Below are 111,930 nucleotides of genomic sequence, written 5' to 3' on the forward strand. Positions count from 1 at the left end.
GCTGTTGAGTTCTCAAGGATCGGATGCTCCCACTTTTCACCCTTCCGGGCTGCTCCGCAGGGCAACTTCTCTATCCTAGCACCCATTTTCTCCGGTGTCGCACGCGCTCCGGACCGAAGTCCGAGTCTCGAATACGAGGGAGATCCTGAGTGAGGATCATCCTCTCTTCCGAATCGAAACTCCGAATAATCGGGGGGATTCTGAAGGGAGGTTTGGTCCCGCATGAGGCCGGCGAGCTGTTCCGCTCCGCCGCACCTTTGGGGTGACGAGTGATTACTTTACGCACATCCCGGAGGCCTCGCAAATTGCGGCTGCGGCCCGGGCGTGTCGCCCGGAATTCAGCGCGGGAAGACGCCGGCGAGGGTCTTCTTGCCGCGGCGGAGGACCGCCACTCCCCCGGCCAGGGTGCTCTCGAGCACGGCCGATTCGTCGCCGACTTTGGCGTTGTTGAGGTAGACCCCACCCTGTGCGATCGCGCGGCGCGCTTCGCCCAGGCTGGAGGTGAGTCCGGTGTCGACGAGGAGCTGGGTGATCGCGGCGCCGGGCGCAGCGGTCGTGTTCGGCAGTTCGTGGAGTGCGGCAGCCAGGGTGTCAGCGTCGAGGCTCTCCAGTTCGCCCTGCCCGAACAGCGCGGCGGACGCGGCGATCGCGGCATCCGTCGCTTCCGCGCCGTGGACCAGGGCGGTGACTTCCCAGGCCAGGCGCTTCTGCGCTTCACGGCGGAACGGCTCGGAGGCGACGGCCTGCTCGAGCTGCTCGATCTCGTCGCGCGTGAGGAAGGTGAAGATCTTCAGCCGTGCGATCACGTCGGCATCGTCCGAGTTGAGCCAGAACTGGTAGAACGCGTACGGGCTCGTCAGTGCCGGGTCCAGCCAGACGGCGTTTCCCTCGCTCTTGCCGAACTTCGATCCGTCCGAGTTGGTGATGAGCGGTGTGCCGATGGCGTGCGCGCTCTTCCCTTCGGCCTTGTGGATGAGGTCGGTTCCACTCGTGAGGTTGCCCCACTGGTCGCTGCCGCCGGTCTGCAACACGCAGTCGTAGCTGCGGTACAGCTCGAGGAAGTCCATGCCCTGCAGAATCTGGTAGCTGAACTCGGTGTAGCTGATGCCGGCGTCCGAATTGAGGCGTGCGCTGACGGCATCCTTCTTGAGCATCGTGCCCACCCGGAAGTACTTGCCGACATCGCGCAGGAAGTCGATGGCCGAGAGCGGCGCCGTCCAGTCGAGGTTGTTGACCAGCCGTGCCGCGTTGTCGCCCTCGAAGCTGAGGAACCGGGAGACCTGTGCCTGGAGGTACCCCACCCACTCGGCGACCGTGTCGCGGGTGTTGAGCGTGCGCTCCGCCGTTGGGCGCGGGTCACCGATCAGACCGGTCGATCCCCCGACGAGGCCGAGCGGTTTGTGGCCGGCGAGCTGGATGCGCCGAAGCAGGAGCAGCTGCACCAGGTTTCCCAGGTGGAGGCTCGGGGCGGTCGGGTCGAACCCGCAGTAGTAGGTGATCGGCGGCCCGGACAGCAGAGTCTTCAGCTCGGCGGCGTCTGTTGACACGTGCACAAGTCCTCGCCAGACGATCTCCTCCCAGACATCCTCGAACGACGGGTCATTGGACTGGGGCTGGAGTTGGGGCTGCGACACGAGAGCAAGAGTACCAGCGCCGCTTACCGTCCGATGTGAGCCTGTGGCCTCACTCTTGACGATGTTTAGGGTGTTGGCTAACATCAGCTTAGTTATGCTTCCAGGCTAAAAGGAGGAGAATCATGTTCGTCATCACCGCAGACCAGGTGGACAGCAGGAACCAGCCGGACCGAGCGGCATCCGCCCTGGACTCGCTCAACGCGTCGGACGGACCGACGCTGCTCCTGCCCGCCGAACGCACGGCGGGTGATGAGATCCAGATCCTCCCGGCCACAGCCACCGACACGCTCGCCATCGTTCTCGAGCTAACCCGCGAAGACGCCTGGAGCGTCGGCGTCGGTATCGGACCGGCGCGACTGCCGCTTCCCCGCGCGACCCGCGAGGCGACAGGCGAGGCCTTCTTCGCGGCGAGGGATGCCGTGACCCGCGCCAAGAAGTCACAGATCCGGTTCGCGCTCACAGCCGCCGATGACACCGACGACAGCATCCGAGGCGCGGATGTCGAAGCACTCGTCTCCCTCCTGCTCGTGCTGCGTGAACGCCGGACCGACGCCGGCTGGGAACTCTACGACCTGCTGACCACCGGACTGACCCAGTCTGAATCGGCTGAACGGCTGGGCATCACGGCCGGGGCGGCCAGCCTGCGCGCCCGCACTGCCGGCATCCGTGTCGAGAGGGCGTCGTCTGAGGCCCTTGTTAGGCTTCTCGACACGGTCAACCGTTCAGCAGATCCGGCTCCAGCGCCGGGCGGCGACGACGTCCAGGCCGACTGAGCCGACACGGCAGGAGAACGACAGTGAGCCCCATCACCGGTGCCCTACCGATCACCCTCTACTGGGTGTTCGCGCTCGTGCTCGCGGCCGGATGCCTCGCAACGGTCGGCATCGCCCACTGGCGCCGCAAGAACAAGATCATTTCGATCGCGGCAGCCCTACTGGGGGTCGACCTCGTGCTTCTGGCGATCCCGTCGCCTGACGCTCCGCTCGGAGTCACCGTCACTCTCGGCATCCTCGCCATCGCGATCGCGGTTCTCGGGGGCGGGATCGCCACGAGCTACGTGCTCAAACTTGCGACGCGCGGCCTCGTCCGGCCCGGCCTGTTCGGCGGCATCATCGTCACCGAGCCCGACCGTGCCGCAGGCGGCGCGCTCAGGGCCACGGCAGGTGAGCAGCACGAGGTGCTGCGCGGCGGACGCACCATCGGCTATCTGGAACGCTTCGCCGTCGCGGCAACGCTCATGGCGGGGTTCCCCGAAGCCATCGCCGTGATCATCGCCATCAAGGGTGTCGGCCGCTTCACCGAACTTGCCGCGGCCGAAGCGCGTGAACGCTTCATCATCGGCACGTTCGCCAGCCTCATCTGGGCGTCGTCGAGCGCCGCACTGTTCATCTTCGCCCTGAGCTGAGCCGGCGCGACGAAGCCCGACTCACTCGGTCGTGTCGAACAGCCCCACGATGTTGCCCTCACTGTCGGTGAAGTAGGCGTAGCGGTCGGTCTCAGTGAGCGCCTCGATCTCGCCCACCCGCTTACCTCCGTTGGCTTCGACCAACGCCAGCGTTTCCTCGATGTTGTCGACGCTGATCACGACGGTGGGATGCGGCACCACATTGCGTTTGTGGATGTCACCGCCGATCCCGCCGGCGTCCGGCTTGTCGATCATCGTGTTATCTGCGTCCCAATCGGTCATGGACCAGCCGAAGATCGTTCCGTAGAACGCCTTCGCGCGCGCCATGTCATCTGCGGGGATCTCGAAATGCTCTACCGTTGCCATGCCGTCAGCCAAGCGCCATCGCTCGGCGAGGTCAAGCCTTCGGATGCTTCTTGTACGGTGAGACGCTCGGCTCGCCCGGGATCCAGAACCGCCACGGGAGATCGGCTCCCCCGGCGAGCCCGGTACGCGGACCTGTGGAGTGCTCGACAGGACCTGTCGCCGGTTCGAGTTCGAACGGCGGGGCGAAGAGGTCGCTGCCGTCGTCGCCGAGGCTGATTCCGAGCGCGACGACCAGTCTGGCGGGCCCTTGCGCCAGGTCACGATCGTTCTTCGACGTCGTGCGGCGGAACCGCGCCAGGTCGATGCCCTCGACGACCTCGCCTGCGCGGAGCAGGCACCCGGACGCCTCGCCTTCCGGGGAACAGACGACGTTGGCGCAGACGTGCATCCCGTAGGTGAAGTAGCAGTAGAGGTGCCCGGGTTCGCCGAACATGCTGGCGTTCCTCGCAGTCTTGCCTCGGAAGGCGTGCGAGCCGGGGTCGACGCCCTGCCCGACGTACGCCTCGACCTCGGTGATCCGCACCGCCACCGTTCCGGCATCCGTCGTGTGGCGGAGCACAGCACCGAGCAGGGCCGGGGCGACCTCGAGCGACGGCCGCTCGAGGAACGCCCGGTCGAGTGCGGTGACCACCGGGCTCAGCCCACCAGTGCTTGCGAGAGCACGCGAACACGGGACGTCAGCTTCGCGCGCTGTTCAGCGACCCGTTCAGGAGCCGTTCCGCCGACTCCTGTGCGGGAGCCGATCGATCCGGCCACCGTGAGCACATCGCGGACGGCCGGGGTGAGGTGCGGTGACAGTGCGGCGAGATCCTCGTCAGAGGGTTCGTGCAACTCGAGGCCGCGTTCCTCGCAGTGCTGGACGAGTTCGCCCGAGATCTCGTGGGCGTCCCTGAACGACACGCCCTGCTTGACGAGCCACTCCGCCACGTCGGTGGCGAGCGAGAATCCCTGCGGCGCGAGTTCGGCCATCCGATCGGTGTTGAACCGGAGCGTCGCGACCATGCCGGTGAAGGCAGGCAACAGGACTTCGAGCTGTTCGACGGTGTCAAAGACAGGCTCCTTGTCCTCCTGCAGGTCACGGTTGTATGCGAGCGGGATGCCCTTGAGCGTCGCCAGAAGTCCGGTGAGGTTCCCGATCAGCCGGCCAGACTTGCCGCGCGCGAGTTCGGCGATGTCGGGGTTCTTCTTCTGCGGCATGATGCTCGAACCGGTCGAGTAGCCGTCGTCGAGCGTGACGAAGTCGAACTCACGCGTGTTCCAGATGATGATTTCCTCGGCGAACCGGGAGAGATTGATCCCGATCAGCGCCGTGACGAACGCGAACTCCGCGACCACGTCGCGGCTGGCGGTTGCGTCGATGGAGTTCTCGGTCGGGCGGTCGAGACCGAGCTCGGATGCCACGAGTTGCGGATCCAGCCCGAGCGAACCGCCCGCGAGTGCACCGGCACCGTACGGCGACGCCGAGGCCCGCTTCGTCCAGTCGGCGAGCCGTTCCAGGTCGCGGACCAGCGGCCAGGCGTGCGCGAGCAGGTGGTGCGCGAGCAGCACAGGCTGGGCGTGCTGGAGATGGGTACGTCCGGGCATCGGCGCGTCGCTGTGCACCTCGGCCTGTGAAGCGATGGCATCGATGAGCTGAACGACAAGGTGGCCGATCAGCCGGGAATGGTCGAGCAGGTACAACCGGACGAGCGTGGCGATCTGGTCGTTTCGGCTGCGTCCGGCGCGGAGCTTGCCGCCGAGTTCGACCCCGGCGCGCTCGATCAGTCCTCGTTCGAGAGCCGAGTGCACGTCCTCATCGGATTCCGCGGCGCTGAACGCCCCCGATGTCACGTCGGCATCGAGCCGGTCGAGTGCGTCGAGCATGGCGACCAGTTCCTGGTCGCTCAGATAGCCGGCGGCCCCGAGCGCTTTCGCGTGCGCCCGCGAACCGGCGATGTCGTACGCGGCCAGCTGCCAGTCGAATTGCGTCGACTTGCTCAGCCGGGACAGTTCGGGTGACGGACCGCTGGCGAAGCGGCCGCCCCAGAGTGCCCCCGCCTCGCCTGCGCGGTTCTGCGAGTCGTCACCCGTCATCGTCATTACTCCTGGCCGGCGTCGCGACGGGCGGAGATCTTGCTGGGCAGCGACCACAGCTCGATGAAGCCCTTGGCGAGTGACTGGTCGAACGTGTCACCCGTGTCGTAGGTGGCGAGGTTGAAGTCGTACAGGCTCGAGTCGCTCCTGCGGCCCGTCACCACGGCGGTCCCGGCGTGCAGCTTGAGGCGGATGTCACCCGAGACGTGCTTCTGGGTCTCGTCGATGAACACGTCGAGTGCCTTCTTCAGGCCGGAGAACCACAGGCCGTCGTAGACCAGCTCGGCCCACTTCGATTCAACCGAGCGCTTGTAGCGCGCGAGGTCGCGCTCGACGGTCATGTTCTCGAGCTCTTCGTGCGCGGTGATGAGGGCGATTCCTGCCGGCGACTCGTAGACCTCACGGCTCTTGATGCCGATCAGGCGGTCTTCGACGATGTCGATACGGCCGACACCCTGGTCGCCTGCGAGCCGGTTCATCAGCTCGACCGCCTGCAGCGGCGTGATGGACTTGCCGTCGTAGGCGACGGGCACACCCTGGTCGAACGTGACGACGACCTCGGTCGGGGCGCCGGCCTCAGCCGGGTCCTTCGTGTATGTGTAGAGGTCTTCGATCGGCGCGTTCCACGGGTCCTCGAGGAATCCGGTCTCGACGGCGCGACCCCAGACGTTCTGGTCGATGGAGTACGGGCTCTTCTTCGACTGCGCGATCGGCAGGTTGTGCTGCTCGGCGTAGACGATCGCCTTGTCGCGGGTCAGCGCGAGGTCGCGGACCGGCGCGATGCTGGTGAGGTCGGGCGCGAGGGCGGCGACGGCCGCTTCGAAGCGGACCTGGTCGTTGCCCTTGCCGGTGCAGCCGTGGGCGACACTGTTCGCGCCGAGCTCCTTGGCGGTCGACGCGAGGTACTTCGCGATCAGCGGGCGGCTCAGTGCCGAGACGAGCGGGTAACGCTTCTGGTACAGCGCGTTGGCCTTGAGCGCAGGCATGAGGTAGTCGTTCGCGAACTCGTCACGAGCGTCGACGACGACGGATTCGACGGCACCGCAATCCAGCGCACGCTGGCGGATGACCTCCATGTCCTCGCCCTCCTGGCCGACGTCGATCGCGAGCGCGACGACCTCTTTGCCTGTGGCATCCTTCAACCAGCCGATTCCCACCGAGGTGTCGAGGCCGCCCGAGTATGCGAGTACGACGCGTTCCGCCATGAAGTTCTTCTCCTTGATTTGCAGTGGTTTTTAAGTGTAGTGATCTGCCCGGATGGGCGGGGTTCAGGCCCGTTCGAGCAGCCAGACGAGCAGCGCCTTCTGGGCGTGCAGGCGGTTCTCCGCCTCGTCCCAGACGATCGACTGCGGACCATCGATGACGTCGGCCGTCACTTCGAAGCCGCGGTCTGCCGGGAGGCAGTGCATGAAGACGGCGTCGGCGTGAGCCAGCGCCATCATGTCGGCGTCGACCCGGTACGGGCCGAGCACAGCGACGCGTGCAGCTTTCTCCTCTTCCTTGCCCATCGACACCCAGGTGTCTGTGACGAGGATGTCGCTGCCCGCCGCTGCCTCGCGGGCGTCGGTGAACAGTTCGACCGAACCGCCTGTCGTCTCGGCGATCGCGGTGGCATCCGCGACGACCTGCTGGTTCGGGGTGAAGCCCTCCGGCGACGCGATGCGCACGTGCATTCCGGCCGTCGTCCCGGCGAGCAGGTACGACTGGGCCATGTTGCACGCACCGTCGCCGACGAAGGTGAGGGTGAGACCGGCCAGTTCGCCCTTGTGCTCACGGATCGTGAGCAGGTCGGCGAGCAGCTGACACGGGTGGAAGTCGTCCGACAGAGCGTTGACGACCGGGATCGTCGTGCCCTGGGCCATCTCCTCGAGTCCCGCCTGGCCGTATGTTCGCCAGACGATGGCTGCGACCTGGCGTTCGAGGACACGGGCAGTGTCTGCCGCGGTCTCCTTGCCACCGAGCTGGCTCGAGGCGGTGGAGATGATCAGCGGGACTCCGCCGAGATCGGCGATCCCCACGGCGAAGGACACCCTGGTCCTCGTCGACGACTTGTCGAAGATGACGGCGACGGTCTGCGGCCCTTCGAGGGGACGGCGCGAGTACCGGTCCTTCTTCAGTTCGATCGCGAGGTCGAGGATTTCCGACTGCTCGGCGGGGCTGAGGTCGTCGTCGCGCAGGAAGTGTCTGGTCACTGGGATTCCTTCGTTCGGGAGTCGGCCGGCACGTCGAGTGCATCGAGCGCGGCGCGGAAGCGTTCGCCGAAGACGCGTACGTCGTCGTCGCCGACGATGAGCGGCGGGGCGAGGCGGATGGTGGTGGGGTTCGGGGCGTTGATGATGAGCCCGGCGGCCAGGGCCTCACGCACGAGATCTGCCGCGACCGGTTCGGACAGACCGATACCGATCAACAGGCCGGCACCGCGCACCTCTGTGATGAGCGGTGAACCGATCCCCAGGACGAGTTCGCGCAGTTCGGCTCCCCGCACACGGGCGTTGTCGACCAGTCCCGCGTCCTCGATCTCGCCGAGCACCGCGTTCGCCGTCGCGGTCGCCAGCGGGTTGCCGCTGAACGTGCTCCCGTGCGTGCCGGGGGTGAACAGGTCGGATGCTTCGCCGAAGGTGACGAGGGCGCCGATCGGGAAACCGCCGCCGAGACCCTTGGCGAGGGTGATGGCATCCGGGACGATTCCCTCACGCTGGAACGCGAACCACTCCCCGGTGCGCCCTGCCCCGGTCTGGACCTCGTCGAGAATAAGGAGGACGCCGTGCCGTTCGGTCAGCTCGCGGGCGCGGGCGAGGTAGCCCTGCGGCAATTCGACGACGCCTGCTTCGCCCTTGATCGGTTCGACGACGAGGGCCGCGACGGTGTCGTCGATCGCGGCTTCGAGCGCTTCGATCGTGCTGTCCAGATGTTCGACTCCCCCGGGAAGCGGGGCGAACGGAGTCTGGATCGCGGGCTTCCCGGTGAGTGCGAGCGCACCCATCGTGCGGCCGTGGAACGAGTTGTTCAGCGCGAGGATGCGCGTGCGACCGCCTTCGCCGCTGTTGAGCCTCGCCAGTTTGAACGCGGCCTCGTTGGCTTCCGTCCCCGAGTTCGTGAAGAACACCCGGCCGGCCGGGCCGGCACCGGTGAGCCTCTTGAGCCTGGCCGCCAGCTCCAGCTGCGGTGGACTGACGAAGTAGTTGGAGATGTGGATCAGCTCAGCGGCCTGGGCGCTGATCGCTGCAACCATCGCCGGGTGGGCGTGGCCGAGAACGTTCACAGCGATGCCACCGAGGAAGTCGAGGTACTCGGTGCCGTCTGCACCCCAGACCCGGCAGCCGGAGCCGCGGACGAGGAGCGCCTGCGGTTCGCCGAACACCCGCATCATGTCGGCCGTAGCCGCGTCGTGCCAGTCGGTCATGATTCGTCCTCCACTACCTGGGTGCCGATGCCCTGCTGGGTGAATACCTCGAGCAGGATGGAGTGCTCAAGCCGACCGTCGATGATGGCGGCGTTGACGACTCCCCCGACGACCGCTTCGAGGCACGCGGCCATCTTCGGGATCATGCCCGATTCCAGTGACGGCAACAGGTCACGCAGTTCCCCCGTCGTGATGACGGAGACGAGCGATTCCCGGTTGGGCCAGTCGCTGTACAGGCCGGCTACGTCGGTGAGGATGAGGAACTTGTCGGCTTTCAGGGCCACGGCGAGGGCGGATGCCGCGGCATCCGCGTTCACGTTGAGCACCTGGCCCGGCGCGTCGCCGTCAGGAGCGATCGAGGAGATCACTGGGATGAGCCCGGCCTCGATCGATGAGAGGACCGCGTGCGGGTCGACGGCGACGACGTCGCCGACGAGTCCGAGGTCGACCGTTTCCCCGTCGATTTCGACGCCGCGCCTGCGCCCGGTGAAGAGGGACGAATCCTCGCCGCTCAGTCCGACGGCCAAATCGCCGTGCTCGTTGATGAGGTCGACGAGGTGTTTGTTCACCTCGCCGCGGAGAACGTCGCGGACGACGGTCATGGCCTCCGGCGTGGTGACCCGGTAGCCGCCACGGAACTCGCTCGCGATGCCGAGTTCGGTGAGTCGCGCGGAGATCTGCGGGCCGCCGCCGTGGACGACGACGGGCTTCAGGCCGGCGTGGCGGAGGAACACCATGTCTTCGGCGAACGCGCGGGTGAGTTCGGGACTGACCATGGCGTTTCCGCCGAACTTCACGACGGCGATCGCACCGTGGTAGCGCTTGAGCCACGGCAGCGCCTCGATGAGGACGGATGCCTTGGCGATGGCCTCGGCTGTGGATGCTGGGATGACTGTCGGCATCGTCTAGCTCGAGTACGCGCTGTTCTCATGCACGTAGTCGTGCGTGAGGTCGTTGGTGAGGATGGTCGCAGACTGGACCCCCTCCTTGAGGTCGATGAGGACGTGCACGGCGCGTTCCGTGAGGTCGACGAGGTCGCGTGACTGGTCAGGCGCACCTGCGTGGCAGACCCGGACGCCGTTCATGCTGACATCGACGGCGTACGGGTCGAACGGCGCGCGCGTTGTTCCGATGGCTGCAAGCACACGGCCCCAGTTGGGATCGTTGCCGAACACAGCCGCCTTGAACAGGTTGTTCCTGGCCACTGAGCGGCCGACTTCGACCGCGTCGTCCTCGGTCACCGCGCCGACGACCTCGATCGTGATGTCGTGTGCGGCGCCTTCGGCGTCCGACTGCAGCTGTCGAGCCAGGTCGAGGCAGATCTCACGCAGTCCGTGTGCGAATTCCTCGGCGTCGGGTTCGACGCCTGAGGCTCCGGACGCCAGCACCGTGACCTGGTCGTTCGTCGACATGCAGCCGTCCGAATCGAGCCGGTCGAAACTCACCCGGGTTGCCGCACGGAGGGCGCGATCGAGCTGGTCGGAGGCGAGGCTTGCGTCGGTCGTGATCACGACGAGCATCGTGGCGAGGCCCGGCGCGAGCATGCCTGCGCCCTTGGCCATTCCGCCGATCACCCAGCCGTCCCCTTCGAACACAGCAGTCTTGGCGTGGCTGTCCGTCGTCAGAATCGCTTCGGCGGCATCCGCACCACCTTCGGTGCTGAGTGCCTCCGCTGCAGTGGCGACACCGGGGAGGAGTTTGTCGCGGTCGAGCTGGTCGCCGATCAGGCCGGTCGAGCAGACGAGCACATCGCCGGCAGATGTCCCGAGTGCGGCAGCGACGGCCTCTGCTGTTGCGTGCGTGGTCTGGAAGCCTTCAGGGCCGGTGAAACAGTTGGCTCCACCCGAGTTGAGGACGATGGCCGACACCGTTCCGTCCGCGATCACCTGCTGTGACCAGAGGATCGGGTTCGCTTTGGCTCGGTTGCTCGTAAAGACCGCGGCCGAGGAGTGACGCGGACCACGGTTGACGATGAGGGCGAGGTCCTTGCCCCCGGAGGCCTTCAGACCGACGGCGATACCGGCGGCTTCGAATCCCTGTGCTGTCGTGACGGTCATGGTGCGACTCCGTTCACCGGAAGGCCGGTCGATTCCTCGAGGCCGATGGCGATGTTGGCTGACTGGATGGCGGCACCAGCAGTGCCCTTGGCGAGGTTGTCGACGGCGGTCACGACGACGACGCGACCGGCGGCCTCGTCGACGGCGAGTCCCATCAGCATGGTGTTCGCGCCGAGTACGTCCGCTGTGCGCGGGAACTGGCCGGCGGGGAGCAGCTGGACGAATGTCTCGTCGCCGTATGCGTCCTGCCACGCCGCACGGACGGCGTCCGCACTCGTCCCGGGCACGATACGGGCGGTCGAGGTTGCGAGGATGCCCCGGGACATCGGCACGAGCACGGGGGTGAACGACACGCTGACCTCGGAAGCTCCTGCGCCGCGGAGGCTCTGGGCGATTTCCGGCACGTGCCTGTGGCTGCCACCGACGGCGTATGGGTTCGCCGAACCGAGGATTTCGGCGGCGAGCAGGTTGCTCTTCAGCGCTTTGCCCGCACCGGACGGACCGACCGCGAGGACGGTGACGATGTCGAGCGGCTCGATCACGCCGGCGTGGATACCGGGGGCGAGCGACAGTGCCACGGTGCTGGCGTTGCAGCCCGGTGCCGCGATCCGACGGACGCCGGACAGACGATCGCGCTGTTTGGTACCGTCCGCTGCAACGATCAGTTCGGGCACACCGTACGGCCAGGCGCCGAAGTAGTCGCCACCGTAGAACGCAGCCCAGTCGGTCTCGCTCGTGAGCCGATGGTCGGCCCCGCAGTCGACGACGAGTGTGCCGGGGTCGAGCGCCTCGGTGACCTCACCGGATTTGCCGTGCGGCAGTGCGAGGAAGACGACGTCGTGTCCGGAGAGGTTCTCCGGTGTCGTCTCGGACAGAGTGAGATGCGCGAGGGACCGCAGGTGCGGCTGGACGGATGCCAGGGGCTGGCCGGCATTGGAGTGCGCGGTGACTGTGCGGATGTCGAAGTCGGGGTGGGCCGCAAGCAATCGCAGCAACTCGCCCCCCGCGTAGCCGGATGCACCGGCTACGGCTACAGAGAAGGACATGGCTCTACCTTAATGAGGAAAACGATGGTCAGGTCGGCGACGTCCGTCGGAACCGTGCCCTGCACCGTTCGCCCAGCGTCGCCTATCGTCGCTCTGAGGTGTTACGGCGTCGACGCAGTGCGCAGGGGGCTGAGCCCTGTGCGAGAACACTGCTGTCGGAGATGGCCATGCATCGACTGTAGCGGGTGCGGTGCGGCATCCGCCAATCGGGTGTCAGAGCCGGTCCACTCCGGTGACGCTGATCACGGCGAACCCCTGCTCGTCGGACTCGGCCAGGTCGATCTCGGCGCTGATGCCCCAGTCGTGGTCACCGGCCGGGTCGTCGAAGATCTGCCGCGCCGTCCACACCGGTCCGCTCTCATCGAGGATCAGCAGCGCGGAACTCCTGGCGTCCTGGCCGGTGAGGATCTGGTCGTACTCGCCGAAGTAGCCGTCGAGCTGGTCTGCCCAGCGGTCTGCATCGAATCCGGATGCCGCATCGAGGTCACCGAGGGCGTCGTAATCCTCGAGTGCCGCGAGCTGGACCCGGCGGAACAGCTCGTTGCGAACGAGGATGCGGAACGCCCGGACGTTCCCGGTCAGCCGCTTGGGTGCAGGAGGGACGATGTCGTTGGCGTGTTCGGCGTGCTTCTTCGCGTCTGGGTGGCTGAGTTCCTCCCACTCGTCGAGCAGGCTCGAGTCGACCTGGCGTACGAGCTCGCCGAGCCACTCGATGAGGTCGAGCAGGTCCTCGGTCTTGACGTCGTCCGGGATGGTCTGCCGTGCTGCGCGGTACGCGTCGGAGAGGTACCGCAGGACCACGCCCTCCGAGCGGGCGAGCTTGTAGAAGGCGATGAACTCACCGAACGACATGGCCCGCTCGTACATGTCGCGAACGACGGACTTCGGGTTGAGCTCGAAGTCGCGGATCCACGGCTGCGCGGCGCTGTACGTCTCGAAGGTGACAGTGAGCAGTTCCTCGAGCGGCTTCGGGTGGGTGATCTGCTCGAGCAACTCCATCCGCTCGTCGTATTCGATCCCTTCGGACTTCATGGCGGCGACGGCTTCGCCCCTGGCGAGGAACTGCTGCTGGCTGAGAACGGCTCGCGGGTCGTCGAGGGTGGCCTCGACGATCGAGATCATGTCGAGGGCGTAACCCGGGTCTTCCGGGTCGAGCAGGTCGAACGCGGCGAGCGCGAACGGCGACAGTGGCTGGTTGAGCGCGAAGTTCGGCTGCAGGTCGACGGTGAGCCTGATCGTGCCGTCCGCGGACTGCTCGACGATGCCTGACTCGCGGAGTGTGCGGTAGATGCCGAGGGCACGCCGCGCCAGTTCCAGCTGCCGCTTCCATGGTTCGTGGTTGTCGAACACGAGGTCGTGCACGTGCCGGTACACGTCTCCCCCGCGCCCGATGACATTGATGAGCATCGCCGACGTGATCTGCATGCTCGACGTGAGCGTCTCCGGTTCAGCGGCGACGATGCGCTGGAACGACGGCTCGCCCCACGAGACGAACCCGTCTGGCGCCTTTTTGCGGATGATCTTGCGCTTCTTCTTCGGGTCGTCCCCGGCCTTCTTGATCGCACTGAGGTTCTCGGTCTCGTGCTCCGGTGCCTGCACGACGACGGTCCCGGCGGTGTCGAAACCCGCGCGTCCGGCGCGGCCGGCGATCTGGTGGAATTCGCGCGCCTTGAGCTGGCGCATCCTTGTGCCGTCGTACTTGGTGAGCGCGGTGAACAGCACGGTGCGGATGGGCACGTTGATGCCGACGCCGAGGGTGTCTGTGCCGCAGATGACCCGCAGGTATCCACGCTGGGCGAGCTGTTCGACGAGCCGGCGGTATTTCGGCAGCATTCCGGCGTGGTGCACGCCGATCCCCGCACGGATGAGCCGCGACAGGGTCTTGCCGAAGCTCGTGGTGAACCGGAATTCGCCGATCAGCTCCGCGATGGCATCCCGCTGTTCACGTGTCGCCACTTTCATGCTCGACATCGACTGGGCACGTTCCATGGCTGCGGCCTGCGAGAAGTGCACGACGTAGACGGGCGCCTGGCCGGTGGTCAGGAGCTCGTCGACGGTCTCGTGGATCGGCGTGGTCTCGTAGTAGAAGTGCAGAGGCACCGGACGTTCGACACCTGTGACGAGCGCGGTCTCGCGGCCCGTGCGCTTCGACAGATCTTCGGCGAGCGCCGTCACGTCACCGAGAGTCGCCGACAGCAGGATGAACTGCACCCGCGGCAGGCTGAGCAGCGGGACCTGCCAGGCCCAGCCGCGTTCGGGGTCCGCGTAGAAGTGGAACTCGTCCATCACCACCTGATCGACCTCGGTGTCCTCACCGTTGCGCAGGGCGAGATTGGCGAGGATCTCCGCGGTACAGCAGATGATCGGCGCATCCGCGTTCACCGAGGAGTCCCCCGTCATCATGCCGACGTTCTCGGCGCCGAACACATCGACGAGGGCGAAGAACTTCTCACTCACGAGGGCCTTGATCGGTGCCGTGTAGAAGCTCCGCTTGCCGGCGACGAGCGCCGCGAAGTGCGCGCCGACCGCGACGAGTGACTTGCCTGTGCCTGTCGGGGTGCTGAGGATGAGGTTCTGGCCGGAGACGATCTCGATGAGCGCTTCGTCCTGGGCAGGATAGAGACGGATGCCTGTCGCCGTGACCCACTCGGAGAACGCGTCGTAGACGGCATCCGCTTCGATGTCCTCACCGAGGGTGGCGCGAAGGGCGTGCGGGTCCAGCGTCGGGGAGAGTGTCATGGTCCTTCGATCATGCCTTACGCGGTGTCGATCGCCAGCGCGCTTCTCCGCTGCACCCTCATCCAGATGAGAAACCCGACGAGGGTGAACCCGCCGTAGAACGCGTACAGCACCGCTGACGCGTAGTACCCCGCGCTGATCAGCAACGGGACACCGACGATGTCGACCGCGATCCAGATCAGCCAGAACTCGACCCAGCCCTTCGCCATGCCGTAGGTGGCGAGGAGCGAGCCCATGAAGATCCAGGCATCCGCCCACACCGGTTCGAACGACCCGAGCGCGCGGAACAGCGGCGTGAGCGCGAGTGTCCCGCCGACCAGGACGAGCCCGATCAGCACTCTCACCTTGTTCGACGCCCAGTGCGGGGTGACGGCCGTGTGGGTGGTGGAGTTGCGGCTTCTCGACCACTGCACCCAGCCGTAGATCGACACGATGATGAACATCACCTGGCGGCTCGCCTGCCCGAGGAGGTTCACCGGGTTCGGGGTTCCGAAGACCGCACCGAGGAACACGGTGAACAGGAGCACGTTGCCCACGATTCCCACCGGCCAGGCCCAGACCTTGCGACGCATGCCGCCGACGGCACTGGCCATGCCGAAGCCGTTGCCGATCACCTCGCGCCAGAGGATCACCTGGTCGCCGATCACCAGTTGCGCGTCGAAGAGCCACTCGATCGGGTTCATGCTGTCATCCTTCCACCGGTGTCCCCACCGTCGCGCAGGATTCTCGCATATCCGCTCCGGTAGAATCGCCCGAATGACCGCCGCCACGACCGACCCCGCTTCCCTCGGCGACGGGATCGACCCTTCAGACCTCGAGACCACGCTCCGGGTCCTCGCCTCGATGAACACCCTCGACCAGGAACACCCGGACTACGTCACGGTCAGGCGTGCCACTGCCGCCATGTTCAAGGCCGTGAAGCGAACACGCAGGCGTGAGCTCCGTGACACCATCGCCAACGCCGACAAGGCGGTCATCGCCGCGACGGCCACAGGGGCATCCGATCGCATCGACGACGAGACCCGTGGCATCCCCCTGGCGACGACTCTCGAGGCCCCCACCGCCGGCGAACTGCTGAAGCCGCGCAACTGCTACATCTGCAAGCAGCCGTACACGCTCGTCGACGCTTTCTACCACCAGCTCTGCCCCGACTGCGCCCGCTTCAGCCACGGCAAGCGCGACGCCCGCACGGACCTCACCGGCAAGCGTGCCCTGCTCACCGGTGGCCGCGCCAAGATCGGCATGTACATCGCCCTCCGGCTGCTGCGCGACGGGGCGCACACGACGATCACCACGCGGTTCCCGCGGGATGCCGTCCGCCGGTTCGCGTCGCTTCCCGACTCGGGCGACTGGCTGCACCGGCTCCGTGTCGTCGGCATCGACCTGCGTGACCCCGCCCAGGTGATCGGGCTGGCCGACTCGGTCGCTGCCCAGGGCCCGCTCGACATCCTCATCAACAACGCCGCGCAGACGGTTCGCCGCTCGGCGGGGTCGTACTCCCTTCTGGCGGATGCCGAACTGCAGCCGCTGCCGGACGGCCCCCTCCCCGAGATGGAGACCTTCGGCCACACCAACGACCAGCACCCCGAGGCACTCGTCGCTTCCGTGGCGGCGCACCCGCTGCTCTCCGTTGCGTCGCTCGCCGGGACCGTGGCAGAGGCGGGCTCCCCCGTGCTGACCGCCGCCGACCTCGCGAACCTTGCGATGGCTCCCGGCTCGTCGTCGCTCGCCAAGCACGCGGACGGTTCAGCGATCGACGCCGGTGGCCTCGTGCCCGACCTGCAGACGTCGAACAGCTGGGTGCAGAATATCGAGGACGTCGACCCGCTCGAGATGCTCGAAGTGCAGCTCTGCAACACGACAGCGCCGTTCCTGCTGATCAGCAGGCTGCGCCCGTCGATGGCCGCGTCCCCGGCTCGGCGCACCTACGTGGTGAATGTCTCGGCCATGGAGGGTCAGTTTTCCCGCAGGTACAAGGGACCGGGGCATCCGCACACGAACATGGCCAAGGCGGCCCTCAACATGCTGACCAGGACGAGCGCGGGCGAGATGCTCGAGAAGGACGGCATCCTGATGACCGCGGTCGACACCGGCTGGATCACCGACGAGCGACCGCATCCGACCAAGGTGCGGCTCGCCGAAGAGGGCTTCCACGCTCCGCTCGACCTGGTCGACGGCGCCGCCAGGGTCTACGACCCGATCGTGCGCGGTGAGGCGGGCGAGGACCTGTACGGCTGCTTCCTCAAGGACTACAAGCCGGGCGCCTGGTAGCCCTCGGCTCACGGGAGTCGTTTCCAACTTCGGAGAAAAGGCCGCTCGAGCGTGCCTTGTGCCGCCACGGAGCCGGCGGGAGCCGATTCTCCGAAGTTACGAACAGTGCACCCCGGAAAGGCGAATGCCGCCGAAGTCGAGAGCGCAATTGTGGCTCGAAAACGTCAGGTTTTCGAGCCACGAGTGCACTTTCGATGAATGCCTAGTCGCGGATTGCCGCGCCGAACCGCTCCGCAGCAAGGGCGGAGCCGGCGAGCTTCGCGTCCGATGCTTCGGCGGCCGTCAGCGTGCGATCGTCTGCACGGAACCGCAACGCGAAGGTGAGGCTCTTCGCGTCTTCGGCGATGCCCTGTCCGCGGTAGTCGTCGACGAGACGGATCTCTTCGAGAAGGTCGCCTGCGCCCTCACGGACGGCAGCGAGCACGTCGGCTGCCGGCGTGGACCGTCGGACGACGAGCGACAGGTCCTGCGTCGCAGCGGGCAGAGCGCGGATCGGGTGAGCCAGCAGGGTGGATGCCGTCGCTTCGATGAGGGCGTCGAGGTCCAGTTCGGCCACGGCCACCACTCGGGGAAGATCCGCCTCGGCCGCGATGGCAGGCAACAGTTCGCCGGCGTACCCGATGATCGTGTCGCCGACACGGAGTTCGGCGGTGCGCCCGGGGTGCAGCGCCTTGTGGCTGCCCTGGACGATGTCGATGGTGCCGCCCGTTGCGAGGGCGATCCGCTGCACGGCGTCGAGTGCGTCTGCGATCCCTGACGGAACGGCCGGCTGGCCGGGCTGTTTGGCGACGGTGTTCCCGAGGATGAGCACACCGACACGGCGTGGCTGCGGTGGGATGCCCGCGTTGAGCTCAGCGAGCTGTTCGTCGCTCGGGCGTTCGACGCCGGACGGAAGGGTGGCCGTTCCGTACGTCGCACCGGACTCCGGGGTGAAGACGAGGCCGACTTCGAACAGCGACAGGTCGACGAGGCCGCGCGACAGGTTGCGCCTGGCGGACTCGATCAGACCGGGCAGAAGCGTCGTGCGGAGGTACGGGGCGCTGGCGTCGAGAGCGTTGGCGATCCTGACGGCCGGCACCGGACCGTCGACGGGCGAGCCGTAGAGGTCATTGGCGCTCTGGCGGAGGAACGGGAACGACAGAACCTCCGTGGCGCCTGCCGCAGCGAGCGTGTCCGCCACGGTACGACGGATCCGCTGGGCGCGGGTCAGCCCACGGCCGGCCGGAGCGACGGGGAGGACCGACGGGATGCGGTCGTACCCGACGATGCGGGCGACTTCCTCGGCCAGATCCGACTTGTCGGTGATGTCCGGGCGCCAGGTCGGTGGTGTGACGAGCAGTCCGCCGTCTGCGTCCGCCGTCGCAGCCCCGATCTCCTGGAGCGATGTCCGAATCTCGTCGTCGGTGTAGTCCACACCGATGAGCGTGGAGACATAGCCGTCAGGGAGCACGATCGGGCTGGGCTCGGACGCCTGCCCGACGACGCTCGACGAGGCATCCGCTGTGCCGCCGGCGAGAGACACCATGAGTTCGGCCACGCGGGAGACCGCGGCAACGGCGATGCGCGGGTCGACACCGCGTTCGAACCGCCGGGACGCCTCGCTGGGCAGCTTGTGCCTGCGGGCCGACCTGGCGATCGACACCGGGTCGAAGTTCGCGGCCTCGATGAGCACGTTCTTCGTGTCGTCGCTCATTTCGGTGAGTGCACCGCCCATGACACCGGCGAGGCCGATGGCTCCCGATCCGTCGGTGATCAGCAGGTCTTCACGGTCGAGGGTGCGTGTCTGCCCGTCGAGGGTGTGGATCGTCTCGGTGGGAATGGCGCGGCGCACAACGATTCCGCCGGTGAGCTTGTCGAGGTCGTAACCGTGGATGGGCTGCCCGAGCTCGAGCATCACGTAGTTGGTGATGTCGACGAGGACCGAGATCGACCGGATGCCGGCGAGCTTCAGTCGCGAGACCATCCAGGGCGGGGTCGGACGGGAGGCGTCCACGCCCCGGACGATCCGTGTCGCGAACACGCTGGCGCCCTGCTGGCCACGGATCGGGTCTGCGTCGTCGATGGCGACGGGGAACCCGTCGCCGAGAGGAACGTCGAGTTCCGGTCGGGTCGCCGGGTCGCGGAACGCCGCACCGGTCGCGTGGGAGTACTCGCGGGCGACACCGCGGATGGAGAACGCGTAGCCGCGGTCGGGGGTGACGTTGATCTCGACGGCCGCATCGTCCAGGCCGAGAAGAGCGATGGCATCCGTGCCGACCTCTGCGTCGACGCCGAGGGTCGACAGGCGGAGGATCCCGTCGTGCTCGTCACCGAGGCCGAGCTCACGGGTCGATGCGATCATGCCGTCGGAGACGTGCCCGTAGGTCTTGCGCGCCGCGATCGGGAACGGGCCGGGAAGGACGGCGCCGGGGAGAGTCACGACGACCTTGTCACCGACGTAGAAGTTGTCAGCACCACAGACGATGCCGTGCACGGCAGGGCCGCCGTCGGCGGCGGTCTCGCCGTCCGGAGCGACGCGCACCTGGCACCAGCGGATGGTCTTGCCGTTCTTCTGCGGCTCCTCGACGAATTCGAGGACCTCGCCGACGACGATGGGGCCGGAGACGTCGAACGTGTGGACATCCTCCTCTTCCAGTCCGACCGTGACGAGTGCGGCGTGCACGTCGTCCGTGGTCGTGCCCTGGGCGAGGTCGACGTATTCTGCCAGCCAGCTCAGCGGGACCCGCATTTAAACCACCATTCCAAACTGCTGGGAGAAGCGGATGTCGCCCTCGACCATTTCTCGCATGTCCTGCACGTCGTTCCGGAGCATCAGCCCACGCTCGACGCCCATGCCGAAGGCGAACCCGGAGTAGACCTCGGGGTCGATCCCTGCGGCGCGGAGGACGTTCGGGTTGATCATTCCGCAGCCACCCCACTCGATCCAGCGCGGACCGTGCTTGAACGTCGGGTGCCAGAAGTCGAGTTCGGCGCTCGGCTCGGTGAACGGGAAGTAGCTCGGGCGCAGGCGGATCTTCGCCTCGTCGCCGAAGATCGACTTCACGAAGTGGTCGAGCGTGCCCTTGAGATGCGCCATCGTCAGCCCTTTGTCGACGGCGAGGCCCTCGAACTGCATGAACACGGGCAGGTGCGTCGCGTCGAATTCGTCTGTGCGGTACACACGGCCGGGTGCGAGAACGTAGACCGGCAGTTCGCGGTCGAGCATCGATCGGACCTGCACAGGCGAGGTGTGCGTGCGCAGCACGAGGTGCGCTTCGGGCGGGTCGACGAAGAACGTGTCCTGCATGGCCCGCGCCGGGTGGTCGGCGTCGAAGTTGAGTGCGTCGAAGTTGAACCACTCACTCTCGACCTCCGGCCCTTCCGCGATCTCCCAGCCCATGCCGGTGAACACGTCGCACACCCGGTCCTGCAGGAGGGTGAGCGGATGCCGCGCCCCGGCCCGGTAGCGGCTCGGAAGCGCGGTCACGTCGACGGTTTCAGCCTCGAGCTGTGCCGCGTCCTCGGCCTGGAGGATCTCCTCCTCGCGCGCCGCGAAAGCCGCGTTCACGCGGCCTCGAGCCTGGCCGACGAGCTTGCCGAGCGAGGCTTTCTGGTCGGGGGCGACGGAGCGCAGCGACCCGTTGAGTTTCGCCAGCGGCGAGGACTCCCCGGTGTGCTCGGTGCGCACCTGCTTGAGGGCGGAGGAGTCGGCTGCGGCCGCGATGGCCTCGAGCGCCGCCTCCACCGCAGCGTTCACGGTGGTTTCGGAAATCATGGGAGAGTCGGACACGATCCCCAAGTCTACCGAGTGGCGCAGCCGCCTTCTGCAGGCCTACTGGATGGGAGCTGCGCCCTGGCCGATCCCCTGACCGACGAACGGCGCATTCGTCGGCTCTTCGCCCGCGTCTCCGCGGCCGACCGGCTTCGCGATCTTGGGGCTGCGGCGGGTGCGGACCTCCACCCACTTCGCCACGGCCGCGAGGATGAGACACAGGGCGATGTAGATCGTTCCGAAGATGATGGTCGCCGGGATGATCGGGGACCCGTAGGTCACCTGTGCCCCGTAGAACTTCGCGAGGTACAGCAGTTCCTGGAAGGTGACGATGAAGCCGAGGGCGGTGTCCTTGAGCACGACGACCAGCTGCGAAATGATCACCGGCATCATGGCGCGGATGGCCTGCGGGTAGACGATCAGCGACATGACCCCGCTCTTGCGGAGACCGAGCGCGTAACCCGCCTCCTTCTGGCCGGACGGGAGTGACTCGACGCCGGCGCGGAACACCTCGGCGAGAACGGCGCCGTTGTAGAGCGTCAACGCTGTGACGACAGCGACGAGAGGCGTGATGAGCGTGACGCCGAGCGGCGGAAGACCGTAGTACATGATCATCATCAGGATCAGAACAGGGATGGCACGGAACAGTTCGATGAACAGGGTCACCGGCACGCGGATCCAGGCGTGGTCGGACAGCCGTCCGATCGAGAGGATGAAGCCGAGGACGAGGCTGAGAACGGCGGAGATGCCGAAAGCGGTCAGGGTGGCGCCCAGCGCTTCGAGCACCTTCTGGTGCACGAGCGGGAAGGTGAAGAGCCGCCACTTCGCTGCCGAGAACTGCCCGGTCTGCGCGAGCTGATAAATGATGAACCCGAGCCCGACGGCGAGCACAAGGACGGTGAAGACCCCGATGATCCTGTTGCGACGGATGGCCCGGGGCCCGGGGGCGTCGTAGAGAACGCTGCTCATCGGAGGACCTTCCATCGACGTTCGAGATAGCGCTGGAGCCAGGACAGGAGGCCAACGAGGAGGACGAAGATCAGGGCGACCCACAGCAGGACGACAATGGCCGGCTCGCCACGCTCGGACAGGTTCGCCCGGATGGTGCCGGCCTCGGCGACGGAGAACCCGGCGGCGACAGTCGTGTTCTTCAGCAGGGCGATGAACACGCTCATCATCGGCGGGATCACCGCGCGGAATGCCTGCGGCAGGATCACGAGGGACATCGTCGGACCGAACGGAAGACCGATCGCCCGTGCGGCCTCGGCCTGGCCAAGCGGAACGGTGTTGAACCCGGATCTCAGCACCTCGGCGACATAGGTTGCCGTGTAAATGCTCAGGGCGATGATCGCCAGCGTCGTGTATGAGAGGTTGCCGAGGTCGAGTTTCGGGTAGCCGAACGCGAAGAAGAACATCAGCAGAGTCAGCGGGGTGTTCCGGATCAGGTTGACGTACACCGTTCCGACCCCGCGCATGACCGGCACGGGAGAGACGCGCATGGCGCCGACCGCCGTGCCGATCACGAGGGCGAAGATCGCGGAGAAGAAGAACAGGATCAGCGTGTTGCGAAATCCTGAGATGAAGAGGTCGATGTTGTTGATCAGGGTATCCACCCGGGCCCCACCTTCTTCCCTGTGTCAGTCGATTGTCGGAAACGTGTTCGGCGGCGGGACTGACGTCCCGCCGCCGAATCGCGGTTTAGTAGGCGTCGACCTCGGGCTGGTCGACCGAGGTGCCCGACTGGCCGAGCGTGGCATCGTAGATGCCCTGCCAGGTGTCGCCACCGTCGGTGAACATCTCGTTGATGAACGCACGGAGAGCGTCGTCGCCCAGGGGCAGTCCGACACCGTAACGCTCCTCGGTGAACGGCTCGCCGACGACCTTGAGGTTGTCGGGGTCCTGTGCCGCGTAGCCGATGAGAATGGCCTCATCGGTGGTCACAGCATCCACGACCTCGTCGTTGAGAGCTTCGATGCACTGGGAGTACAGGTCGAATTCCTCGGTCTCGGTGTCGGGGAAGTTGTCCTTGATGTTCTGGATCGGCGTCGAACCGGTCGCGGAACAGACCGTCTTGCCGGCGAGGTCGGCTTCACTCTTGATCTCGTCGTTGTCCGCCTTGACGAGGATGCCCTGGCCGGTCACGAAATACGGTCCGGCGAAGTCGATCTGGGTCTTGCGCTCGTCGTTGATCGAGTAGGTGCCGACGTAGTAGTCGATGTCACCGTTCACGATGGCTGCTTCGCGGTTCGCACTGGGGATCGCGGTGTACTCGATCTTGTCCTCGGAGAACCCGAGAGATGCGGCGATCCACTTCGCGATCTCGATGTCGAAACCAGTGCGCTCACCCGTCGCTGCGTCGAGGTAGCCCAGGTTGGGCTGGTCCTCCTTGACACCGATCTTGACGGTACCCCGCTCCATCATGGCGTCGAACGTCGGGCTGCCTTCGAGGTCGACGTCCGTCGCCACCTCATACAGCTGACCGGTGCCCTCTTCTTCTTCAGGAGTGGTGGAACCAGGCTCCCCCTCGCCGCCGGCACAACCGGTCAGCACGAGCGCGGCTGCAGCTGTTGCTGCAAGAAGCGTCAATCTCTTCTTCATGTCATTCCCTTTCTCCGTGAGGGCCGGCTGGCCGGACCCTCTCTGCTGGTGCAGGTCTAGTGCGTGAGCAACTTCGACAGGAAGTCCTTCGCGCGGTCGCTCTTGGGCGTCGTGAAGAATTGCTCTGGCGTCGCCTCTTCGACAATCTCGCCGTCCGCCATGAACACGACCCGGTCGGCCGCCTTCCTGGCGAAGCCCATCTCGTGGGTAACGACGATCATGGTCATCCCCTCGGCGGCGAGCTGGACCATGACGTCGAGGACCTCGTTGATCATCTCGGGGTCGAGGGCGCTCGTCGGCTCGTCGAAGAGCATGACTTTCGGCTTCATGGCCAGGGCACGCGCTATCGCGACGCGCTGCTGCTGGCCGCCTGAGAGCTGCGCAGGCATCTTGTTGGCCTGCTGTGCGACACCGACGCGCTCGAGCAGGACCATCGCGGCCTTCTCGGCATCCGCCTTGCTCTGCCCGCGGACCTTCATTGGCCCAAGCGTGACGTTCTGGAGGATGGTCTTGTGGGCGAAAAGGTTGAACGACTGGAAGACCATGCCGACGTCCGCACGGAGCGCAGCGAGCTGCTTGCCCTCTTCGGGAAGTTTCTTGCCGTCGATCCGGATCTCGCCCTTGCTGATGGTCTCGAGCCGGTTGATGGTGCGACAGAGCGTCGACTTGCCGGAGCCCGAAGGCCCGATCACGACGACGACCTCACCCTTGGTGACCGTGAGGTTGATGTCCTTCAGTGCCTGGAAGTCGCCGAAGAACTTCTCGACGGCCTCCACGACCACGAGGGGTTCACCTGGTGCGGCTGCGATGGGATTGCTTGTCGTCTCATACCGGGGGCGAGGTGGTTGATTTGCCGACGGTACGTCCTGCTCGTTCGACTCCATGGGTCCAACGTAGGGGACTCAGTGTTTCGCGCGCATGACGGCCGAGTTGCCGTTACTGAGTTGTAACCAAAAAGAGGGGCAGCTCAGGATGCCGCGCTGCGCTGCGCGAATGCGGACTCGTACAGGCAGACGGATGCCGCCGTGGCGAGGTTCATGGACTCCGCATGACCGTAGATCGGCACGGTGATCGCGGCGTCGGCGAGCGGCAGCTGGTCGTCGGCGAGGCCGTGCGCCTCGTTGCCGAACAACCAGGCCGTCGGCTGCTCGAGGGTGCCGGATGCGCGGGCGTCGAGGAGGCTCTCGCCCTTCACATCGGCAGCGAGGACGCGCAGCCCTGCCGCCTTCGCCCGCTGGATCACCGTGGGGAGTTCGGCACCCACCGCGATCGGGAGGTGGAAGAGAGAACCGGTCGTCGAACGGACAACCTTGGGGTTGTACAGGTCGACGGTCCTGCCGGTCAGGATGACGGCATCCGCGCCCGCGCTGTCTGCGGCACGGATGATGGTTCCGAGGTTGCCAGGGTCGCGGACCTCTTCGAGGATCGCGATCAGTCGGGGCTTCGCGGCGAAGATGTCTTTCATCGACGTGGGGAACTGGTGTGCGACGGCGATGAAGCCTTGCGGCGTCACCGTGTCGCTCATGACATTGAGGACCTCTTCGGTGACGAACTCGATGTCGACGCCGGCATCGACGGCGGTCTGCGCGATCTCGGTGTACCGCTCCAGGGCGGTGGGGGTCGCGTACAGCTCGACCAGGAGCTGCGGGCGGAAGGTCAGGGCCTCGGCGACGGCCTGAGGACCTTCGAGGAGGAACAGGCCCGTCTCGAGTCGCGCGGGTCGTTTGGCCAGTTTGGCGACCGCTCGGACGCGCGGAGAACGTGGGTTATCAAGCACTCCCCCAGTCTAGGGGCGAGGCATGGTGGCGACTGGGCGGCCCGCCGCCTGACGGGGCACAGAAAAGGGCGCCCACCGGATGGTGGGCGCCCTTTTCAGGAAAGAGAACTACGCGGCAGCGTCAGCCTTCGGAGCCGACGTGTCGGCGGGGAGGGCCTTCTTGGCGCTCTCGACGAGGGCGGCGAACGTGGCGGGCTCGTGAACGGCAAGTTCAGCGAGGATGCGACGGTCGACCTCGATGCCTGCAAGGCCGAGGCCCTGGATGAGGCGGTTGTAGGTCAGGCCGTTGGCACGCGATGCCGCGTTGATCCGCTGGATCCACAGGCGACGGAAGTCACCCTTCTTCTGGCGGCGGTCACGGTACGCGTAGACCATGGAGTGGGTGACCTGCTCCTTGGCCTTCCGGTACAGGCGTGAACGCTGACCGCGGTAACCCTCGGCGCGCTCGAGGATGACCCGACGCTTCTTGTGAGCGTTTACCGCCCTTTTTACTCTTGCCATTTGTCTATATTCCTAACGGGTCTGGTCTAGCGACCGAGAAGCTTCTTGATGTTCTTGGTGTCGGCCTTCGAAACAAGCTGGTCGGTGTTCAGGCGACGCTTGCGCTGGCCGGACTTCACCTCGAGGTTGTGACGCATGCCCGACTGCTGCTTCTTGATCTTGCCGGAACCGGTGAGCTTGAAGCGCTTCTTGGCCCCGGAGTGGGTCTTCTGCTTAGGCATTGTTTTCCTCCTGCTTCGCTGCCTTAGTGGCAGCACGATGTGCGTTGGCCTCGGCTTTGGCCTCTGACTTGTTCTTCAGAGGACCAATCACCATGACCATGTTTCGACCGTCGATGGTCGGAGAGGACTCAACAGTGCCCAGCTCCGCCACATCTTCGGCAAATTTTTGGAGCAAGCGAACACCCTGGTCAGGGCGGGACTGCTCACGGCCGCGGAACAGGATCATTGCTTTGACCTTGTCGCCGGCCTTGAGGAAGCCCTCAGCACGCTTGCGCTTTGTCTCGTAGTCGTGCTTGTCGATCTTGAGGCGGAACCGGACCTCTTTGAGGATGGTGTTCGCCTGGTTGCGCCTGGCCTCCTTGGCCTTCTGCGCAGCCTCGTACTTGAACTTGCCGTAATCCATGATCTTTGCGACCGGTGGCTTGGAGTTCGGGGCGACCTCGACCAGGTCGAGGTCGGCATCCTGCGCCAGGCGCAATGCCACCTCGATTTTGACGACGCCGACCTGTTCTCCGGCGGGACCGACGAGGCGGACCTCGGGGACGCGGATACGGTCGTTTGTACGGGGATCGCTAATGCGTAACTCCTCTAATTCAAATCTCGTAGCCACCGGACCAGACGGATGCCTGCACCGGGCGAGAGAGGAGAAATCACACACCGCAACCATGAGGCCATTGACCATCACAGCGGCTCGTACCCTGACTACCTCAGCATGGGAACCATGCGTCTGGCGGAGTACAACAACCCGGTAACCTTAGTGAAGCGGTCAAGCGCGGGTGGGAAATTTCCTCTTTCGTACCAGGACATAGTCCCGGAGCCGTCTTACAGTCTAGCAGAGGTTGGCATTGAGCACTAACGAATCCCCTTACGACAACATCGAGGACGCAGCACCCGGTGCCACTCGCGACATCGCGGACGTCGGTGCCGTCGAGGTCATCACCACGACCGCCGTTCACCTGATGAGCGCGGCAGCCGTGAAGTGCGGACTCGCCGACGACCCCGAGAGCCAGATGGATCTCGATGAGGCACGGAAGCTCATCAACGCTCTGGCCGGCCTCATCACCGCCGGAGCACCCGAGGTCAGCGACATGCACGCACGGAGTCTGCGCGACGGGCTGCGGTCACTGCAGCTGGCGTTCCGGGAGGCATCCGTCATTCCGGATCCGATCGGCAAGGGGCCGGGAGAAAAATGGACGGGGCCGGTTAACTAGCTCTCCTTTTGGTCGGTGGAGCGGCGACTTATTGCACCGGCGCCCATGGGCGCCCGACCACACCCTCGGCACAATAAGTCGTCGCTCCCCCTCCGCGCCCAGTTCACGAGCGGCTGGAAGGCTGAGCGCCCGACCACACCCTCGGCACGCGACGTCGTCGCCCCGCTGGCTCCGCCCCTCCCACTTTTGTAGGAGAAGCTGGTCAGTCGGCCAGGGGGATCACCTCGACGCGGGCGCCTGGACCTGCGAGCACGAGCACCCGCCTGCCGGTGACGCCATCGAGCGCACGGGCGAGCTGCTCGACATCCGGGGCGGATGACGAGAGCTGCAATTCGGCCGGCGCCTGCACGTCGGACTGCAGGTCCTCAACGGGAGCTGGAACCGGCACCGCCTGCGAGGCGGCGCCTGGCAAGGACGAGTCGAGCGCGGCCGGCGGCGCCTGCGGGACAGCTGACGCCGTTTTCCACACGGTGACCGATGCGCCCGTGACGGATTCGATGACCTCCGCGAGGGGTGCAGGGTCTCCCCCGGTCACCAGAACGACCTCGCCGATCGTGCGGGCGCGGGGCGGAGGGGCGGATGCCGCGGCGTCGTCACGGTCATGCCGCCAGACGCTGAAGTGGTACCCGGCCACGAGAGCCGTTGCCGTCAGGAGTCCGATCGGAGCACGGACGGAGTCGATGACGTTCCCGCCGCTGTCAAGGACGAACTCGAACAACCGGAAGCCGATCACGAGCAGGGTGATGAGAGCGACGACGGCACTCAGCCCGAAGACAGCGATGAGGTAGATGCGCCGTCCTGTGGGTGGAGCCGTCGCATCCGCTGGCTGGAGTGGACGCCACGTCAGCCACCAGACCGGGCCCCCCACGATCAGTGCGCTCACGCCGCCGAGCAGGAGGGTCCTCGTGTCCTCCCCCGCCAGCGGCGTGGCCAGGATGCCGAGGGCCGAGTTGACGATCACGCCGAGACCCGACGCGGCGGCGACGAGCGCGACTCCGCTCGTCGCGAGGATGCTCGCCTGCCGAGTCGACGGCGACCGGCCGAGGGCGATCCCGCGGTGATACACCCAGACCAGGGACCCGACCCCTGCAGCGGCGATGGCCACGCCCAGCGGGGAGACGAGCTCACGCATCGGGTCGGTGTTGTCGAAAAGGAGCCGCAGCGCGACGAACAACGCCGTACCGATTCCGCCGAGGGTGAGCAGAGTCGCGCCGAGGACGCCGATCACGATGAGTACGACGTTCGCAAATACCGTGGTCACGGTCCTGCCGCGCTCGCGATACCAGTGCCATGCCCAGACCGCCATGCCGCCGACCGCCCAGATGAGAGCCTGCACGGCGGCCGTCCACCACGGTGCCCCGATCGGAGCTGTGTCCGCGAAGCCGTCGATGGCTGTGTCGAACACGATCGTGAGGGCGGACACAGCGCCGGCGACCGCGACCACGAGGCCGAACGCAGCACCGAGGACAGCCGGAACGCTCGCCAGCCGGAACGGTCCCTTCGAGGCGTGCCGCCACATCCAGCGATGGAACACCCAGACGACCGCCCAGACCAGCCCGCCGGCAAAGCTCACGCTATCCCAGTCGCCGTCGACGAGCGAGGAGAAGGATGTGAGAAGCGACGCCACGAAGCTGACGAGCGACACGATCGACACGGCGGCGATGTAGAGGCCCCAGGAGAGCGACCCTCTCTCAGCCGGTTCGGCGAGCCGTCTCCAGACCAACCACCACAGGAGCGCAGCGAGCGGTCCACCGATCAGTGTGAAGGCCAGCCCCTGAGCGATGCTCGACGTGTTCTCGCCGGCGAGGATCGGCTCCGCTGCGAGCAGGAGACTGAGCAGCCCCGCCAGGCCAGTGGCAGTGATGACGACGAGTGCGAACAGCAGCGTGTAGACGATGAGACGACGAATCGTCTGACCGGCGGACGACGCCGGGGCCGGGGCGTACGGCGCCTGCATGGCGCTCATTCGACGGTTCCGTCCGTCGGGCACACCATGAGCTCCCACGGTGCTGACTCGACCCGCCAGCCGTTGCCGGACGAGATGAGGCGGAAGTTGTCTTCGTAGCTGTATTCCGAGCCGAAGGGTCCCCCGTCATGCCGGGTGATCCGCACGGCGATGGTTGCAGAATCGTCTCGCAGATCCGTCGACACCAGCGTGACCCGGACGTCGTCGCTTACCGTGCTCTCTACGGTCCCGCACTGTTCCTTCGCGTCGTTGGAGAGATAGCCGATCGCCCTGCTCTCGTCTCCCTCGAGCACTGCTGTGGAGTAGCGCTGGACGACGCCCTCCGGGGTCGACTCGTCGAGGAGCTCTGGGGCGCCGCGCGTGAAGACGACGACGAGGGAGACGATCACGAGTACCGCGATGACGGAGAGGAGGACGATCAATGTCCGCCGGGCTGGTGCCGGTGCTGTGGTCATGTGGTCAGTATGTCGCACAGGCGGCGAGCGCCGATACTCCACGAACGAGGCTGAAATCGACCGGTGCCCGCGGTGGTACGGGATGTCACACCGGCACGTCCGCGAGCTGCAGCCATTCCTCGAACCGGGTGGTCGAGAGAATCGCATCATCACCCGGCAGGAGTTCGCGTTCGCTCAGCGTGTTGCCGAAGTAGCGGGCCAGTGGGTCGGCGACGACCTGGCGCGGATCCCGCCTCGAGCGAAGTTCCAGGGCGATGAGATCGGCCATCGTGAACTGCTCCGGTCCGCCGAACTCGGTCGTTCCGCCGGTCGGCTCACCGACGGCGGTTCCTGCGACGGCGAGAGCGACGTCGTCCGCGGCCATCGGCTGGACGAGAGCGTGTGCCAGATGGATCCGGTTGTCGCGGGTTGCGGCGTCCCCGATGCTGCGTACGAACTCGAAGAACTGGGTCGCGTGCACGATGGAGTACGGCATCGACGATCGCTTGAGGAGGGTCTCCTGGGCGTCCTTGGCGAAGAAGTAGCCGCGTTCGGTCTGCGCGAGCCGGTCGGTGCCGACAACGGAGAGCGCGACATGGTGGCGGACGCCTGCCGCGGCACCGTAGGTGAGGAGATTGAGGGTGGACCCGTAGAAGAACTCGAGCGCTCCGCTCTCATCCGTGTACGACGAGTTCGACACGTCGACGACGACGTCGGCGTTCTCAAGGACGGCAGCGAGTCCCTCACCTGTGAACGAATTGACCCCGGTGGCGCGGGATGCGGCCACGGAGTCGTGTCCCTGCATGGCAAGCTTCGCGACGACCTTGGTTCCGATGAGGCCTGTGCCTCCGATGACGACGATTCGCATCGTGTTTCCTCTCGATGGGGAATCCCGCTCGGCGAGCGGGATGTCGTCAGCTCTGACCGGACGGAGGGAGGTTTCGTGACGCGATCCCCCATTCCGTTCGCCCGACCTGTCACAATTCGACGGGCTACGCGGTCTAACCTTGTGGGGCACAGCGCCCCTCGTGCCCCGCACACCGTTCGCGCAGGAGGAACCACAGTGACCGACACCGTGCCGCCACAGGATGACCACCCCTCAGACCTGGAACACGCGGTCAGTGTGTTCGCAGGAGTCAGGCGCAGGCTGTTCGGCATCGCATACCGGATGCTCGGCAGTTCGTCGGATGCGGAAGACATCGTTCAGGAGGTGTGGATCCGCTGGCAGCGCTACGACAGGGACACCGTGCTCGAGCCTGCTGCCTTCCTGGCAACGGCGACGACCCGCCTGTCGATCAACTTCCTCCAGTCGGCACGGTCGAGGCACGAGACCTACATCGGCCCGTGGCTTCCCGAACCGGTCAACACGAACGACGACCCGGAACTCGGGGCCGAGCGTGGCGAGGCGCTGGGCTTCGCGGTACTCCTGCTGCTCGAAAAACTCACCCCAACTGAACGCGCTGCGTACGTACTCCGCGAGGCCTTCGACTACCCGTACAGCCAGATCGCGGACATCGTCCAGCTCAACGAGGCTGCGGCACGCCAGCTCGTCAGCAGGGCGCGCAAACATCTGCTCGCCGAGCGAAGCGCGCAGGTCGCGTCGTCCGAACAGAAACGTCTCCTCGAAGCGTTCCTTGTCGCAGCGCAGAGCGGGGACGTCACTGCCCTCGAGGAACTCTTCGCCGCAGACGTGGTCAGTTACTCCGACGGAAACGGCGTCAAACTCGCCGCGAGGATTCCTGTGATCGGACGCTCGCGCGTCGCCAAGTTCGTCGCCGCGTTCTCCGGCCATTTCTGGAAGGGAAAGACGATCGACTGGGTGGAGCTCAACGGGCAACCGGCAGTCACGCTCTCGGAGGACGGGCGGGTCTCGACCGCTGTGACCCTCACGGCGTCTCCCGACGGCATCCTTCAACTGATGTGGATGATGAATCCGGACAAGCTGAATCGCGTCTCCGCGACGGTCGCCTGACTCGATCGACGGCGATCGGCACCGGATCTGCGATTCCGCGTCACAAACTGACCCTCCGCGTTGTCAGTACTCATGACATTACTGACGGAGCAACAGTGCATTTCATCGACGATCGCCATCCAGACCCGTATTTCAGGATCGCCGCCAGACATCGCCTGAGTGGCGGTGAGCGATGACGCCGCATGACGACCACCCGGACGATACGTCACTCAGCGCAATCGTCGGCGAGCGCAGGCACCTGCTCGACGTCGCCTTCCGCTTGCTGGGCTCGTCGGCCGAATCAGAGCTCGCTGTCGACAGGTGCTACGCGCACTGGCATCGACTGACGGCCTCTGAACGAGCGGCGATTCCCGAACCGCGCGTCTGGCTCACCCGGGAGGTGTCCCGACTGGCCCTCGACCTGCTCGATTCGGCGGACACCCGTCGAAGCCAGTACCCGGGCGAGTGGCTCCCCGAGCCGGTCCCGCATGCCTCGGCCCCCAGCGCTCGGATCGACGTCGAGGACCGGATCACGCTCGACGATTCGCTCAATATGCTGCTGATGGTCACCCTCGAGTCGCTCGCGCCTGCCGAGCGCGTCGCCTTCATCCTCCACGACGTGTTCGGCGTGTCCTATGACGTGATCGCCGACGTCGTCGGGCGGAGCCCGGACGCGTCCCGGTCCCTCGCCCGTCACGCCCGCCAGCGAATTCGTTCCAGTCGCAGAGACGAACTCCCCGCCGACCGGCACGACGAGATCGTGCTCGCGCTGTTGCGCGCCTGCGAATCCGGCGACGAGGACGCGGTCGCCGGCTTGCTGCACCCGGACGTCACGGTCCTCACCGACGGCGGCGGCAAGGTCCGTGTGCCAGTGGAACCGGTCCACGGCAGCAGGCGGTCGGCGCGACTCCTCGTCAGGCTTCTGGCGACAGCACCCGACATGGTTGCGACCCCTCAGTCAGTGAACGGCCACGCCGGCCTCGTCTTCCGGCGCGACGACAGCGTCATCGGGGTCCTCAGCCTCGATGCGAGGGGTGACACGGTTCATGACATCTGGATCGTCCTGAACCCGGAAAAGCTGCGTCGCTGGAACACGCCATGACGGTCGATCCGGAGCCGTCGTCACAAACGGGAGTGCGGACCGGTCAAAGCTGATGACCCGGTGGCGCCCGCCTCGGGCACCCACACGAAAAGAGCAATCATGAAGATCGTCGTCATCGGCGGAACCGGGCTCATCGGCTCGAAAGTCGTCCAGAAGCTCACGGCGCACGGCCACGACGCCGTCGCCGCTTCTCCGAACACCGGAGTCAACACGATCACCGGGGAAGGCCTGGCTGAAGTGCTGGTCGGCGCCGATGTCGTCGTCGACGTCTCGAACTCGCCGTCGTTCGAAGACCAGGCGGTGATGGACTTCTTCACCACATCCACATCGAACCTCCTCGCCGCCGAGAAGGTCGCGGGAGTGGGGCACCACGTCGCGCTCTCGATCGTCGGGGTCGAGCGTCCGTCAGAGGGGGGCTACTTCACAGCCAAGGCTGCTCAGGAGAAGCTGATCACGGAGTCCGGCCTTGGGTACTCGATCGTGCACGCCACACAGTTCTTCGAGTTCATCGCGGGAATCGCGGCCACGGCCACATCGGGGAACACCGTCTCGCTTCCCCCAGTGGCTTTCCAGCCCGTTGCGGCGGAAGACGTCGCAACCGTCGTCGCACAGACGGCCGCATCCGCGCCCCTCAACGGGATCGTCGACGTCGCGGGACCGGAGCGGGGCCGCTTCGACGAGATCGTGGCCCGCGCGCTCGAGTTCCGCGGTGACCCGCGAACGGTCGTGGCAGACCCCGAGGCGCCGTACTTCGGCGCGCACATGTCCGAGGACACCCTCGTGCCCACCGTCGACGGGCCCCGCGCGCCGACAACACTCACCGACTGGCTGACGGCGAACGCCTGATCCCTGCCGGCGAACGCCTGATCCCCTGCCGCAGGCGTCAGGCCGGCGGTGCGACCCGACCTGCCTCAGCGAGGTAGTACTCGGCCTGTGCCGGATAGTAGTCGGCGAAGTCCGGCAGCGGCTGGCCTGCACGGTACGCGACCAGATTGTCGAGGTAGTACTCCCACCCCGGCCCGCTGAACTCCGCAAGGGCCGCATCGGACAAATGGTGGATGAACGTGAGCGTGGTTCGACCGTCACTCTCGGCGAGGCGCGCTTCGAGCGGCCAGTTCCCTGACTCGTTCAGCGTGGTCACGAAGATCCGTTCGGGCGGATCGCACACGTCGATGCGAGCCGGGCTCCAGGCATCCCCTTCTTCGAAAGTCATCTGGAGTTCGATCGTTCGCCCGGCCCCTGGCTCACCACGCCAGGGGCCGAGCCAGCCGGCGGTCAGGTCGGACTCGGTGAAACTCGCCCACACCTCTTCCCGTGGCGCGTCGAACGTGCGGGTGAGGGTGAGCTCGAAGAACTCACCCGGCCCTCTGGTCACTCGTCCTGTTGGCTGCGGCATGCCCTGGCTCCATTCGGTCTTCTCCATGGGACCACCGACGGGGACGAAGATCAAGCTGCACTCCGGAAGCGCGCGTATCCAGCGCGTCTCGGCGCCTGGTCCCGATCAGGCCGCCGGCGCCTGCGAGATCCTGACCGTGTTTCCCGACGGGTCACGGAACGCGCAGTCGCGGGGCCCCCAGCCCTGGTCGATCGGCTCCTGCAGGACCTCGGCGCCGGAGGCACGCAGAGTCTCGAAGGTGGCGTCGACGTCGTCTGAACGGAAGACGAGCATCGGCAGCACACCCTTCGTGAGGAGCTCCTGCATCGCGTCGCCATCGGCCTGCGAGCGACCGGCGTGGGGTTCGGAGAGGACGATGCCGAGGCCCGGCTGGGCATCGCTGCCGAGGGTGACCCAGCGGTAGTCGCCTGAGGACACGTCGTTCTGCACGGCGAGGCCGAGTGCATCCCGGTAGAAAGCGAGCGACTCGTCGACGTCGTTGACGGTGATGTTTGTGTACTGAAGTGCGATTGTCATGACCGAGACATTACGCCGCGGTCTGGTCGCTCGCTTCTTCGATCCTGCTCGATCCGTTCCGCACCGGGCGGGTGTGCGCCTTCGCCACGCAGGCGGGCATGGCGTTGACCGCATCGTGCGTTCCGCCCCGGTATGCCGTCGGAGTCACGCCGACGATCTCGGTGAAGCGTGAACTGAATGATCCGAGGGAGGTACAACCGACGGCCATGCAGGCATCGGTGACGCTCGCGCCCGCCCGCAGCAAGGCCATCGCCCGCTCGATTCTCCGTGTCATCAGGTAGGAATAGGGGGTCTCACCGTATGCGGCGCGGAACTGGCGGGAAAAGTGCGCCGGCGACATGAGTGCCTTCTGCGCCAGAGTCGGTACGTCGAGCGGCTTCGCGTACTCACGGTCGATCAGATCCCGCGCACGCCTGAGGTGAACGAGGTTCTCGAGCTCCTGCGGGGTCATGATGTCACGGTAGCATCCGCGTCCTGCGGCGTCAGGGGGCTGCGCTGCCGGATCCGGCGGCGAGTTGAGCGGGATGCATCAGCGCGACGCTTCGAGCGTCACTCGGAGCGAATCGACACGGGTGGCGATGATGTCGCTGGCCGCCCACCTCTGGGCCAGCCGGTTCAACGTGGCGTCGAGCTCGGCGCGCGTGAGGCCATCGACCAGTTCGAGCCGGACGACCACCTCAGGCCCGCCGAGGCGTGCGGACGGGTCTCCGGGGGCGAGGCGAACGTTGAGCACGGCCAGCTCGGTCCTCACGCTGGTCAGGAAGGCGTCGAGTACGTCCGGGTTCGCATACCCGGGAAGCCATGGCTGGGACTGGGCGATCGCCCAGAGGGCAGGTCGCCGGATCGCGAACTCGGTGTCGCTCGTCGGGTCGAGCACGACCAGGTCGGTCTGCTCGCTCGCCGCCGCGAGGGCGACGCGGATGCCGTCGGCGGGTACCGGTCTCGCCTGCGAGTTCCACGCTGACATCGCTCGGACCGACGAGAACACCGGGAGCACGTTGCGTCCGTCCGGGCCGGCCACCGTCACGATCGAGAGTTCCTGTGTCTTGTCGACCTTCTGCCCCGACGGACCGATGCCGACCTCGCCGGCATGGGCGACAAGCGGGATCAGCAGACGTGCCGTGCGGAACGCGTCGACGACATCCGTCTCACCGGCCTCTCCCCCGCGGAACCGCGCGAGGGCGTCGATCAGGTGCTGCGGTGCAGACCCGTCATCCGAGGCGTGCGTATTCTCCTCGAACGATCGCCCCTCCCAGGGCTGCCCGGCCGAATCCGCCGGGTTAATCTGATGCGACATCCAGCGCCTCGGCCAGTGTGAACGCGCCGGCGTAGAGGGCCTTGCCGACGATCGCCCCTTCGAGGCCGAGCGGCACGAGCGAGCGCAGCGCGACGAGGTCGTCGAGGCTGGACACACCGCCGGACGCGACCACGGGGCGGTTCGTGCGCTCGAGAACCTGGCGGAGCAGTTCGATGTTGGGGCCCTGCAGGGTGCCGTCCTTGGTGACGTCTGTCAGCACGTATCGTGCGCAGCCGGCCTGCTCGAGACGGTCGATGACGGTCCACAGGTCGCCGCCGTCTCTGGTCCACCCCCGTGCCGCGAGCGTGGTTCCGCGAACGTCGAGTCCGACGGCGACGGCTTCACCGTACTGGCCGATGACGTTCGCAGCCCACTCCGGGTTCTCGAGAGCGGCTGTTCCGAGGTTGATCCGCTTCGCGCCGGTCGCAAGAGCGGCTTCGAGGGAAGCGTCGTCGCGGATACCGCCGGAGAGTTCGACGTTCACGCCGCGGACCTGCTTGATCACCTTCCGGATGAGCCCGGAGTTGTTGCCACGGCCGAACGCGGCGTCGAGGTCCACGAGGTGGATCCACTCCGCGCCCTGGTGAGCCCAATCAGCGGCTGCGTCCACGGGGTCGCCGTAGTTGGTTTCGGTTCCGGCCTCGCCCTGGGTCAGCCGGACGGCCTTCCCGTCGGCAACATCGACCGCTGGAAGCAGTACGAGCTTCGGGGTCGTGTTGAACTCACTCATGATTGTCCTTGATCGATCGGGTGTGGCATCTGTATGCCCCAGGGTATTCAGTCGGTGGTCAGTGTGCCGATCCAGTTCGACAGCAGCCGGATGCCGGCTTCCCCTGACTTCTCGGGGTGGAACTGGGTGGCGGACAGCGGCCCGTTCTCCACGGCCGCGATGAATCGGGCGCCGTGTTCGGACCAGGTCACGCGCGGCTGAGGGAACGGGGGCATGACGTCGAGCGTCCAGTGCTGTGCGGCGTAGGAGTGCACGAAATAGAAGCGTTCGTCACGCAGCCCAGCGAACAGCACCGAATCTTCGGGCGCATCGACGGTATTCCAGCCCATGTGGGGCAGCACAGGTGAATCGAGTTCGGTGACGGCTCCCGGCCACTCACCGAGACCCTCGGTGTCCGTTCCGCGTTCGACGCCGTGCTCGAACAGAACCTGCATACCGACGCAGATCCCGAGCACCTTGCGGCCCCCCGCGAGCCGGCGGTCGATGACCTCGGCACTGCGGGACTTCTCGAGCTGTTGCATCACTGCGCTGAAAGCTCCGACACCCGGCACGACGAGACCGTCGGCGTCGAGCGCGCGCCGGTGGTCACCGGTGAGTTCGACCGAGGCCCCCGCCGCTTCGAGGGCCTTTACCGCCGAGTGGACGTTTCCGCTGCCGTAGTCGAGGACGACGACGCGAGGGAGGGACGCTGCCGTCACAGCGCGCCCTTCGTCGACGGAATGCCTGAGACCAGGGGGTCGAGTGCTTTGGCCTGGCGGAAGGCACGGGCGAAGGCTTTGAACTCGGCCTCGGCGATGTGGTGTGGGTCGCGTCCTCCGAGGACGGTGACGTGAACGGTCAGAGCCGCGTTGAAGCTGATCGCCTCGAACACGTGACGGACCATCGAACCGGTGAAGTGGCCGCCGATGAGGTGGTACTCGAATCCGCTCGGCTCACCGGTGTGCACGAGGAACGGCCGCCCGGAGATGTCGACGACCGCCTGAACCAGCGCCTCGTCGAGCGGGACGAGCGCGTCGCCGAAGCGCGAGATGCCCGCTTTGGTACCGAGGGCCTGCTTGATGGCCTGGCCGAGGGCGATCCCGATGTCCTCGACCGTGTGGTGCACATCGATCTCGATGTCACCCTTCGCCCGCACGGTGAGGTCGGTCAGGGAGTGCTTCGCGAACGCCGTCAGCAAGTGGTCGTAGAACGGCACGGTCGTGTCGATGTCACTGACGCCGGTGCCGTCGAGGTTGATCGACAGATCGATGCTCGATTCGCTCGTCTCGCGCTGGATCCGGGCGGTTCGCTGTGGCGTGCTCATGCTTTCGAGCCTATCGCGGCCATGGCGTCGAGAAACGCGGTCGTCTCGGCTTCGGTTCCCGCTGTGACGCGCAGCTGGCCAGGCAGCCCGATGTCACGGATGAGAATCCCGCGTTCGAGCAGCGCTTCGAACAGGGCGTGCGGGTCGTCCACTCCGCCGAACAGGACGAAGTTGCTGTGGCTCCGGTACGGGTGGAATCCGAGTTCGGTGAGCCCGGCGGTGATCCGGTCCCGCTGCTCACGGATGTCGTCGACCATCGCGAGCATTTCGGCGCTGTGGGCAAGGGCCGCTGTTGCCGCAGCCTGCGTCAGCGCGGAGAGGTGGTACGGCAGCCGGACCAGCCTGAGGGCATCCGTCACCGCCGGGTCCGCTGCGAGGTAGCCCACGCGGACGCCGGCGAACGCGAACGCCTTGCTCATCGTCCGCGAGACCAGAAGCCGGTCACGGCCGGGCAGGAGCGTCAACGCACTCGGGATGTCGTGGGGCGCGAACTCGAAATAGGCCTCGTCGACCACGACGATGCCGTCTGTCGCGTCGTAGACGGCTTCGATCGTCTCCAGCGAGAGCGGAGTGCCCGTGGGGTTGTTCGGTGAGCACAGAAAGACGAGGTCGGGCTGAGCAGCGGTGACGGCGGCTTCGGCGGTCGCCGGCGTCAGTTCGTACTCCGCGTCACGCCCGGCATCGAGCCAGGTCGTGCCGGTCCCTGAGGCGAGGAGCGAGTACATCGAGTAGGTCGGGGTGAAACCGAGCACAGTGCGACCCGGTCCGCCGAAGGCCTGGAGCACGTGCTGGAGGACTTCGTTCGACCCGTTCGCGGCCCAGATGTTGTCTCGGGTGAGCCCGTGCCCGAGGTAGCCGGCGAGGCTGTCACGCAGAGCGCTGAATTCGCGGTCCGGGTAGCGGTTCGCGCGGAGGACGGCCGAAGCCAGCGAGGTCACGATGTCGCGAGCGACGGCCTCAGGGATCGGATGCGTGTTCTCGTTGACGTTGAGGGCCACCGGCACACTCTTCTGCGGTGCCCCGTAGGGGAACTTGCCGCGAAGATCATCGCGGATGGGCAGGGACTCGAGAGAACTCACCCACTGAGTTTACCGGCGTGGAGCGTCTCTCCCTGCCGGACCCGGCGGCCAGGTCAGTTGGTGGAGTACTGCTCGGGGATGGCGATGCGCTGACCGGGCGAGACGGTCGAACTGTCGAGCTGGTTGAGGCGCATGAGGTCGGCGATCACGTCGCGGGGGTCGGCCTCCGGGGCGATGCTCGACGCGAGCTGCCAGAGGGACTGGCCGGATTCGATCGTCGCGTACTCGAAGACGACGGCACTCGAACTCGACGTGGCGACCGCCGGCATCGCGTTGATGCCGATGTATGCGGCAAGAGCGATCAAAGGGGCCGCAGCGAGGGAGGTGAAGACGACACGACCGCGACGGGTCAGGCGGAGCCTTCCGTTTGACCGGGAAGCGGAGGTGGCGCCCATGGTCGGCACCGCTGTTGGTCGTGCCGGGGCCGGGCGGTGTGAGAGTGCCGGGCGGATCGGGGTGACGACTGCTGTGCTCATGGTGTGCCTCCTGCTGCTTGTTCTGCGTCTGCGGTGCTTCGGAGTATTCGTATCCGGCCCTCGGCCGGGAGGGCCGGATACGAAGCTGTGTTCCGAATATATATTCGATTGTTCGAACATTCAAGTCCGTATTCGGACTTTTCGCTATTTTCTTGCCGACACACTCGAACAAATGTTTGTCCGGGTGCTGTGCTGCGGTTAGAGTTTCGCTACTGGTTGTACTCAACCAGCGACCACTGACATTGGCCGGGGCCGCCCGCCAGACGGGAGTGACATGACGCTCAGCAACAGGGAAGCAGGCGGTGCCGCCGGCACACCTGCCAAGCCGAAGCGAGTGCTCGCGGACAAGCCGACGACCAGGCGACGCAAGAGCCTGAGCGAGAAGCAGCTGGCCATCCTCGACGTCATCCAGCGTTCGGTGACCTCACGGGGATACCCGCCGAGTATGCGCGAAATCGGCGACGCGGTCGGACTGGCGTCGCTGTCGAGCGTGACGCACCAACTCAACCAGCTCGAGCTCAGCGGCTACCTCCGTCGGGACCCCAACCGTCCCCGGGCCCTCGAGATCCTGATCGACCTTCCTTCGCAGTCCTCAGAGGTCGACTTCGAGAACACGACACCTGTCGGTGACGCGGCGATGGTGCCGCTCGTCGGTCGGATCGCTGCCGGTGTGCCGATCACGGCGGACCAGCAGGTCGAGGAAGTCTTCCCCCTCCCCCGCCAGCTGGTCGGCAAGGGTGACCTGTTCATGCTGAAGGTCCAGGGCGAGTCGATGATCGACGCGGCCATCTGTGACGGCGACTGGGTGGTCGTCCGCCAGCAGCAGACGGCGGAGAACGGCGACATCGTCGCCGCCATGCTCGACGGTGAAGCCACGGTGAAGGTCTTCCGGCAGCGGGACGGCCACACCTGGCTGCTTCCCCGCAACTCCAGCTTCGAACCGATCCTCGGCGATGAAGCCGACGTCCTGGGCAAAATCGTGGCCGTGTTGCGCGCCGTCTAATTCGGCATCGACAGAAGGGCGCCCCGGCATCTGCCGGGGCGCCCTTTTGTGCGTCCGCGCTACGCGGTGACCGCGGTGCCTGCGTGGGCGCGCACAACGCGTGTGGCCTCGACGATGTTGGCCAGTGAGGCGACGGTCTCGTCGTATCCGCGGGTTTTCAGACCGCAGTCCGGGTTGATCCAGACCTGGCGCTCGGGGATCTCCGCGACGGCGAGCTCGATCAGCTCCCGGATCTCGTCGACGGACGGGACGCGGGGTGAGTGGATGTCGTACACACCGGGTCCGATTCCATGGTCGAAACCCGAATCCCGGATGTCGTGGACGATGTCCATCCGGCTCCGAGCCGCTTCGATGCTGGTGACATCCGCGTCGAGCTTCCGGATCGCGTCGATCACTGCGCCGAACTCGGAGTAACAGAGGTGCGTGTGGATCTGGGTGGCGTCCGCCGCGCCTGCCGTGGCGAGCCGGAACGACCCGACCGACCAGTCGAGGTATGCGGCCTGGTCCGCTTTCCTCAGCGGCAACAGCTCGCGCAGGGCTGGTTCGTCGACCTGCACGACGCCGATACCCGCGGCTTCGAGGTCGGCGATCTCGTCTCGGAGCGCGAGTGCGACCTGCCTGGCGGTCTCGCCCAGCGGCTGGTCGTCGCGGACGAACGACCAGGCGAGGATCGTCACCGGGCCCGTCAGCATCCCCTTGACCGGCTTCGCCGTGAGCGACTGGGTGTATGCACTCCAGTCGACGGTGATCGGCCTCGGCCGTGAAACGTCGCCCCAGAGGATCGAGGGCCTCGTACAGCGGCTGCCGTACGACTGCACCCAGCCGTTCGTCGTGACCGCAAATCCGTCGAGGTTCTCGGCGAAGTACTGGACCATGTCGTTTCTCTCTGGCTCGCCGTGGACGAGGACATCGAGCCCCAGGTCTTCCTGGAGGTCGACGACCCGGCGGATCTCTTCGCGCATCCGCTCCTCATACGCGTCGTCACTCAGCGTCCCGCGCACGTGCTGCGCCCGAGCCTGTCGGATGTCGCCCGTCTGCGGAAACGAACCGATGGTCGTCGTCGGAAGGAAGGGAAGGTCGAGTGCTGCCGCCTGGGCGGAAACCCGGGCCGCATAGTCACCCCGGGTGAAGTCGGTGGCGGTGAGCGCTGCCTCGCGCCCCCTGACCGCTCCGTCCCGGACTCCAGGGGCGGCCAGCCGGTCGGCGAGAGCGGCGGACGCCGCGTCGACTTCTGAGCGGATGGCGTCAGTACCGTCACGAAGCCCCGTTGCGAGCGTGACGACCTGGCCGACCTTCTGGACGGCGAAGGCCAGCCAGCTTGCCAGCCGCTCATCCAGGCCCGGCTCGTCGTCGACGTCGTGGGGCACGTGGATCAACGACGTCGACGTGGATGCCGAGACGGCCGGAGACAGCGCGCTGAGGGCGGTCAGCGATTCGAAGGCGCCGGCGAGGTCGCCCCGCCAGATGTTGTGGCCGTCGATCACACCACCGACCAGGATCTTCCGCTCGAGGCCGGGGACGGGCCCAGGGACGCCGGCACGCACGAGATCGAATCCGAGCGCTTCGACCGGCGAGGCCGCGAGCGGCGCGAGCGCGTCACCGAGGGCTCCGTAGGGTGCGGCAACGAAGAGGGAGGGCCTGCCTGCGACGGAGCCGAGGTACTCGTATGCCGCCTCGGTCGCTGAGAGGATGTCCGTCCTCTCGTCGAGGAAACTCTCGGAGACGAGACCCGGCTCGTCGAGCTGGACCCACTCGGCACCGGCAGCGGCGAGGAGCTTCAGCAGCTCCGCGTACACCGGGAGGAGTTCGGCGAGACGGGACAACGGTCGAAAATCAGCCGGGGCGTCGGTGCTCGGCTTGCTGAGCAGCAGGAAGGTCACCGGGCCGACGAGGACAGGGCGGGTCACGAACCCGGCGGCGACGGCTTCCTCGACCTCACGGACCAGCCGGTCCGATGCGAGTGTGAACGCCGTCTCCCGGCCGATCTCCGGGACCAGATAGTGGTAGTTGGAGTCGAACCACTTGGTCATCTCCAGCGGGGCCCTGTCGCCTTCGCCCCTCGCGAGGGCGAAGTACCCGGCGAGATCGACGCGACCGGCGGCATCCGCGAGATCGGAGAAACGGGACGGGATGGCACCGACGGTGACGGCGGTGTCGAGGACCTGGTCGTAGAACGAGAAGCTCTCAGGGATCGCGGAGTCGGTGCGGCCGAGACCGAGCGCCGCGAGGCGCTCCCGCGTGACACGGCGCAACCCTGCGGCCGTGGCCTCGAGTTCGGCGGCGTCGATGCGACCCGCCCAGAACGCCTCGACGCCCTTCTTGAGTTCACGGCGCCGGCCGATGCGCGGATAGCCGAGGATCGTCCCTGTGGGGAATGGGGTGTGTTCGGTCATGCGAATTCCTTGCGTGAGGGTGATGGGGTCAGAGGGATGCCGAGGTGGGAGAGGACAGACAGGACAGTGCTGTGCTGGTTGAACGCGTAGAGGTGGAGCCCTGGGGCTCCCCCGTCGAGAACCTCTGCCGCGAGGCTGACGGCGTGGTCGATGCCGATCCGGCGCCTGCCTTCTTCGGTCGGCTCGATCTCGATGGCAACCGCGAGGTCGGCGGGGATCTCCTCACCGGTGAGTTCGAGAACGCGACGAAGCCTGCCCGGCCCGGTGATCGGCATGATTCCGGGGAGGATCGGGATCCGGACGCCGGCGAGCGTCGCGCGTTCCACGAAGGTGAGGTAATCGTCGGCGTGGAAGAACAGCTGGGTGATCGCGAACGTCGCTCCTGCCGCCTGCTTGGCGAGGAGGGTGTCGATGTCCTGACCGGTCCCCCTGGATCGCGGGTGCCCGTTGGGAAAGGCTGCGACGCCGATTCTGACCCTGTGGCGCTGCTGCACCCGCTTCGCGCTCGGCAGCCCTGGCAGGTCGAATTCGCTGTACGGTTCGCGTTCGGCCTGGACACGGTGGATCAGCTGGACGAGCTCGGCGGCGCTGCGGAGGTCGCCGAGCGGAACTTCGTCCTCGCCGCCATGCGGGGCGTCACCACGAAGGGCGAGGAAACTCGTGATGCCCTCGTCGAGGAACTCACGGATCACGCGGTTGGAGCCCGCGGCGGTCGATCCGACGCAGGTGAGGTAGGGCGAGCGGGTCGACGTCGGTGTGGTCACGGATGAAACGGAGGACGTCGAGGGATGACCGCTGAGACGATCCTCCGGCTCCGTAGGTGACCGAGATGAAGCGGGGACCGGCATCCGCGAGTCGCCTGATCGTCGTCTCGAGTGCCACACCGGTTTCGGCTGTCCGCGGGGGGTACAGCTCGAACGAGAACGGCACGCCGGTTTGAGGCTGAGGGTCCGGAGAGGTCATGGCAACGCTTTCGGCGATGGTGGGACTCTGCGGTTGCCTGCGGTACGTGTGCCGGGCAGCCGCGACCCCACACGGCTGTGCACTGGGTGTCGCGGGCGGGCGCCGGGCTCGGCTGTCGCTCCATGTCCCGCTGCGGGCGCGGTGGGACAACGATCACGACGAGCGTATGCAGCCTGTGGCCGGTATAGGGATACGTGACGAACTGTGACATTTCGTCACAGTCGGCGATTTCAGGCCGGTCGAGCGAACTCGGCCACCTGGGCGGCGAGTTCCTCCGAGGCGAGGGCGCGCACGTGGGTGCCTTCCTCGAGGTAGTCGAGGTGCTCGACGCGACCACGGCGGTGCAGCATCGAGATCACGTCGCCCCTGTCGTACGGGACGAGCAGGTCGAGGTGCACGGTCGGCGACGGCAGCAAGTCGCTGAGGGCCTGGAGGATCTCGTCGATGCCCTCGCCGGTTCTGGCGGAGGCGAAGATCGCGTTGGGTTCCAGTCCGCGCAGCAGAAGGCGACCGTCTTCGTCGACCAGGTCGCTCTTGTTGAAGACGACGAGTTCCGGGATGTCACGGGCCCCGACGTCGCCGATGACGTCACGGACGGTCATCAGCTGGGCGGCGGGGTCCGGGTGGGAGCCGTCGACGACGTGGACGATGACATCCGCCTCGGCGACCTCCTCGAGCGTGGAACGGAACGCCTCGACCAGCTGGTGAGGAAGATTCCGAACGAAGCCGACCGTGTCGGAGATCGTGTAGAGCCGGCCGTCCTCTGTCTGTGTCCGCCTGACAGTGGCGTCGAGCGTCGCGAACAGCGAGTTCTCGACGAGCACACCCGCCTTGGTGATGCGGTTGAGCAGGCTGGACTTGCCCGCGTTGGTATAGCCGGCGATGGCCACGGAGGGCACCTCGAAGCGGTGCCGGTTGGCCCGTTTGGCCTCGCGAGCCGGGCCGAAGCCCTTGATCTGCTTGCGAAGTTTCGACATCCGCGTGTGGATGCGGCGACGGTCGAGTTCGATCTTCGTCTCACCGGGGCCCCTCGAGCCCATTCCTGCGCCTGTGCCACCTACCTGGCCACCGGCCTGGCGGGACATCGAGTCACCCCAACCACGGAGACGCGGCAGCAGGTACTCGAGCTGGGCGAGTTCGACCTGGGCTTTACCCTCGCGGCTCTTCGCGTGTTGGCTGAAGATGTCGAGGATCACGGCGGTGCGGTCGATGACCTTCACCTTGACGACATCCTCGAGCGCGCGTCTCTGGCTGGGCGCCAGTTCGGTGTCTGCGATGACCGTGTCAGCCCCGAGCGAGGCGACGATGCCGCGCAGTTCCTCGGCCTTGCCCTTGCCGAGGTACGTGCTCGGGTCGGGGTTCGGACGACGCTGGAGCATGCCGTCGAGCACGACTGCTCCGGCCGTCTCGGCCAGGGCCGCCAGTTCGCGAATAGAGTTCTCGGCGTCCTGCAGCGAGCCCTGCGAGTAGATGCCGATGAGGACGACGTTCTCGATGCGCAGCTGCCGGTACTCGACCTCTGTGACGTCTTCGAGTTCCGTCGAGAGTCCACCGACGCGGCGCAGTGCCTGGCGGTCTTCGCGGTCGAACTGGTCGCCGTCATGGCCGGTGTCACCGTCGGAGTCGGTGCCGAGGGCAGTCGCCTGCCCTGAACCGAACAGCGAGTATCCGGACGCGCGCGTATCCGCGTTCCGAAGAACGCGAGTCACGGCGTCGTCGCCGTCGGGAAGGTCGGGGGTATCGCTCGGAGTGGTCATCAGAGTTAACCCTAACGCGTGCTGTCGAGTAACGTTCCGGTATGGCCAGCGATCACTATTTCTCCGGCGTGCCCGGCACCGAGCTCAAGCTCAGGACCGTCACGGTGCACCTCGCGGGTGCCGACAGGGAGCTCACGACGGCCAACGGCATTTTCAGCCCCGGCCGGATCGACCCCGGCACGCAGATCCTGCTTGCCGAGGCACCGGCCCCTCCGGCCGCCGGCGACATCCTCGACCTCGGCTGCGGCTGGGGACCGATCTCGTTCACACTGGCTTTGGCGTCGCCGGATGCCACCGTGTGGGCGGTCGACGTCAACGAGCGCTCGCTCGACCTCGTCCGGCTCAACGCGGAGAAGCTCGGGCTCGAGAACGTCCGCGCCGTGCTGCCCGACCAGGTTCCCCTCGACATCGCTTTCGACGCGCTGTGGTCCAACCCACCGATCAGGATCGGTAAGCAGGCACTGCACGAGATGCTCGAGTACTGGCTTCCCCGACTGGCGCCCGGCTCGGATGCGTGGCTCGTTGTGCAGAAGAACCTCGGCGCGGACAGCCTTCACCGCTGGTTGCAGGAACGCCTCGCCGACGACTTCGACGTCACTCGTGAAGCGATCAGCAAGGGTTATCGCATCCTGCGGGCCGCTCGCCACAAGGGCTGAGGTCAGCCGAGTTCGAGCGTTCCCGTGTAGACGAGCTCTGCCGGTCCGCTCAGCCCGACGTGCTCGCCGTCCTGGGTGGCGAACATCCGTACGCCGAGGGTGCCTCCCGGTACGTCGACGCGCCACTGGTTGGGTGCCGTCGATCCGGCCCAGTGCCTGGTGGCTAGTGCAGCCGCCGCGACACCGGTTCCGCAGGAGAGGGTCTCACCGCTGCCCCGTTCGTGGACGCGCATGGTGATCCGCCCGACGCCGTCGGTGATCAGCGGGTCATGGGGCACGACGAATTCGACGTTCGCCCCCTCGATCGGTTCCGGTTCGATCCGGGGGACGTAGCTGAGGTCGGCTGACGCGAGTTCGGTCTCGTCGGCAAGCGCGACGACGACGTGAGGATTGCCGACGTTGATCCCGAGGCCGGGGCGCGCCACTTTCAGTTCCTTGGCGCGCACGAGCGGTTCTCCGCCGTCGAGGGCCCACCGGCCGAGGTCGACCTGGAATCCGTTCGTCGACCTCTGCACGTCGCGGACGCCTGCCCGGGTGCCGATGGCCAGCGTGTCGCGCGATTCGAGCTGCACGAGGCCCTGGTCGATGAGATAGCGGACGAACACCCGGATGCCGTTCCCGCACATCTCTGCGATGGATCCGTCGGCGTTGTGGTAGTCCATGAACCACTCCGCGTTCTCGTCCTCATGGAGGGCTGCCGCTCCTGCATCGAGATTCGCCGAGCGGACAGCGCGAATCACGCCGTCTGCCCCGACACCGAAGTGCCGGTCGCAGATCGCGGTGATCTGCTCGGCCGTCAGCGGGGAGTTCCCGTCGGGGTCCGCGTAGAGGACGAAGTCGTTGCCGGTGCCGTGGCCCTTGGTGAACGGGAGCGTGAGTGCCATTGCCCCAGTCTACGGTTCGCGCGGAATCAGACCTGAACGGATGCCGTCGCGCGGTCGACGAGATCGGAAGCGTCGTAGTCCAGCCAGACGATGTCCGCGTACCGCCTGAACCAGCTCACCTGCCTGCGCGCATACCGCCTCGTCAGCTGCTGGGTTTCAGCGATGGCCTCCTCCTCGGTCGCTTCACCGGTGAGCTGCCGAAGTGCCTGCGCGTAGCCGATCGCCCGCGACGCCGTGACGCCGCGCTCAAGGCCGAGCGGCACGAGCCGACATACCTCGTCGAGGAGACCGCCCTGCCACATCCGCAGAACGCGCTCGTCGAGCCTGCCGACGAGCTGATCGCGCGGGGCGGTGAGACCAAGGATGCGAGTGGGCTTCCAGTAGACCGGTTCGCCGGGGAGCATACCTGCGACCGGTGAGCCGGTGATCTCGGCGACCTCGAGTGCCCGCACGATCCTTCGCGCATTCTGCGAGCCGATGCGTGCCGCCACATCCGGATCGAGCGCGGCGAGCCGCCGGTAGAGCGCGCCGGGGCCTTCGGCCTCGAGTTCGCCTTCCAGTCTCGCCCTGACCGCCTTGTCCGATGCGGGGAACTGGAAGTCGTAGAGCACGCTCGACACGTAGAGCCCCGACCCGCCGACGAGTATCGGCGTCGCTCCGCGCGCGAGAATCCCGTCGATGGCGGCCCTGGCAGCCTCCTGGTAGGCCGCGACCGTGGACTCTGTCGTCACGTCCAGCACGTCGAGCAGGTGGTGCGGGATGCCTCGTCTTTCGTCCTGCGCGAGTTTCGCCGTTCCGATGTCCATGCCCCTGTACAGCTGCATGGCGTCGGCGTTCACGATCTCCGCACCGTGTCCCGACCGTGCGAGGCGCTCGGCCAGGTCGAGTGACAGGTCGGACTTTCCGGTGCCGGTCGGACCGATGATCGCGATCACGCCGGCCGCTGCGGGGTTCAGCGCTGACCGTCCAGCTGGTCGTAGATCGGGGTGGTCGCCCCTGCGACGGATGCCGGTGGGCCGACCCGGAGGGACGGCAGGCCGAGCGACACCCGGCCGGGTGCTGTCGATGAGGACGGAGACGTCGGGACGCCGCAGGATTCGGCCTGCGCCCGGTCCCAGGCGTCGCCTGCGGCCGTGCGACGGACCTGGAGCGGCAGCCCGTCTGCGGTGTCGGCAATCAGGTAGAACGGGGCTGCCTGGCTGACCCGTGCCGTGACCACGTCGCCTGGCCGCGGAATCTCTGACCCGGTGGGAACGTCGAAATGGACCAGGCGAGAATCCTCGGCACGCCCGGACATCCGGTGCGTGAGGGAGTCCTTCTTGCCCTCACCCACGGCGACCAGGAGCTGCACGTCTCGGCCGACGACCTTCTGGTTCTCTTCGAGGCTGATCCTGTCCTGGAGGGCGGTCAGGCGCTCGTAGCGTTCCTGGACCACGGCCTTCGGCACCTGGTCAGGCATCGTGGCGGCCGGGGTTCCCGCTCGGATGGAGTACTGGAAGGTGAACGCTGTCGCGAACCGCGCCGCCTCGACGACGCGAAGCGTCTCCTGGAAGTCGTCCTCGGTCTCCCCCGGGAACCCGACGATGATGTCTGTGGAGATCGCGGCGTGCGGCATCCGGGCGCGAACGCGGTCGAGGATGCCGAGGAACTTCTCGCTGCGGTACGACCGGCGCATTGCCTTGAGAATGCGGTCGGAGCCTGACTGGAGGGGCATGTGCAGCTGCGGCATCACGCTGGGTGTCTCGGCCATGGCGTCGATGACGTCGTCGGTGAAGGCGGCGGGGTGTGGGCTGGTGAAGCGAATCCGTTCGAGCCCGGGGATCGCGCCCGCCGCACGGAGGAGCTTGCCGAACGCCTGCCGGTCGCCGAACTCGACGCCGTAAGAGTTGACGTTCTGGCCGAGGAGGGTGACCTCGATCGCGCCGTCGTCGACGAGGGCCTGGATCTCGGCGAGGATCTCGCCCGGCCTGCGATCCTTCTCCTTGCCGCGGAGCGCCGGCACGATGCAGAAGGTGCAGGTGTTGTTGCAGCCGACGGAAATGGAGACCCAGCCGCTGTACGTCGATTCCCGTTTGGTCGGAAGGGTGGACGGGAAGGTCTCGAGCGACTCGAGGATCTCGATCTGGGCTTCGTCGTTGTGCCTGGCGCGTTCGAGCAGACTCGGGAGGGCGCCCATGTTGTGGGTGCCGAACACGACGTCGACCCACGGCGCCTTCTCGAGGATGACGTTCTTGTCCTTCTGGGCGAGACACCCGCCGACGGCGATCTGCATGCCGGCGTGACGCTTCTTGACCGACGCGAGGTAGCCGAGGTTGCCGTAGAGCTTGTTGTCTGCGTTCTCGCGCACCGCGCAGGTGTTGATGACGACGACATCGGGCTCGACGCCGACCGCTTTGACGTAGCCGGCCGCGTCCAGTGATCCGCCGAGACGCTCGGAATCGTGCACGTTCATCTGGCAACCGTAGGTGCGGACCTCATAGGTGCGCGCGTGCCCGGATGCGTCGACGGCCGCGACCGACGGGGTGATGATTGTGGGCGTTTCCTGCAGCGTGCTCATGATCGGTCCAGTCTACGTTCAGACGCGGATCTCGGAGCGGTCAGCGGAACCGGACGTTGGAGGTTCCTCCTGCGTTGCGCCCGGTGAGGAGCGGAGCGATCGCTTCACGGACGATGTTGCCCGGGTAGCCGCGGCGGGCCAGGAACCCGACGAGCCGGCGTTCGAGCGTCTGTTTGTCGAGCCCGGTCAGCTGCGACGCACGCTTTGCAGCGAGCTCTTTCGCGGCGCTGAGCTCATCGCCCTGGTCGATGTCGTCGAGCACCTCGTCGATGATGTCGCGCTCGATCGAGCGCCCGGACATCGCGCGGGCGACGACCGCCTTGCTCTGCCCTTTGCGTTCGTAGAGTGCGTGCTTCATCTGCTCCGCGAGCACGCGGTCGTCGACATAGCCGAGCTCGCGCAGCCGGTCGAGGATCGAGTTGGCCTGGTGGGCGGTGAGGCCCTCAGCCACTCCGAAGGCGAGGATCTCGGCTTCACTGAGCGCGCGCCGCGCAAGCTTACGCACCAGGGCCGACTCGATGGCCTCCGGGTCGGCGTCAGGGAACTCGGGGTCAGCGACGTCTGTTGCGGGCACCACACCGGGAAGGTAGGTCACGGTCGCGAACTTCTCTCCGTCGGCGTCGTGTGCGCCTGAGCCGCCGTCAGGAGAGGTGTTCTCGTGCGGGTCGATGAACCTGACCACGACCGTGCCCCGCCCTACGCGCCGCGCCGGGCGGCGAGCTGGTCTGCGGACAGTTTGCCTGCGGCGGCCGTCTTGCCCGGTGCTGCTTCGACCGCTGCGTCTGCGACGGGCGCGGCAACGGCACCACCGATACCGAGCTTGACCTTGATCTTGTGCTCGATCTCTTCGGCGACGTCGGGGTTGGTGAGAAGGAAGTTGCGCGCGTTCTCCTTGCCCTGGCCGAGCTGCTCACCGTCGTAGGTGTACCACGAGCCTGACTTCTTCACGATGAGGTGCTCGACACCGAAGTCGATGAGGCTGCCCTCGCGGGAGATGCCGGTGCCGTAAAGGATGTCGAACTCCGCCTGCTTGAACGGCGGGGCCATCTTGTTCTTGACGACCTTGACCCTGGTGCGGTTACCGACGGCATCCGTGCCGTCCTTCAGGGTTTCAATGCGACGGATGTCAAGGCGCACGGACGCGTAGAACTTGAGTGCCTTACCACCGGCAGTGGTCTCGGGGCTGCCGAAGAACACACCGATCTTCTCGCGCAGCTGGTTGATGAAGATCATGGTGGTGTTGGTCTGGCTCAGTCCACCGGTCAGCTTCCGCAGAGCCTGCGACATCAGCCGCGCCTGGAGGCCGACGTGGGAGTCGCCCATCTCGCCCTCGATCTCGGCACGGGGAACGAGTGCCGCCACCGAGTCGATCACGATGAGGTCGATGGAACCCGAGCGCACGAGCATGTCGGCGATCTCGAGTGCCTGCTCACCGGTGTCTGGCTGGGAGACCAGCAGCGCGTCGATGTCGACGCCGAGCTTCCTGGCGTACTCGGGATCGAGTGCGTGCTCCGCGTCGATGAAGGCGGCGATGCCGCCTGCCTTCTGTGCGTTGGCGATCGCGTGAAGTGTCAGGGTGGTCTTACCGGAGGATTCAGGACCGTAGATCTCGACGATCCGGCCGCGGGGAAGTCCTCCGACACCGAGCGCGACGTCGAGGGCGATGGAGCCGGTGGGAATGACGGCGACAGGGGCACGCTCATCGCTGCCGAGACGCATGACGGAGCCTTTGCCGAACTGGCGGTCGATTTGGGCGAGGGCGGTCTCGAGGGACTTCTCGCGGTCTGCTGCTGATGGCATGTCATGCCTCTTTCTTCTGTCGATATCGGTGCGCCTGTAGGCTGTCGCGCCCCGGAAGATCCGGTGCTACGACAAGGCTGGGAGCGTCTGTCGGTGACGGTGTCGACTGTATTGTGCACCTCCGACATTGCGTCGGAGGGAGGAAATCAGTGGACGATCCGACCTCGAAAGGCCCTTGTGATGGAGCCTATCCCAACCCGAACAGATGTTCGAGAAAGATGCGGCGGCGTGTCGAAGTCAATTTCGCCGAAGAAGCGCGGCGCCGGATCGGCGGCCGTCAGGACCGGGGCGGAGGAACGCCTGCACCGTGTCGACGCTCGACGGGAACGTCCGTCTCCCGGCACAGTGCGAGCCAGACAACCCGCGGGGATTCGCCGGCAGCAAGTGCCTCATTCGCGGTTCGACCGCCCAGCTCCCTCAACACCAGGTCGCTGGCGAGCACGCGCCCGTATGCGCCACCGAACTCGGTGGTCATCGCCGTCCTGAATTCGCTGAGTTTCACGGAATCAAGCGTAACGGGCCGCAGACAGAGGAATACCCCGGAGCGCGTGTGCACTCCGGGGTATCAGTCGATGGTCGATCGTCAGCGTGCGACGAGATCGGCATCCAGTTCGGCGACGAATTCGTCTGGGACGGTGTCTGGAATCGGTTCGATTCCTTCGATGACCGCGAGGCGGTCTCCGACTTCGCGCATGATCACCGAGATCGGTGTCTCGAGGGCGTCGGCGACGGAGGCGAGGATTTCACTCGACGCTTCCTTCTGTCCGCGTTCGACTTCGCTGAGGTAGCCGAGGGCCACACTCGCTTTGCTTGCAACCTGGCGAAGAGTCCGCCCTTTTTGCAGCCGGAAGTCACGAAGCACGTCGCCGATTTCTTGACGAACAAGTATCATTTGACCCCTCCTTCTCTGCCGGTCAGCCTCACCGTCGGTAAGTCTGTGGATGGAAACAGTACTACACCCATCCGTACTCAAACCTTAGTGTTTCTGACTGATCTTTTCTTGTGAGTCTGAGAGTTGTAACCGGAGCGCAACACGCGATATTCCACCCGAAATCTGTCAGGGCCAACTCTCAGGATCCGCCGGCTCCCACGCCGGTGATCGCAGTGAGGAAATCGACCGCCGCTGCGACGGTATCCCTGCGGATCGTGTCCCGGTCTCCGGTCAGGGTGAGACCGAGCGAGCGGGTCCCTCCCGCCATGGACAGACCGAGGAAGACGGTGCCGGGGGCACGTCCGTCCTGGGGGTCGGGCCCTGCGACGCCTGTGGTCGACACGCCGATGTCCGCCGGTCGCCCGTCGACGCTGAGGACGGTTCGCGCACCTGCCGCCATCTGCTCCGCGACGAGCGGGTGGACTGCCCCGTGTTCGGCCAGGAGCGCGGCGTCGACACCGAGCACCGAATGCTTGACGTCGGTGTGATAGGCGACCACTCCCCCGGCGACGACGGCGGATGCCCCAGCCGGCCGGATCAGTTCGGCTGCCAGCAGCCCGCCGGTCAGCGATTCGGCCACGGCGATGGTGAGGCCCCGCGCGGTGAGGTGGCGGATCAGTGCTGCCGTTCGATCCACGTCGCTCCCGCCGTTCGCGTTCATGGCCGTCTGGCTGCCCTGAGCGCGGTGAGGACGTAGTCGATGCCGCTGGCGACCGTGAGGAGAACCGCGGCGGTCATCAGGATGCCGTTGACCCAGAAGATCCAGTCCCCGACGACGAGGTAGAGCGGGAGGAGGGCGATCGAGATCGCGACCGACTGCGCCACGGTCTTGAGCTTGCCCATCCACGCGGCGGCTACGACGTGGTCGGTCGCCACGATCATCCTGTGCACGGTGATGCCGATCTCACGGACGAGAACGACGATGGTGACCCACCAGGGCAGTTCTCCGAGGATGGAGAGGGCCACGAGTGCGCCGCCGGTGAGGATCTTGTCTGCGATCGGGTCGAGGAGCTTGCCGAGGTCGGTGACCAGCCCGTGCTTCCTGGCGATCGCGCCGTCGATCCCGTCAGTGGCGATGGCCACGATGAAGAGGACGGCGGCCGCCCATCGGAGCCAGCCGTCCGCGCCGTCGTCGGCCAGGAGCATCCAGATGAAGACCGGAGCGAGGAGGATGCGGATGACGGTGATCGCGTTCGGCAGATTGAGGTTCGCGGATCGCGATCCTCCGGCACGGGGAAGAGTCATGTCCTGCTACTCCTCCTTGCCGGTGAGCTTCCAGGCGTCCTCGTCGGATTCGCCCTCCACAACATCGTATCCGTCGAACTGCTGGTCGACCTGGTCGCCGTCGTACCGCTCGTCGCTGTGCGACGACGCGGAGAACGCCGGGCCGTCTTCGCCCTTGAGCTTGGCGAGGAGTCCTGGGAGCTGTTCGGCGGTGACGAGCACGTCGCGCGCCTTCGAGCCCTCAGACGGGCCGACGATCTCGCGCGATTCCATCAGGTCCATCAGGCGTCCCGCCTTGGCGAAACCGACCCTGAGCTTGCGCTGCAGCATCGACGTCGAGCCGAACTGGGTGCCGACGACGAGCTCGGTCGCCGCGAGCAGCAGGTCGAGGTCATCGCCGATGTCTGCGTCGACTTCCTTCTTCTCGATGACGGCGGCGACGTCCTTGCGGTACTCGGGGCGAGCCTGCTGGGTGACGTGCTTGACGACCTTCTCGATCTCGGCCTCTGACACCCACGCGCCCTGCACGCGGATGGCTTTGTTCGTGCCCATCGGCAGGAACAGGCCATCGCCCTGGCCGATGAGCTTGTCTGCTCCCGGCTGGTCGAGGATGACGCGGGAGTCGGTGACGCTCGTCACGGCGAACGCCAGCCGTGAAGGCACGTTCGCCTTGATGAGCCCGGTGACGACGTCGACCGATGGTCGCTGCGTGGCGAGGACGAGGTGGATCCCGGACGCCCTGGCGAGCTGTGTGATGCGCACGATCGAGTCCTCGACATCGCGAGGCGCGACCATCATGAGGTCTGCGAGCTCATCGACGACGACGAGCAGGTACGGGTATGGCTTGAGCACCCGTTCGCTGCCCACGGGGAGCACGATCTCCTCGTTCACGACGGCCTTGTTGAAGTCGTCGATGTGCCTGAAGCCGAAGCTGGCGAGGTCGTCGTACCTCATGTCCATCTCCTTCACGACCCACTGCAGCGCTTCCGCCGCTTTCTTCGGGTTCGTGATGATGGGCGTGATGAGGTGCGGGACCCCGGCGTATGACGTCAGCTCGACGCGCTTGGGGTCGATGAGGACCATGCGCACGTCGCTCGGTTTCGCCCGCATGAGCAGGCTCGTGATCATCGAGTTGATGAAGCTCGACTTTCCCGAGCCGGTCGAGCCGGCGACGAGGAGGTGGGGCATCTTGGCCAGGTTGGCGACGACGAAGCCGCCGCCGACGTCCTTGCCCACACCGATGGTCATCGGGTGCACGCTCTTCGTGGCGTTCGCCGAGCGGAGGACGTCACCGAGGGTGACGATCTCGCGGTCGCTGTTCGGGATCTCGACACCGATGGCGCTCTTGCCGGGGATCGGCGCGAGGATACGAACCTCGTTCGACGCGACGGCGTAGGCGATGTTGTTGGTCAGCGCGGTGATCCGCTCGACCTTGACGCCGGGACCGACTTCGATCTCGTACTGCGTCACGGTCGGGCCGCGCGAGAAGCCGGTGACCTTGGCGTCGACCTTGAACTGGTCGAGGACGCTGGTGACGGCAACGACGACCTCGTCATTCGCTGCTGAGCGGGTCTTGGCCGGGTCTCCGGCGCCGAGGGTGGATGCCGCAGGGAGACGGTACGGAGCCGGCGGCGCCGTCGGGCGGGCCATCCGCTGCGGGCCGGAGTCGTCCATCAGCCCGAGACCCTCCATGCCGGGCAGGGCTTCGGTGGCGCCCTCAGGGCCGTCGTCGTGGAGTCCGGAGGTGGACTCGCCGACGGCGAAGGTGCCGAGCGCCGCCTCCGCTGCCGAGAGGTCGCCGATCACCTCGGTCATGGCCTCGTCGTCATCGTGAATGGGGTTGCCGAACATGTCGACATCCTCGCCCTCGAGGGCTGAGTCGAATTCGCCGTTCCCGCGGCTCGGTCCGCCGAGGAGCTCAGCGAGCGGGTCGCCTTCCAGTGCTGAATCGAATGCGGGGTCGACCTCGCGCTGACTCTTGTTGCGTCGCCACCACGGCAGCGATTCGTCACCGTCGTCGTCGATTCCGTCGAGCTCGACCTGCTTCGTGCGTTCGAGTTTCGCGGCCTCGCGTTCCTCGTCCGTCTGGACGTCGGTGCCGAAGGTCCACGCGTAGAGCTGCCTGAGTCTCGCGCCCACCTTGTTCGGCGGGGTCTTGGTGATGATGAACAGGCTGAGAAGCACCAGCAGGGACAGGACGATCCCTGCGCCGATCGGGGTGATGAGCGCCACGAGGGGGGCGCCGACGATCCAGCCGACCAGTCCGCCGGCGACGGCGAGTGCCGGCATCCCGTCGCTGGGGTTCGGTTGCCCGCCGAAGGTGTGGCAGAGCCCGGCGACGGCGACGAGGACGATGATCAGGCCGATGCCGATGCGCCCGTTGTCGTTCACTGAGCTCGGATGCCTGAACAGCCAGATCGCCAGCAACAGCATCACGACGGGGAGGGCGAACGCCAGGCGACCGAAGATGCCACCGAAGGTGAAGGCGTTGAGGTTCTGGGCGACGGTGTCGTTCACACCGAACCACTGCACGACCATGCCGACGATCGCGAGCAGGAGGATGAGGAACGGGATGCCGTCGCGGCGTTCCTCTTTGGCGAACCGTTCTGGGCCGAATGCCCGAGCCGTCCCGCCTGCGAGGTGGGCGAGGCCCATCCACATCTTCACGAACACGTTCTCCGACGGTTCCGTCGGGTACGCGACAGTCTTCGCTGTCGGGAGTTTGGTGGTCTTCGCCGTTGTGTTCTTCGCCGGCGCCTTGCGGGCGCTCGGTGCTCCTCCGCGCGCCGACGTGCTCCGACCGCGGCTGGACGATTTGCTAGTCGTAGCCATGGTTCCACGGTACTTCGGCAGGGGTCGTTTGCCCCGCATTGACGCGGGGCCAGTCCCATCCGGCCTCGCGCGTCTTCAGCGCAGGATGAGCACCATCGTGTCGGAGTCCACACCGGACTCGACGGTGTGGAAACCTTCGCTGACGTAGAGGCGTCTCGCATGGTTGGCACGTTCGACGCTGAGACTGATGCGAGTGTGACCTGCCGACCTGGCCTGCGACACGACGGCCTCGAGGAGCGCACGGCCGACGCCCTGCGCCCGCCACACGGCGACGACACCGAGCGTCAGCTCGGGCACGCCAGGCGCGACGAATCCGTAGCCCGGGTCGTGCGCCGGGAGCAGTCGGTACCAGCAGGCACCGATCGGCGTGCCTGCGGAGTCGACGGCGATCGTGCCTGCGTCGCCCGGTCGTTTCCACCCCGAGATGTACTTCGCGGTCGTCGGCCCTGCGAGCACGTCGACGCGCGATCGCGTCCGCGTCGGCATCCATTCGGATGCCTCGAAGAGCATGTCACCGAGAAAGCGTGCGTCGCTGCCTGTCGCCTCCCGAAGTGTGAACCGGGCCATGTCGCGATGCTACGCCTCGCGTGTTTCGACCGCATGAACAAACGCGAGTTGCCCGGTTTCACGGGTCCGGACGGGCCGGAACCCGCGAATCCGGGCAACTCAAGAGCTCAGACCGACTATGCCTCGATGACGAGCGGGACGATCATCGGACGGCGGCGGTATGACGTGTTGACCCACCGGCCGACGGTGCGCCGAACGATCTGCGACAGTGCGTGCGGGTCACGCACGCCGTTGCGTGCGGCATCCGCAAGCGCCTGCTCGATCTTGGGCTTGACGCCGTCGAACACGCGGTCGTCTTCAGCGAACCCCTTGGCGTGGATCTCCGGTCCGACGATGACTTTGCCGGTCTGGGCCTCGACGACCACGATGATCGAGATGAAGCCCTCTTCTCCGAGGATCCGACGGTCCTTGAGGTCGGCGTCGGTGATCTCACCGACGCTCGAGCCGTCGACGTAGACGAAGCCGAGGTCGAGCTGGCCGACGACACGGGCTTCACCGTCCTTGAGGTCGATGACGGTTCCGTCCTCGGCGAGAATGGTGTTCTCCTCGGGGATGCCGGTGTCGATGGCGAGCTTCGCGTTGGCGACGAGGTGGCGGTATTCGCCGTGCACGGGGAGGACGTTCTTCGGCTTGATGATGTTGTAGCAGTAGAGGAGCTCGCCTGCGGCGGCGTGGCCGGAGACGTGGACCTTGGCGTTGCCCTTGTGCACGACGTTCGCACCGAGCTTCGTGAGGCCGTCGATGACACGGTAGATGGCGTTCTCGTTGCCGGGAATCTGGCTCGACGCCAGGATGACGGTGTCGCCGTCTCCCACCTCGATGGCGTGATCCATGTTCGCCATCCGGCTGAGGACGGCCATCGGCTCGCCCTGCGACCCGGTCGACATGTAGACGATCTTGTCGTCTGGGATGTCCTTGGCCTTCTTGTAGTCGATGAGGACGTTTTCGGGCACCTTGAGGTAGCCGAGGTCCGCGGCGATGGTCATGTTGCGCACCATCGAGCGACCAAGCAATGCGACCCGGCGGCCATTGGCGTGAGCAGCGTCGAGCACCTGCTGAACGCGGTGCACGTGGCTGGAGAAGCTCGCGACGATCACACGGCGAGGGGCTTTGGAGATGACCTGCTCGAGGACCGGGCCGATGGAGCGCTCGAGTGGTGTGAATCCGGGAACGTCTGCGTTGGTGGAGTCGACGAGGAAGAGGTCGACGCCCTCCTTGCCGAGCCGTGCGAACTCACGGAGGTCTGTGAGCCGCCCGTCGAGCGGGAGCTGGTCCATCTTGAAGTCACCCGTCGCGAGGACGGTGCCCGCCGATGTCTTGATCGCCACGGCGAGAGCGTCCGGGATCGAGTGGTTCACGGCAACGAATTCGAGGTCGAATGGACCGAGCTGTTCTTTCTGGCCCTCGGCGACGGTGAGGCTGTATGGCTGGATGCGGTGCTCTTTGAGCTTTGCCTCGACGAGTGCGAGCGTGAGGCCGGATCCGATCAGCGGGATGTCCTTGCGGAGGCGGAGCAGGTACGGAACTGCTCCGATGTGGTCTTCGTGACCGTGGGTCAGAACGACTCCGACGACGTCATCGAGACGATCCTTGATCGGAGTGAAGTCCGGCAGGATCAGGTCGACGCCCGGCTGGTGCTCCTCGGGGAACAGCACACCGCAGTCGACGATGAGGATCTTGCCGTCGATCTCGAACATGGTCATGTTCCGGCCGATTTCGCCGAGGCCTCCGATCGGGATGACGCGGAGCGTTCCCTTTTTCAGGGCAGGCGGATTGTAAATAGTTGTGGGCATATGCCCTCCTTGGATGTGTGCGTCAGCGGGTGGTGCCGTGCACCTGTGGCAGAGCGCCACCGGCTGCCGCGTTGCGGTCTGGACGGAAGTTGGAGAAGTCCACTCCCGGGATGTCCTTGACGAGGTCGATTTCGTCCTCGATCTGGGCTGCTTCCCACTCTTCAGGGCCGACGAGCGGGAGTCGGACGCGCGGACTGGCGATGCGGCCGAGCCCGTGCAGGATGTACTTGGCGGCCACGGTTCCAGGCACGTGCGTCATGACGGCACGGACGAGAGGCTCGAGCTGCATGTGTGCCGCTGTCGCCGTTGCCAGGTCGCCGGCGTTGACGGCGTCGACCATCTGGCGGTACGGCTTTGCGGCGATGTTGGCTGTGACGCCGATGAGACCGGCCGCACCGATGGAGAGGTGCGGCAGGGCGTTGGCGTCGTCCCCTGAAAAGTAGAGCAGGTCGGTCTGATTGAGCACGCGGCTCACTTCGGAGAAGTCGCCCTTGGCGTCTTTCACCGCGAGGATGTTCGGGTGCTTGGCCGCGCGAAGGATGGTCTCGTACCTGATCGGCACGCCCGTGCGGCCGGGGATGTCGTAGAGGATGACCGGGAGGTCTGTGGCATCCGCGATCATCCGGAAGTGGGTGAGGATGCCCGCCTGCGTCGGCTTGTTGTAGTACGGCGTGACGATCATGACACCGTCGGCGCCGGCTCTTTCGCTCTGCCGATAGAGGTCGATGGCGTGGGCGGTCTCGTTGGATCCGCCGCCGGTGATGATCTTCGCCCGGCCGGCCGAGACGGACTTGCCGACCTCGACGAGACGCAGTTTCTCCGGGTCGGTAAGCGTGGAGGTTTCGCCGGTCGTGCCGGTGACGACGATGCCGTCTGCACCCGCGTTGATCACGTCGTCCATGTGCTTCTCGACGCCAGGCCAGTCGACTTCACCGTCGGCGGTGAAGGGGGTGACGAGCGCTACGAGGACCTGACCGAAGGGATTCACGACGTTAGACACAGGTATCAGGGTACCGGTTGCCGGGGGCTGCGCGCCCCATCGGTCCCGACCCGTCAGTCGGATTCGTAGCGGAGGAACCGGTACTCGATTCCCTTGGCGGACGTGTGCCAGCCCTCGACGGGGTCGGTCGAGACCAGACGCCACCTCTCGGTGATGGCCGGAGCGACGGCATCCCCCTCGATGGGTTCGCGGATCGTGGTGACCTCGAGACGCTGTGCGATGTCGATGACCGCCGAGAAGACTTCCGCTCCCCCGATCACCCAGACCACGTCGTCGCCGGCGGTGCCCTCACCGGCGATGGCGAGCGCGGCCGCGATCGAATCGGCGGTCTCGACGCCGTCCGCGCGCCAGTCCTGCTGCCTGGTGACGACGATGTTTCGCCGTCCGGGGAGCGGGCGGAATCGTTCGGGAAGCGAGTCCCAGGTCTTGCGGCCCATCACGACCGGACTGCCGAGCGTCACGGCCTTGAAGTGCGCGAGGTCCTCGGGCAGGTGCCAGGGAAGCACACCGGCGTTGCCGATCGTGCCGTTGGCGGCCTCCGCCCAGACCAGCCCGATCCGCGGGAGGCTCATACCGCTACCGGCGCCTTGATGGCCGGGTGGTGCTGGTAGTTCTCGACGACGAGGTCGTCGAACGCGTAGCCGAAGATGTCGTCTGGGTGCGACGTGATCCTGAGCTGCGGGGCCGGGTAGGGGTCGCGGCGCAGCTGTTCGGTGACCTGCTCGACATGGTTGTCGTAGATGTGGCAGTCGCCGCCGGTCCAGACGAAGTCGCCGACCTGGAGGCCGGCCTGTTCGGCGACGAGATGGGTGAGCAGTGCGTAGCTGGCGATGTTGAACGGGACGCCGAGGAAGAGGTCGGCGCTGCGCTGGTAGAGCTGGCAGGACAGTTTGCCGTCGGCCACATAGAACTGGAACAGGGCGTGGCACGGCGCGAGGGCCATGTCGGGGATGTCTGCCGGATTCCAGGCCGACACGATCAGGCGGCGGGAATCAGGAGTGGTCTTGATGGCTTCGATGACGTCGGAGATCTGGTCGATCGTGTCGCCGCCCGCTGTCGGCCATGAGCGCCACTGAACGCCGTAGACAGGACCGAGTTCGCCGTCGACATCCGCCCACTCGTCCCAGATGGTGACACCGTTCTCCCGGAGCCAGCCGACGTTGCTCTCGCCCCGGAGGAACCAGAGCAGTTCGTACGCGATCGATTTGAAGTGCACCCGCTTGGTGGTGATGAGCGGGAAACCCTCTGAGAGGTCGAACCGGAGCTGGCGGCCGAACACGCTGGTCGTACCCGTTCCCGTCCGGTCGGTCTTGCGCGTGCCGTTCTCGAGGGTGTCGCGCAGGAGGTCCTCGTACGGGGTGGGGATCGTCGCAGCCATGGCTCCAAGGCTAACCGAGTGATCGCGCTTTGCGCCCCCTCACCCTGTCGACTCCCCCGGCGCGTCCGTCATTCTTTGTCACACGGGGCCGCCGGGCTCGGGCGATTCATACAGTGTGGGAATGGATCCCCTTCTCGCCGCTGTGGCCATCGCCGGCCTGGCCGGCGTGTCAACCCTCGCGGGCGCGCTCTGGCGTCGACGAGACGGCAGGGTCGTGCGGGCAACCGACACGGACGACGACGCGTTCACACCGGCCGACTTCGACGGGAACGTGGCATTCGGCGACCGGGCGACCCTCGTGCAGTTCAGTACCGAATTCTGCTCCCGTTGCCCATCGACCGAGCGGATGCTGCGCACGGTCGCATCAGGAGTCGGCGGCGTCGACGTCGCTGTCGTCGACCTCACCTCCAGACAGGACCTCGCCGCCCGGTTCCGGGTCACCCAGACGCCCACGGTGCTCGTTCTCGACGCCGCCGGTCGCCAGATGGCCCGCAGCGCCGGGGTACCCCAGCGTTCCGCCATCGAAGCGGTCCTCGCTCCCCTTCCCTCCAGTCCTCACAGCCCCGCCCGTCTTCCCAGGAGCAGCCATGTCCAGCACTGACCCCAGCCGCGGCATCGATCCGCGGGGCCCGCGTTTCGGCGCAGGCATCACTGCAGTCCTCCTGGCCGCGATCGTTTTCACCGGACTCGTCGGCGCCTCGACGGTGACGCTCGTGCTGTACCTGCTGGTGACCGCACTGTTCGCGTGGGGCGCGTTCGCCGGCATCCGTCGTCATCCGTACGGTGTGCTGTTCGCCCGGCTGGTCCGGCCGCGGCTGTCTGCCCAGGACGAGCTCGAGGACCCACGCCCGCCGACCTTCGCGCAGGGCATCGGCTTCGCTGTCACCGCGCTCGGTCTCGTTCTGCATCTGCTGTCTGTTCCCGGCGCTCTCGTCGTCGCCGCATCCGTCGCCTTCATCGCCGCGTTCCTCAACTCGGTCTTCGGATACTGCATCGGGTGCCAGGTCTACCTGCTTCTCGTCCGTGCAGGTGTGCTCGGCCGCACGCCGGTCGCACCCTGAATCCGAGGGTGATAACGCCAGGGTGAACCGTTAGGCTCGGCGTGCGGCGACAGGCCCGCACGCGAGTATGGAGGATGCCATGGCTGCAACCAGCGAAGCAACGACCGTCTGGAACGGAACACTTTTCGAGGGCGAGGGAACGGTCTCACTCGACTCCTCGAAGGCAGCGAGCCTGCCGGTGAACTGGAAGGCCCGCACTGAAGGCTCCGAAAGCGTCACCACCCCCGAGGAACTGCTCGGGGCGGCGCACTCCGCCTGCTTCAGCATGCAGTTCTCGAACATGCTCACCGAGGCAGGCAACCCGCCCGAGAGCATCCAGACCACCGCGGCCGTCACGTTCCAGCCCGGCACGGGCATCACGGGAAGTCACCTGCTCGTGAGCGCGAGGGTCCCTGGCATCAGCGAAGAGGATTTCGAGCGCATCGCCACAGAGGCGAAGGCGTCGTGCCCGGTGTCGCAGGCACTCGCGGGCATCCCGATCACGATCGAGGCGAGCCTCGCCTGATGCCGCTCACGATCGGCGGACGGACGCCGTGAAGCGCGTCGTCATCGCCGGTGCGTCCGGCCTGATCGGAACCGCGCTCACCGAGGAACTGCGTGCGAGGGGCGACGAGGTGGTCCGCCTGGTTCGGAAGAACCCAGGGCCGGGCGACGTGCTCTGGGATCCGGCGTCGCGCACCATCGACCCGGCTGCGCTCGACGGTGCCACAGCCGTCGTCAACTTCTCCGGTGCCTCGATCGGGCGCCTGCCGTGGACGCCGGGGTACAAACGCGAGATCCTCGCATCCCGGGTTGCGGCGACGAGCACGCTCGTCACGGCGATCCGCGCCGCCGCCGTGCCTCCCGAGGTGTTCATCAGCTCATCCGCTGCCGGCTATTACGGGTCGCGTCCGCATGAGACTCTCACCGAGGACAGCGCGCGCGGAACGGGGTTCCTCAGCGACGTCACCGCCGAGTGGGAACGCACTGCACGTCGCGCCGACGACGTCACCCGCGTCGTGATCGCGCGCAGCGGCATCGTCGTGGCGACGGACGGCGTGCTCAAGCCGTTGCTGCTCCTCACCCGCGCCGGGCTCAGCGGGCCCCTCGGTGGCGGCGAACAGCTGTGGCCGTGGGTGAGTCTTGTCGACGAGACGAGGGCGCTCGTGCACCTTCTCGACGGGACACTCGCCGGACCGGTCAACGTCACGGGACCGACCGCGGCATCCGCCAACGATCTGATGCGTCACCTCGCCATGAGGCTGAACCGACCCTTCTTCCTCCCGGTCCCTGCGTTCGCGGTGACGGCTGCCCTCGGCGATGCGGCACGCGACCTGCTGCTGGTGGATCAGCACCCGCAGCCGGCGCGGCTCCTCGGCGACGGGTTCGTCTTCACGCACCGCACCGTGGAGAAGGCCGTCGACGCGGCGTTGATCCGCGGGCGCTGATCGCGGGCGCCGTGCGCCGAGTAGCCGCCAAACGCGCTTCAGACGCATGACGAACAGCCGTTCGAGGCGACTCGAACGTGCCGGCTGCGGATGCCCCGTCGGGATCGACTTCGCCCAAAGGGTTACTCGCGCACGGCATGAACGACCCTTTGGGACCAACCGCACGCCCGCGGCAGGGCGCACAGCAGCGGGTCAGGACGCCGAGTTGAGCCTGATCGCCTCGCGGATCGCCTCGCGGGCGCGCCTGCGGTCACCGGCGCCGTCGTAGGCGAGACCGAGTCGGTACCACGCCCTCCAGTCCTCCGGTGCGGCCTCGACGGCCGCGCGGTACTCCGGGAACACAGCGTCGACCGAGTCGCGCTCGGGGCGTCCGCTCGGGCGCAACGGGAGCTCATCTGCCGGGAGCGCGTTCTCGGATTCGAGGATGCGGCCGAGCTTCTCTGCCCTGACCCCGAACAGCAGCTCACGGACCAGCGCCCAACCGCCGATGATCGGCAAAACGATCAGCGCCGCACCGATCACGATTGCGACGGGCTCACCCGTGAGCAGGAACTTCACCGCGCGGTCGCCGACGAGAACGAGGTACAGCACGAGCAGGACGGCCATCACGGCCACGCCGATTCGAGTGGTCATGCGCGGGAGATCCCGAGGTCCATCAGGTTCTCCAGGCCGACGGTCAGGCCGGTCGCCGTGCGGGCGGCCTCGAGCGCGAGCAGGATGCCCTGCTCGTACGAGCTCGCATCGATCGTGTTGTGGGTGATCGAGAGGGTCTCCCCAGTGCCGCCGAACACGACTTCCTGGCGGGCGACGATGCCGGTGAGCCTGAGGCTGTGGATCGGGATGCTCGACACCTGCTGGCCGCGGGCCCGCTGGTCGGTGTGCGGTGCTTCGACAGGCCCGAGACCCGACCTGGCCTCGCCGATGAGCTCGGCCGTGCGCACGGCGGTGCCGCTCGGCGAATCGATCTTGGTCGCCTTGTGCGCTTCGACGATCTCGATCGAGTCGAAGAACCGGCCGGCGATGGTCGCGAGCGTCGTGCCGAGCACCGAGCCGAGCGAGAAGTTGGGGATGACGAGAACTCCGCTGTCGCGGTCCGCGAGTTCGGTCTTGAGCGCCGCGAGTCGCTCACGCGACCAGCCCGAGGTGCCGACGAGCACGTTGGCGCCAGAACGAATGGCGTGGGAGACGACCTTTTGCGAGACCGCGGGGGCGGTCACATCCACGACGATGTCCGCGCCGTCCATCTCCTCGAGAGCGCTGGACGAACCGAGCCTGGCGATCACCTCGAACCCCTGGGACTCATCGATCAGCCGTGTGAACAACTGCCCCATCGTGCCGCTTGCCCCGACCACTGCCACGCTCGTTCCCATGCTCCCAATCTACAGGCCGCCAGCGCCGTCGGTTTAGGCTGGACAGGTGCCCGATTTCACCACAGCCCCCGTCACCGACCCGACCGCGCAGGAACTCCTCTGGGAGTATTTCCACAGCCGCGAGTTGAGCTTCGTCGGCGGCGAGTACTCCATCTCGTTCCCGGCTGCCGAACAGTTCGATCCGCCCGCTGGAGTCTTCGTTCTCGTTCATGACGGCGATCGCGCCGTCGGGTGCGGCGGCATCCGCCGGCTGAGCCCCGAACGCTACGAGGTGAAGCACCTCTTCCTCCGCCCGGAGACGCGCGGCAAGGGCTGGGGCCGTGAACTCCTCGCCGACCTGGAACGGCGCGCGATCGAGTTCGGGGCCACAGAGGTGGTGCTCGACACGAACGCCACGCTCACTGCTGCCGGAGGGCTGTACCAGTCGATGGGCTACGCCAGCGTCGAGCCGTACAACGACAACCCGAACGCCACGAACTGGTACCGCAAGGAACTCGTTCTCTGACGCCGGTCTCAGACCAGGAGCGGGTCTGGCAGGCCTGTTCGCACTTCCATCGGCAGGTGGCCGAGGTCGTTGTGGGTGAGCAGCGTCCAGGGCCGGCCGGGCTTGCGCTGGATGATGGTGAGGCCGCAGTGCGCCTGGTCGAGAGTCATCCACCGCCACGCCGGGGCGCCGAGGACCTCGCGCACGAACCAGGCGATGACGAAGTTGTGGGTGATGAGCAGGTCGTGGCGGTCACCCTTTCGCGGAGCAAGGAACTCGGAGACAGCGTCGGACATCTGGGCGGCTCCCGCATCGATCTCGGCCTCGGTCACCGACCCGAAGAACGGCGCGTACGACGACGGCATCTCCGGGGTGCGCCCGGTCGGGACACAGTCCATCAGGAGGGCGCTGGGCTGCGACTCGATCGACGGCATCCGTTCACCGATGATGCGAGCCGTCTCCGACGCACGCTGCAGCGGGGAGTGATAGGCCGCGGTCATCGGGAGACCGCCGATGCGTTCGGCGAGGAACTGGGCCTGGCGCCGTCCGCGGGCGGAGAGCGGGCCGTCGCCCATACCGTGCTGGGCGTCCTGCTGCTCACCGTGGCGGACGAGATAGATGTACTGGGACACGAGAGTCACTCCTGATGGTCCTCGCCGAATCCGGCGAACACGTCATCATCGACGGCTCCGACGGCGGCGAGGGAGAGAGGGCGGGAGACGAGGTCCGCGGCGAGAGCCTGGACCTCGGCGGCGGTGACCAGCGCGAGCCTGCGAAGGCTCTCGTCGAGGTCGATGAATTCACCGAGGGTGATCTCGGCGCGGCCGAGCCGGGACATCCGGGTATCGGAATCTTCGAGTGCGAGGGCGGATGCTCCGGACAGCTGGCCGTTGGCGCGCGCGAGTTCTTCGTCGGTCACGCCGTCTGCTGCCAGCCGACGCAGCTCGGACAGCATGAGGTCGGCGACCTGGCGGGCCTTCGCCGGGGAGCATGCCCCGTAGAGCCCGAAGACTCCGGCGTCTGAGTACGACGCACCGAAGGAGTACACCGAGTAGGCCAGCCCGCGCTTCTCGCGGATCTCCTGGAACAGCCGCGACGACATCCCGCCGCCGAGGATGGAGTTAAGCACTCCCATGGTCAGCCGTCGGTCGTCGGATGCCGCGAGGCCCGGGAATCCGATCAGCACGTGAACCTGTTCGATCGGTCGGGTCTCGACCGAGAGGTGAGAGCGCCTGGTGACGGTCGATTCGTCCAGGCCGCGACGTTCGACCGGACGCGCCGTCACCGAGAGGTCCCAGCCGGCCGCGACGAGTGCATGGGTGACGTCGGCGACGAGGGCGTCGTGGTCGACAGCCCCTGCCGCGGTGATGACGAGGTCCTGAGGACGGTAGTTCTCGCGGTAGTGCGCTTGGACGGCGTCGCGCGTCGCCTGCCTGATGGTTTCCGGTGTGCCGCCGATCGGTCGCCCGAGGGCATGGTCGCCGAGGACGGCCTCGAAGAGGTTCTGGCTCGCGACGTCTGCCGGGTCGTCCTCAGCCATCGCCAGCTCTTCGAGGATGACGCCGCGTTCGGTTTCGAATTCCGTCGGGTCGAGGAGGGACGAGGTCAGCATGTCGGCGATCACGTCGACCGCCATGGCCAGGTCGCGGTCGCGCACCTTCGCGTAATAGCAGGTGTGCTCCTTGGCGGTGAGCGCGTTGTGCTCTCCGCCGACCGAGTCGAAGGCGATCGCGATGTCGAGGGAGGTTCGCGTCGGGGTTCCCTTGAAAAGCAGGTGCTCGAGGAAATGCGTGGAACCGAAGCCGGACTCGCGGGCCGGCGATGCGCCGATGGCCGGCGTGGCGGGCAGCTCGTCGCGGGATCCGACAGCGACCCAGTAACCGAGCGTCGCGCTGCGGCTGCCCGGGACGTGTTCGCTGAGGATTCGAACGCCACTCGGCAACACCGTCCGGCGGACGAGTGCATCGCCGGATGCAGCAAAGGACAGCTCGGCAACATCGAGCGGAAGGTCAATGGCGCCGTTCATCCCTTCCACCCTACGGCAGAGGGACGACACTGTCGCACGCCCGTCCGGGGGCTTGCGCCCTGATCGGCGCGATCGCGTCAGACGCGAGCGGCGCGTTCGAGCTCGACGAGCTGGCCACGGGTGAGCCGGATGGCCGGGGATGCCACGAGGGCGTCGATCTGGTCGGCCTGCGACGCGCTCGCAACCGGGGCGACGACCCCTGGTTTCGCCAGCAGCCACGCCAGTGCGATCGACGCGACGGGGGCGTTGTGCTCGGCCGCGACGCTGTCGAGGGCGTGCAGCACCCGGAGTCCGCCGCGGTTGAGGTGTCGGGCAACCCTCGCACCGCGAGTTGAACCGTCGAGGTCGGACCTGGATCGGTACTTTCCAGTGAGGAAACCGTTCTCGAGCGCGAAGTAGGGCATGACGCCGAGCCGCTGACCGCGGCTGACGAGCCCGAGGTCACCCTCGAACGGCTGGCGGTGCAGCAGGCTGTAGTGGGTTTCGAGCGCTTCGAGCCGCGGGTAGCCCGCCGCGCTGAGGATGCGGGCTTCGACGAGACGTTCGGCGCTGAAGTTCGACGCACCCAGGTGGCGCACCTTGCCGGTTTCGATCAGCCACTGTGCTGTGCCGAGGCTGTCTTCGAGCGGAACCGAGCGGTCGTCGAGGTGGAAGTAGAGCAGGTCGATGTGGTCGGTCTGCAGTCGCTCGAGGCTCGCCTCGACGGCCCGCACCATGCTGACGGGGCCGAGGCCGGGGTTGTCGGGGTGGTTGCCCACCTTGGTGGCGAGCACGATCTGGTCACGATTGCCCCTGCGCGCCATCCACTGGCCGATGATGTGTTCGCTTCGACCGGCCGAGTAGCTGTCTGCCGTGTCGATGAAGTTGCCGCCGAAGTCGTAGTAGCGGTTGAGGATCGCGGCGCTGGCGTCGACCTGTGCCGTCCAGCCGAAGACACTCGTGCCGAGGGCGAGCGGGAAGACGCTGAGGTCGGTCTCTCCGAGCGGTCGCCTGATAGCGGTGCCGAGACCTGCGCTGTCGCCCATGACCGGGATCGGTGACGATGGGTGCTCCTCCGGCGGGCTCACCGGCCGCGCCGCGCGCCGCGGGGACTGCGGCCGACTGTCGTCTGAGGGGCCAGCATCGGGCTGGTCTGCTGCGAACAGGCGAGGCATCATCCTCGACATCCGATCACCCACTTCGCCCGTAATTTCGCGGGATGCGAGAGACTCAGCGCCCCCGCACCTGTGGCCAGAATATGCCAGAGGACCGACACCGACTGACCGCACCGGCGTCAGCGAAGCAAATAGTTCATAACGATTTGGTATCCAGGTTCCTGGCGTCCGCACGACGGGCCCGGCGGATCACCGAACGGGCGTTCCTGAGCACCGGTTCATCGACCATCCGCCCATCGAAACGGAACACGCCCGCGGCGTTTTCCGCCGCCGCCAGGACCGCTGTCGCGTCCGCGATCTCCGCCGCCGTCGGGGCGTATCCGGCGCGGATCGTCGCGACCTGGCCCGGGTGGATGCACGCCGTCGCGGCGAAGCCGGAGGCGGACGCATCATGGACTTCGTCGGCGAGACCGGCGAGATCGGCGATGTCGAGGTAGACCGAATCGATGGCCGCGACGCCGCCGGCACCTGCGGCAAGGAGGACGGCCGAGCGGGCATGGACGGCGAGCGGACGATAACGCCCGTCGGCGCGCCGACTCGCCGTGCCCCCGAGCGAGGCGAGGAGGTCCTCGGCTCCCCACATCAGGGCGACGGTGGACGGATGGGCGGCGATCTCCTGCGCGGCGAGCACGCCGCGCGCCGTCTCGCACAGTCCGATCACGCGGAAACCGATGCCGACGGCATCCACGTCTGCAGCGCTTTCGGTCTTGGCGAGCATGACCGTGCGATAACCGGTGGGAGCCAGCGCTGCGAGATCAGCGTGGAAGTCGTCGGTCCCCGCCGGGTTGAGCCGCACGATGGTCGTCGCCGGGTCGAGCGGATGCTCCGCGACGGCACGCCGCGCCGCGGCCCGGTCAGCGGGAAGAACGGCGTCCTCGAGGTCGAGGATGACGGCGTCCGCCCGCGCCGCGGCCTTCTCATACCGGTCGGGGCGGTCTGCCGGACAGAACAGCAGGGCTGGGCCGAGGTCGAAGTCGGTCACGGTGCGGCGTCCTTGCACCAGATCAGCGTGTTCCGCACGGCTGTCACCACGACGACGTCGTCCTGGTTGCGTCCGGTGTGCTCGAGCGTGACGATGCCCTGACCTGGGCGCGAGCCCGAGAGACGCTTCGCGCGGACCACCGTCTCGGAGTACAGCGTGTCCCCGTGGAAGAGCGGCGCAGGAAACCTGACCTCCTCGAAACCGAGGTTCGCGACGATCGTGCCCTGGCTGAGCTGGGCCACCGACGCGCCGACCACCGTCGACAGGGTGAACATCGAGTTCACCAGCCGCTGGCCGAACGGCTGCGTTTCGCTCCACGCCGCGTCGAGATGAAGCGACTGCGTGTTCATGGTCATCGTCGTGAACAACACGTTGTCCGCCTCGGTCACCGTGCGGCCGGGGCGGTGGAGGTAGACCGCATCGAGGTCGAACTCCTCGAAATACAGACCACGCTGCTCGATCCGCCTGCGTTCGCCAGCCATGGACTCTCCTTCTCCAGACACGTCCAGCCCTTCCCCCGCCACAGCCTAGGCCTCGAAGCCCAGCTCCCTGGCGATGATCATCAGCTGTACTTCGCTCGTGCCCTCGCCGATCTCGAGGATCTTCGAGTCGCGGTAGTGACGCGCAACGGTGTTCTCGTTGAGGTAGCCGTACCCGCCCCAGATCTGGGTGGCGTCCCTGGCGTTGTCCATGGCCGCCTCGCTGCCGACGAGCTTCGCGATGGAGGCTTCCTTCTTGAATGGTTTGCCTGCCAGGAGAAGCGATGCTGCGTGGTAGTACGCCATCCTCGCAGCGGTCGCGCGGGCTTCCATCCGTGCGATCTTGAACGCGACGTACTGGTGGGAGCCGATGTTCTTGCCGAAGACGTTTCGCGTCGAGGCGTACCGGACCGCTTCGTCGACACAACCCTGGGCGGCGCCGGTGCAGAGCGCGGCGAACGCGATGCGTCCTTCGTCGAGGATCTTGAGGAAGTTGGCGTAGCCGCGGCCACGCTCGCCCAGCAGGTTGGCCTCGGGAACCCGCACGTTCTTCAGGGTGAGCGGGTGGGTGTCCGAGGTGTGCCAGCCGACCTTGTCGTAGGCGGGCTCGACAGTGAAACCGTTGATCGGCGTCGGGACGAGGATCGTCGAGAGCTCCTTCTTGACGCTTCCGTCTGCCCGCTCGCTCTCACCGGTCACGGCCGTGATCGTGACGAGCCGGGTGATCGGCGTGCCGGAGTTGGTAATGAACTGCTTCGTGCCGTTGATGACCCATTCGCCGTTCTCCAGGTGGGCGTTGGTCTTCGTGGCGGACGCGTCTGATCCTGCCTCCGCCTCCGTGAGGCCGAACCCGGCGAGCGCCTCGCCCTTCGCCAGCATCGGCAGGAACTGCTCGCGCTGCGCGTCCGTACCGAACCGGTAGACGGGCATCGCGCCGAGGCCGACACCGGCTTCGAGGGTGACTCCGATGGACTGGTCGACCCGGCCGAGCTCTTCGACCGCGAGGCAGAGGGCGAAGTAGTCCTGGCCCTGGCCGCCGTACTCGGCGGGGAACGGCAGACCGAACAGGCCCATCTCGCCCATCTGGGCGATGATCTCCATCGGCAGCCGGCGTTCGGTGTCGTAGGAGTATGCGGCGGGTGCCACGACGGTTGTGGCGAAGTCCCTGACCTCGTCGACGATCTTCTGGTGGGCTTCGGTGAGTTCGGTGTTCATTCGGTGTCTCCTTCGACAGTCGAGAGTTCTGGCTGAGTGGTCGGGACGAGGGTGGCGACGAGCTGGTCGAGCTTCACGAGGTCACCGGCGGCGACGTGGATGGTGACCTCACCGGCGACGCTCGCAGTGAGTTTGTGCTCCATCTTCATGGCCTCGACGACGACGAGCGCGCTGCCTGCGTCGACCGTCGACCCGGTGGCGACGTCCACACTGATGACGGTGCCCGGCATCGGCGAGCGCACCTCGGGGCTGTGCGGGGAGGCGGCCCGGGAGATGAGCACGAGCCTGGCGGCCAGCCGGTCGGCCCTGGTGAGAACGGGCAGCTCGACGGTGTACCCGGAGTCGGACACCCATACGGATGTCCCGGCGTGCACGAGGCGGAGCATCCGAGTGCCGCTCCCCCAGCTGAATGCGTGGACGATGCCGTCGACGGCCCGGAGCGACGCCCCCTGTGCCCCACCGTCGTTGACGCGAACGGATGCCGTTTCGGGGCTCCAGAGGACGGAGACCGTCGTGGTCTCGCCTCCGTCGAGTGCGAACGTGTACCTCGTCGGCCGCGGATTCCCCAGCCGCCAGCCGCTCGGCCGGGACCAGGGCGAACCGGTCGACGCCGCTTCGCGTTCTGCATGCAACAGAAGGGCGGCAGCGGCGAGGAGCTCGTCTGTGGGTCGCCGAAAGCGGAGGTCAGGCAGCCGACGATCGATGAGGGACGTGTCGAGGTCGCCCGCTCGCACGGCGGCGTCGGCGAGGAGGAGTCGCAGGTACTCGATGTTTGTGCGAACGCCGAGCACAGTGGTTTCGGCGAGCGCCCGGTCGAGGCGGCGGAGAGCCTCTGCTCGGTCGGCGCCGTGCGCGATGACCTTGGCGAGCATCGGGTCGTAGTCGCTGCCGATGACGAGTCCCTGCCGAAGGGAGCTGTCGACGCGGATCCCCGCTCCTGCCGGCTCCTGCAGTTCGACGACGGTGCCTGTCGCCGGCAGGAAGCCGCGCTCGGGGTTCTCCGCGTACACCCGCGCTTCTATGGCGTGGCCGGTGAGCGTGACGTCGGACTGGGCGATGGAGAGCGGCTGCCCGGCGGCGATGCGTACCTGTTCCGCCACCAGGTCGAGGCCGGTGACCTCCTCGGTGACGGGGTGCTCCACCTGGAGCCGCGTGTTCATCTCCATGAAGAAGAACTCCTCGGGGCGCTCAGCCGACACGAGGAACTCGACAGTGCCCGCTCCGGTGTATCCGACGCTCTCGGCGACACGACAGGCCGCCTCGCCGATCCGACGGCGGGTGTCCGCGTCGAGCAACGGAGACGGTGCCTCTTCGATGACCTTCTGGTGGCGGCGCTGCAGGGAACATTCACGTTCGCCGAGATGGATGACGGTGCCGTGGCTGTCAGCCAGAAGCTGGACTTCGATGTGCCGGGGACTCGGGATCAGCCGCTCGAGGAAGAGGGTGTCGTCGCCGAAGGCGGCAGACGCGACCCGTCGCGCCGTGACGAGCGCAGCGTCGAGGTCGGCCGGGTCGTGCACGGCGTGCATACCCTTCCCTCCTCCGCCTGCTGACGGCTTGATGAGCAGCGGATATCCGACCGCGGTGGCGGCTTCGGCGAGGTCGGCGTTGCTCAGCCCTGGCCGGGAGTCGCCCGGGATGACGGGTACACCGCTCGCGGCCACATGGTTCTTCGACCGGATCTTGTCGCCCATGACCTCGAGTGCGTCGACGCCGGGGCCGATGAATACGATCCCTGCGTCGTCGCACGCCCTCGCGAAGGCGGCGTTCTCGGACAGGAAGCCGTAGCCGGGGTGGATCGCGTCTGCACCGCTCGCCCTGGCCGCACCGATCACGGCCGCGATGTCGAGGTAGCTCTTCGCGGCAGAGGCCGGGCCGATGCGGATCGCGCTGTCGGCATCCGTCACATGCTTCGCGTCACGGTCTGCGTCGCTGTACACGGCGACCGAACGGATGCCCAGTGTACGGAGAGTGCGGATGACACGGCAGGCGATCTCGCCGCGATTGGCGATGAGGACGGTGCCGAACGGCGGGGTGTCGATGTCGGTCATCTGGTCACATCCTGAACAGGCCGAAGGCCGAGTCGGGCAACGGGGCGTTGGCACACACGTCGAGTGCGAGACCGAGGAGGGTGCGGGTGTCCGCCGGGTCGATGACGCCGTCGTCCCACAGCCTGGCGGTCGAGTAATACGGGCTGCCCTGGTGTTCGAACTGTTCGCGGATCGGGGTCTTGAACGTCTCCTCGTCCTCGGCCGACCACTCGGTGCCAGCACGTTCGTGCTGTTCACGCTTCACCGTAGCGAGGACGCCTGCGGCCTGGGGTCCGCCCATGACGGAAATCCGGGAAGCCGGCCACATCCAGAGGAATCGGGGCGAGTATGCCCTGCCGCACATCGAGTAGTTGCCTGCGCCGAACGATCCTCCGATCACGACGGTGAGCTTGGGCACGCGTGTGGTGGCGACGGCCGTGACCATCTTGGCGCCGTGTTTGGCGATGCCGCCCGCCTCGTAGTCCCGGCCGACCATGAAGCCGGAGATGTTCTGGAGGAAGATCAGGGGGATGCCGCGTTGGTCGCACAGTTCGATGAAGTGCGCTCCCTTCTGTGCGGACTCGGAGAACAGCACGCCGTTGTTGGCGACGATGCCGACCGAGTGGCCGTGCAGCCGGGCGAAGCCGGTGACGAGGGTGGTACCGTACTCCTTCTTGAACTCGTGGAACTCGCTCGCGTCGACGAGACGCGCGATGACTTCTCGTACGTCATACGGGGCCTGCACGTCGGTCGGAACGGCCCCGTAGAGCCCATCGATCGGGACGAGCGGTTCGCGGCTCTCGACGATCGACCAGTCCGGTTCGGATGCCGGCGGCAGCGTCGAGACGATGTCGCGCACGATCGAGAGGGCGTGGGCGTCGTCTTCGGCGAGGTGGTCGGTGACGCCGGAGACCCGGGCGTGGACGTCACCTCCACCGAGTTCCTCCGCGGTGACGATCTCGCCGATGGCCGCCTTGACCAGCGGAGGGCCGCCGAGGAAGATCGTGCCCTGCTCGCGCACGATGACGGTTTCGTCGCTCATCGCCGGGACGTAGGCACCGCCGGCGGTGCACGAGCCGAGGACGGCCGCGATCTGGGGGATCTTCCGTGCGGAGAGCTGGGCCTGGTTGTAGAAGATGCGGCCGAAGTGGTCGCGGTCGGGGAACACCTCGTCCTGCATGGGCAGGAACGCGCCACCGGAGTCGACGAGGTAGATGCATGGGAGCCGGTTCTCGAGGGCGATCTCCTGGGCGCGGAGGTGCTTCTTCACCGTGAGCGGGTAGTACGTGCCGCCTTTGACCGTGGCGTCGTTCGAGATCACGAGGACCTGGCGACCGTGGACGAGGCCGATACCTGCGATCACTCCGGCTCCCGGACTGGCGTCGTGGTACATGCCCGTCGCGGCGAGGGGCGCGATTTCGAGGAACGGGCTGCCCTCGTCGAGGAGTTCGTCGATCCGTTCCCTCGGCAGGAGTTTGCCGCGGGAGACGTGGCGGTGGCGAGCTTTCTCGGGACCGCCCTGGGCGGCGACAGCGAGGCGTTCACGCAGGTCGGCGACGAGCTTGCGTTGCTCAGCGTCGTTACGCGCGAACGAATCGCTCGACGGAGAGACCGACGAGATCAGTGTCTGCATTGACATTCCTTGTGCGCTCGAGGACGCTGACCAACTCGGTTAGGCGTCACTAACTGACGATAAGGTTAGTACGAGCTAACTGGAAAGTCCAGCACGACAGCGACGGGCGGCGTGACGCATCCCGATACCCGACTTGAGGACGTGGGTCGGGTCGGTTACGATGCACTAACTGACGTCATCGTCACGATGAATTCACCCCACACCGTCCCGCTTCGCTTCCAATGGAGGACGCCATGGCCGACGACACCCAGCTCGCATCACGACACGACACCGACGACACCTCATCACTTCGCCTGGGCAGGAGCGAGGCCAAGGCACAGCGCCGCGAAGCACTTCTGAGCGCCGCAGCGCGGCACTTCGCCGATCGCGGGTTCAACGGCGTCTCGATCGAAGACCTCGGGTCTGCGGTCGGCATGAGCGGCCCTGCCGTCTACCGGCACTTCGAGAGCAAGCAGGCGCTCCTCGCAGCGATCCTCATCGATGTGAGCCGCGAACTCCTCCACGGCGGCACCGAGGTCGTCACCCGAGCCCCAGGCGGCGAACTCGCACTGCGGGCTCTGGTCGAGTTCCATGTGCGTTTCGCGCTCGCGAACCCGGACGTGATCCGCGTGCAGGATCGCGACCTCGACAGTCTCTCCGACGACGACCGCCACACCGTCAGAACCCTCCAGCGCCGCTATGTGGAACTGTGGGTCGGCATCCTCCAGCGGATGCAGCCCGGCGTGGACGTTGCCGTTCTCAGGATCCGAGCACACGCGACGTTCGGGCTGATGAACTCGACGCCGTACAGCGGCCATGAGCTCCCCCACGACGCGCTCCGCGACGTTCTCGAACGAATGGCGCTTGCCGCACTCCGGTAATCCCGCAGATCCTCCTGCGGGTCGGGCACGTTTCTCACCCTCCGACCGCTTGGATGGTGGCATGTCACCGCGCATCCTCGTCTCCGGCCCCGTGTCCTGGAACCAGCTCGTCTCTGTCAACGAGCTTCCGGCCGCTCGGGCGCACACCCTGTTCGCGCGGGATTCCTACGAGACGCTCGGGGGAACATCCGCAGGCAAGGCGCTGAACCTCTCAGCTCTCGGGTGCGATGTCGTGCTGCACACCCTCGTCGCTCAGGATGCCGTCGGCGAGCGCATCCTGGCGACGCTCGTGGGCGCCGGGCTGACTTTCGTCGCCGAGGATGCCGACGGGGCGTCGGAGCGTCACCTCAACCTCATGACGCCTGCCGGGAAGCGACTGTCCATCTACCTGAGCACGCCCACACCGCGCGAAGACCGGGCTTCGGCCATCGAGCTCGCGACGAGTTCGGACATCGCCGTGCTCGACCTGGCGGAATCGTCGCTCGCGCTGATCGAACCGGTGCGGAACGCCGGGATCGAAGTCTGGACGGACATCCATGACTACGACGGCGTGAACCCGTTCCACCGGCCGTTCATCGACGCGGCCTCATACATCTTCATGAACGCGGACGGCCTCGGCGATCCGGTCGAGTTCATGCGCGGGTGTATCGCCGACGGAGCCAGGCTCGTCGTCTGCACGCTCGGTGCCGACGGAGCGATGGCGGTCGACGACGAGTTGGCTGTTCACCGGGTTCCCGCTGCTCCGGTCGAGATGATCGTGGACACCAACGGCGCCGGGGACGCGTTCTTCGCCGGCTACCTCGCTGCCCATCTCGCGGGTGCGTCGATCGACGCTGCACTGTCGGCGGGCGCTCGACAGGCATCCGTCGCTCTCGAGTCACGGCATCTGACGCCGGTGCTGGATGCCGTGCTCGGCGACGCGTCGCGCGCGACCGGATAGTGGGGAGCCGCCTCACTCTCGGGTACAGACAATTCTCTTCCTCACACGGTGACCTACCATGGCCTCATGGCGCGCAGCGATGACGAGGCCCAACCGACGGCACAGCCGACCGGTGTGCCGTCGACCGAGCCGGTCCACCCGGCGGTCGAGGTGCTGTTCCCCAACCTGGACCGGGTCTCCGGGTCGACGTTCCGCAGCGGATCGCTCAGCCGGCACCGCGTGAACGTGGCCCTCGGCATTCTCGCCGGTATCGCCGTGCTCACAACGCTGCTCATCCTGTTCGCCGACGTGATCTTCGCCACGTTCTGGAACTGGTTCGGCGTGCTGCTTCTCGCCGTCGCCGTGGTGGCGATCGTCGGTCTCGCGCTGATCATGGCCGACGAGCAACGCGCGCGACGGTCGCACCACGACGACAGCGAATCGGACTGACCGTCAGTCGAGTTCGATTTCGGTGAGCTCCCCGTCGGCGTTGAGTTCGAGGACGGTATCGAGCTGGAGCCGCTTCAGGAACGCGTCGTCGTGACTGACGAGAAGCACGGCACCGCGGTAGCTCAGCAGGGCGTCCACGAGTTGGTCGACGCTCTGGAGGTCAAGGTTGTTCGTCGGCTCGTCGAGCACCAGCAGTTGCGCAGGCGGATCGGCGAAGAGCAGACGCGCAAGTGAGACACGGAACCGTTCGCCGCCCGAGAGTGTGTGCACCGGGCGGTGCACGCTGTCGCCCCGAAGCAGGAAGCGAGCGAGTCGATTGCGCAGGATGCCTGGGGCCAGCTCCGGCGCCGCAGCCTGCACGTTCTCGAGAACGCTCGACTGCTCGTCGAGGCCGTCGAGGCGCTGAGGAAGGTAGCCCACACGGTCGGTGAGCCGCCGTGTTTCCACCGCTCCCTGTTGCGGCATCCGGTCGTGGACGAGGCCTTCGAGCAGGGTCGTCTTGCCGACTCCGTTCGGCCCGACGATCGCGACTCGCTCCGGTCCCTGAAGGATGACGGTGCGGTTGGCGGCCCGCAGTTCGGCGATCATGCGGCCGGGTGCGACATCCGGGTCAGGCAGATCGAGCCTGATCTGGTCGTCGTCACGAACCCGGGACTCGGCCAGAGCCAGCGCGGACTGTGCGGATCTCACGTCGGCGTCCATTCCTGAGCGGAGCTTTGCCGCGGACACCTGCGCCTCTGACCGGCGATTGTTCATGACGATCTTCGGCGCACGCTTGTTCTCGAAGGCCTTCTGCCCCATCCGCGCCCGCGTCGCGATCTTCGACTCGGCTTCGATCCGCTGGCGCTTCTCGACTCTCACGGACTGCTCGGCGGCTCGCGCCGCACGCTGGGCCGCGCCTTGTTCCTGCTCGAGATGCGCCCGCCATTCGCTGTACGGGCCCCCGAACACCGACAGCTCTCCCCCGTAGAGTTCAGCGGTCTCGTCCATCTGCTCGAGCAGCGACACATCGTGGCTCACCACGATCAGCGTGCCCGACCACGACGAGACCAATCCGGCCAGACGCCCGCGGGCATCCCGATCAAGGTTGTTCGTCGGCTCGTCGAGCAGGGTGATGGCTGTGCGCCGGAGACGCAGGCCTGCCGTCGCCACAAGCATCACCTCTCCGCCGGAGATCTGGCTCACGCGACGATCGAGGTCGGCGGCCGACAGCCCGATCTCGCGCAGAACGGCATCCGCTCGCGTTTCGATGTCCCAGTCGTCGCCGAGCACCTCGAAATGATGCTCGGACACGTCGCCGGATTCGATGGCTCGCAGCGAGGAGAGCTTGCCGCTGATGCCGAGAAGATCGGCGACAGTGGAATCGACGCGCAGGGTGAGCGTCTGGGGCAGGTAGCCGACGTCACCGGCGGTGACGATGCGGCCGGATGTCGGAACGAGCTGCCCGGCGATGAGGCGCAGCAGCGTCGACTTGCCTGAGCCGTTGGTACCGACGAGTCCGGTGCGACCGGATCCGAAGCTGCCCGAGATCCCGGACAGGGCCGTTTCGCCGTCGGGCCAGCGGAGACCGAGGTCGGTCAGGGTGACGGATGACTGGGTGTGCGTAAACATAAGACTCCGAAGTATTCAGCGGTCGCGCTGAATACCGGAGCCAGGTGAGGCGAATCGACGGTCGTCAGCGCGCGGGAAGCGGCGCGGAACCGAAGATGTCCACAGCAATCACCTAACGTCGGGAACAAGAAGTAGAAATTGTGACACGGGATGCCGTCGTTCGCAAGCGCAGCGGCGAGCACCCACTCAGTCGGCCGCATCCGTTTCGGCGACATCCAGCTCAGCGGGGGCATCATCGACGGGGTCGAGTGGGTGCCGGATCTCGTCCTCCGGGAGCTTGAAGATCAGGATCGTCGCCACCGCAAGGACCACGGGAATCGCACCGGCTGCAACGAAGGCCGGGGCCAGGCCGATCGCCTCACCGACCGGGCCGGCGAGCGCCATCGAGATGGGCATGAGCGCCAGCGACACGAAGAAGTCAAGGCTGGAAACCCGGCCGAGCAGCGCGGGCGGCACCCGCCGCTGCAGCAGGGTGCCCCAGATCACCGTCGCGGCCGAGAACGTGAACCCGACGATGAAGAGCGCGACGACCATGAGCCAGAGCTGCGAGGTGAAGCCGATGATGACAAGAGGGATGCAGCCGGCGCCCCACAGCAGATTCATGATCGTCAGGTATCGCCTCGGCAGCCGCATGGATGCCACGACGAGGGAACCGATCGCGCCGCCGATCCCGAAAGCGGCGAGCGCGAGGGCGAACGCTCCGGGGCCTCCCCCGGTCTGGTCTCGTACAGCGAACGGCAGGAGAACTTCGATCGGGCCCATGAGCACGAGGATCAGGAGACAGGCGAAGAGCAATGTGCCGAGCAGCCACGGCGTCTTCCACATGTAGACGAATCCCTCGCGGAGGTCGGACCTGAGAGCACGGAGTGGATGCTGCGGCTCTCCGGTGTCACGTCTCACCGGTGTCACGTGGATGAGGAACAGCCCGCAGACCGCCAGGAACTGCGCGCCGGCGACAAGGGCGAACGCGAGCCCGGGCGAGTAGACGGCGATCGCGGCACTCGCCAGCGCCGGCCCGGCCGCCTGCATGATGGTGGGGCGAAGCATCCCCTCGACCCCGTTCGCGGCCAGCAGATCGTCTGCGGGCAGGATCGACGGGAGCAGGGCCGAGTATGCCGGGTAGAAGAACCCGTCGGCCAGCCCGAGGATCAGCGTGATCACGACGAGGTGCCAGAGCTCGAGGGTGCCCGTCAGGGCGAGGACGGCCGCGCTGGCGATCGACACGGTCTTTGTCGCCTCGACGACGACGAGGATGTTGCGCTGCGGCACACGGTCGGCGAGCACACCGCCGAACAGGACCGCGACGAGCATTCCGATCGCGTTACCGGTCGCGACGATCGACAATTCCGCCGGGCCTCCACCGAGGTCGATGACCTGCCAGACCACGGCGACGATCCACATACCGGCGCCGAGCAGCGACAGTGTCAGTGCGCCGGCGAGCAGGCGGTACTGGCCGAGGCGAAAGGGCTTCAGCGCACGTGGCAGGCGCACCCACGAGACGGGCCGTGAGGGCGTCGCATCCGAATCGATCTCCGGCATTCTTCGATGCTAATGGAGGCCTCCGACAGTGTCAGGGTGCTCCTCATTCGTCGAGAAACCCCCTTGTGGAAAACTCGAATATACTTTCGAATCTCGTGAATCTTTGGTAAAATCAGTCATGGCCCGGATCTCCGATCAGATACGCGAAATCACACTCGACGTGTGCGATCGTCTCGCGGGCTATGAGGTCTCGACCGGGCAGAATCCGGCACCCTCGCTCTCGCTTCTCATCGATAAGATCGCCGATACAGACCTCGAACTGCTGCTTCGGGATGCCTCTGCCGTTCGATCCGAATTCGACGCGATCATCGCCGCAGGCGCCGGTGTCGTGGCGAAACGCTCGGAGCGCGAACTCGGATACTCCGGCCTCGCCCAGCGCACCGGTCATCGCACACCGGTGGCGATGGTGCAGTCGCTGACGGGCTCTACCCGCTCAGAAGCCGCACGGCAGGTCCGACTTGGTGAGGCGATGGGCGAAGCGGATGCCGCGACGCTGCCGGCACCCGAGGCACCCGGGTCCACCTCCACGTTGTTCGACGAACAGGACGCAGACGCATCCGAACCGGCGAGGTCATCGGTCCGGGAGATCCCTTGGTACGAGCCGCTGACTCGGGCAGTACAAGACCACCGGCTGAAGTCAGAGGCTGTGACCGCGATTCTGCGTGGCCTCGGAGAACCCAGAGCGCACTGCGGCGCCGACGCGTTGCGCGCGGCCGCAGAGGAACTGCTGGCGGATTCCGCCGGCGCCAACGTCGACGAACTCGGGCGACGTGCCCGGATGATTCGCGATCGGATCGACCCTGAGGGCGTGGCCCTGCGGTTCAGTGAGCGCTACGAGCAACGGAAATGGCGATTCGGACGCAACGAAAATGGCATGCGAACGGCCTGGATCGAATTCGATGACGAGTCAGCAGCCTGGATCGACGCCATCGTCGGGTCTGCAATGCGCCCTCGCCGTGGCGGACCACGTTTCGTCGATCCGGACGAGTCCGAACGCGCCCGGGCACTCGTCGATGACCCTCGCTCCAACGATCAACTCGTCTTCGACCTCCTGATGGACACCCTTCGAACAGGTGCCCAGGCAGACCCGTCAACCGTCTTCGGCTCCCGCCAGCCCGGCGTTCGAGTGGTCATCGCTCAGGAGCAACTCGCCAACCGCTCGTCAGCCGACGATGGGCCGGAAGGAACCGGATTCCTCGAAGAAACCGGGGCCGCGGTGCCCGAGAGCTTCATCCGCAAACAGGTCTGCGACGCAGGAACCGTGACCATCTTCACAGACAGCGGAGGAAACCCCCTCGACGTCGGCCGGGAACAACGGCTCTTCACATCGAAGCAACGCATCGCCCTTGCGATCCGCGACGGCGGGTGCGAGTTCCCGGATTGCGATCGCCCTCCGTCCTTCTGCGAAGCGCACCACATCGACGAGTGGGCTGCAGACGGAGGGCTCACCAATCTGGCCGATGGCATGCTCTTCTGCCGACATCACCACATGCTGATCCACAACAACCGTTGGAAGATCAGGAGGAAGGGCTCTGTCTACTGGATGATTCCGCCTCCAGGCGTCGATCCCGCACAGGCAGCGATCCGCCTGACGAGCAAATCTGCCCTCGGCATGTTCCGGCCGGCCGCGTCATAAGAGCACGTCGCAGCTAGAGAAAGCGTCACAGCGCAACCCGGGCAGCAGCCGCCTCACACCATCGTGAGAACCATCCCCGGATCGCTCAGGATCGTTCCGACGTCGACGAGGAATCGCGACCCCTGCTCGCCATCCACCAGGCGGTGGTCGAACGACAGGCTGAGCGTCATCACTTCGCGCAAAGCGATCTCACCCTGGTACTCCCATGGCATCCGCCTGACGGCACCCATCGCAAGAATGGCGGCCTCCCCCGGGTTGAGGATCGGCGTGCCCGCATCGACACCGAAGACGCCGACGTTGGTGATCGTGATCGTCCCGCCGGTGAGGCTGCGCGGGCTTGTCGTGCCCGAGCGAGCGGCATCCACCAGCTCGACGAGCGCGTCCGCGAGTTCCACAAGGCTCAGGGTGTCCGCGTCCTTGATGTTCGGCACGATGAGGCCACGGCCTGTGGCTGCTGCGATACCGAGGTTCACGTGACCGTACTGGACGATCTCCTGCGCTTCGTCGTCCCAGTGCGAGTTCACCGACGGCGTCCGAGCCGCAGCGAGCAACACGGCCTTGGCCACGAGGCTCAGCACGGTGATCCGCTTTCCGGTGAACGCGGACTTCTTCGTGAGCGACCGGACGAGGTCCATTCCCGCCGTCACATCGACGGTGAGGAACTCGGTGACGTGCGGCGCAGTGAAGGCCGAACGCACCATCGCCTGTGCGGTCGCCTTGCGCACGCCCTTGATCGGGGTGCGGGTCGCCTCGCGGCTCGCAACGACCTCGGATTGCGTGTCCGCAGGCAGTGCGACGGATGCCGTCGCAGCGGCGGCGGCACGGTTGACGTCATCGCGGGTGATGAGTCCGCCCTCCCCTGTGCCGTCGACCCGAGTCAGGTCGATTCCCAGGTCCCGTGCCAGCTTTCGCACCGGAGGCGTTGACCGTGGACGCTCGCGCACGTCTTCGACAACCGGACTCGAGGGGGCAGCGTGAGCCGCAGGCTCCGTGTGGCTGATCGCGGCATCCGCGCTTTGGACGTCCGGGGTCTCGTCGGTCGCGTGCCTGGCATCGGCAGACGCGTCGCCAGCCCAGCCGCGCGCCCGACGGACCGGGCGGGCTCCGCCTTCGATCTTGGGACCATACCCGACGAGGACGGCCTGACGTTCAGCGGGTGCCGGTGTCGTGGGCGACAACGCTGCGTCGAGCGTGGCGGGGACACCGTCAGCTGCGGCGTCGGCTGCTGCCTCGGACACCGGCGTGCTCGGCGCGTTCTCGGTTTCGCCGCCGTCGACGTCGAACTCGACGATCGGGTCCCCCACCTGCACAGTGGTGCCCTCGTCGGCGAAGAGGTGTGAGACGACTCCGGCGAACGGCGAGGGCAGCTCCACGAGGGCCTTGGCGGTCTCGACTTCGGCGATGATCTGGTTGAGCGTGACGGTGTCGCCGACGGCGACCTTCCACGCCACGATCTCCGATTCGGTCAGACCCTCGCCGAGGTCGGGGAGGGCGAATTGTTTCGCGCTCATGCGGTCGCCTTCCATCCGGTCAGGGAGTTCCGGCGGCCCATGACCCGGTCGACGGCGTCGAGCAGGCGGTCGAGGTCAGGAAGGAACGCCTCCTCCAGCGCGGCAGGCGGGTACGGGGTGTCGAAGCCGGTGACGCGGGCCGGAGCAGCCTCGAGCCAGTCGAAGCAGCGCTCGGTGACCGCCGCGGCGACTTCTGCGCCGATCCCGCCGGACTGGGCGGCTTCGTGGGTGATGACGAGGCGGCCGGTCTTGCGCACGGACTTCTCCACCGTGGTGAAGTCGATCGGGGAGAGCGAGCGGAGATCGATGACCTCGATGGAGATTCCGTCGTCTGCGGCCGCAGCCGCGGCATCCAGAGCGGTGGGAACGAGTGGTCCGTACGCCGCGAGGGTCACGTCGGTGCCTTCGCGAGCGACACGGGCGCTGCCCATCGGCAGTGCGTTCACGCCCGGGTCCTCATCCACCTCGCCCTTGAGCCAGTACCGGCGCTTCGGTTCGAAGAACAGGACCGGGTCGTCGCAGGCGATCGCCTGCTGGATCATCGTGTGGGCATCCTGCGGGTTGGAGCAGGAGATCACCCGGAGTCCGGCCGTGTGGGCGAAGTACGCCTCCGGGGATTCGGAGTGGTGCTCCACAGCACCGATTCCGCCGCCGAAGGGCACACGGATGGTGATCGGCATCTTGACCTTGCCGCGGGTGCGGTAGTGCAGTTTCGCGACCTGGGCGACGATCTGGTCGAAGCCGGGGTAGATGAAACCGTCGAACTGGATCTCGCACACCGGTCGGTAGCCACGGAAGGCGAGGCCGACCGCCGTGCCGATGATGCCGGCTTCGGCGAGGGGCGCGTCGATGACCCGACGTGGCCCGAACTCTTCCTGGAGCTTGTCGGTGACGCGGAACACACCGCCGAGCTTGCCGATGTCCTCGCCGATGAGCACGACTTTGTCGTCGTCGGCCAAGGCACGCCGCAGCCCGGAGTTGAGGGCGCCTCCCAGAGACATCACGGTCATGATGCGTTCCCTTCGAACGACGCGAGGTAGGCCGCATACTGGCTCTTCTGGCGCTCGAGACCGGAGTGCGGCTCGGTGTAGACGTCGTCGAACACGATCATGGGGTCGACTTCCTTGTCGAGGGCGATGCAGGCTGCACGCATGTCGCGGGCGACGGCATCCGCTTTGTCCTGCACCCGCTTGGTGACCTCATCGGTGAGCACGCCACGGCTCTCGAGCAGCCGGCCGAGCCGGGCGATCGGGTCCTTGCGGCCCCACTCCTCAAGGTCGGCGGCCGGGCGGTAGCGCTTGGGGTCGTCCGAGGTGGTGTGCGGGCCCATGCGGTAGGTGACGGCCTCGATGAAGGTCGGTCCTCCCCCACGGCGCGCGCGGTCGAGTGCGACCCGCGTCGCAGCCATGACCGCGAGGACGTCGTTGCCGTCGACGCGGATGCTCGGGATGCCGAAACCGGGAGCACGGTCGGAGATGTGCCGCTGCGCCTGGAGCGTGACCGGCTCCGAGATCGCCCACTGGTTGTTCTGGCAGAAGAAGATCACGGGCGCCTGGAAGCTCGAGGCGAAGATCATCGCCTCGTTGACATCACCCTGGCTGGTGGCGCCGTCACCGAAGTAGGCGATGGAGACCGAGTCGACGCCGTCGTGCTTGCAACCGAGGGCGTAGCCGGTGGCGTGGAGGCTCTGCGCCCCGATGATGACGGCGGGGGTTGCCATGCCGATGGCGTAGGGGTCCCAGCCGGATGAGGCGATGCCCCTCCAGACCTTGAGCATGTCGCCGAGGTCGACGCCGCGCGTGTATGCGACACCGTTCTCGCGGTAGCTGGAGAACACGAAGTCGTCGCTGCGGAGGGCACGGCCCGATCCGATTTGCGCGGCCTCCTGGCCGAGCAGCGGTGCCCACAGGGCGAGTTCACCCTGGCGCTGCAGGGCTGTCGCTTCGGTGTCGATGCGACGGATGACGGTCATGTCCTCGTAGAGGTCGATGAGCTGGTCATCGGAGACGTCGGCCACCCACGGGTCGAAGCCGGGGCTCGCGGTGCGATCGCCCTCAGGGCAGATCAACTGGACAATGTCTTCAAGCTGGCCTGGGTGCAGATCCGGGTCGGATGCGTTGGTCAGCGAGGCGGTTCGAGTGTCTTCGTGGGTTGTGGACACAATTACACGCAACTTTCTCTCGTGCACTGCGGGCGGCTGGATCGCAGCAGCCCGCAGCATCTGGCGCCGTTGCCAGAAGTACTTCCGAAGGTACGCCGGATACCCAATGCGCACAACCATCCTCGCGGGGACTGCACATTCTGCTCTATCCAGAGGGATTCCGGACTGCTAAGGTCGGGCACTATGCACAAGCTCGATCGCACCGACACGCGCCTCCTCCTTGCGCTGACCGAGGACCCCCGCTCGACCATCGTCGCCCTCGCCGAAAAGCTCGGGCTCTCGCGCAACACCGTGCAGGCCCGGATGACCGCGCTCGACGCTTCGACGGTGCTGCATCCGTTTGACCGGCGGATCAATCCGGTCGCCCTCGGCTACCCGCTGACCGCGTTCATCTCGGTGCATCTGCAGCAGCACAAACTCGGTGCGATCGTCGACGAACTGAGCTCGATTCCTGAGATCGTGCAGGCGCACGGGCTCAGCGGGACGAGCGATCTTCTCATCCGGGTGGTGTGCACGGATGCCGACGACCTGTTCAGGATCACCGGGCTCATCCTCGAGTGCGACGGCGTGGAACGGGCGGAGACCTCGCTCGCGATGGGCGAGCTGATCCCGTTTCGGGCACGCCCGCTGCTCGAGCGTGGCCAGGACGTCTGACGCCCCGACCCCGATCGCACGACTTGCCACAAATGGTCCCCCGCCGACGTCGTAAGGGACGCACTGTGGCAACTCGAGGCCACTACGTGGCAACTCGACGGTCACGCGCACCACTGACGGTCCCGCATTAACGACGGATGCCCCGCCTCGATTTCTCGAGGCGGGGCATCCGTTGTCAGCGTGGGTGTTTAGCCCTCAGCGGGCGCGTCAGCGTGCACGCGCTCGGACTCGCGACCGTTGGTGTCAGCCGACTCAGCGATGACAGGCTCGAGCGAGAGCTTGCCACGGTCGTCGATCTTCGTGATCTGCACGAGGATCTTCTGGCCGACGCCGAGCACGTCTTCGACGTTCTCGACACGCTTGCCACCGGCGAGCTTGCGCACCTCGGAGATGTGCAGCAGGCCGTCCTTGCCCGGGAGCAGCGAGATGAAGGCGCCGAATGTGGCGATCTTCACGACAGTTCCGAGGAACTGCTCGCCGACCTCAGGGTTGGTCGGGTTGGCGATCGCGTTGACCTGGGCGCGAGCGGCCTCGGCCGAAGGACCGTCGACAGCGCCGATGTACACGGTGCCGTCTTCTTCGATCGAGATGTCTGCGCCGGTCTCGTCCTGGATGGCGTTGATCGTCTTGCCCTTGGGGCCGATCAGCTCGCCGATCTTGTCGACGGGGATGTTGACGCTGATCACGCGAGGCGCGGTCGGTGCCATTTCATCCGGAGCGTCGATCGCGGCGTTCAGGACGGAGAGGATCGTGGTGCGAGCCTCCTTGGCCTGGGTCAGCGCGGCCTTCAGCACGGAGGCGGGGATGCCGTCGAGCTTCGTGTCGAGCTGGATCGCGGTGACGAACTCAGAGGTACCTGCAACCTTGAAGTCCATGTCGCCGAGTGCGTCTTCCGCACCGAGGATGTCGGTCAGCGCCGCGTAGCGGGTCTGGCCGTCGACCTCATCGGAGACGAGGCCCATGGCGATGCCGGCGACCGGGGCGCGCAGCGGCACACCGGCGTTGAGCAGCGACAGGGTCGAAGCACAGACAGAACCCATCGACGTCGAACCGTTGGAACCGAGAGCCTCGGACACCTGGCGGATGGCGTATGGGAATTCCTCGCGGCTCGGGAGCACAGGGACGAGGGCGCGCTCGGCCAGGAAGCCGTGCCCGATCTCGCGACGCTTCGGCGAACCGACGCGTCCGGTCTCACCGGTGGAGTACGGCGGGAAGTTGTAGTGGTGCAGGTAACGCTTCTTCGTGATCGGGCTCAGCGAGTCGATCTGCTGCTCCATCTTGAGCATGTTCAGCGTGGTGACACCCAGGATCTGGGTCTCTCCGCGCTGGAAGATCGCCGAACCGTGCACGCGAGGAATGACCTGAACTTCGGCGTCGAGCGGACGGATGTCCGCAAGGCCGCGGCCGTCCATGCGGACGCCCTCGGTGAGGATGCGGTCGCGCACGATCTTCTTCGTGACCGACTTGTACGCGGCAGACACCTGGTTGTTGGCGTCAGCGGACAGTTCGCCCGCTTCGACCTTCTCAGCGATCGCGGTCTTGACGCGGTCCTTGAGCTCGTCGTCGGCGTTCTGGCGCTCGATCTTGTCGGCGATCTGGTAGATCGAGGCGAGCTCGGTCTTGGCCAGGTCGGAGACAGCGGCGAAGGTCTCGTCCGTGTACGGAAGGAAGACCGGGTAGTCGCGAACTTCCTTGGCCGACTGGGCAGCGAGCTCGGACTGAGCCTTGACCAGCTGGAGGAGGAACGGCTTCGCAGCGTCGAGGCCCTCGGCGACGACATCTTCGTTCGGCTTGACGGCGCCGCCCTGGATGAGGTTCCACGCACCTTCGGTGGCTTCGGCCTCGACCATCATGATGGCGATGTCTTCGTTGCCGTTCTCGTCGGTGACGAGGCGGCCGGCGACCGTGAGGTCGAAGACGGCGTCAGCAAGCTGTGATGCCTTCGGGAATGCAACCCACTGGCCGTTGATGAGCGCGAGGCGGATGCCGGCGATCGGACCCGAGAACGGAAGTCCCGAGATCTGCGTCGACATGGATGCCGCGTTGATGGCGAGCGCGTCGTAGAACTCGTCAGGAGCGATGCTCAGGACGGTGATGACGATCTGAACCTCGTTGCGCAGGCCGGTCACGAATGACGGGCGCAGCGGGCGGTCGATCAGACGGCAGACGAGGATGGCCTCGGTCGACGGACGGCCTTCGCGGCGGAAGAACGATCCGGGGATCTTGCCTGCAGCGTAGCTGCGCTCCTCGACGTCCACCGTGAGGGGGAAGAAGTCGAACTGGTCTTTCGGGTGCTTGCCGGCGCTCGTGGCCGACAGCAGCATGGTTTCTTCATCGAGGTAGGCAGCGATGGCACCCTGTGCCTGCTGTGCGAGGCGGCCGGCTTCGAACCGGACCGTGCGCTTGCCGAACTTGCCGTTGTCGAGGACTGCCTCGGCGAACTTGATTTCTGGACCTTCCATAGGTCTCTCCTTACGTTTAGCGCTGCCCCGTGTGGGCGCACGCTCTGCGAGGAGCAGGAACAGGCAGTAAATTCTCAGACCGATTCGGTCTGGCTGATCTCCAGTAGAAAACCGCTCTGAACGCCGGATGCCTGTGCACCGCGAGGGGGAACGTCGGGGTGCCGACGCGAGAGAAATTCACCACCGAGGACCAGCTTCCTGCCGGCCTGCTCCGTTGATGTGGACTCGATATTGCTATCGAACCCAGTAAAGCCTAGCAGAGCGGGCGTTTTTGAGCCTGTGAAGGCACCCGTTCCGCGTGTCCATCGGGTGAACGGATGCCGCTACCCGGCGGCATCCTTCACCCCGCGTCTGAGGAGCCAGCTCACCGTGAGCACGACGGCGGCGATGGCCGCTCCGAGGAGGGTGTCGAGAATGCGCTCCCCCACCACGTCGAGCGGGTCGACGTTGGCGGCCGCGGTGCCGATCGTCAGGGCGAGGGGCGTGATGAGCACGAGCGCGAGCGCGTAGTGGCGGGTGACCACGATCTCGATCACGAGCTGCATCGTGCCGAGCACCAGACCGAGCACCACTCCGGCGGGCGACCACCACGACAACAGCAAGAAGGCCAGGCAGCCGACCAGCGATCCGAGCACCCGGTGGACCCCCCGGATGACCGGCGCACGCAGACTGTGCCCGACGCTGAGGATGGCGAGCGCCGACGCCGTGATCCAGTACCCGTGGTGTGCGCCGAACAGGGCGCCGACAGCGACGGAGAGGATGAGTGCCGCCGACATCCTGGCGATGACCACGCGGGACACTGTGTCGAAGCGCAGTCCGGGAAAGAGCGTCCTGAGCGGCGTTGCCTGCCCATGCCGGCGTCGGACACTCGAAACGACGAGCGGTGCGATCACGAGGAGATAGGCCAGCGTCGTCCCGCCCGCGACGAGGGCAACGAGGGTGAGCCGGTCGAGTCCGGCACCGCCGAACGCAGCCGGCCCGGTGATCAGACCCGCGGCACCGTAGACGAGCGTGAACATCATCGGACCTGGCGGCCCCAGGCGGAAACCCTGCGCGAGGACGATGGCGACCAGGCCGACCACGATGAGCCCGAGCGCCAGGGTCACTGGCGAGAACGACAGCGCAGCGCCTGCTGCCGCGCTGACCACGAACCCTGCACCGATCAGCGGAAGGACCCTGATCCGGTCGGTTCGGCTGAGCGCACCGCAATAGAGCGCCGTGAATGCGCCCATCGACGCCTGGAGCCCCAGCCCGGTGTCGCCGAGAAGGGTGAAGACGATGACCGGGATGGCCATGGCCAGGCCGGCCTGGACGCCCATCGGCCGGCGTCGTGCGGAGGGTGCGAAGGAGACGAGGCTGCGAGTCAGGCCCCGGTCATCCATGCGCTTCCCCTCCCGGAGTCTCCGGCATCCAGCCTAACCGCGGCGCAGGGAGCTCAGTCGTTCGCGCGTGACCTGGACCACCAGGCCCATGCGGCCACGATGAGTACGAGCGCGACTCCGGCGATCAGCACGAACTTGATCACGGCACCGAGGAAAGCGAGCGCGATGTTCACGATCCAGGAGGCAACGATCACGGCGAGGATCACGACAACGATGCCGATGATCAGGGTTTTCGTCGAAGACTTCATGGCTCCAGTTGAGCACATGTCTGGCACGGTCGCTGACACGACGAAGCCGCCCCAGTGGTCACTGGAGCGGCTTCGTGGATCGTATGGCCGGCTAGCTCGGCTGGAAACCGCCGACCGGGCTCAACGCCGCGTCGAAGCCGAACGGGTCGCGCACCTGGCTGGACCGGTCGGAAGCGATCATCAGTGGCACGAGTTCGCCTGCGGCCCGGTCGATCCGGTCGGGAAGCGTCTTGATCCTGTCCGCTCCGCTTCCCCAGTCCTCGGATGCCGCGAAGACGCTCGTCGGGGCGACCACCGCGTGCAGGTAGGTGAACATCGGGCGAATCGCATAGTCCAGGGCCAGCGAATGACGCGCGGTGCCTGCCGTCGCACCGATGAGAACAGGCATGTCGGTCAGCGAACGGTTGTCGAGGATGTCGAAGAACGACTTGAACAGTCCGCTGTAGCTCGTGGTGAAGATCGGAGTGACGGCGATGAGTCCGTCCGCACCGGTCACCGCGTCGATGACCGCCTCGAGCTTCGGACTGGCGAATCCGGTCAACATGTTGTTCATGATGTCCTGGGCGACATCCCGCAGTTCGACGGTGGTCACCTCGACCTCGACACCCTGCTCCTCCAGCCTCGCGACTGTCGCGTCTGCGAGCCGGTCGCCGAGCATCCGGGTGGATGACGGCTGGCTGAGTCCGGCGGAGACGACGGCGAGCTTGCGTGTGGTCATTACTTCACCTCTGATTCGACGAGTGCTTCTGCCGGGGCCGTCGCGGCGACGGCCTTGAGAGACTGGTGGGTGGGGGCGTCTGGCACATCTGCCGGGCGGTTCTTCGCGAACTCACGGCGCAGCACGGGGACGACTTCTCCTCCGAGCAGGTCGAGCTGCTCGAGAACGGTCTTGACGGGCAGGCCGGCGTGGTCCATCAGGAACAACTGACGCTGGTAGTCGCCGACGTAGTCGCGGAAACCGAGGGTCTTGTCGATGACCTCCTGCGGGCTGCCGACGGTGAGCGGAGTCTGGGACGTGAAGTCCTCGAGGCTCGGACCGTGGCCGTACACAGGTGCGTTGTCGAAGTAGGGGCGGAACTCCCGAACGGCATCCTGCGAGTTCTTGCGCATGAAGACCTGTCCGCCGAGTCCGACGATGGCCTGGTCGGCGCGGCCGTGCCCGTAGTGCTCGAAACGCTGGCGGTAGAACGCCACCATCTTCTGCGTGTGGGATGCCGGCCAGAAGATGTGGTTCGAGAAGAAGCCGTCGCCGTAGAACGCGGCCTGTTCGGCGATCTCGGGGCTGCGGATCGAGCCATGCCAGACGAAGGGGGCGACACCGTCGAGCGGACGGGGTGTCGAGGTGAAGCCCTGCAGCGGCGTGCGGAACTCGCCTTCCCAGTCGACGACGTCTTCACGCCAGAGTCGGCGGAGGAGGGCGTACTTCTCGAGCGCGAGCGGGATGCCCTGGCGGATGTCCTCTCCGAACCACGGGTAGACCGGGCCGGTGTTTCCCCGGCCGAGGGTGAGGTCCATGCGACCACCTGACAGGTGCTGCAGCATGGCGTATTCCTCGGCGATGCGCACGGGGTCGTTCGTGGTGATCAGCGTCGTTGCGGTCGACAGGATGATCTTCGACGTCTTCGCGGCGAGGTAGCTGTTGATCGCGACAGGGCTGGAGGGGAAGAACGGCGGGTTGTGGTGCTCGCCCATTGCGAACACGTCGAGTCCCACATCCTCCGCGTGCTGTGCGATGGTCAGGATGTCCTGCAGGCGCGACGCGTCGGTAGGAGTGTGACCGGTGGTGGGGTCGGTGGTGATGTCCCCGACGCTGAAGATTCCGAACTGCATGATCGCCTTCCAGCAGAGTTTTCATATCCATTCATGTGAATGGATATCTGGTGCAACGGGGGTCGTGCCTGATCTATTCCACACGCACAGCAAATGTTCGCAGAATAGGCTGGTGTCCGCACCACCGGCCACGAGGGAGCATGAATGAGCGCTGAACCGCAGGGACACCACACGGGGTCGATCCCGAAACCGAGGGTCCCGTTCTGGGACAACGCGCGTTTCGCCTGCATCGTGCTCGTGGTCATGGGCCACGGCATCCAGCGCATCACCTACGACTCGGATGCCGCCCTGGTCGTCTACCTGTGGATCTACGCCTTCCACATGCCCGCGTTCGCGATCGTCAGCGGGTACTTCACGAAGAGCGCCCCACCCGGCATCCGCCAGATGAAGCGCGTGATCACGGACATCATCCTCCCCTACGTGATCATGGAGTCCATCTGGACTCTCGTCCAGTTCCTCGTCGAAGGGAAACGGGAACTCAACCCGACCCAGCCGAGCTGGACACTGTGGTTCCTGCTGGCGCTCGGCATCTTCCGGCTGGTTCTGCCCTACCTGGCCCTGCTGCGGTGGCCGCTGGCCTGGGCACTCGTCATCTCCGTCGGTGTCGGCTACCTCAACAACGTCGACAGCACCTTCTCCCTGGCCCGCACCCTCGGCATCCTGCCGTATTTCGTTCTGGGCTGGCAGTTGCACCGCTGGAAGCTCATCGACAAGTGGCGCGTGGCCGAACGGCAGACCTGGCTGATCCGGGGTGCTGCGATCCTGTTCATGCTCGCCTGGGCAGCCGTCCTCGTGGTGTTCGTCGACCTCTGGCGCAAGATCGACCTGCGCTACTGGTTCTTCTACGACCAGTCCTATTCCGGGCTCGGTGGGGACCAGCTGTGGTCCGGCGGCGTTCGGCTCGCCCTCATCGTTCTCGCCGTCCTGCTCAGTGCCGCGTTCTTCGTGCTTCTGCCCCGTCGGCAGACCTGGATGACGACCTTCGGGCAGTACACGATGTACGTGTACCTGCTGCACAGTTTCGTGCTCTATCCACTTCGCGAGACCGGTGTTCTCCGCGGAGAGGAGTACCCCGAGATCTGGCTCATCGGAATGCTGATCTTCGCCGTCGTCATTTCGGTCGTGCTGTCAAGTCGTCCGGTGCGCAGGCTGTTCCGGCCGCTCGTCGAGCCGAAGCCGAAATGGATCTTCGCCGATCACAAGGACGCACCCCCAGGGCCATCCAGGCGAGACCCCACTGGCGCGCAACGAGACCGCGCCCCCGAGCGGCCTGTGCCGCCCGCTCCCCCGTCGTACCGCTAGGGCTCAGCGGGTTGCGCCGACCGGGCGCCGGGCCGCGGCTGCCATTCGGATCGAGCGCGCCTTGCGGGCGGTCAGCGCGAGGCCGATGAGCACTCCGAGTACCGCTCCGCAGGTGTTGGCGACGATGTCTCGTGGGTCGGACACCCGCGTCGGGATGAAGACCTGGGCCAGCTCGATTGCGACCGTGAGCCCGAAGCCGACCGCCATCGCCAGCCACCACAGGCGTCGGCCGAGAAGCAGGAGCAGGAACAGGCCGATCGGAAAGAACATCGCGATGTTGGCGGCGAACTCAAGGTTGTTGTAGCTGATCCAGGCCGTCGCCGAATGGCTGTCGAAGAACTCCAGAGCGCGGAAGATGAAGCCGTTCGAGTCCTCGTCGATGGGCTGGGGGCCGAGCGTGACCCAGCCGACGAACGCCAGGTACACAAGGGTGAAGAGGCTGAGTACCGGGTGCCGATGGAACATCCCCCTAGTGTGCCGCAGATTTCTGAGCTTCAGCCGCGTCGGCCTTCTGCTGCTGTCCGAGAACCGAATGCCTGCGTCCGTAAGCGAAGTAGATGATCAGGCCCAGCGCGAGCCAGACGAGGAATCGGACCCAGGTCAGCGTCGTCAGGTTGAGCATGAGCCAGATGCAGAGCGCCGCAGACAGGATCGGCAGGAACGGCGACCACGGGACCCTGAAGGCACGCTTCAGGTCTGGGCGCTTCTTCCGCAGCACGACGACAGCGATGCTCACGAGCACGAAAGCACTCAGCGTGCCGATGTTGATCATCTCCTCGAGCACGCCGACGTCCGTCAGCCCGGCGAGGAGTGCGACGGCCACACCGGTGATGATCTGGATCCGCACCGGGGTGTGGCGCTTGTCGCTTGTCACACTGAGCGAGCGGGGAAGGAGGCCGTCGCGGCTCATCGCGAAGAGCACTCGCGCGAGGCCGAGCAGCAGCACCATGATCACGGTGGTGAGACCGGCGAGGATGCCGACCGAGATGACCTGGGCTGCCCAGTCCGCGCCGACGGCGACGAAGGCCGTTGCGAGCGACGGATCCTCGGCTTCGGCCAGCGTCGTGTACGGAACCATACCGGTGAGCACGAGGCTGACCCCGATGTACAGGACGGTGACGATGGCGAGTCCGCCGAAGATGCCGCGAGGCAGGTTCTTCTGTGGGTTCTTCACTTCCTCGGCGCTCGTGGCGACGACGTCGAATCCGATGAAGGCGAAGAAGACGAGGGACGCCCCTGCCAGGAGCCCGAAGATCCCGTACTGCGCAGGGGCAGCTCCGGTCATGAACGCGAACAGGGACTGGGCCCAGACGTCGCTCGCTCCGCCTTCTGTGGGCTGCGCCGGGGGGATGAACGGGGTGTAGTTCTCCACCTTGATGAAGAAGGCGCCGACGACGATGACGAACACGACGATGGCGACCTTGATGATCGTGAACACCGCACCGACGCGGGCGGAAAGCTGGGTGCCGAGCACGAGCAGGGTGGTGAAGATGGCGACGATGACGAACGGGCCCCAGCTGACCTGCAGCCCGAGCAGGTTGATGGTATCGGGGACGTCCCAGCCCCACAGCTCGAAGACGAGCGAGAGGTAGATGCCCCAGTACTTCGCGATCACGGCGGCAGCGGTGAGCATTTCGAGGATGAGGTCCCAGCCGATGATCCACGCGAGGAGTTCGCCGAGCGTCGCGTACGTGAACGTGTATGCCGATCCGGCGACGGGGATCGTCGAGGCGAACTCGGCGTAACACATGATCGCCAATGCACAGGTGATCGCGGCGAGCACGAACGCGAGGCTGACCGACGGTCCGGCGTAGTCGCCTGCTGCCCGTGCGCCGACAGAGAAGATTCCAGCGCCGACCGCGACCGCGACCCCCATGACCATGAGGTCCCAGGTGCCGAGTGTGCGTTTGAGACTGCGGTGTTCCAGATGCGAGTCTGCGAGGGAGTCCTCGATACTCTTCGTGCGCCAGAGACTCATCGTCATCCTTCCGACCTGTGACCCGAATGGGGCACGTTCCGAGGATGCCAGATCACGGGCTCCGCGTCGAGGATGAGAGGATCGAGGCATGACGGATGCCACAACGAATGTGACCGAGGCACGCACCGCAAGTGCAGCACCCTGGTGGACGCGAGCCGTGGTGTACCAGGTGTATCCACGCAGCTTCGCGGACTCCGACGGCGATGGGATCGGCGACCTCGGCGGCATCCGCTCGAAACTCGACTACCTGGCCGAGCTCGGCGTCGACGTGATCTGGCTCTCGCCGGTCTACCCGTCGCCCCAGCATGACAACGGGTACGACATCCGCGACTACGAGGACATCGATCCGGTGTTCGGCGACCTGGCCGAGTTCGACCGGCTGGTCGCTGACTCCCACGACCGTGGCATCCGGATCGTCATGGATCTCGTGGTCAACCACACGAGCGACGAACACGAGTGGTTCCGGGAGTCGGCGTCGTCTACAGACAACCCGAAACGGGACTGGTACTGGTGGAGGAAGCCGCGCGTGGACGGCGGCCTGCCGAACAGCTGGACGAGCGCCTTCTCCGGTCCTGCCTGGACGCTCGACGAGGCAAGCGGCGAGTACTACCTGCACCTCTTCGCGAAGCAGCAGCCCGACCTCAACTGGGAGAATCCCGAGGTCAGGCAGGCCGTATACGCGATGATGCGCCGGTGGCTCGACCGTGGTGTCGACGGCTTCAGGATGGACGTCATCAACCTCATCGCCAAGAAGACCGAACTCATCGACGGACCGGATCGCGGCACCGGTCTCGGCTTCACCATGGGGCCGCAGATCCACGACTTCCTCCAGGAGATGCACCGCGAGGTGTTCGCCGGCCGGTCGGGTCAGTACCTCACCGTTGGAGAGATGCCAGGGGTCAGCATCGAGGATGCTGTTCTGTTCACCGACCCGGCTCGTGCCGAGGTCGACATGGTGTTCCAGTTCGAGCATGTCTCGCTCGACTCCGGCAGGTCCAAGTTCGACGCGATCCCGCTGGACTTCGTCGCGCTGAAGACGAACCTCGCCAGGTGGCAGACCGGCCTGGCAGAGCGGGGCTGGAACAGTCTCTACCTCAACAACCACGACCAGCCCCGGCTCGTGTCGCGGTTCGGGAACGATCGGGAGTTCCGGGTCGAGTCCGCGACGCTGTGGGCACTGGTGCTGCACCTCCACCGCGGGACGCCGTACATTTACCAGGGCGAGGAGATCGGCATGACCAACGTGCGGTTCGAGTCGATCGAGCACTACCGGGACATCGAATCCCTCAACCACTACCGCGAAGCGGTCGAGGACTTCGACCAGGCGCCGTCGAGCGTGCTCGACGGCATCCACTCCCGCGGAAGGGACAACGCCCGCACCCCGATGCAGTGGAACGATTCCGAGCATGCCGGCTTCACGACGGGCACACCGTGGATCGCTCTGAACCCCAATTACCCGGAGCTCAACGCCGAGGCCGACCGTGCCTCCGGCGCGAGTGTGTTCGACTTCTACCGCCGGCTGATCGCGCTCAGGCACGAGAACGACACGGTCGCGCTAGGCAAGTTCGAACTGCTGGCGCCGACGCATCCGACGCTGTACGCGTTCACGCGCCGGTCGGCGACGGAGACCCTCGCCGTCGTGGCGAACGTCTCGGACGAGCCGTTCGACGGTGACCTGCCTGTCGACCTCGATGGCGCCGAACTCGTGCTCGGCAACTACACGGTCGGCGGCGACCTGCCGTTGCAGCCGTGGGAGGCCCGTCTCTACCGGCTCTGACCGCGGCATCCGCGCAAAGAAAACGGGCCGTTCACCTCGAGGTGAACGGCCCGTTTCGTACAGACTGAATTAGCGACGCAGTCCGAGACGCTCGATGAGCGAGCGGTAGCGGTTGATGTCGACATCAGCCAGGTAGCCGAGAAGACGGCGACGCTGACCAACAAGCAGAAGCAGTCCACGACGCGAGTGGTGGTCGTGCTTGTGCTCTTTGAGGTGCTCGGTGAGATCCTTGATCCGCTGGGTCATCACTGCGACCTGGACCTCTGGGGATCCGGTGTCACCGGGGTGAGTTGCGTACGCTTCGATGATCGCCTTCTTGGCTTCGCCTTCAAGTGCCATAGGTTGATCCCCTTTTCTCTCGTTGCGCGGTGCCCGTCACAGAGTGTGCAGGCTCTCTTTATCCGCGGCCGTTAGACGGCAACCTCAAGAGTTTAGCAGGTTTCGCCCTCCCGGTCGGCGCTAGGGTGAAGCCGTTCAGCCGTGAAAGGTCTCCCGTACGGCTGCCGGCCGAAAGGATGCCATGTCGCACGATCTCACGGGCCTCCTCCGAGCCCTTCCCGTCTTCCCCGACGAGCTCCGGACCTTCGACACCGAGGCGGCGCCCGAGCATCCGGCAGACCTGTTCGCCGAGTGGCTGGCCGACGCGATCGAGGCCGGTGCGCCTGCGCCGCACGCCATGACGCTCTCCACCAGCGGACCGGACGGACGGGTGTCGGCACGAACGCTCATCCTCAAGGGGATCGACGAGCACGGCTGGATCTTCGCGTCCCGCGACGACGGCCCGAAAGCCCGCGACCTCGGTGCGAACCCGTTCGCGGCCCTCACCTTCTTCTGGCCGGCCGTCGGCCGGCAGGTGCGGGTCAGCGGGCCCGTGCGCGAACAGTCACGCGCCGACGGTGAAGCCGATTTCCTCGCCCGCCCGGCCGGTTCACGTGCCGCCGCATTCGTCGGGCACCAGAGCGAACCCCTGGCAACGCTCGAGGACTACCGGGAGGCGTACGGCGCAGCATCCGCGCTCGTCGACGCGGATCCGTCACTCGTCGCCCGCACGTGGAACACGTGGGCGGTGGCCGCTGACCTGGTCGAGTTCTGGCAGGCTTCCGCCGACCGGGCGCACGTGCGCCTGCAATACAGGCTGCACGGGAAGGCCTGGGAGCGCGGGCTCCTCTGGCCGTGATCAGCGCCGCTCGCCCGACAGGAGAAATTGTCGGGCCGTCCGGCCTGACAGGAGCCAAAGCACATTCGCTGATCGGATCTCCTGTCGAGCGTGCGCGACGAGCGAGCGAGGCGTAGGGTGCCGGCATGAGCGTGACGCTGGTGCTGCTGCCGAGCCCGTTGCTCGGCCCAGCGGCATGGCGAGAGGTCGGGGTCCTTCTCTCCTCACGGGGATGGGACGTTGCCGGACTCCCCCGGTTCGACGGCGTCACGAGCTACCGGGACGTGCTCGCCACCTGGGAACGCGCGCTGCCGCCCGACGCCGACTACCTCCTCGTCCCGCACAGCAACGCCGGCCTGTTCGTCCCAGCACTCGGCGAGCACCGCTGCGTCGTTGGACACGTGTTCGTCGATGCCGGCCTGCCACCTGCCGCCGGACACGTACCCCTGGCTGAGCCCGCACACTATGGGATGCTGTCCCGGCTGGCCGGTGACGACGGCATCCTTCCCCCGTGGAGCGGCTGGTGGGAGGACGCGCGGCTGGCCGAGCTGTTCCCCGATACGGAGACCCGCCAGCGCGTCGAAGCCGAACAGTCGCGGTTGCCCCTGTCGTACTTCGCCGAACGGATGCCGGTACCCGACGGCTGGATGCGACGCCCGAGCGGGTACCTCGCGTTCGGCGACACCTATGCGGGTGAGCGTCGGGTCGCGGAGGAGAAGAATTGGCCGGTACGTGTGCTCCCAGGCGGTCACCTGCTCATGCTCACGGAGCCGGCGGCCGTGGCATCCGCCCTCGAGGACGTGCTCGGCGCGATCGGGTTCTCGGCCTGACGGATGCAGTGACGCTACTCGACGGACGAAGGGGGTCACGTTCTAAACTGGGACGCCATCCGACAGATCATGAGGACGATGATGAGTTCCGAGAAACCAGCACCAGACGCCGACGACGACGCCCTCAAGGCGGAAGAGACGAAGCGGAAGTTCCGCGAGGCCCTCGAGCGCAAGAAGGCGCAGTCGCAGGGCAAGGGTACGGATCACCTCGACGGAGAATCCTCGATCCACGCCGCACACGGCCCGGCCTCGCACCAGCGGGAATTCCGCAGGAAGAGCGGGTAACGCCAGCATCAGCTGCGGGTCAGACCGCGCGTTCGAAGACGAGAAGCGTCGACGTCGCCGTCGCGATCACCTGACCGGCGGCATCCGTCAGCGCCGCAGACGCGAATGCCGCCCTTTGGCCGAATGAGATGAGGGACGCCTCTGCCCTGACGCGCCCGGTCTCGGCGGTCATCGGACGGTGGTACGACGTCTTCAGTTCGAGCGTGGTGTAGGCCTGCGTCGGGGAGATCCGGGTGTGCACAGCTGCGCCGCACGCGGAGTCGAGGAGGGTCGCGGCGAATCCGCCGTGCACGGTGCCGACGAGATTCATCACGGCCGGGCCGGGCACGCCCTCGAACGCGGCAAAGCCCTTCCCCACCTCGACGAGGTCGAAATCGAGTGCGTCGCCGATCGCCGGGCGCGTCCCCGACGCGATCAGTGCCTGCAATTGTTCGATGCCGGAGAGTCCGCGCGGAGATGCGTCGTCGAGAAGGTTCATCCGTTCAGCTTACGGATGCCGGAGGCGACGGATGCTGTCGCACGGTTCGCAGGAGATCGCACGGTTCGCAGGAGGAAAACCGGTGTTCGGTCCTGCAGATCGTGAAATCTCCTGCTCCCCGTGCGTTCAGCGCAGACCGGGCATCCGGGCAGCCACGTCGGCGAGGATGTCCTCCGAGCCGGCGTAGAGGCCGTCGGCGCGAGGCCAGTGGGTGATCACGTCGGTGAAGCCGAGTTCGCCTGCCCGGCCGACCGTGTCGTCGAACCGACCGATGCTCTCGAGCGCATACACGCCACCGGAGTCGATCATGAGGTAGCGATCCAGGGCGAGCGGGTCTGTGCCGACCGACCCGGCTGCATCCTCGAACCGGCCGGCGAGCTCAGCCACCGAGTCCCACCATTCCTCACCCTCTGCACCGTCTCGCCCGGTGGTCACCCAGCCCTGCCCGTACTCGGCCGCGACGCGCATGCCCTTCGGCCCGTTCGCGGCCACGACGAAAGGGACCCGCGGGTGCTGCGCCGGCGTTCCGACCATGCGGGCGTTGACGGCCGTGAACCAGTCGCCGTCGAAGCTGACGCCGCCGCTGCCCGGCAGTTCGTGGCGGAGCAGGAGGTCGAGCCCCGACACGAATTCGGCGAAACGCTCATGCCGTTCCCGCGGCGACAGCTCACGGTAGCCGAGAACGAAGGCGTCGAACCCGGTGCCCCCTGGCCCGATCCCGAGCCGGAAACGTCCGCCCGAGATCTCGTCGAGCGTTGCGACGTCCTTCGCGAACGGCACAGGATCCCTGAAGTTCGGTGACGAGACGATGACTCCGAGCGAGATGGTGCGCGTGACGGCGGCTGCGGCCGTGAGTGTCGGGATCGTCGCGTGCCACGGCTCGTCGGCCAGGGTCCGCCAGGACAGGTGGTCGTAGGTCCAGGCGGCGTCGAAACCGTACTCTTCGGCGGCCACCCATTTCCGCTGCGCCTCGCGCCAGGGATCCTGAGGGAGGATCGTGATTCCACATCGCATGCGCCGAGTCTACGGGTGGGCCGGATGCCGCCGCGCCGTCAGAAAAGTACCCCCCGTGTCAGGGGGCGATGACAGACTTCCGACATGACAACGCGACAGCTCCCGACTCCGACCGCACCAGGCATCCCCGCCCCGCCCGAGGGCTCGCACCGCTGTTTCATCGTGCCGCCCTACCTGCTCGCCCATCTCGCCACCATCGAGGATCCCCGGCTGGATCACGCCCGTCGTGCTGCACAGCGCGCACTCGAGAGTGCGCACCCGTACCACTCCATCCGGCCGGGTGAACCGACCACGATGCGCCCGCCCGTGGTCGCGCCGAAGCCTTCACCGAACGCCGACCCGTCGCAGCCGGAACGCGCCATCTCGGATGCCGGGAACACCGAGACGTTGCCCGGTCGCCTCGTGCGCAGCGAAGGCGAGTCCGCCGTGTCAGACGCCACCGTCAACGAGGCCTACGACGGGCTCGGAGACACGCACGCGCTCTACTGGAACGTCTTCGACCGGGCCTCCATCGATGCCAACGGCCTCCCCCTCCACGCCACCGTTCACTACGGCGACGCGTACGACAACGCGTTCTGGGATGGCGGCCGTATGGTCTTCGGCGACGGTGACGGCCAGGTCTTCGCCGGGTTCACCCGCTCGCTCAGCGTGATCGGGCACGAACTGACCCACGGGGTCACGCAATACACGGCGAACCTCGTCTACTCGGGCCAGTCTGGCGCGCTCAACGAATCCGTGTCAGACGTCTTCGGCGCCCTCGTCGAGCAGTACACACTCGGTCAGGACGTGACCCAGGCGAGCTGGCTGATCGGCGAGGGGATCTTCACCGACGAGGTCGAGGGCACAGCGCTGCGGTCGATGAAAGCTCCAGGGACGGCGTATGACGACGACGTCCTCGGGAAGGACCCGCAGCCCGGCCACATGAAGGACTACGTCGAAACCGACGACGACAACGGCGGCGTCCACCTGAACTCCGGCATCCCGAACCATGCGTTCTACCTCGCGGCGACCGCGATCGGCGGCAAGGCATGGGAGGCCGCAGGGCGGATCTGGTACGAGACCCTCACCGGCGAGATCAAGGCCACCACCGATTTCCGTGGCTTCGCCAAGGCCACGACGGTCGTCGCCGAGCGGATCTACGGTGACACCTCCGCCGAGGCGGATGCCGTCAGGTCGGCCTGGCAGGCGGTAGGCGTCACCGGCTGAGCAGAGTACGATCGCGGTCATGAAGGTGACCGTGACCCGAAGCGGCGGATTCGCCGGCATCCCTCGCCGCTGGCAGGTGTTCGTGGAGAAGGAACCGGACGAAGAGGCCTGGCTCGTTCTGCTCGGAAACCTGCCGTGGGACGACGTCCCTCAGGACGCTCCGCAGCCTGACAGGTACCTGTACCGGATCAACTGCGAACCGTACGAATCAGTCATCCCGGAGCCGCGCGAAGCCGTCATTCCCGAACAGGACCTCACCGGTCCATGGCGGGAACTCGTCGACCGGGTCCGTGAACGTGACGAGCAGAAACGCGACCTGCGCCCGGCGCATCCGTTCACGCCGCCGGAGAAGTGAGCGTCAGACCCTGGCCACCTCTGGCGGGACGAACTCTTCGAGCGACTTCCCACGCTTGTCGGCGAGGGTGAGCGCTGCGACCGCTGCGATGAGGAAGAAGGCGGCGAAGACGCTGAACAGCAGCACGTTGCCGCCGACACCGGTGAGCAGCGGCACGGCGAGCGGGGCGATGATCGAGGCGATCCGCCCGATCCCCGCGGCCCAGCCGGAGCCGGTGGCCCGCAGCTCGGTCGGGTACAGCTCTGGCGTCACGGCGTAGAGCGCGCCCCATGCGCCGAGGTTGAAGAATGACAGCAGCATGCCTGCGCCGATCACCTGCCATTCCAGCTCGGCCAGGCCGAACAGCACAGCGGAGACGGCCGAACCCGTGAGGAACAGCGCCAGGGTCTTGTTCCTCCCCCACTTCTCCACCAGCCACGCGGCGACGAGGTATCCGGGCAGTTGAGCGAGCGTGATGATGAGGGTGTAGCCGAACGAACGGACCAGGGAGAATCCGGATGCCACCAGGATCGTCGGCAACCAGACGAATGCCCCGTAGTACGAGAAATTGACACAGAACCAGACGACCCAGAGGGCCGCGGTCTGCGGGCGGTGCGGGCGCGCCCACAACGCGGATACCTGGCGTCCGGCGCTCAGACGGGGTTTGGACGCGACCGCGATCTCCGGCGCGACCGGCTGTTCGGGCGGCGTGACGCCGGCCGAACGCTCGAACCGCTGGACGGTCGCCTCCGCTTCAGCGGTCCGGCCCCTGGATTCAAGGAAGCGGACGGACTCAGGCAGCCCGAACCGGATGAACGCGGCGTACAGCGCGGGAACAGCGCCGATGGCCAGCGCCCAGCGCCAGCCTTCAGCGCTGGATGGGACGACGACGAATCCGATGATCGCTGCGAGCGTCCAGCCGACGGCCCAGAACGCTTCGAGCAGCACGATGATCCGGCCGCGGATCCGAGGAGGCGCGAACTCCGAGACAAGCGTCGACGCCACGGGAAGTTCAGCGCCGAGGCCGAGGCCGACGACGAAGCGCAGGGCGATGAGCACACCAACAGACCACGAGAGCGCAGACGCACCCGTGGCGATGCCGAAGATGAGGAGGGTGATGGCGAACACCTGCCGCCGGCCGAGCCGGTCGGCGAGGAGACCGCCGAGGCTCGCGCCGATCGCCATGCCGATGAAACCGGACGAAGCGACCCAGCTCAGCTCGGGTCCTGTCAGGCTCCAGGTCACCGCGAGCTGGGCGAGCACGAACGAGATCAACCCGACATCCATGGCGTCGAGTGCCCAGCCCATGCCGGAGCCGACGAGCAGCTTGCGGTGCTCACGGGTGAACGGCAGGGCGTCAAGTCGTTCCAGCCGTGAGCGGGGAGGTGCTGGTTCGTTCATCTGCTTATTCTGTCGCGTGTGCGTGCGGTGGTGCGTCAGGACGGCGTGTCGCCGGCGAACTGCGCGGCGAGGAGCTCGAGTGTCTGCACCCGTCCCGGCGCACGGTCGGTCGGATCGGCGTCATATGCGGACGCACCGGGCGACACCATGACCTCGTCCACGTCGAAGCGCTTCGCGAGCTCGCGCACTCGGCCGGCCGCGGCGACGGGCTCGTCGATGATCCAGCTGTCGAGCGACGCGGCGATGAACTCGTCCTGCAACCCGGTCATGGTCGTCGCTGCGGCCTCTTCGACCGTGGCCAGTCGCCCGAGCTTCTCGTTCGTGCGGAGGCGCGCCATGTGCTGGAGGTTCGGCAGGGCCAGGGCACGCGCTTCGGATGCCGTCGGCGCTGCGACCACGTTGGCGGTGACGAAAGTGCGCGGTGCGTCGAGCAGGTAGGAGGGACGGAACTGGCTCCTGTAGATCTCCAGCGCCCGTTCGGCGCCAGCGCCCGCGAAATGGTGGGCGAAGACGTACGGAAGACCGAGCGACGCTGCGAGGGTCGCCGAATAGTCGCTCGAACCCAGCAGCCAGACGTCGGGTGTGGTCGTCGCCGCCGGTGTCGCCCGCAGCTGGTATTCGTCACCGCTCGTCAGACGCACCGTCGCGCCCTCGTCGCCGAGAAGAGTGATGATGTCACTCACGTAGTTCGGGAAGCTGTTGACGTCGCTGGTCGCTCCGGAGCGGTTGAGCACCGCTGTCACAACGGGGTCGCTGCCCGGTGCACGGCCGAGGCCGAGATCGATGCGCCCCGGCGTCGCTGCTTCGAGGATGGCGAACTGTTCGGCGACGACGAGCGGCGCGTGGTTCGGAAGCATCACGCCGCCTGAACCGACGCGGATGCGCGACGTGTGCGCTGCGAGGATGCCGATGATGACGGCGGGGTTCGTCGACGCCACCGATGGCATGTTGTGATGCTCGGCGACCCAGTAGCGCTCGAAGCCGAGGTCATCGGCGGCACGGGCCAGGCCGATCGATGCGGCCAGGGCCTCAGCGGAGGTCTGCCGGGAACGGACAGGGACGAGATCAAGAACAGAGAGTTTCACACACACAACCTTTCGAGAAGTCCAAGCCACTTCCCGTCCGCCGCATTCCCGCTCGGGAGCATCCGGTCGGATTGACCCAGCCTCTTCGGTCAGGCGAGCAACTGCTGCCAGCCGGTGCCTGCCGCGTGCTCGAAGACGAGGTTCGTTTCGGTGTGGGCGACCGCGGGGTGGCCGGTGAGGTACTGCACGACGAATTCGCGCAGGTCGGCTGTGCTCCGTGCGGCGACGTGCATCAGGTAGTCGTCTCGTCCACCCATGTGGAACATCGACAGGACTCCGGGCCAGGTCGGCGCCTCTCTGCGGAACTTCTGGATGTCCGCACGGTTGTGCTGGGCCAGCTGGACGGCGATGAGTGCCTGCAGCGGCGCGCCGAGCACGGCGAGGTCGATGTCGGCGTGATATCCGGTGATGTGGCCTGACTGGTGCAGCCGCCGGAGGCGAAGCGAGACCGTGGATTCGGCGAGGCCGAGGTCGGTGGCCAGTTGCGATCCGGACGCCCTCGCGTTGGCCGATAGTGCCCGGAGAAGCGCGCGGTCGGTACTGTCGAGTTGGGGCTTCTTCGGTTCCATGACTGCATTCCTTAACGATGACGAATCATCTTCGGTATATTGCCGGTGAAACTATAGTACCTGTTACATCTCTTGTAGTCGATCGAAGAATCTGCTGAGATTCGGACATGCTCAATGATGACGCACGCTTCGAAACGCTCGCTGTCCACGGCGGGATGTCCGGACTCCGAGACCAGGGATCGCACGTTCCCCCCATCGATTTTTCCACGACGAACCCCCTCGGCGGAATCGAATCAGGTGGCGAGTCCTACGAAAACCTCGCGACGGGACATCCGATCGAAGACGGGTCGAGCGCCGTCTACCAGCGACTCTGGCAGCCGGGAGTGGCGCGCTTCGAGCAGTCACTTGCCGCCCTCGAGGGCGCAGAAGCCGCTGTCGCGTTCAGCACGGGGATGGCAGCACTCTCCGCCGTTCTCATCGCCTGCGTGCGCGCAGGCACCGGTCACGTCGTGGCGCTGCGGCCCCTGTACGGCGGCACGGACCACGTCCTCGAATCGGGTTTTCTCGGAACGACGGTCAGCTGGGTCGACCCCGGTGACGTGGCGGGCGCCATCCGTGCAGACACCGGACTGATCATCCTCGAGTCCCCAGCGAATCCGACGCTCGAGCTGGTCGACATCGCCGCCGTCGTCGCGCAGGCCGGCGACATCCCCGTGATGGTCGACAACACCTTCGCCTCCCCCGTGCTGCAGCAGCCGATCAGGCACGGCGCGACTCTGGTGATGCACAGCGCCACGAAGTTTCTCGGCGGGCACGGGGATGTCATGGGTGGCGTTATCGCCGGACCCGAACACTGGATGATCCGACTTCGCCAGGTTCGCGCGCTCACCGGCGGCCTGTTGCATCCGTTCGCCGCCTACCTGCTCCACCGGGGTCTGCGGACACTGCCGGTGCGGGTGCGCGCACAGCAGGAGACCGCGGCCCTGGTCGCCGCCCAGCTCCACGGCCACCCCGCTGTGCTCGACGTGCTGTATCCCGGCCTCGCCGGCCGCGACCCGGAGAACCTGATCGGGCGGCAGCTCGCAGGACCCGGATCGATCCTCGCCCTCGACCTCGGCAGTTTCGCCGCCGCGAAGGCGTTCACCGAGGCCTGCCGGCTCGTCACCCACGCGGTGTCGCTCGGCGGCGTCGACTCGCTCGTTCAGCATCCGGCATCGCTGACCCACCGGCCGGTGGCCGAAGAGGCGCGCCCCGGTGCCGGGATCGTGCGGCTGTCGATCGGGCTCGAGCACATCGAGGACCTGATGTCCGACCTGAACGGAGCGCTGGAGGCCGCGGCGGCCGCAGACATCCGCCCGGCAATGCTGGCGAACGGGTCAGGCGGCCAATAGGCTCGGCCGCATGGTCATCCTCATCACCATCGCCGCGACGCTGTCAGCAGCGATCCATGTGCTCATCTTCTACTGGGAGTCGCTGGCCTGGACCCGGCCGACGATCTGGAAGCGCTTCGGCCTGCGGAGCCAGGAGGAGGCCGAAACCACCCGGGTGTTCGCGTACAACCAGGGCTACTACAACCTGTTCCTCGCAATCGGAGCCCTCGTCGGCGCGGTGCTCTACGGCATCGGTTGGACCGATGCCGGCTTCGCCCTCGGGCTGTTCTCGGTCTCGTGCATGCTCGCGGCCGCCATCGTGCTCGTGACGAGCGGGCCGGGACGCATCCGGGCGGCCGCACTGCAGGGCCTGTTCCCGCTCATCACGATCGTGCTCTACATCTGGAGCTGGACCATCGACCACTGAGTCCGACCAGCGTACGTCGACCGGCGCCGGGTGCCCGTCAGGCCGGTTCGGCCACGATCGCCTGGACGTCGTACCCGGACAGTCTCTCCCGGCCGCCGAGTCCCTGCAGTTCGAGCACGAGACCGATGCCTGCAACGGAGTAACCGCAGCGTTCGACAAGCCTGGCCGCCGCGCCGCAGCTGCCGCCCGTTGCCAGGATGTCGTCGACGACGAGAACGCGGGTACCTGCGGCGAGCTGCCCCGGACGGATCTCGAGGGTTGCGGATCCGTATTCGAGGGCGTAGTCCTCGCTGAGGACCTCACCGGGGAGCTTCCCCGCCTTGCGGACGGCGGCGAGTGGGACGTGAGCCGCGTATGCCAGGGCGGCGCCGAGGAGAAATCCGCGCGCCTCCACGCCGGCGACCGCGTCGAAACGCCCGGCGAAGCGGGACGCGAGATCGTCGATCACCGCGCGGAAGGCATCCGCATCGGCGAAGACCGGGGTCAGGTCACGAAACACGATCCCGGGCTTCGGAAAGTCCGGGATCGTGTCGCTCAGTTCAAGAACGAGCTCTGAGACGCTCAAGCGTTACTTCACTCCGAGCAGGTCGATGACGAAGATCAGCGTCTGGCCGGAGAGCGGGTGGTTGCCGCCTGCAGCACCGTAAGCCAGGTGCGGCGGGACGGTGAGCTTGCGGCGGCCGCCGACCTTCATGCCGGGGATGCCTTCCTGCCAGCCGGCGATGAGGTTGCGAAGCGGGAAGTTGATCGACTCGCCGCGGCTCCATGAGGAGTCGAACTCGTCGCCGGAGTCGTAAGAGACGCCGAGGTAGTGAACGTTGACGGTGGAGGAGGCCTGTGCCTCGTCGCCCTCGCCGACGATGAGGTCGACGACCTCGAGCTCTACGGGGGCTGGACCCTCTGGCGCGTCGATTTCGGGCTTGGTGTTCTGCGATTCGGTCATGGGTCCATCCAACCCCCTCACCGCCCACGCGTCAAAGTCAGCCGCCACTAGGCTCGAGCGCGTGACCCTCACCGACTACTCCCCGCTGACCAGACCGGTGTCTCCGGATGAGGTTCGGCAGTTCCGGCACTGGGCGAAGACGTCGGGGTGGATCGGCACGACGAGGGCGGCTGTCTCCGCCCTGCAGGTGGTCGTCATCGTGATCGTGGCCGCGGTCGCGTTCTCCGTCTTCGCGAGTTTCCTCTCGTTCTCCGTGTCGCTGGCCACACAGGGAACAGCCGCTGAGGGGCCCGTCGCCGTTCTCCTCCCGCTCGTGCTGCTCGGCGTGGTGGCCGGCCTTGCCGTGACCGCGTGGCGGGGCTGGAACGGCACGCCGGCGACCTGGGAGAAGCGGCTCAGGCTACGCGAGTTCGCCGGAACCCGATCGTCGACGTACACCGGTGTCATCGCCGCTCCACCGTATCCGGGCATGATCTTCGGCATCGGTACGTCGAGGCAGGCCTACGACTCGGTGCGCGCGAACACGGGTCGAGCGCTCGACGTCGGAAACTACCGGTACACGGTGAAGCAGGGGAAGAGCAGCACCACCTACCGCTGGGGCTACGTCGCGCTCCGCCTCGACAGGCGGCTGCCTCACATGGTGCTCGACGCGGCAAGCAACAACCTGCTGTTCGGGAGCAACCTGCCCAGGAGCTTCGAGAAGGACTCGGTTCTGTCGCTCGAGGGCGATTTCGACAGGTCCTTCACGCTGTACTGCCCGCCCGAGTACGGGCGGGACGCCCTGTATGTCTTCACTCCTGACCTGATGGCACTTCTCATCGACGAGTCATCGGCGTTCGATGTCGAGATCGTCGACGACTGGATGTTCGTCTACTCCACGAAACCGTTCGACCTGCTCCAGCCGTCGGTGTGGCAACGACTGGACCGCATCGTGCAGACTGTCGGCTCCAAGACGCTCGACCAGACCCGGCTCTACTCAGACGAGCGGGTCGCCGATCGCACGCTCAACATCGTCGCGCCGCAGGGCCAGCGCATCAGGCGCGGGGTGGCACCTGGTGCCGTCGTCTTCGCGATCGTCGCGGTCGCGTGGCTGGGCTTCAACCTTTGGCGCACGTTCAGCTGACGACGTCGCCGGCCGGAAAAACCTTGCGTTCACGGCGACCCGGGTGCATGCTGGACGCAGTACAACTCATCGCCCCGTCGACCTGCAGGCAATGCCGCGGCACAGGGCGATGAGTCTGTTAACGGGGCGCTTCGCCGGCGCTACGGTGTCAGGAGCCGGCGCCTGGCGTCGACGACGGCGGCGAGAAGTTCCTGCTCGGATGCGCGGTGGACGAGTTCGTTCCTGCCCGTGATCATCCGCTGCCTGGTCATCGCGAGGCGGGTGGCATCCCTCGTGAAGTCCGCCATGGCGGTCCCCCGATCGCCTGGGAGCGTGCGGGCCCACGCACGTGCCTGGCGTCGGCCCGGCCAGGTCGCGAGCATCTGCACCTCTCCAGGGGTGAACCAGCCCGCCGCCGCGTAGTCGTTCAGCCGCGCCTCGGTCAGACGGATCTCGTGCCGCCGCACGAGGACCGTCATGACGAGGAGCACAACGAAGATCGGCACCTGCACGATGACGTAATAGGAGACGTACGACTCGAGCGATGTGACGACGAACGTCGAGCCGTTCCAGAGCGCGTGCAGCAGGATGGCGCCCACGAGCCCGACGAAGAAGTAGCCGACGGCTCCGAGCCCGGCGTGACGCCTGGCAGCCAGCCCGAGGGCGAGTCCGGTGAGGGCTGTGAAGGTGACGTGGGCGAACGGCGACATGACCGCGCGGAGGAAGAACGTCGCGCCGAGTTGCTCGACGCCGCCGTCGGCGAGCGCGAGGGCGAAGTACTGGATGTTCTCGGTGAAGGCGAAACCGGCGGCGACGACTGCCGCGTAGACGAGCCCGTCGACCGGCCCGGAGAAGTGTTTGCGCGCCACGAAGAACAGGATGAGCAGCCCGACGCCCTTCGCGGTCTCTTCGACGATCGGAGCCTGCACCGTCGCCTGGATGACGTCGCCTGCCCCCTCCCCGCCCGCGATCATGGCGGCGATCTGGATGCCGAGGTCGACGACGAGGGCGATGGCCACAGACGCCGCAGCACCCCAGAGGAACGCGAACAGGAGTGCGAGGCGCGGTTCGGGTTCCCACCTGTCGATCCATGCCACTGCTGCGAGCACGACGGCGAGGGGAAGAAGGGCGGCCACGAAACCGGCAGCAACGGCGCCGGGGCCGAGGAACACGACGAGGTAAGCGAAGACTGCCACCAGAATGAGGCTCAGGATGCCGACGGCGATGACGCCGAGGACTGTCCCGGTAGACGACGGCTTCACGGTCCGGGACCAGACCGGCTGCGCCGGCTGTGGCGCGTGCTGGGGCGACGAATACTCGTTGGGCGATGGCGACATCCGATCAGAGTAGTGGCAGATCGGGCCGAAAGAGCGCCGTCCCGCGGCGACCGGGCGGTCGGATAGCCTAGAGAGGTGAGATTCGCACACCTCGTCGACGAGGAGAACACCGGCTCCCCTGTCCGCCTGGCGATTGTGAACGGGAACGGAGCCCTGTTTCTCGACGAAATCCTCGACGATGCGCCCGCCTCCTTGCAGCAACTGATCGAACGCGGAGACGACGAACTCACCCGGGTGCGCAGCCTCACCCACGCTGCTCTGGCGCAGGGTGTCGACCTCACGCCTCTTGCCGACCTGCGGTTCGCATCCGCTGTGCTCCGGCCGCCGCAGATCATCGCCATCGGCCTCAACTACTCAGCGCACTCCGCTGAACTCAACCTCAAGGCGGACTCGGCCCCGACGGTCTTCTCGCTCTGGCCGAATTCCCTGGCCGGTCACGATGGAACCACCATCTGGCCCCGGTCGCTCAGCGAGTCCATCGACTACGAGGCCGAGCTCGGCGTGATCATCGGAAAACCGGCGAAGGACGTCTCGGTCGAGGATGCCCTGGACTACGTCTTCGGGTACACCGTCGTCAACGACATCACCGCCCGCGACATCCAGTATTCGGAGGCCCAGTGGTCAAGGTGCAAGTCGTTCGACGGCTTCACTCCGACCGGACCCGTCGTCGTCACGCGTGACGAGATCGCCGACCCGCAGAAGCTGCACATCTCGACGGTGCTCGACGGTCACCTCATGCAGGATTCGTCGACGGCGATGATGATCCGGTCGGTACCGACGCTCATCTCGTACCTGTCACGTTCGGCGACGCTCCAGCCGGGCACCCTGATCTCGACAGGGAGCCCGGGTGGAGCCGGATATTCACGGGACCCGCAGGTGTTCCTCCGCGACCGCTCCACGGTGACGGTGTCGGTCGAGGGCATCGGCGAACTGACCACCCACTGCCGACTCACCTGAGTCGTCAGGGCTGTCCGCTGCCTTCCAGGCTCGTCCGTACCTGACCGTCCGTGCTCTCGTCGACGGTCCCGTCGATGATCGGGATAGCTGTGGTGATCGTCTCCAGCCCGGAGAGGCGTGCTGGAGACAGCTGGCGCGTGACTTCTTCCCGCGTCATCAGCTCGGACTCGACGACGAGGTCGGCGATGTTCCTGCGGGTGAGCAGAGCCGTCTTGGCGAGGGCAGCTGCTGCCGAGTAGCCGATGAACGGGGTCAGGGCGGTGATGACGCCGAC

Annotated in this window: 115 protein-coding genes (1 of these 115 only partly in view); 30 read left to right on the top strand and 85 right to left on the bottom strand. The window is 66.5% G+C overall.

Annotation, left to right across the window (positions count from 1 at the left end):
• Positions 1–338: 338 nt before the first annotated feature.
• Positions 339–1,634 carry a tyrosine--tRNA ligase gene (gene tyrS / locus AC1M2K_RS00005; RefSeq protein WP_480239339.1) on the bottom strand — a complete coding sequence of 432 codons (1,296 nt, stop codon included), beginning with the start codon at positions 1,632–1,634 and terminating at the stop codon, positions 339–341.
• A 122-nt stretch (positions 1,635–1,756) separates the two neighbouring features.
• Between tyrS and AC1M2K_RS00010 the strand changes: the two genes are divergently transcribed.
• Together AC1M2K_RS00010 and AC1M2K_RS00015 are read left to right on the top strand one after the other, a co-directional pair.
• The gene (locus tag AC1M2K_RS00010) at positions 1,757–2,407 is read left to right on the top strand and encodes a DNA-binding protein (RefSeq protein WP_480239340.1); all 651 of its coding nucleotides are present in this window, start codon (positions 1,757–1,759) and stop codon (positions 2,405–2,407) included.
• Between the two features lie 23 nt (positions 2,408–2,430).
• Positions 2,431–3,039, top strand: a complete 609-nt coding sequence (locus tag AC1M2K_RS00015; protein WP_480239341.1) for a hypothetical protein — start codon at positions 2,431–2,433, stop codon at positions 3,037–3,039.
• A gap of 21 nt (positions 3,040–3,060) precedes the next feature.
• Here AC1M2K_RS00015 and AC1M2K_RS00020 read toward each other — a convergent pair whose 3' ends face one another.
• From AC1M2K_RS00020 to pnuC, 11 genes are all read right to left on the bottom strand, one after another.
• Positions 3,061–3,405: a VOC family protein gene (locus AC1M2K_RS00020; protein WP_480239342.1), complete on the bottom strand. Its 345-nt coding sequence runs from the start codon at positions 3,403–3,405 to the stop codon at positions 3,061–3,063.
• Positions 3,406–3,436: 31 nt separating this feature from the next.
• The gene (locus AC1M2K_RS00025; RefSeq protein ID WP_480237378.1) at positions 3,437–4,036 is read right to left on the bottom strand and encodes a DNA-3-methyladenine glycosylase; all 600 of its coding nucleotides are present in this window, start codon (positions 4,034–4,036) and stop codon (positions 3,437–3,439) included.
• Between the two features lie 5 nt (positions 4,037–4,041).
• Positions 4,042–5,484, bottom strand: coding sequence for an argininosuccinate lyase (argH, locus tag AC1M2K_RS00030; protein ID WP_480239343.1), 1,443 nt, complete (start codon positions 5,482–5,484; stop codon positions 4,042–4,044).
• Positions 5,484–6,683 (bottom strand): argininosuccinate synthase, encoded by a 1,200-nt coding sequence (locus AC1M2K_RS00035; RefSeq protein WP_480239344.1) that lies wholly within the window; start codon positions 6,681–6,683, stop codon positions 5,484–5,486. The genes argH and AC1M2K_RS00035 overlap by 1 nt, the downstream gene beginning before the upstream one ends.
• A gap of 63 nt (positions 6,684–6,746) precedes the next feature.
• Positions 6,747–7,670, bottom strand: a complete 924-nt coding sequence (gene argF / locus AC1M2K_RS00040; protein WP_480237381.1) for an ornithine carbamoyltransferase — start codon at positions 7,668–7,670, stop codon at positions 6,747–6,749.
• Positions 7,667–8,881 carry an acetylornithine transaminase gene (locus AC1M2K_RS00045; protein ID WP_480239345.1) on the bottom strand — a complete coding sequence of 405 codons (1,215 nt, stop codon included), beginning with the start codon at positions 8,879–8,881 and terminating at the stop codon, positions 7,667–7,669. The genes argF and AC1M2K_RS00045 overlap by 4 nt, the downstream gene beginning before the upstream one ends.
• Complete coding sequence (gene argB / locus AC1M2K_RS00050) at positions 8,878–9,783, bottom strand: acetylglutamate kinase (protein ID WP_480239346.1); 906 nt, start codon at positions 9,781–9,783, stop codon at positions 8,878–8,880. Before argB ends, AC1M2K_RS00045 begins: the two co-directional genes overlap by 4 nt.
• A 3-nt stretch (positions 9,784–9,786) precedes the next feature.
• Positions 9,787–10,938, bottom strand: coding sequence for a bifunctional glutamate N-acetyltransferase/amino-acid acetyltransferase ArgJ (gene argJ / locus AC1M2K_RS00055; protein WP_480237384.1), 1,152 nt, complete (start codon positions 10,936–10,938; stop codon positions 9,787–9,789).
• Positions 10,935–11,984, bottom strand: coding sequence for an N-acetyl-gamma-glutamyl-phosphate reductase (gene argC, locus AC1M2K_RS00060; RefSeq protein WP_480239347.1), 1,050 nt, complete (start codon positions 11,982–11,984; stop codon positions 10,935–10,937). Before argC ends, argJ begins: the two co-directional genes overlap by 4 nt.
• Positions 11,985–12,197: 213 nt before the next feature.
• Positions 12,198–14,723, bottom strand: coding sequence for a DEAD/DEAH box helicase (locus tag AC1M2K_RS00065; RefSeq protein ID WP_480239348.1), 2,526 nt, complete (start codon positions 14,721–14,723; stop codon positions 12,198–12,200).
• A 17-nt stretch (positions 14,724–14,740) separates the two neighbouring features.
• Entirely contained in the window at positions 14,741–15,406 is a 666-nt protein-coding gene (pnuC, locus tag AC1M2K_RS00070; RefSeq protein ID WP_480237387.1) for a nicotinamide riboside transporter PnuC, read from the bottom strand.
• A gap of 73 nt (positions 15,407–15,479) precedes the next feature.
• On the opposite strand from pnuC, the gene AC1M2K_RS00075 reads away from it, so the two are divergent.
• Positions 15,480–16,994 (top strand): SDR family NAD(P)-dependent oxidoreductase, encoded by a 1,515-nt coding sequence (locus AC1M2K_RS00075; protein ID WP_480239349.1) that lies wholly within the window; start codon positions 15,480–15,482, stop codon positions 16,992–16,994.
• Positions 16,995–17,196: 202 nt separating this feature from the next.
• On the opposite strand, the gene pheT is transcribed toward AC1M2K_RS00075, so the two are convergent.
• From pheT to infC, 10 genes are all read right to left on the bottom strand, one after another.
• On the bottom strand, positions 17,197–19,722 hold the full coding sequence (gene pheT / locus AC1M2K_RS00080) for a phenylalanine--tRNA ligase subunit beta (RefSeq protein WP_480239350.1): 2,526 nt from the start codon (positions 19,720–19,722) through the stop codon (positions 17,197–17,199).
• A complete protein-coding gene (gene pheS, locus AC1M2K_RS00085) occupies positions 19,723–20,763 on the bottom strand; it encodes a phenylalanine--tRNA ligase subunit alpha (RefSeq protein ID WP_480237390.1) in 1,041 nt (346 codons plus the stop codon).
• Between the two features lie 42 nt (positions 20,764–20,805).
• Entirely contained in the window at positions 20,806–21,714 is a 909-nt protein-coding gene (locus AC1M2K_RS00090) for an amino acid ABC transporter permease (RefSeq protein ID WP_480239351.1), read from the bottom strand.
• Positions 21,711–22,358, bottom strand: a complete 648-nt coding sequence (locus AC1M2K_RS00095) for an amino acid ABC transporter permease (protein ID WP_480239352.1) — start codon at positions 22,356–22,358, stop codon at positions 21,711–21,713. The genes AC1M2K_RS00090 and AC1M2K_RS00095 overlap by 4 nt, the downstream gene beginning before the upstream one ends.
• A gap of 85 nt (positions 22,359–22,443) precedes the next feature.
• Positions 22,444–23,343 carry a glutamate ABC transporter substrate-binding protein gene (locus tag AC1M2K_RS00100; RefSeq protein ID WP_480237393.1) on the bottom strand — a complete coding sequence of 300 codons (900 nt, stop codon included), beginning with the start codon at positions 23,341–23,343 and terminating at the stop codon, positions 22,444–22,446.
• A gap of 56 nt (positions 23,344–23,399) precedes the next feature.
• Positions 23,400–24,227 (bottom strand): amino acid ABC transporter ATP-binding protein, encoded by an 828-nt coding sequence (locus AC1M2K_RS00105; RefSeq protein WP_480237394.1) that lies wholly within the window; start codon positions 24,225–24,227, stop codon positions 23,400–23,402.
• 83 nt (positions 24,228–24,310) lie between these two features.
• Entirely contained in the window at positions 24,311–25,120 is an 810-nt protein-coding gene (locus tag AC1M2K_RS00110) for a TrmH family RNA methyltransferase (protein WP_480239353.1), read from the bottom strand.
• Positions 25,121–25,228: 108 nt separating this feature from the next.
• Positions 25,229–25,621, bottom strand: coding sequence for a 50S ribosomal protein L20 (rplT, locus tag AC1M2K_RS00115; RefSeq protein ID WP_480237396.1), 393 nt, complete (start codon positions 25,619–25,621; stop codon positions 25,229–25,231).
• A gap of 26 nt (positions 25,622–25,647) precedes the next feature.
• Entirely contained in the window at positions 25,648–25,842 is a 195-nt protein-coding gene (gene rpmI / locus AC1M2K_RS00120) for a 50S ribosomal protein L35 (RefSeq protein ID WP_196834244.1), read from the bottom strand.
• Complete coding sequence (gene infC / locus AC1M2K_RS00125) at positions 25,835–26,524, bottom strand: translation initiation factor IF-3 (protein ID WP_480237397.1); 690 nt, start codon at positions 26,522–26,524, stop codon at positions 25,835–25,837. Before infC ends, rpmI begins: the two co-directional genes overlap by 8 nt.
• Before the next feature lie 163 nt (positions 26,525–26,687).
• Here infC and AC1M2K_RS00130 point away from each other — a divergent pair, with 163 nt between their 5' ends.
• Positions 26,688–27,053, top strand: coding sequence for a DUF1844 domain-containing protein (locus AC1M2K_RS00130; protein WP_480239354.1), 366 nt, complete (start codon positions 26,688–26,690; stop codon positions 27,051–27,053).
• 202 nt (positions 27,054–27,255) lie between these two features.
• Here AC1M2K_RS00130 and AC1M2K_RS00135 read toward each other — a convergent pair whose 3' ends face one another.
• From AC1M2K_RS00135 to AC1M2K_RS00145, 3 genes are all read right to left on the bottom strand, one after another.
• Positions 27,256–29,019 (bottom strand): DUF5671 domain-containing protein, encoded by a 1,764-nt coding sequence (locus AC1M2K_RS00135; RefSeq protein WP_480239355.1) that lies wholly within the window; start codon positions 29,017–29,019, stop codon positions 27,256–27,258.
• A complete protein-coding gene (locus tag AC1M2K_RS00140; RefSeq protein ID WP_480237400.1) occupies positions 29,016–29,474 on the bottom strand; it encodes an LpqB family beta-propeller domain-containing protein in 459 nt (152 codons plus the stop codon). The genes AC1M2K_RS00135 and AC1M2K_RS00140 overlap by 4 nt, the downstream gene beginning before the upstream one ends.
• Before the next feature lie 85 nt (positions 29,475–29,559).
• Positions 29,560–30,321 carry an SDR family oxidoreductase gene (locus AC1M2K_RS00145; RefSeq protein ID WP_480239356.1) on the bottom strand — a complete coding sequence of 254 codons (762 nt, stop codon included), beginning with the start codon at positions 30,319–30,321 and terminating at the stop codon, positions 29,560–29,562.
• Between the two features lie 195 nt (positions 30,322–30,516).
• Between AC1M2K_RS00145 and AC1M2K_RS00150 the strand changes: the two genes are divergently transcribed.
• The 3 genes from AC1M2K_RS00150 to AC1M2K_RS00160 all read left to right on the top strand — a co-directional run bounded on the left by AC1M2K_RS00150 (position 30,517) and on the right by AC1M2K_RS00160 (position 33,352).
• Positions 30,517–31,425: an RNA polymerase sigma-70 factor gene (locus tag AC1M2K_RS00150; RefSeq protein WP_480239357.1), complete on the top strand. Its 909-nt coding sequence runs from the start codon at positions 30,517–30,519 to the stop codon at positions 31,423–31,425.
• 172 nt (positions 31,426–31,597) lie between these two features.
• Positions 31,598–32,506, top strand: a complete 909-nt coding sequence (locus AC1M2K_RS00155; protein ID WP_480239358.1) for a sigma factor-like helix-turn-helix DNA-binding protein — start codon at positions 31,598–31,600, stop codon at positions 32,504–32,506.
• 99 nt (positions 32,507–32,605) lie between these two features.
• On the top strand, positions 32,606–33,352 hold the full coding sequence (locus AC1M2K_RS00160; RefSeq protein WP_480239359.1) for an SDR family oxidoreductase: 747 nt from the start codon (positions 32,606–32,608) through the stop codon (positions 33,350–33,352).
• A gap of 37 nt (positions 33,353–33,389) precedes the next feature.
• Here the strand turns inward: AC1M2K_RS00160 and AC1M2K_RS00165 are convergent, their stop codons facing one another.
• The 9 genes from AC1M2K_RS00165 to AC1M2K_RS00205 form a co-directional block, all read right to left on the bottom strand.
• On the bottom strand, positions 33,390–33,902 hold the full coding sequence (locus AC1M2K_RS00165) for an SRPBCC family protein (protein ID WP_480239360.1): 513 nt from the start codon (positions 33,900–33,902) through the stop codon (positions 33,390–33,392).
• 105 nt (positions 33,903–34,007) lie between these two features.
• A complete protein-coding gene (locus tag AC1M2K_RS00170; protein WP_480237406.1) occupies positions 34,008–34,418 on the bottom strand; it encodes a VOC family protein in 411 nt (136 codons plus the stop codon).
• A gap of 10 nt (positions 34,419–34,428) precedes the next feature.
• Positions 34,429–34,869, bottom strand: a complete 441-nt coding sequence (locus tag AC1M2K_RS00175) for a helix-turn-helix transcriptional regulator (protein ID WP_480239361.1) — start codon at positions 34,867–34,869, stop codon at positions 34,429–34,431.
• A gap of 78 nt (positions 34,870–34,947) precedes the next feature.
• The gene (locus AC1M2K_RS00180) at positions 34,948–35,715 is read right to left on the bottom strand and encodes an SseB family protein (RefSeq protein WP_480239362.1); all 768 of its coding nucleotides are present in this window, start codon (positions 35,713–35,715) and stop codon (positions 34,948–34,950) included.
• Positions 35,699–36,445 (bottom strand): bifunctional 1-(5-phosphoribosyl)-5-((5-phosphoribosylamino)methylideneamino)imidazole-4-carboxamide isomerase/phosphoribosylanthranilate isomerase PriA, encoded by a 747-nt coding sequence (gene priA / locus AC1M2K_RS00185; RefSeq protein WP_480237409.1) that lies wholly within the window; start codon positions 36,443–36,445, stop codon positions 35,699–35,701. Before priA ends, AC1M2K_RS00180 begins: the two co-directional genes overlap by 17 nt.
• Before the next feature lie 47 nt (positions 36,446–36,492).
• Positions 36,493–37,143, bottom strand: coding sequence for an imidazole glycerol phosphate synthase subunit HisH (gene hisH, locus AC1M2K_RS00190; RefSeq protein ID WP_480237410.1), 651 nt, complete (start codon positions 37,141–37,143; stop codon positions 36,493–36,495).
• Positions 37,140–37,748: an imidazoleglycerol-phosphate dehydratase HisB gene (gene hisB, locus AC1M2K_RS00195; RefSeq protein ID WP_480237411.1), complete on the bottom strand. Its 609-nt coding sequence runs from the start codon at positions 37,746–37,748 to the stop codon at positions 37,140–37,142. The genes hisH and hisB overlap by 4 nt, the downstream gene beginning before the upstream one ends.
• Positions 37,745–38,827, bottom strand: coding sequence for a histidinol-phosphate transaminase (locus AC1M2K_RS00200; RefSeq protein WP_480239363.1), 1,083 nt, complete (start codon positions 38,825–38,827; stop codon positions 37,745–37,747). Before AC1M2K_RS00200 ends, hisB begins: the two co-directional genes overlap by 4 nt.
• A gap of 53 nt (positions 38,828–38,880) precedes the next feature.
• Positions 38,881–39,303: a LysM peptidoglycan-binding domain-containing protein gene (locus AC1M2K_RS00205; protein ID WP_480239364.1), complete on the bottom strand. Its 423-nt coding sequence runs from the start codon at positions 39,301–39,303 to the stop codon at positions 38,881–38,883.
• 274 nt (positions 39,304–39,577) lie between these two features.
• On the opposite strand from AC1M2K_RS00205, the gene lexA reads away from it, so the two are divergent.
• On the top strand, positions 39,578–40,306 hold the full coding sequence (gene lexA, locus AC1M2K_RS00210; protein WP_480237414.1) for a transcriptional repressor LexA: 729 nt from the start codon (positions 39,578–39,580) through the stop codon (positions 40,304–40,306).
• A 59-nt stretch (positions 40,307–40,365) separates the two neighbouring features.
• On the opposite strand, the gene metE is transcribed toward lexA, so the two are convergent.
• The 4 genes from metE to hflX form a co-directional block, all read right to left on the bottom strand.
• Positions 40,366–42,699, bottom strand: coding sequence for a 5-methyltetrahydropteroyltriglutamate--homocysteine S-methyltransferase (metE, locus tag AC1M2K_RS00215; protein ID WP_480239365.1), 2,334 nt, complete (start codon positions 42,697–42,699; stop codon positions 40,366–40,368).
• Entirely contained in the window at positions 42,696–43,463 is a 768-nt protein-coding gene (locus AC1M2K_RS00220; protein ID WP_480239366.1) for a methylenetetrahydrofolate reductase, read from the bottom strand. The genes metE and AC1M2K_RS00220 overlap by 4 nt, the downstream gene beginning before the upstream one ends.
• On the bottom strand, positions 43,381–43,662 hold the full coding sequence (locus AC1M2K_RS00225) for a methylenetetrahydrofolate reductase (RefSeq protein WP_480239367.1): 282 nt from the start codon (positions 43,660–43,662) through the stop codon (positions 43,381–43,383). The genes AC1M2K_RS00220 and AC1M2K_RS00225 overlap by 83 nt, the downstream gene beginning before the upstream one ends.
• Before the next feature lie 230 nt (positions 43,663–43,892).
• A complete protein-coding gene (hflX, locus tag AC1M2K_RS00230; protein WP_480237416.1) occupies positions 43,893–45,419 on the bottom strand; it encodes a GTPase HflX in 1,527 nt (508 codons plus the stop codon).
• Between the two features lie 41 nt (positions 45,420–45,460).
• Between hflX and AC1M2K_RS00235 the strand changes: the two genes are divergently transcribed.
• Entirely contained in the window at positions 45,461–46,075 is a 615-nt protein-coding gene (locus AC1M2K_RS00235; RefSeq protein WP_480237417.1) for a class I SAM-dependent methyltransferase, read from the top strand.
• Positions 46,076–46,077: 2 nt separating this feature from the next.
• Here AC1M2K_RS00235 and dapF read toward each other — a convergent pair whose 3' ends face one another.
• The 15 genes from dapF to AC1M2K_RS00310 form a co-directional block, all read right to left on the bottom strand.
• The gene (dapF, locus tag AC1M2K_RS00240; protein WP_480239368.1) at positions 46,078–46,959 is read right to left on the bottom strand and encodes a diaminopimelate epimerase; all 882 of its coding nucleotides are present in this window, start codon (positions 46,957–46,959) and stop codon (positions 46,078–46,080) included.
• Between the two features lie 26 nt (positions 46,960–46,985).
• Positions 46,986–47,894 carry a tRNA (adenosine(37)-N6)-dimethylallyltransferase MiaA gene (gene miaA, locus AC1M2K_RS00245; protein WP_480239369.1) on the bottom strand — a complete coding sequence of 303 codons (909 nt, stop codon included), beginning with the start codon at positions 47,892–47,894 and terminating at the stop codon, positions 46,986–46,988.
• Between the two features lie 17 nt (positions 47,895–47,911).
• Positions 47,912–49,516, bottom strand: coding sequence for a tRNA (N6-isopentenyl adenosine(37)-C2)-methylthiotransferase MiaB (gene miaB, locus AC1M2K_RS00250; protein WP_480239370.1), 1,605 nt, complete (start codon positions 49,514–49,516; stop codon positions 47,912–47,914).
• 40 nt (positions 49,517–49,556) lie between these two features.
• Positions 49,557–50,198 (bottom strand): regulatory protein RecX, encoded by a 642-nt coding sequence (locus AC1M2K_RS00255; RefSeq protein WP_480239371.1) that lies wholly within the window; start codon positions 50,196–50,198, stop codon positions 49,557–49,559.
• Positions 50,199–50,212: 14 nt separating this feature from the next.
• Positions 50,213–51,316 carry a recombinase RecA gene (gene recA / locus AC1M2K_RS00260; protein WP_480237422.1) on the bottom strand — a complete coding sequence of 368 codons (1,104 nt, stop codon included), beginning with the start codon at positions 51,314–51,316 and terminating at the stop codon, positions 50,213–50,215.
• A gap of 277 nt (positions 51,317–51,593) precedes the next feature.
• Complete coding sequence (locus tag AC1M2K_RS00265; protein ID WP_480237423.1) at positions 51,594–51,818, bottom strand: DUF3046 domain-containing protein; 225 nt, start codon at positions 51,816–51,818, stop codon at positions 51,594–51,596.
• An 81-nt stretch (positions 51,819–51,899) separates the two neighbouring features.
• On the bottom strand, positions 51,900–52,208 hold the full coding sequence (locus AC1M2K_RS00270; protein ID WP_480237424.1) for a helix-turn-helix domain-containing protein: 309 nt from the start codon (positions 52,206–52,208) through the stop codon (positions 51,900–51,902).
• 178 nt (positions 52,209–52,386) lie between these two features.
• The gene (locus AC1M2K_RS00275) at positions 52,387–52,908 is read right to left on the bottom strand and encodes a CinA family protein (RefSeq protein ID WP_480239372.1); all 522 of its coding nucleotides are present in this window, start codon (positions 52,906–52,908) and stop codon (positions 52,387–52,389) included.
• Complete coding sequence (gene pgsA, locus AC1M2K_RS00280; RefSeq protein ID WP_480239373.1) at positions 52,905–53,492, bottom strand: CDP-diacylglycerol--glycerol-3-phosphate 3-phosphatidyltransferase; 588 nt, start codon at positions 53,490–53,492, stop codon at positions 52,905–52,907. The genes AC1M2K_RS00275 and pgsA overlap by 4 nt, the downstream gene beginning before the upstream one ends.
• A 6-nt stretch (positions 53,493–53,498) precedes the next feature.
• A complete protein-coding gene (locus AC1M2K_RS00285) occupies positions 53,499–56,303 on the bottom strand; it encodes an FtsK/SpoIIIE family DNA translocase (protein ID WP_480237427.1) in 2,805 nt (934 codons plus the stop codon).
• A 75-nt stretch (positions 56,304–56,378) separates the two neighbouring features.
• Entirely contained in the window at positions 56,379–56,870 is a 492-nt protein-coding gene (locus AC1M2K_RS00290; protein ID WP_480237428.1) for an N-acetyltransferase family protein, read from the bottom strand.
• Positions 56,871–56,986: 116 nt separating this feature from the next.
• Complete coding sequence (locus AC1M2K_RS00295) at positions 56,987–58,663, bottom strand: ribonuclease J (protein WP_480239374.1); 1,677 nt, start codon at positions 58,661–58,663, stop codon at positions 56,987–56,989.
• Positions 58,664–58,685: 22 nt separating this feature from the next.
• Entirely contained in the window at positions 58,686–59,663 is a 978-nt protein-coding gene (dapA, locus tag AC1M2K_RS00300) for a 4-hydroxy-tetrahydrodipicolinate synthase (protein ID WP_480237430.1), read from the bottom strand.
• Between the two features lie 53 nt (positions 59,664–59,716).
• Positions 59,717–60,235 (bottom strand): dihydrofolate reductase, encoded by a 519-nt coding sequence (locus AC1M2K_RS00305; RefSeq protein WP_480239375.1) that lies wholly within the window; start codon positions 60,233–60,235, stop codon positions 59,717–59,719.
• Positions 60,232–61,041: a thymidylate synthase gene (locus AC1M2K_RS00310; protein WP_480239376.1), complete on the bottom strand. Its 810-nt coding sequence runs from the start codon at positions 61,039–61,041 to the stop codon at positions 60,232–60,234. Before AC1M2K_RS00310 ends, AC1M2K_RS00305 begins: the two co-directional genes overlap by 4 nt.
• A gap of 121 nt (positions 61,042–61,162) precedes the next feature.
• On the opposite strand from AC1M2K_RS00310, the gene AC1M2K_RS00315 reads away from it, so the two are divergent.
• The 4 genes from AC1M2K_RS00315 (at position 61,163) to AC1M2K_RS00330 (ending at position 63,529) form a co-directional block, all read left to right on the top strand.
• A complete protein-coding gene (locus tag AC1M2K_RS00315) occupies positions 61,163–61,642 on the top strand; it encodes a TlpA family protein disulfide reductase (protein ID WP_480239377.1) in 480 nt (159 codons plus the stop codon).
• Positions 61,629–62,102 (top strand): DUF4395 domain-containing protein, encoded by a 474-nt coding sequence (locus AC1M2K_RS00320; protein WP_480239378.1) that lies wholly within the window; start codon positions 61,629–61,631, stop codon positions 62,100–62,102. Before AC1M2K_RS00315 ends, AC1M2K_RS00320 begins: the two co-directional genes overlap by 14 nt.
• A gap of 79 nt (positions 62,103–62,181) precedes the next feature.
• Positions 62,182–62,607: an OsmC family peroxiredoxin gene (locus AC1M2K_RS00325; RefSeq protein ID WP_480239379.1), complete on the top strand. Its 426-nt coding sequence runs from the start codon at positions 62,182–62,184 to the stop codon at positions 62,605–62,607.
• Between the two features lie 28 nt (positions 62,608–62,635).
• Positions 62,636–63,529 carry a TIGR01777 family oxidoreductase gene (locus tag AC1M2K_RS00330; protein ID WP_480239380.1) on the top strand — a complete coding sequence of 298 codons (894 nt, stop codon included), beginning with the start codon at positions 62,636–62,638 and terminating at the stop codon, positions 63,527–63,529.
• 192 nt (positions 63,530–63,721) lie between these two features.
• On the opposite strand, the gene AC1M2K_RS00335 is transcribed toward AC1M2K_RS00330, so the two are convergent.
• Both AC1M2K_RS00335 and dapB read right to left on the bottom strand, forming a co-directional pair.
• The gene (locus AC1M2K_RS00335) at positions 63,722–64,162 is read right to left on the bottom strand and encodes a hypothetical protein (RefSeq protein WP_480239381.1); all 441 of its coding nucleotides are present in this window, start codon (positions 64,160–64,162) and stop codon (positions 63,722–63,724) included.
• Complete coding sequence (gene dapB / locus AC1M2K_RS00340; RefSeq protein ID WP_480239382.1) at positions 64,159–64,899, bottom strand: 4-hydroxy-tetrahydrodipicolinate reductase; 741 nt, start codon at positions 64,897–64,899, stop codon at positions 64,159–64,161. Before dapB ends, AC1M2K_RS00335 begins: the two co-directional genes overlap by 4 nt.
• Before the next feature lie 46 nt (positions 64,900–64,945).
• Between dapB and AC1M2K_RS00345 the strand changes: the two genes are divergently transcribed.
• Positions 64,946–65,404 (top strand): GNAT family N-acetyltransferase, encoded by a 459-nt coding sequence (locus AC1M2K_RS00345; protein WP_480237439.1) that lies wholly within the window; start codon positions 64,946–64,948, stop codon positions 65,402–65,404.
• Positions 65,405–65,412: 8 nt separating this feature from the next.
• Here the strand turns inward: AC1M2K_RS00345 and AC1M2K_RS00350 are convergent, their stop codons facing one another.
• The 8 genes from AC1M2K_RS00350 to AC1M2K_RS00385 all read right to left on the bottom strand — a co-directional run bounded on the left by AC1M2K_RS00350 (position 65,413) and on the right by AC1M2K_RS00385 (position 74,902).
• A complete protein-coding gene (locus AC1M2K_RS00350; RefSeq protein ID WP_480238432.1) occupies positions 65,413–66,015 on the bottom strand; it encodes a histidine phosphatase family protein in 603 nt (200 codons plus the stop codon).
• 5 nt (positions 66,016–66,020) lie between these two features.
• Entirely contained in the window at positions 66,021–67,409 is a 1,389-nt protein-coding gene (locus AC1M2K_RS00355; RefSeq protein WP_480239383.1) for a M16 family metallopeptidase, read from the bottom strand.
• Between the two features lie 77 nt (positions 67,410–67,486).
• Complete coding sequence (locus AC1M2K_RS00360) at positions 67,487–68,434, bottom strand: aldo/keto reductase (RefSeq protein WP_480239384.1); 948 nt, start codon at positions 68,432–68,434, stop codon at positions 67,487–67,489.
• A gap of 265 nt (positions 68,435–68,699) precedes the next feature.
• A complete protein-coding gene (locus tag AC1M2K_RS00365; protein ID WP_480239385.1) occupies positions 68,700–69,545 on the bottom strand; it encodes an HpcH/HpaI aldolase/citrate lyase family protein in 846 nt (281 codons plus the stop codon).
• Positions 69,542–70,027 (bottom strand): MaoC family dehydratase, encoded by a 486-nt coding sequence (locus tag AC1M2K_RS00370; RefSeq protein WP_480239386.1) that lies wholly within the window; start codon positions 70,025–70,027, stop codon positions 69,542–69,544. Before AC1M2K_RS00370 ends, AC1M2K_RS00365 begins: the two co-directional genes overlap by 4 nt.
• Positions 70,028–70,072: 45 nt before the next feature.
• Entirely contained in the window at positions 70,073–71,239 is a 1,167-nt protein-coding gene (locus tag AC1M2K_RS00375; protein WP_480239387.1) for an acyl-CoA dehydrogenase family protein, read from the bottom strand.
• Entirely contained in the window at positions 71,236–73,290 is a 2,055-nt protein-coding gene (locus tag AC1M2K_RS00380; protein ID WP_480239388.1) for an acetyl/propionyl/methylcrotonyl-CoA carboxylase subunit alpha, read from the bottom strand. The genes AC1M2K_RS00375 and AC1M2K_RS00380 overlap by 4 nt, the downstream gene beginning before the upstream one ends.
• 4 nt (positions 73,291–73,294) lie before the next feature.
• Positions 73,295–74,902 (bottom strand): carboxyl transferase domain-containing protein, encoded by a 1,608-nt coding sequence (locus tag AC1M2K_RS00385; protein ID WP_480239389.1) that lies wholly within the window; start codon positions 74,900–74,902, stop codon positions 73,295–73,297.
• 233 nt (positions 74,903–75,135) lie between these two features.
• On the opposite strand from AC1M2K_RS00385, the gene AC1M2K_RS00390 reads away from it, so the two are divergent.
• From AC1M2K_RS00390 to AC1M2K_RS00400, 3 genes are all read left to right on the top strand, one after another.
• Complete coding sequence (locus AC1M2K_RS00390) at positions 75,136–75,762, top strand: SACE_7040 family transcriptional regulator (protein ID WP_480237447.1); 627 nt, start codon at positions 75,136–75,138, stop codon at positions 75,760–75,762.
• A 61-nt stretch (positions 75,763–75,823) separates the two neighbouring features.
• Positions 75,824–76,702, top strand: coding sequence for a carbohydrate kinase family protein (locus AC1M2K_RS00395; RefSeq protein WP_480239390.1), 879 nt, complete (start codon positions 75,824–75,826; stop codon positions 76,700–76,702).
• 66 nt (positions 76,703–76,768) lie between these two features.
• A complete protein-coding gene (locus tag AC1M2K_RS00400; RefSeq protein ID WP_480239391.1) occupies positions 76,769–77,131 on the top strand; it encodes a hypothetical protein in 363 nt (120 codons plus the stop codon).
• A 3-nt stretch (positions 77,132–77,134) separates the two neighbouring features.
• Here AC1M2K_RS00400 and AC1M2K_RS00405 read toward each other — a convergent pair whose 3' ends face one another.
• A complete protein-coding gene (locus AC1M2K_RS00405) occupies positions 77,135–78,742 on the bottom strand; it encodes an ABC-F family ATP-binding cassette domain-containing protein (RefSeq protein ID WP_480239392.1) in 1,608 nt (535 codons plus the stop codon).
• A 186-nt stretch (positions 78,743–78,928) separates the two neighbouring features.
• The gene (locus AC1M2K_RS00410) at positions 78,929–80,281 is read right to left on the bottom strand and encodes an MFS transporter (protein WP_480239393.1); all 1,353 of its coding nucleotides are present in this window, start codon (positions 80,279–80,281) and stop codon (positions 78,929–78,931) included.
• A 118-nt stretch (positions 80,282–80,399) separates the two neighbouring features.
• On the opposite strand from AC1M2K_RS00410, the gene AC1M2K_RS00415 reads away from it, so the two are divergent.
• Complete coding sequence (locus AC1M2K_RS00415) at positions 80,400–81,917, top strand: HNH endonuclease signature motif containing protein (protein WP_480239394.1); 1,518 nt, start codon at positions 80,400–80,402, stop codon at positions 81,915–81,917.
• 53 nt (positions 81,918–81,970) lie between these two features.
• Here the strand turns inward: AC1M2K_RS00415 and AC1M2K_RS00420 are convergent, their stop codons facing one another.
• From AC1M2K_RS00420 to pdhA, 3 genes are read right to left on the bottom strand one after another with little or no spacing between them, the layout of a single operon-like run.
• Positions 81,971–83,428, bottom strand: coding sequence for a dihydrolipoamide acetyltransferase family protein (locus AC1M2K_RS00420; RefSeq protein ID WP_480239395.1), 1,458 nt, complete (start codon positions 83,426–83,428; stop codon positions 81,971–81,973).
• Positions 83,425–84,438: an alpha-ketoacid dehydrogenase subunit beta gene (locus AC1M2K_RS00425; protein ID WP_480239396.1), complete on the bottom strand. Its 1,014-nt coding sequence runs from the start codon at positions 84,436–84,438 to the stop codon at positions 83,425–83,427. Before AC1M2K_RS00425 ends, AC1M2K_RS00420 begins: the two co-directional genes overlap by 4 nt.
• Positions 84,435–85,589, bottom strand: a complete 1,155-nt coding sequence (gene pdhA, locus AC1M2K_RS00430) for a pyruvate dehydrogenase (acetyl-transferring) E1 component subunit alpha (protein ID WP_480237455.1) — start codon at positions 85,587–85,589, stop codon at positions 84,435–84,437. The genes AC1M2K_RS00425 and pdhA overlap by 4 nt, the downstream gene beginning before the upstream one ends.
• Positions 85,590–85,772: 183 nt before the next feature.
• Here pdhA and AC1M2K_RS00435 point away from each other — a divergent pair, with 183 nt between their 5' ends.
• Complete coding sequence (locus AC1M2K_RS00435) at positions 85,773–86,243, top strand: Lrp/AsnC family transcriptional regulator (RefSeq protein ID WP_480237456.1); 471 nt, start codon at positions 85,773–85,775, stop codon at positions 86,241–86,243.
• Between the two features lie 188 nt (positions 86,244–86,431).
• Here AC1M2K_RS00435 and AC1M2K_RS00440 read toward each other — a convergent pair whose 3' ends face one another.
• The 5 genes from AC1M2K_RS00440 to AC1M2K_RS00460 all read right to left on the bottom strand — a co-directional run bounded on the left by AC1M2K_RS00440 (position 86,432) and on the right by AC1M2K_RS00460 (position 92,165).
• Positions 86,432–88,705: a polyribonucleotide nucleotidyltransferase gene (locus tag AC1M2K_RS00440; RefSeq protein WP_480239397.1), complete on the bottom strand. Its 2,274-nt coding sequence runs from the start codon at positions 88,703–88,705 to the stop codon at positions 86,432–86,434.
• 323 nt (positions 88,706–89,028) lie between these two features.
• Positions 89,029–90,087, bottom strand: coding sequence for an FUSC family protein (locus AC1M2K_RS00445; protein WP_480239398.1), 1,059 nt, complete (start codon positions 90,085–90,087; stop codon positions 89,029–89,031).
• Between the two features lie 53 nt (positions 90,088–90,140).
• The gene (locus AC1M2K_RS00450; protein WP_480239399.1) at positions 90,141–90,335 is read right to left on the bottom strand and encodes a hypothetical protein; all 195 of its coding nucleotides are present in this window, start codon (positions 90,333–90,335) and stop codon (positions 90,141–90,143) included.
• Positions 90,336–90,426: 91 nt separating this feature from the next.
• Complete coding sequence (locus AC1M2K_RS00455; RefSeq protein ID WP_480237460.1) at positions 90,427–91,053, bottom strand: FMN reductase; 627 nt, start codon at positions 91,051–91,053, stop codon at positions 90,427–90,429.
• Entirely contained in the window at positions 91,053–92,165 is a 1,113-nt protein-coding gene (locus AC1M2K_RS00460) for an LLM class flavin-dependent oxidoreductase (protein WP_480237461.1), read from the bottom strand. The genes AC1M2K_RS00455 and AC1M2K_RS00460 overlap by 1 nt, the downstream gene beginning before the upstream one ends.
• A 144-nt stretch (positions 92,166–92,309) precedes the next feature.
• Here AC1M2K_RS00460 and AC1M2K_RS00465 point away from each other — a divergent pair, with 144 nt between their 5' ends.
• Positions 92,310–93,467, top strand: coding sequence for an acyltransferase family protein (locus tag AC1M2K_RS00465; RefSeq protein WP_480239400.1), 1,158 nt, complete (start codon positions 92,310–92,312; stop codon positions 93,465–93,467).
• Between the two features lie 3 nt (positions 93,468–93,470).
• On the opposite strand, the gene AC1M2K_RS00470 is transcribed toward AC1M2K_RS00465, so the two are convergent.
• Positions 93,471–93,932, bottom strand: coding sequence for a VanZ family protein (locus AC1M2K_RS00470; protein WP_480239401.1), 462 nt, complete (start codon positions 93,930–93,932; stop codon positions 93,471–93,473).
• 4 nt (positions 93,933–93,936) lie between these two features.
• Positions 93,937–95,445 carry an amino acid permease gene (locus AC1M2K_RS00475; protein WP_480239402.1) on the bottom strand — a complete coding sequence of 503 codons (1,509 nt, stop codon included), beginning with the start codon at positions 95,443–95,445 and terminating at the stop codon, positions 93,937–93,939.
• A gap of 88 nt (positions 95,446–95,533) precedes the next feature.
• Here AC1M2K_RS00475 and AC1M2K_RS00480 point away from each other — a divergent pair, with 88 nt between their 5' ends.
• Positions 95,534–97,222, top strand: coding sequence for a glycoside hydrolase family 13 protein (locus AC1M2K_RS00480; RefSeq protein ID WP_480239403.1), 1,689 nt, complete (start codon positions 95,534–95,536; stop codon positions 97,220–97,222).
• Between the two features lie 69 nt (positions 97,223–97,291).
• On the opposite strand, the gene rpsO is transcribed toward AC1M2K_RS00480, so the two are convergent.
• Positions 97,292–97,561 carry a 30S ribosomal protein S15 gene (gene rpsO / locus AC1M2K_RS00485; RefSeq protein WP_196834161.1) on the bottom strand — a complete coding sequence of 90 codons (270 nt, stop codon included), beginning with the start codon at positions 97,559–97,561 and terminating at the stop codon, positions 97,292–97,294.
• A 181-nt stretch (positions 97,562–97,742) separates the two neighbouring features.
• On the opposite strand from rpsO, the gene AC1M2K_RS00490 reads away from it, so the two are divergent.
• From AC1M2K_RS00490 to AC1M2K_RS00500, 3 genes are all read left to right on the top strand, one after another.
• Positions 97,743–98,399, top strand: a complete 657-nt coding sequence (locus AC1M2K_RS00490) for a pyridoxine/pyridoxamine 5'-phosphate oxidase (protein WP_480239404.1) — start codon at positions 97,743–97,745, stop codon at positions 98,397–98,399.
• A 125-nt stretch (positions 98,400–98,524) separates the two neighbouring features.
• Entirely contained in the window at positions 98,525–99,208 is a 684-nt protein-coding gene (locus AC1M2K_RS00495) for a hypothetical protein (protein ID WP_480239405.1), read from the top strand.
• A gap of 81 nt (positions 99,209–99,289) precedes the next feature.
• A complete protein-coding gene (locus tag AC1M2K_RS00500; protein WP_480237468.1) occupies positions 99,290–99,493 on the top strand; it encodes a DUF5302 domain-containing protein in 204 nt (67 codons plus the stop codon).
• Positions 99,494–99,512: 19 nt separating this feature from the next.
• Here the strand turns inward: AC1M2K_RS00500 and AC1M2K_RS00505 are convergent, their stop codons facing one another.
• Complete coding sequence (locus tag AC1M2K_RS00505; RefSeq protein WP_480239406.1) at positions 99,513–99,971, bottom strand: PaaI family thioesterase; 459 nt, start codon at positions 99,969–99,971, stop codon at positions 99,513–99,515.
• Between the two features lie 126 nt (positions 99,972–100,097).
• Positions 100,098–100,985, bottom strand: coding sequence for an LLM class flavin-dependent oxidoreductase (locus AC1M2K_RS00510; RefSeq protein ID WP_480239407.1), 888 nt, complete (start codon positions 100,983–100,985; stop codon positions 100,098–100,100).
• Positions 100,986–101,069: 84 nt separating this feature from the next.
• On the opposite strand from AC1M2K_RS00510, the gene AC1M2K_RS00515 reads away from it, so the two are divergent.
• Both AC1M2K_RS00515 and AC1M2K_RS00520 read left to right on the top strand, forming a co-directional pair.
• Complete coding sequence (locus tag AC1M2K_RS00515; RefSeq protein WP_480239408.1) at positions 101,070–102,191, top strand: M4 family metallopeptidase; 1,122 nt, start codon at positions 101,070–101,072, stop codon at positions 102,189–102,191.
• Positions 102,192–102,210: 19 nt separating this feature from the next.
• Positions 102,211–102,546 carry a protealysin inhibitor emfourin gene (locus AC1M2K_RS00520; RefSeq protein ID WP_480239409.1) on the top strand — a complete coding sequence of 112 codons (336 nt, stop codon included), beginning with the start codon at positions 102,211–102,213 and terminating at the stop codon, positions 102,544–102,546.
• 3 nt (positions 102,547–102,549) lie between these two features.
• On the opposite strand, the gene AC1M2K_RS00525 is transcribed toward AC1M2K_RS00520, so the two are convergent.
• From AC1M2K_RS00525 to AC1M2K_RS00535, 3 genes are all read right to left on the bottom strand, one after another.
• The gene (locus AC1M2K_RS00525) at positions 102,550–103,926 is read right to left on the bottom strand and encodes an MFS transporter (RefSeq protein ID WP_480239410.1); all 1,377 of its coding nucleotides are present in this window, start codon (positions 103,924–103,926) and stop codon (positions 102,550–102,552) included.
• A 35-nt stretch (positions 103,927–103,961) separates the two neighbouring features.
• The gene (locus tag AC1M2K_RS00530) at positions 103,962–105,011 is read right to left on the bottom strand and encodes an LLM class flavin-dependent oxidoreductase (protein WP_480239411.1); all 1,050 of its coding nucleotides are present in this window, start codon (positions 105,009–105,011) and stop codon (positions 103,962–103,964) included.
• An 89-nt stretch (positions 105,012–105,100) separates the two neighbouring features.
• Positions 105,101–105,580 carry an Lrp/AsnC family transcriptional regulator gene (locus tag AC1M2K_RS00535; protein ID WP_090710930.1) on the bottom strand — a complete coding sequence of 160 codons (480 nt, stop codon included), beginning with the start codon at positions 105,578–105,580 and terminating at the stop codon, positions 105,101–105,103.
• Between the two features lie 107 nt (positions 105,581–105,687).
• Here AC1M2K_RS00535 and AC1M2K_RS00540 point away from each other — a divergent pair, with 107 nt between their 5' ends.
• Together AC1M2K_RS00540 and AC1M2K_RS00545 are read left to right on the top strand one after the other, a co-directional pair.
• A complete protein-coding gene (locus tag AC1M2K_RS00540) occupies positions 105,688–106,911 on the top strand; it encodes a trans-sulfuration enzyme family protein (RefSeq protein WP_480239412.1) in 1,224 nt (407 codons plus the stop codon).
• A 10-nt stretch (positions 106,912–106,921) separates the two neighbouring features.
• Positions 106,922–107,317, top strand: coding sequence for a DUF1304 domain-containing protein (locus AC1M2K_RS00545; RefSeq protein ID WP_480239413.1), 396 nt, complete (start codon positions 106,922–106,924; stop codon positions 107,315–107,317).
• A 37-nt stretch (positions 107,318–107,354) separates the two neighbouring features.
• Here AC1M2K_RS00545 and AC1M2K_RS00550 read toward each other — a convergent pair whose 3' ends face one another.
• Together AC1M2K_RS00550 and AC1M2K_RS00555 are read right to left on the bottom strand one after the other, a co-directional pair.
• Positions 107,355–107,882 (bottom strand): adenine phosphoribosyltransferase, encoded by a 528-nt coding sequence (locus AC1M2K_RS00550; protein WP_480239414.1) that lies wholly within the window; start codon positions 107,880–107,882, stop codon positions 107,355–107,357.
• Between the two features lie 3 nt (positions 107,883–107,885).
• Positions 107,886–108,260 (bottom strand): FKBP-type peptidyl-prolyl cis-trans isomerase, encoded by a 375-nt coding sequence (locus AC1M2K_RS00555; protein WP_480237478.1) that lies wholly within the window; start codon positions 108,258–108,260, stop codon positions 107,886–107,888.
• A 61-nt stretch (positions 108,261–108,321) separates the two neighbouring features.
• Here AC1M2K_RS00555 and AC1M2K_RS00560 point away from each other — a divergent pair, with 61 nt between their 5' ends.
• The gene (locus AC1M2K_RS00560; protein WP_480239415.1) at positions 108,322–109,383 is read left to right on the top strand and encodes a hypothetical protein; all 1,062 of its coding nucleotides are present in this window, start codon (positions 108,322–108,324) and stop codon (positions 109,381–109,383) included.
• 140 nt (positions 109,384–109,523) lie between these two features.
• On the opposite strand, the gene AC1M2K_RS00565 is transcribed toward AC1M2K_RS00560, so the two are convergent.
• Positions 109,524–110,699, bottom strand: coding sequence for a PrsW family intramembrane metalloprotease (locus AC1M2K_RS00565; RefSeq protein WP_480239416.1), 1,176 nt, complete (start codon positions 110,697–110,699; stop codon positions 109,524–109,526).
• A 75-nt stretch (positions 110,700–110,774) separates the two neighbouring features.
• Here AC1M2K_RS00565 and AC1M2K_RS00570 point away from each other — a divergent pair, with 75 nt between their 5' ends.
• Complete coding sequence (locus AC1M2K_RS00570) at positions 110,775–111,656, top strand: fumarylacetoacetate hydrolase family protein (protein WP_480239417.1); 882 nt, start codon at positions 110,775–110,777, stop codon at positions 111,654–111,656.
• A gap of 4 nt (positions 111,657–111,660) precedes the next feature.
• On the opposite strand, the gene AC1M2K_RS00575 is transcribed toward AC1M2K_RS00570, so the two are convergent.
• Positions 111,661–111,930 carry the 3' end of an aspartate ammonia-lyase gene (locus tag AC1M2K_RS00575; RefSeq protein ID WP_480238433.1) on the bottom strand. It continues 1,227 nt past the right edge of the window, so the window shows 270 of its 1,497 coding nt (coding positions 1,228–1,497); its start codon lies off the right edge, out of view; the stop codon is at positions 111,661–111,663.

The sequence above is a fragment of the Mycetocola sp. Y171 genome, from assembly GCF_056713165.1.

Coding starts and splice junctions, on each gene's coding strand:
- AC1M2K_RS00100 (WP_480237393.1), bottom strand. CDS start 23,343: ATGAAGAAGAGATTGACGCTTCTTGCAGCAACAGCTGCAGCCGCGCTC.
- argB (WP_480239346.1), bottom strand. CDS start 9,783: ATGCCGACAGTCATCCCAGCATCCACAGCCGAGGCCATCGCCAAGGCA.
- AC1M2K_RS00425 (WP_480239396.1), bottom strand. CDS start 84,438: ATGACCGTGATGTCTCTGGGAGGCGCCCTCAACTCCGGGCTGCGGCGT.
- AC1M2K_RS00035 (WP_480239344.1), bottom strand. CDS start 6,683: ATGGCGGAACGCGTCGTACTCGCATACTCGGGCGGCCTCGACACCTCG.
- AC1M2K_RS00535 (WP_090710930.1), bottom strand. CDS start 105,580: ATGGAACCGAAGAAGCCCCAACTCGACAGTACCGACCGCGCGCTTCTC.
- pheT (WP_480239350.1), bottom strand. CDS start 19,722: ATGCGGGTCCCGCTGAGCTGGCTGGCAGAATACGTCGACCTCGCCCAG.
- dapF (WP_480239368.1), bottom strand. CDS start 46,959: ATGGCACTCACGCTCCCGTTCACCAAGGGCCACGGCACCGGCAACGAC.
- AC1M2K_RS00405 (WP_480239392.1), bottom strand. CDS start 78,742: ATGTTTACGCACACCCAGTCATCCGTCACCCTGACCGACCTCGGTCTC.
- AC1M2K_RS00395 (WP_480239390.1), top strand. CDS start 75,824: ATGTCACCGCGCATCCTCGTCTCCGGCCCCGTGTCCTGGAACCAGCTC.
- AC1M2K_RS00310 (WP_480239376.1), bottom strand. CDS start 61,041: ATGGCTGCGACGATCCCCACCCCGTACGAGGACCTCCTGCGCGACACC.
- AC1M2K_RS00495 (WP_480239405.1), top strand. CDS start 98,525: ATGAGCGTGACGCTGGTGCTGCTGCCGAGCCCGTTGCTCGGCCCAGCG.
- AC1M2K_RS00390 (WP_480237447.1), top strand. CDS start 75,136: ATGGCCGACGACACCCAGCTCGCATCACGACACGACACCGACGACACC.
- AC1M2K_RS00020 (WP_480239342.1), bottom strand. CDS start 3,405: ATGGCAACGGTAGAGCATTTCGAGATCCCCGCAGATGACATGGCGCGC.
- AC1M2K_RS00420 (WP_480239395.1), bottom strand. CDS start 83,428: ATGAGCGCGAAACAATTCGCCCTCCCCGACCTCGGCGAGGGTCTGACC.
- lexA (WP_480237414.1), top strand. CDS start 39,578: ATGACGCTCAGCAACAGGGAAGCAGGCGGTGCCGCCGGCACACCTGCC.
- AC1M2K_RS00500 (WP_480237468.1), top strand. CDS start 99,290: ATGAGTTCCGAGAAACCAGCACCAGACGCCGACGACGACGCCCTCAAG.
- AC1M2K_RS00235 (WP_480237417.1), top strand. CDS start 45,461: ATGGCCAGCGATCACTATTTCTCCGGCGTGCCCGGCACCGAGCTCAAG.
- recA (WP_480237422.1), bottom strand. CDS start 51,316: ATGCCATCAGCAGCAGACCGCGAGAAGTCCCTCGAGACCGCCCTCGCC.
- rpmI (WP_196834244.1), bottom strand. CDS start 25,842: ATGCCTAAGCAGAAGACCCACTCCGGGGCCAAGAAGCGCTTCAAGCTC.
- priA (WP_480237409.1), bottom strand. CDS start 36,445: ATGAGTGAGTTCAACACGACCCCGAAGCTCGTACTGCTTCCAGCGGTC.
- AC1M2K_RS00090 (WP_480239351.1), bottom strand. CDS start 21,714: ATGAGCAGCGTTCTCTACGACGCCCCCGGGCCCCGGGCCATCCGTCGC.
- AC1M2K_RS00470 (WP_480239401.1), bottom strand. CDS start 93,932: ATGTTCCATCGGCACCCGGTACTCAGCCTCTTCACCCTTGTGTACCTG.
- AC1M2K_RS00460 (WP_480237461.1), bottom strand. CDS start 92,165: ATGCAGTTCGGAATCTTCAGCGTCGGGGACATCACCACCGACCCCACC.
- pnuC (WP_480237387.1), bottom strand. CDS start 15,406: ATGAACCCGATCGAGTGGCTCTTCGACGCGCAACTGGTGATCGGCGAC.
- miaB (WP_480239370.1), bottom strand. CDS start 49,516: ATGAGCACGCTGCAGGAAACGCCCACAATCATCACCCCGTCGGTCGCG.
- AC1M2K_RS00160 (WP_480239359.1), top strand. CDS start 32,606: ATGAAGATCGTCGTCATCGGCGGAACCGGGCTCATCGGCTCGAAAGTC.
- dapB (WP_480239382.1), bottom strand. CDS start 64,899: ATGGGAACGAGCGTGGCAGTGGTCGGGGCAAGCGGCACGATGGGGCAG.
- AC1M2K_RS00565 (WP_480239416.1), bottom strand. CDS start 110,699: ATGTCGCCATCGCCCAACGAGTATTCGTCGCCCCAGCACGCGCCACAG.
- AC1M2K_RS00140 (WP_480237400.1), bottom strand. CDS start 29,474: ATGACCACAGCACCGGCACCAGCCCGGCGGACATTGATCGTCCTCCTC.
- AC1M2K_RS00295 (WP_480239374.1), bottom strand. CDS start 58,663: ATGCCCACAACTATTTACAATCCGCCTGCCCTGAAAAAGGGAACGCTC.
- AC1M2K_RS00360 (WP_480239384.1), bottom strand. CDS start 68,434: ATGGGCGACAGCGCAGGTCTCGGCACCGCTATCAGGCGACCGCTCGGA.
- AC1M2K_RS00225 (WP_480239367.1), bottom strand. CDS start 43,662: ATGACCTCTCCGGACCCTCAGCCTCAAACCGGCGTGCCGTTCTCGTTC.
- rplT (WP_480237396.1), bottom strand. CDS start 25,621: ATGGCAAGAGTAAAAAGGGCGGTAAACGCTCACAAGAAGCGTCGGGTC.
- argC (WP_480239347.1), bottom strand. CDS start 11,984: ATGTCCTTCTCTGTAGCCGTAGCCGGTGCATCCGGCTACGCGGGGGGC.
- AC1M2K_RS00475 (WP_480239402.1), bottom strand. CDS start 95,445: ATGAGTCTCTGGCGCACGAAGAGTATCGAGGACTCCCTCGCAGACTCG.
- AC1M2K_RS00505 (WP_480239406.1), bottom strand. CDS start 99,971: ATGAACCTTCTCGACGACGCATCTCCGCGCGGACTCTCCGGCATCGAA.
- AC1M2K_RS00275 (WP_480239372.1), bottom strand. CDS start 52,908: ATGAACGCGAACGGCGGGAGCGACGTGGATCGAACGGCAGCACTGATC.
- AC1M2K_RS00455 (WP_480237460.1), bottom strand. CDS start 91,053: ATGACCACACGCAAGCTCGCCGTCGTCTCCGCCGGACTCAGCCAGCCG.
- AC1M2K_RS00440 (WP_480239397.1), bottom strand. CDS start 88,705: ATGGAAGGTCCAGAAATCAAGTTCGCCGAGGCAGTCCTCGACAACGGC.
- AC1M2K_RS00435 (WP_480237456.1), top strand. CDS start 85,773: ATGCACAAGCTCGATCGCACCGACACGCGCCTCCTCCTTGCGCTGACC.
- AC1M2K_RS00410 (WP_480239393.1), bottom strand. CDS start 80,281: ATGCCGGAGATCGATTCGGATGCGACGCCCTCACGGCCCGTCTCGTGG.
- AC1M2K_RS00170 (WP_480237406.1), bottom strand. CDS start 34,418: ATGACAATCGCACTTCAGTACACAAACATCACCGTCAACGACGTCGAC.
- AC1M2K_RS00520 (WP_480239409.1), top strand. CDS start 102,211: ATGAAGGTGACCGTGACCCGAAGCGGCGGATTCGCCGGCATCCCTCGC.
- AC1M2K_RS00445 (WP_480239398.1), bottom strand. CDS start 90,087: ATGGATGACCGGGGCCTGACTCGCAGCCTCGTCTCCTTCGCACCCTCC.
- AC1M2K_RS00045 (WP_480239345.1), bottom strand. CDS start 8,881: ATGACCGACTGGCACGACGCGGCTACGGCCGACATGATGCGGGTGTTC.
- AC1M2K_RS00175 (WP_480239361.1), bottom strand. CDS start 34,869: ATGACCCCGCAGGAGCTCGAGAACCTCGTTCACCTCAGGCGTGCGCGG.
- AC1M2K_RS00490 (WP_480239404.1), top strand. CDS start 97,743: ATGTCGCACGATCTCACGGGCCTCCTCCGAGCCCTTCCCGTCTTCCCC.
- AC1M2K_RS00290 (WP_480237428.1), bottom strand. CDS start 56,870: ATGGCCCGGTTCACACTTCGGGAGGCGACAGGCAGCGACGCACGCTTT.
- AC1M2K_RS00135 (WP_480239355.1), bottom strand. CDS start 29,019: ATGAGCGCCATGCAGGCGCCGTACGCCCCGGCCCCGGCGTCGTCCGCC.
- AC1M2K_RS00155 (WP_480239358.1), top strand. CDS start 31,598: ATGACGCCGCATGACGACCACCCGGACGATACGTCACTCAGCGCAATC.
- argJ (WP_480237384.1), bottom strand. CDS start 10,938: ATGACCGTCACGACAGCACAGGGATTCGAAGCCGCCGGTATCGCCGTC.
- AC1M2K_RS00380 (WP_480239388.1), bottom strand. CDS start 73,290: ATGACCGACATCGACACCCCGCCGTTCGGCACCGTCCTCATCGCCAAT.
- metE (WP_480239365.1), bottom strand. CDS start 42,699: ATGACCGAACACACCCCATTCCCCACAGGGACGATCCTCGGCTATCCG.
- infC (WP_480237397.1), bottom strand. CDS start 26,524: ATGGTCAATGGCCTCATGGTTGCGGTGTGTGATTTCTCCTCTCTCGCC.
- AC1M2K_RS00145 (WP_480239356.1), bottom strand. CDS start 30,321: ATGCGAATCGTCGTCATCGGAGGCACAGGCCTCATCGGAACCAAGGTC.
- AC1M2K_RS00540 (WP_480239412.1), top strand. CDS start 105,688: ATGCTCAATGATGACGCACGCTTCGAAACGCTCGCTGTCCACGGCGGG.
- AC1M2K_RS00325 (WP_480239379.1), top strand. CDS start 62,182: ATGGCTGCAACCAGCGAAGCAACGACCGTCTGGAACGGAACACTTTTC.
- AC1M2K_RS00545 (WP_480239413.1), top strand. CDS start 106,922: ATGGTCATCCTCATCACCATCGCCGCGACGCTGTCAGCAGCGATCCAT.
- AC1M2K_RS00315 (WP_480239377.1), top strand. CDS start 61,163: ATGGATCCCCTTCTCGCCGCTGTGGCCATCGCCGGCCTGGCCGGCGTG.
- AC1M2K_RS00165 (WP_480239360.1), bottom strand. CDS start 33,902: ATGCCGCAGCCAACAGGACGAGTGACCAGAGGGCCGGGTGAGTTCTTC.
- argH (WP_480239343.1), bottom strand. CDS start 5,484: ATGACGATGACGGGTGACGACTCGCAGAACCGCGCAGGCGAGGCGGGG.
- AC1M2K_RS00065 (WP_480239348.1), bottom strand. CDS start 14,723: ATGACACTCTCCCCGACGCTGGACCCGCACGCCCTTCGCGCCACCCTC.
- AC1M2K_RS00355 (WP_480239383.1), bottom strand. CDS start 67,409: ATGAACGGCGCCATTGACCTTCCGCTCGATGTTGCCGAGCTGTCCTTT.
- AC1M2K_RS00555 (WP_480237478.1), bottom strand. CDS start 108,260: ATGACCGAATCGCAGAACACCAAGCCCGAAATCGACGCGCCAGAGGGT.
- AC1M2K_RS00480 (WP_480239403.1), top strand. CDS start 95,534: ATGACGGATGCCACAACGAATGTGACCGAGGCACGCACCGCAAGTGCA.
- AC1M2K_RS00335 (WP_480239381.1), bottom strand. CDS start 64,162: ATGACCACTCGAATCGGCGTGGCCGTGATGGCCGTCCTGCTCGTGCTG.
- AC1M2K_RS00010 (WP_480239340.1), top strand. CDS start 1,757: ATGTTCGTCATCACCGCAGACCAGGTGGACAGCAGGAACCAGCCGGAC.
- AC1M2K_RS00370 (WP_480239386.1), bottom strand. CDS start 70,027: ATGGCTGGCGAACGCAGGCGGATCGAGCAGCGTGGTCTGTATTTCGAG.
- AC1M2K_RS00400 (WP_480239391.1), top strand. CDS start 76,769: ATGGCGCGCAGCGATGACGAGGCCCAACCGACGGCACAGCCGACCGGT.
- hisB (WP_480237411.1), bottom strand. CDS start 37,748: ATGAGCACGCCACAGCGAACCGCCCGGATCCAGCGCGAGACGAGCGAA.
- AC1M2K_RS00285 (WP_480237427.1), bottom strand. CDS start 56,303: ATGGCTACGACTAGCAAATCGTCCAGCCGCGGTCGGAGCACGTCGGCG.
- AC1M2K_RS00205 (WP_480239364.1), bottom strand. CDS start 39,303: ATGAGCACAGCAGTCGTCACCCCGATCCGCCCGGCACTCTCACACCGC.
- AC1M2K_RS00305 (WP_480239375.1), bottom strand. CDS start 60,235: ATGAGCCTCCCGCGGATCGGGCTGGTCTGGGCGGAGGCCGCCAACGGC.
- AC1M2K_RS00465 (WP_480239400.1), top strand. CDS start 92,310: ATGAGCGCTGAACCGCAGGGACACCACACGGGGTCGATCCCGAAACCG.
- AC1M2K_RS00515 (WP_480239408.1), top strand. CDS start 101,070: ATGACAACGCGACAGCTCCCGACTCCGACCGCACCAGGCATCCCCGCC.
- AC1M2K_RS00385 (WP_480239389.1), bottom strand. CDS start 74,902: ATGCAGACACTGATCTCGTCGGTCTCTCCGTCGAGCGATTCGTTCGCG.
- AC1M2K_RS00320 (WP_480239378.1), top strand. CDS start 61,629: ATGTCCAGCACTGACCCCAGCCGCGGCATCGATCCGCGGGGCCCGCGT.
- rpsO (WP_196834161.1), bottom strand. CDS start 97,561: ATGGCACTTGAAGGCGAAGCCAAGAAGGCGATCATCGAAGCGTACGCA.
- AC1M2K_RS00375 (WP_480239387.1), bottom strand. CDS start 71,239: ATGAACACCGAACTCACCGAAGCCCACCAGAAGATCGTCGACGAGGTC.
- AC1M2K_RS00525 (WP_480239410.1), bottom strand. CDS start 103,926: ATGAACGAACCAGCACCTCCCCGCTCACGGCTGGAACGACTTGACGCC.
- AC1M2K_RS00105 (WP_480237394.1), bottom strand. CDS start 24,227: ATGGAGTCGAACGAGCAGGACGTACCGTCGGCAAATCAACCACCTCGC.
- hflX (WP_480237416.1), bottom strand. CDS start 45,419: ATGACCACTCCGAGCGATACCCCCGACCTTCCCGACGGCGACGACGCC.
- pgsA (WP_480239373.1), bottom strand. CDS start 53,492: ATGACTCTTCCCCGTGCCGGAGGATCGCGATCCGCGAACCTCAATCTG.
- AC1M2K_RS00180 (WP_480239362.1), bottom strand. CDS start 35,715: ATGTCGCATCAGATTAACCCGGCGGATTCGGCCGGGCAGCCCTGGGAG.
- AC1M2K_RS00270 (WP_480237424.1), bottom strand. CDS start 52,208: ATGATACTTGTTCGTCAAGAAATCGGCGACGTGCTTCGTGACTTCCGG.
- AC1M2K_RS00415 (WP_480239394.1), top strand. CDS start 80,400: ATGGCCCGGATCTCCGATCAGATACGCGAAATCACACTCGACGTGTGC.
- AC1M2K_RS00450 (WP_480239399.1), bottom strand. CDS start 90,335: ATGAAGTCTTCGACGAAAACCCTGATCATCGGCATCGTTGTCGTGATC.
- AC1M2K_RS00510 (WP_480239407.1), bottom strand. CDS start 100,985: ATGCGATGTGGAATCACGATCCTCCCTCAGGATCCCTGGCGCGAGGCG.
- AC1M2K_RS00075 (WP_480239349.1), top strand. CDS start 15,480: ATGACCGCCGCCACGACCGACCCCGCTTCCCTCGGCGACGGGATCGAC.